The 115343-nt window shown below is 44.1% G+C and carries 84 protein-coding genes and 1 tRNA gene (2 of these 85 only partly in view); 48 read left to right on the forward strand and 37 right to left on the reverse strand.

The features are described 5' to 3' along the window. Both CLV42_RS18440 and CLV42_RS18445 read right to left on the reverse strand, forming a co-directional pair. On the reverse strand, positions 1–77 hold the 5' portion of the coding sequence (locus tag CLV42_RS18440; RefSeq protein WP_106603400.1) for a helix-turn-helix domain-containing protein. 1066 nt of this gene lie to the left of the window's left edge; the window shows 77 of its 1143 coding nt (coding positions 1–77); the start codon lies at positions 75–77; the stop codon falls past the left edge of the window. Between the two features lie 99 nt (positions 78–176). Beyond that, positions 177–1361 (reverse strand): FG-GAP repeat domain-containing protein, encoded by a 1185-nt coding sequence (locus CLV42_RS18445; protein WP_106603401.1) that lies wholly within the window; start codon positions 1359–1361, stop codon positions 177–179. A 164-nt stretch (positions 1362–1525) separates the two neighbouring features. Between CLV42_RS18445 and CLV42_RS18450 the strand changes: the two genes are divergently transcribed. Continuing rightward, positions 1526–2350: a helix-turn-helix domain-containing protein gene (locus tag CLV42_RS18450; RefSeq protein WP_106603402.1), complete on the forward strand. Its 825-nt coding sequence runs from the start codon at positions 1526–1528 to the stop codon at positions 2348–2350. Positions 2351–2409: 59 nt separating this feature from the next. Continuing rightward, positions 2410–3873: a nitrilase-related carbon-nitrogen hydrolase gene (locus CLV42_RS18455; RefSeq protein WP_106603403.1), complete on the forward strand. Its 1464-nt coding sequence runs from the start codon at positions 2410–2412 to the stop codon at positions 3871–3873. Positions 3874–4015: 142 nt separating this feature from the next. On the opposite strand, the gene CLV42_RS18460 is transcribed toward CLV42_RS18455, so the two are convergent. The 7 genes from CLV42_RS18460 to CLV42_RS18490 form a co-directional block, all read right to left on the reverse strand. Beyond that, entirely contained in the window at positions 4016–6463 is a 2448-nt protein-coding gene (locus CLV42_RS18460) for a YncE family protein (RefSeq protein ID WP_106603404.1), read from the reverse strand. 12 nt (positions 6464–6475) lie between these two features. Next, positions 6476–11518 (reverse strand): hypothetical protein, encoded by a 5043-nt coding sequence (locus CLV42_RS18465; RefSeq protein WP_106603405.1) that lies wholly within the window; start codon positions 11516–11518, stop codon positions 6476–6478. A 10-nt stretch (positions 11519–11528) separates the two neighbouring features. After that, positions 11529–12440 (reverse strand): hypothetical protein, encoded by a 912-nt coding sequence (locus CLV42_RS18470; protein WP_106603406.1) that lies wholly within the window; start codon positions 12438–12440, stop codon positions 11529–11531. Beyond that, positions 12437–14083: a hypothetical protein gene (locus CLV42_RS18475; RefSeq protein ID WP_106603407.1), complete on the reverse strand. Its 1647-nt coding sequence runs from the start codon at positions 14081–14083 to the stop codon at positions 12437–12439. The genes CLV42_RS18470 and CLV42_RS18475 overlap by 4 nt, the downstream gene beginning before the upstream one ends. A 10-nt stretch (positions 14084–14093) precedes the next feature. Further along, the gene (locus CLV42_RS18480; RefSeq protein WP_106603408.1) at positions 14094–18992 is read right to left on the reverse strand and encodes a DUF6603 domain-containing protein; all 4899 of its coding nucleotides are present in this window, start codon (positions 18990–18992) and stop codon (positions 14094–14096) included. Next, entirely contained in the window at positions 18989–20542 is a 1554-nt protein-coding gene (locus CLV42_RS18485; protein WP_106603409.1) for a ComEC/Rec2 family competence protein, read from the reverse strand. Before CLV42_RS18485 ends, CLV42_RS18480 begins: the two co-directional genes overlap by 4 nt. A 159-nt stretch (positions 20543–20701) precedes the next feature. Further along, positions 20702–20938, reverse strand: coding sequence for a VF530 family protein (locus tag CLV42_RS18490; protein ID WP_106603410.1), 237 nt, complete (start codon positions 20936–20938; stop codon positions 20702–20704). 159 nt (positions 20939–21097) lie between these two features. Between CLV42_RS18490 and CLV42_RS18495 the strand changes: the two genes are divergently transcribed. Then, positions 21098–21787, forward strand: a complete 690-nt coding sequence (locus tag CLV42_RS18495; RefSeq protein WP_106603411.1) for an SEC-C domain-containing protein — start codon at positions 21098–21100, stop codon at positions 21785–21787. 106 nt (positions 21788–21893) lie between these two features. On the opposite strand, the gene CLV42_RS18500 is transcribed toward CLV42_RS18495, so the two are convergent. Together CLV42_RS18500 and CLV42_RS18505 are read right to left on the reverse strand one after the other, a co-directional pair. After that, positions 21894–22346 carry a YfbK domain-containing protein gene (locus tag CLV42_RS18500; RefSeq protein ID WP_106603412.1) on the reverse strand — a complete coding sequence of 151 codons (453 nt, stop codon included), beginning with the start codon at positions 22344–22346 and terminating at the stop codon, positions 21894–21896. Then, on the reverse strand, positions 22325–22507 hold the full coding sequence (locus CLV42_RS18505) for a hypothetical protein (RefSeq protein ID WP_106603413.1): 183 nt from the start codon (positions 22505–22507) through the stop codon (positions 22325–22327). Before CLV42_RS18505 ends, CLV42_RS18500 begins: the two co-directional genes overlap by 22 nt. A 118-nt stretch (positions 22508–22625) precedes the next feature. Here CLV42_RS18505 and CLV42_RS18510 point away from each other — a divergent pair, with 118 nt between their 5' ends. From CLV42_RS18510 to CLV42_RS18520, 3 genes are all read left to right on the forward strand, one after another. Then, positions 22626–23006 carry a DoxX-like family protein gene (locus CLV42_RS18510; protein ID WP_106603414.1) on the forward strand — a complete coding sequence of 127 codons (381 nt, stop codon included), beginning with the start codon at positions 22626–22628 and terminating at the stop codon, positions 23004–23006. Between the two features lie 8 nt (positions 23007–23014). Continuing rightward, positions 23015–23752, forward strand: a complete 738-nt coding sequence (locus tag CLV42_RS18515) for a DUF2071 domain-containing protein (RefSeq protein WP_106603415.1) — start codon at positions 23015–23017, stop codon at positions 23750–23752. An 89-nt stretch (positions 23753–23841) separates the two neighbouring features. Next, positions 23842–24495: a class I SAM-dependent methyltransferase gene (locus CLV42_RS18520; RefSeq protein ID WP_245901685.1), complete on the forward strand. Its 654-nt coding sequence runs from the start codon at positions 23842–23844 to the stop codon at positions 24493–24495. A 417-nt stretch (positions 24496–24912) separates the two neighbouring features. Here the strand turns inward: CLV42_RS18520 and CLV42_RS18530 are convergent, their stop codons facing one another. Both CLV42_RS18530 and CLV42_RS18535 read right to left on the reverse strand, forming a co-directional pair. Then, positions 24913–25650 (reverse strand): SDR family oxidoreductase, encoded by a 738-nt coding sequence (locus tag CLV42_RS18530; RefSeq protein ID WP_106603418.1) that lies wholly within the window; start codon positions 25648–25650, stop codon positions 24913–24915. Between the two features lie 61 nt (positions 25651–25711). Next, positions 25712–26590, reverse strand: a complete 879-nt coding sequence (locus tag CLV42_RS18535) for a helix-turn-helix domain-containing protein (RefSeq protein ID WP_106603419.1) — start codon at positions 26588–26590, stop codon at positions 25712–25714. A 293-nt stretch (positions 26591–26883) separates the two neighbouring features. On the opposite strand from CLV42_RS18535, the gene CLV42_RS18540 reads away from it, so the two are divergent. From CLV42_RS18540 to CLV42_RS18555, 4 genes are all read left to right on the forward strand, one after another. Further along, on the forward strand, positions 26884–27780 hold the full coding sequence (locus CLV42_RS18540) for a sensor histidine kinase (RefSeq protein WP_211303482.1): 897 nt from the start codon (positions 26884–26886) through the stop codon (positions 27778–27780). Beyond that, positions 27777–28460 carry a LytR/AlgR family response regulator transcription factor gene (locus CLV42_RS18545; RefSeq protein WP_106603421.1) on the forward strand — a complete coding sequence of 228 codons (684 nt, stop codon included), beginning with the start codon at positions 27777–27779 and terminating at the stop codon, positions 28458–28460. The genes CLV42_RS18540 and CLV42_RS18545 overlap by 4 nt, the downstream gene beginning before the upstream one ends. A 12-nt stretch (positions 28461–28472) precedes the next feature. Further along, positions 28473–30161 carry a CocE/NonD family hydrolase gene (locus CLV42_RS18550; RefSeq protein ID WP_106603422.1) on the forward strand — a complete coding sequence of 563 codons (1689 nt, stop codon included), beginning with the start codon at positions 28473–28475 and terminating at the stop codon, positions 30159–30161. Positions 30162–30243: 82 nt separating this feature from the next. Further along, entirely contained in the window at positions 30244–31908 is a 1665-nt protein-coding gene (locus tag CLV42_RS18555) for an ArnT family glycosyltransferase (RefSeq protein ID WP_106603423.1), read from the forward strand. An 89-nt stretch (positions 31909–31997) separates the two neighbouring features. On the opposite strand, the gene CLV42_RS18560 is transcribed toward CLV42_RS18555, so the two are convergent. From CLV42_RS18560 to CLV42_RS18580, 5 genes are all read right to left on the reverse strand, one after another. Next, the gene (locus CLV42_RS18560; protein WP_245901686.1) at positions 31998–32858 is read right to left on the reverse strand and encodes a 2OG-Fe(II) oxygenase; all 861 of its coding nucleotides are present in this window, start codon (positions 32856–32858) and stop codon (positions 31998–32000) included. Positions 32859–33011: 153 nt separating this feature from the next. Beyond that, positions 33012–34634, reverse strand: a complete 1623-nt coding sequence (locus CLV42_RS18565; RefSeq protein WP_106603424.1) for a RagB/SusD family nutrient uptake outer membrane protein — start codon at positions 34632–34634, stop codon at positions 33012–33014. Positions 34635–34645: 11 nt separating this feature from the next. Further along, the gene (locus CLV42_RS18570; RefSeq protein ID WP_211303483.1) at positions 34646–37843 is read right to left on the reverse strand and encodes a SusC/RagA family TonB-linked outer membrane protein; all 3198 of its coding nucleotides are present in this window, start codon (positions 37841–37843) and stop codon (positions 34646–34648) included. Between the two features lie 179 nt (positions 37844–38022). Next, positions 38023–39177, reverse strand: coding sequence for a FecR family protein (locus CLV42_RS18575; RefSeq protein ID WP_146154420.1), 1155 nt, complete (start codon positions 39175–39177; stop codon positions 38023–38025). A gap of 70 nt (positions 39178–39247) precedes the next feature. Further along, positions 39248–39838 carry an RNA polymerase sigma factor gene (locus CLV42_RS18580; protein ID WP_106603427.1) on the reverse strand — a complete coding sequence of 197 codons (591 nt, stop codon included), beginning with the start codon at positions 39836–39838 and terminating at the stop codon, positions 39248–39250. Between the two features lie 376 nt (positions 39839–40214). On the opposite strand from CLV42_RS18580, the gene CLV42_RS18585 reads away from it, so the two are divergent. Then, positions 40215–41570, forward strand: coding sequence for a polysaccharide lyase 6 family protein (locus tag CLV42_RS18585; RefSeq protein ID WP_106603428.1), 1356 nt, complete (start codon positions 40215–40217; stop codon positions 41568–41570). Positions 41571–41650: 80 nt separating this feature from the next. On the opposite strand, the gene CLV42_RS18590 is transcribed toward CLV42_RS18585, so the two are convergent. The 3 genes from CLV42_RS18590 to CLV42_RS18600 form a co-directional block, all read right to left on the reverse strand. Next, positions 41651–42352 carry a hypothetical protein gene (locus CLV42_RS18590; protein ID WP_106603429.1) on the reverse strand — a complete coding sequence of 234 codons (702 nt, stop codon included), beginning with the start codon at positions 42350–42352 and terminating at the stop codon, positions 41651–41653. 240 nt (positions 42353–42592) lie between these two features. After that, a complete protein-coding gene (locus CLV42_RS18595) occupies positions 42593–43708 on the reverse strand; it encodes an FAD-dependent monooxygenase (protein ID WP_106603430.1) in 1116 nt (371 codons plus the stop codon). Positions 43709–43786: 78 nt separating this feature from the next. Beyond that, on the reverse strand, positions 43787–44686 hold the full coding sequence (locus tag CLV42_RS18600; protein ID WP_245901687.1) for a helix-turn-helix domain-containing protein: 900 nt from the start codon (positions 44684–44686) through the stop codon (positions 43787–43789). Between the two features lie 219 nt (positions 44687–44905). Between CLV42_RS18600 and CLV42_RS18605 the strand changes: the two genes are divergently transcribed. Continuing rightward, a complete protein-coding gene (locus tag CLV42_RS18605; RefSeq protein ID WP_106603432.1) occupies positions 44906–45265 on the forward strand; it encodes a hypothetical protein in 360 nt (119 codons plus the stop codon). A gap of 274 nt (positions 45266–45539) precedes the next feature. After that, positions 45540–45989: a YybH family protein gene (locus CLV42_RS18610; RefSeq protein WP_211303484.1), complete on the forward strand. Its 450-nt coding sequence runs from the start codon at positions 45540–45542 to the stop codon at positions 45987–45989. Between the two features lie 2 nt (positions 45990–45991). Here the strand turns inward: CLV42_RS18610 and CLV42_RS18615 are convergent, their stop codons facing one another. Continuing rightward, complete coding sequence (locus tag CLV42_RS18615; protein ID WP_106603433.1) at positions 45992–46867, reverse strand: helix-turn-helix domain-containing protein; 876 nt, start codon at positions 46865–46867, stop codon at positions 45992–45994. Positions 46868–46974: 107 nt separating this feature from the next. Between CLV42_RS18615 and CLV42_RS18620 the strand changes: the two genes are divergently transcribed. Continuing rightward, positions 46975–47403: a VOC family protein gene (locus CLV42_RS18620; protein WP_106603434.1), complete on the forward strand. Its 429-nt coding sequence runs from the start codon at positions 46975–46977 to the stop codon at positions 47401–47403. Positions 47404–47547: 144 nt separating this feature from the next. Here the strand turns inward: CLV42_RS18620 and CLV42_RS18625 are convergent, their stop codons facing one another. Continuing rightward, complete coding sequence (locus CLV42_RS18625) at positions 47548–49986, reverse strand: M4 family metallopeptidase (RefSeq protein ID WP_170117561.1); 2439 nt, start codon at positions 49984–49986, stop codon at positions 47548–47550. 413 nt (positions 49987–50399) lie between these two features. Further along, on the reverse strand, positions 50400–51257 hold the full coding sequence (locus CLV42_RS18630) for a winged helix-turn-helix domain-containing protein (RefSeq protein WP_170117562.1): 858 nt from the start codon (positions 51255–51257) through the stop codon (positions 50400–50402). 148 nt (positions 51258–51405) lie between these two features. Between CLV42_RS18630 and CLV42_RS18635 the strand changes: the two genes are divergently transcribed. Next, positions 51406–52440, forward strand: a complete 1035-nt coding sequence (locus CLV42_RS18635) for a sialidase family protein (RefSeq protein WP_106603437.1) — start codon at positions 51406–51408, stop codon at positions 52438–52440. A gap of 325 nt (positions 52441–52765) precedes the next feature. Here CLV42_RS18635 and eptA read toward each other — a convergent pair whose 3' ends face one another. Both eptA and CLV42_RS18645 read right to left on the reverse strand, forming a co-directional pair. Next, positions 52766–54295, reverse strand: coding sequence for a phosphoethanolamine--lipid A transferase EptA (eptA, locus tag CLV42_RS18640; RefSeq protein ID WP_106603438.1), 1530 nt, complete (start codon positions 54293–54295; stop codon positions 52766–52768). Between the two features lie 655 nt (positions 54296–54950). Beyond that, positions 54951–55034: transfer RNA gene (locus CLV42_RS18645), tRNA-Leu, on the reverse strand. 141 nt (positions 55035–55175) lie between these two features. Here CLV42_RS18645 and CLV42_RS18650 point away from each other — a divergent pair. After that, entirely contained in the window at positions 55176–55604 is a 429-nt protein-coding gene (locus tag CLV42_RS18650; protein ID WP_106603439.1) for a response regulator, read from the forward strand. 416 nt (positions 55605–56020) lie between these two features. Here CLV42_RS18650 and CLV42_RS18655 read toward each other — a convergent pair whose 3' ends face one another. Next, complete coding sequence (locus tag CLV42_RS18655) at positions 56021–56503, reverse strand: hypothetical protein (RefSeq protein ID WP_106603440.1); 483 nt, start codon at positions 56501–56503, stop codon at positions 56021–56023. A gap of 12 nt (positions 56504–56515) precedes the next feature. Further along, on the reverse strand, positions 56516–56986 hold the full coding sequence (locus tag CLV42_RS18660) for a hypothetical protein (RefSeq protein WP_106603441.1): 471 nt from the start codon (positions 56984–56986) through the stop codon (positions 56516–56518). Between the two features lie 96 nt (positions 56987–57082). On the opposite strand from CLV42_RS18660, the gene CLV42_RS18665 reads away from it, so the two are divergent. Next, positions 57083–57448: a winged helix-turn-helix transcriptional regulator gene (locus CLV42_RS18665; protein WP_106603442.1), complete on the forward strand. Its 366-nt coding sequence runs from the start codon at positions 57083–57085 to the stop codon at positions 57446–57448. 65 nt (positions 57449–57513) lie between these two features. Here CLV42_RS18665 and CLV42_RS18670 read toward each other — a convergent pair whose 3' ends face one another. Continuing rightward, a complete protein-coding gene (locus tag CLV42_RS18670; protein ID WP_170117563.1) occupies positions 57514–61182 on the reverse strand; it encodes a gliding motility-associated C-terminal domain-containing protein in 3669 nt (1222 codons plus the stop codon). Positions 61183–61579: 397 nt separating this feature from the next. Beyond that, positions 61580–62704 (reverse strand): ankyrin repeat domain-containing protein, encoded by a 1125-nt coding sequence (locus CLV42_RS18675; protein ID WP_106603444.1) that lies wholly within the window; start codon positions 62702–62704, stop codon positions 61580–61582. Positions 62705–62884: 180 nt separating this feature from the next. Between CLV42_RS18675 and CLV42_RS18680 the strand changes: the two genes are divergently transcribed. Next, the gene (locus tag CLV42_RS18680; protein WP_106603445.1) at positions 62885–63094 is read left to right on the forward strand and encodes a hypothetical protein; all 210 of its coding nucleotides are present in this window, start codon (positions 62885–62887) and stop codon (positions 63092–63094) included. A 175-nt stretch (positions 63095–63269) separates the two neighbouring features. Here the strand turns inward: CLV42_RS18680 and CLV42_RS18685 are convergent, their stop codons facing one another. After that, positions 63270–63911, reverse strand: coding sequence for an NAD(P)-dependent oxidoreductase (locus tag CLV42_RS18685; protein ID WP_106603446.1), 642 nt, complete (start codon positions 63909–63911; stop codon positions 63270–63272). 218 nt (positions 63912–64129) lie between these two features. On the opposite strand from CLV42_RS18685, the gene CLV42_RS33950 reads away from it, so the two are divergent. Genes CLV42_RS33950 through CLV42_RS18695 form a run of 3 tightly spaced genes read left to right on the forward strand, consistent with a single transcriptional unit; the run spans position 64130 to position 65696 of the window. Next, positions 64130–64294, forward strand: coding sequence for a hypothetical protein (locus tag CLV42_RS33950; protein ID WP_170117564.1), 165 nt, complete (start codon positions 64130–64132; stop codon positions 64292–64294). A 59-nt stretch (positions 64295–64353) separates the two neighbouring features. Beyond that, positions 64354–65292: a hypothetical protein gene (locus tag CLV42_RS18690; RefSeq protein WP_106603447.1), complete on the forward strand. Its 939-nt coding sequence runs from the start codon at positions 64354–64356 to the stop codon at positions 65290–65292. Beyond that, entirely contained in the window at positions 65289–65696 is a 408-nt protein-coding gene (locus CLV42_RS18695) for a MauE/DoxX family redox-associated membrane protein (RefSeq protein WP_106603448.1), read from the forward strand. Before CLV42_RS18690 ends, CLV42_RS18695 begins: the two co-directional genes overlap by 4 nt. Before the next feature lie 93 nt (positions 65697–65789). Here CLV42_RS18695 and CLV42_RS18700 read toward each other — a convergent pair whose 3' ends face one another. Both CLV42_RS18700 and CLV42_RS18705 read right to left on the reverse strand, forming a co-directional pair. Then, entirely contained in the window at positions 65790–67661 is a 1872-nt protein-coding gene (locus tag CLV42_RS18700; RefSeq protein ID WP_170117565.1) for an amidohydrolase, read from the reverse strand. 132 nt (positions 67662–67793) lie between these two features. Then, positions 67794–68309: a GNAT family N-acetyltransferase gene (locus tag CLV42_RS18705; RefSeq protein ID WP_106603450.1), complete on the reverse strand. Its 516-nt coding sequence runs from the start codon at positions 68307–68309 to the stop codon at positions 67794–67796. A 112-nt stretch (positions 68310–68421) separates the two neighbouring features. Here CLV42_RS18705 and CLV42_RS18710 point away from each other — a divergent pair, with 112 nt between their 5' ends. Then, positions 68422–69288: a LysR family transcriptional regulator gene (locus tag CLV42_RS18710; RefSeq protein WP_106603451.1), complete on the forward strand. Its 867-nt coding sequence runs from the start codon at positions 68422–68424 to the stop codon at positions 69286–69288. A gap of 42 nt (positions 69289–69330) precedes the next feature. Here the strand turns inward: CLV42_RS18710 and CLV42_RS18715 are convergent, their stop codons facing one another. Beyond that, positions 69331–70101: an alpha/beta hydrolase gene (locus CLV42_RS18715; RefSeq protein ID WP_106603452.1), complete on the reverse strand. Its 771-nt coding sequence runs from the start codon at positions 70099–70101 to the stop codon at positions 69331–69333. A 481-nt stretch (positions 70102–70582) separates the two neighbouring features. Between CLV42_RS18715 and CLV42_RS18720 the strand changes: the two genes are divergently transcribed. The 13 genes from CLV42_RS18720 to CLV42_RS18780 all read left to right on the forward strand — a co-directional run bounded on the left by CLV42_RS18720 (position 70583) and on the right by CLV42_RS18780 (position 94100). Further along, positions 70583–71770: a hypothetical protein gene (locus tag CLV42_RS18720; protein WP_106603453.1), complete on the forward strand. Its 1188-nt coding sequence runs from the start codon at positions 70583–70585 to the stop codon at positions 71768–71770. A 106-nt stretch (positions 71771–71876) separates the two neighbouring features. After that, on the forward strand, positions 71877–72248 hold the full coding sequence (locus CLV42_RS18725) for a VOC family protein (RefSeq protein ID WP_106603454.1): 372 nt from the start codon (positions 71877–71879) through the stop codon (positions 72246–72248). Between the two features lie 192 nt (positions 72249–72440). Then, positions 72441–72890, forward strand: coding sequence for a MarR family winged helix-turn-helix transcriptional regulator (locus CLV42_RS18730; protein WP_106603455.1), 450 nt, complete (start codon positions 72441–72443; stop codon positions 72888–72890). Between the two features lie 310 nt (positions 72891–73200). Next, positions 73201–77214, forward strand: coding sequence for a hybrid sensor histidine kinase/response regulator transcription factor (locus tag CLV42_RS18735; RefSeq protein ID WP_170117566.1), 4014 nt, complete (start codon positions 73201–73203; stop codon positions 77212–77214). A gap of 128 nt (positions 77215–77342) precedes the next feature. Further along, positions 77343–77528, forward strand: coding sequence for a hypothetical protein (locus tag CLV42_RS18740; RefSeq protein WP_106603457.1), 186 nt, complete (start codon positions 77343–77345; stop codon positions 77526–77528). A 349-nt stretch (positions 77529–77877) separates the two neighbouring features. Further along, positions 77878–81036: a SusC/RagA family TonB-linked outer membrane protein gene (locus tag CLV42_RS18745; RefSeq protein ID WP_211303485.1), complete on the forward strand. Its 3159-nt coding sequence runs from the start codon at positions 77878–77880 to the stop codon at positions 81034–81036. Positions 81037–81063: 27 nt separating this feature from the next. Beyond that, a complete protein-coding gene (locus CLV42_RS18750; protein ID WP_106603458.1) occupies positions 81064–82641 on the forward strand; it encodes a RagB/SusD family nutrient uptake outer membrane protein in 1578 nt (525 codons plus the stop codon). Between the two features lie 22 nt (positions 82642–82663). Then, positions 82664–83881, forward strand: coding sequence for a glycan-binding surface protein (locus CLV42_RS18755; protein WP_106603459.1), 1218 nt, complete (start codon positions 82664–82666; stop codon positions 83879–83881). Between the two features lie 78 nt (positions 83882–83959). Beyond that, the gene (locus tag CLV42_RS18760; RefSeq protein ID WP_106603460.1) at positions 83960–85363 is read left to right on the forward strand and encodes a cellulase family glycosylhydrolase; all 1404 of its coding nucleotides are present in this window, start codon (positions 83960–83962) and stop codon (positions 85361–85363) included. A gap of 21 nt (positions 85364–85384) precedes the next feature. Then, entirely contained in the window at positions 85385–87316 is a 1932-nt protein-coding gene (locus CLV42_RS18765) for a glycoside hydrolase family 97 protein (RefSeq protein WP_106603551.1), read from the forward strand. Between the two features lie 19 nt (positions 87317–87335). Then, positions 87336–89519 carry a glycoside hydrolase family 3 C-terminal domain-containing protein gene (locus CLV42_RS18770; protein WP_245901688.1) on the forward strand — a complete coding sequence of 728 codons (2184 nt, stop codon included), beginning with the start codon at positions 87336–87338 and terminating at the stop codon, positions 89517–89519. Positions 89520–89540: 21 nt separating this feature from the next. Continuing rightward, positions 89541–92486: a beta-galactosidase gene (locus CLV42_RS18775; protein ID WP_211303486.1), complete on the forward strand. Its 2946-nt coding sequence runs from the start codon at positions 89541–89543 to the stop codon at positions 92484–92486. 21 nt (positions 92487–92507) lie between these two features. After that, positions 92508–94100: a GH39 family glycosyl hydrolase gene (locus tag CLV42_RS18780; protein ID WP_106603461.1), complete on the forward strand. Its 1593-nt coding sequence runs from the start codon at positions 92508–92510 to the stop codon at positions 94098–94100. Positions 94101–94194: 94 nt separating this feature from the next. Here the strand turns inward: CLV42_RS18780 and CLV42_RS18785 are convergent, their stop codons facing one another. After that, positions 94195–95076 (reverse strand): helix-turn-helix domain-containing protein, encoded by an 882-nt coding sequence (locus CLV42_RS18785; RefSeq protein ID WP_106603462.1) that lies wholly within the window; start codon positions 95074–95076, stop codon positions 94195–94197. Positions 95077–95283: 207 nt separating this feature from the next. Between CLV42_RS18785 and CLV42_RS18790 the strand changes: the two genes are divergently transcribed. The 10 genes from CLV42_RS18790 (at position 95284) to CLV42_RS18835 (ending at position 109955) form a co-directional block, all read left to right on the forward strand. Further along, positions 95284–96933, forward strand: coding sequence for an alpha-L-fucosidase (locus CLV42_RS18790; protein ID WP_106603463.1), 1650 nt, complete (start codon positions 95284–95286; stop codon positions 96931–96933). A 22-nt stretch (positions 96934–96955) separates the two neighbouring features. Then, the gene (locus CLV42_RS18795) at positions 96956–97972 is read left to right on the forward strand and encodes an aldo/keto reductase (protein ID WP_106603464.1); all 1017 of its coding nucleotides are present in this window, start codon (positions 96956–96958) and stop codon (positions 97970–97972) included. 15 nt (positions 97973–97987) lie between these two features. Then, entirely contained in the window at positions 97988–98323 is a 336-nt protein-coding gene (locus CLV42_RS18800) for an L-rhamnose mutarotase (RefSeq protein WP_106603465.1), read from the forward strand. A 9-nt stretch (positions 98324–98332) separates the two neighbouring features. Next, entirely contained in the window at positions 98333–99349 is a 1017-nt protein-coding gene (locus tag CLV42_RS18805) for a zinc-binding alcohol dehydrogenase family protein (protein ID WP_106603466.1), read from the forward strand. Between the two features lie 209 nt (positions 99350–99558). After that, positions 99559–101478: an alpha/beta hydrolase-fold protein gene (locus CLV42_RS18810; protein WP_106603467.1), complete on the forward strand. Its 1920-nt coding sequence runs from the start codon at positions 99559–99561 to the stop codon at positions 101476–101478. A 20-nt stretch (positions 101479–101498) separates the two neighbouring features. Beyond that, the gene (locus CLV42_RS18815; protein WP_106603468.1) at positions 101499–102095 is read left to right on the forward strand and encodes a helix-turn-helix domain-containing protein; all 597 of its coding nucleotides are present in this window, start codon (positions 101499–101501) and stop codon (positions 102093–102095) included. 54 nt (positions 102096–102149) lie between these two features. Beyond that, positions 102150–102506 (forward strand): nuclear transport factor 2 family protein, encoded by a 357-nt coding sequence (locus CLV42_RS18820; RefSeq protein ID WP_106603469.1) that lies wholly within the window; start codon positions 102150–102152, stop codon positions 102504–102506. A 507-nt stretch (positions 102507–103013) separates the two neighbouring features. After that, complete coding sequence (locus tag CLV42_RS18825) at positions 103014–106295, forward strand: T9SS type A sorting domain-containing protein (protein WP_106603470.1); 3282 nt, start codon at positions 103014–103016, stop codon at positions 106293–106295. 192 nt (positions 106296–106487) lie between these two features. Next, a complete protein-coding gene (locus tag CLV42_RS18830) occupies positions 106488–108452 on the forward strand; it encodes a glycoside hydrolase family 97 protein (RefSeq protein ID WP_245901689.1) in 1965 nt (654 codons plus the stop codon). A 108-nt stretch (positions 108453–108560) separates the two neighbouring features. After that, positions 108561–109955 carry a sialate O-acetylesterase gene (locus CLV42_RS18835; protein WP_106603472.1) on the forward strand — a complete coding sequence of 465 codons (1395 nt, stop codon included), beginning with the start codon at positions 108561–108563 and terminating at the stop codon, positions 109953–109955. A gap of 87 nt (positions 109956–110042) precedes the next feature. Here the strand turns inward: CLV42_RS18835 and CLV42_RS18840 are convergent, their stop codons facing one another. Next, positions 110043–111353: an alpha-L-fucosidase gene (locus tag CLV42_RS18840; RefSeq protein ID WP_106603473.1), complete on the reverse strand. Its 1311-nt coding sequence runs from the start codon at positions 111351–111353 to the stop codon at positions 110043–110045. A 199-nt stretch (positions 111354–111552) separates the two neighbouring features. Between CLV42_RS18840 and CLV42_RS18845 the strand changes: the two genes are divergently transcribed. Further along, complete coding sequence (locus tag CLV42_RS18845) at positions 111553–112086, forward strand: MepB family protein (protein ID WP_106603474.1); 534 nt, start codon at positions 111553–111555, stop codon at positions 112084–112086. Between the two features lie 35 nt (positions 112087–112121). Here the strand turns inward: CLV42_RS18845 and CLV42_RS18850 are convergent, their stop codons facing one another. Continuing rightward, complete coding sequence (locus CLV42_RS18850) at positions 112122–113939, reverse strand: glycoside hydrolase family 2 protein (protein WP_106603475.1); 1818 nt, start codon at positions 113937–113939, stop codon at positions 112122–112124. A gap of 105 nt (positions 113940–114044) precedes the next feature. Between CLV42_RS18850 and CLV42_RS18855 the strand changes: the two genes are divergently transcribed. Beyond that, complete coding sequence (locus CLV42_RS18855) at positions 114045–114893, forward strand: helix-turn-helix domain-containing protein (protein WP_245901690.1); 849 nt, start codon at positions 114045–114047, stop codon at positions 114891–114893. Between the two features lie 79 nt (positions 114894–114972). Continuing rightward, positions 114973–115343, forward strand: partial view of a DoxX family protein gene (locus CLV42_RS18860; protein WP_106603477.1) — the 5' portion only. It continues 49 nt past the right edge of the window; 371 of the gene's 420 nt are visible here — the first part of the coding sequence; its start codon is at positions 114973–114975; the stop codon falls past the right edge of the window.

Below are 115343 nucleotides of genomic sequence, written 5' to 3' on the forward strand. Positions count from 1 at the left end.
AAAAGAAGTGTGCTCATAATAAGGCCCTGCAGAAAGCCTAAGAGGATGAGGATATGAAAAAATTCAGCAAAGGTCATAACGGCGGATTGCGTTTTAAAGATAGGGATTATTGCGGGGAGTAGCAATCGTTATGACCAGCGTTGAATGAACAGTATCATCCTGTTAAATTAGCCTGATTATTTTTTGTTCTTTGCTTTTGTATGACCAAAATATAAAACATTCTCTGCCTCTGAGCGTGCTACGGCAATGTCGGGTATTCCATCTTCATTGAAATCGCCAATTCCGAAACCATACACCGTGCCCTTTGCATCACCAAACGAGACCGCTTTGAAGTTCCGGCCAGTTCCATCGTTAAAAAATATTGTGGACGACGCCTTTATATGGCCTACGATGATGTCAGGTTTATGGTCGTTATTAAGATCCGCTATTGTCAGCGCATAGGGAACAACTTTTGCGTCGGCCAGAGAGATTCCGGCGGAAAAGCTTTGGTCTTTTTGCCCAAAATAGAGATGTACGCCTTTGTATTCGTCTACTGTTACAATGTCGGGTAAATTATCTCCATTGAAATCGGCTGCTGCTGCCACACGGATTGTCGCATCGGCAGGGCCGAATGGAATACGATAGTTGTCTGTATAAGCGTGATCCTGACTGCCGATGTAAATGTAGCTCTGGCCGCTATCACGGTGCGGTACAATGAGGTCAACAAAACCATCCTTGTTAAAATCAGCAGTAGCGATTGTGGTGGCAGGATAAGGTGCAAATGAGATGCAATCAGCACCAAACTGTCCTTTTCCGTTGTTTAAGCAGATATTATTGGCCGTTCTCCCTACATCACCTCTGTTTGCGAGGATGATATCCGGAAATCCATCACCGTTGATATCGGCGATTGACAGATTACGGGTTGACCATTCAGGCTGACCAAATTCGGACCCGATTGTAAAATTGCCTTTCCTGTCATTAAGATATATCAGTTTCTTATCAGGAGCATCATTGCTGACAGCAACATCCAGAAAACCATCTCCGTCGAAGTCAGCCAGGCCGCCAGCGTATGAACGGTCTGATATATTACTGAGGTTATACGCTTTCCTGATGCCGCCGGCTCCGTCGCCGAGCAATACCCTGTCAGCAATTGGCCAATGTCTTCCTTTGACTAACAGGATATCAAGATGGCCGTCGCCGTCAAGATCGCCTACACTTACATTGGCCGTTGTGTCTAATCTTGTTTCGAGGAGTAAAGCATGATTGAAGTCCGGGATGGTAGTCTTTTCCTGTTTGTGATTAGAAGTATTACTGTGGTGCTGGGCGAGCATGTCCTGGGCCATAGTGGTTACAAGACATATGATGAGGAAGCTGTGTTTCATGGTGGCTATTAAAACTATGGTTTATAATTTTAATTCAGGCTGGAAGTTAGCTAAAGTTAATGTATAGTGAGGAAAGGGATCAATAAATTAAGATGGGTAACGAGGTTTATATCACCTGAAAATGCTTATATTTAAGTAAGGCCAACACCCTTCGTCCGAAAATCATGTTTGAATATCAACAATACCAGCCGTCAGCGCAGTTAGCAGATTACATTGAATGCTACTGGATATTGCGTGCGGAGGCTTGTTTTCTTAATTCGCCAGATCCGCTTGTTCCTGGCGGCCGGATTGAAATGATCTTCAATTTTGCCAGTCCTGTAAATTGGTTGATTGCTAAAGATAATCCTGGAGGAATCAGTTTTCCCGGACCCATTTTCATGGGGCAACGTAACAAAGTGTTTTATGTTGCAGCGACGGGCAAAGTGGATATGTTGGGACTACGGTTTAAACCGGGAGGACTTGCGGCTTTTACCAATATGCCGGTGTCCGGGCTGTCAAATGCTATGGTTCCTGCAGCGTTTATCTTAGGCACACAGGTCAACGACTGGGAGGCACTTTTATATGAACAGCAGGATACTATGGCCATGCTGCGTATGCTGGATACCTTGATGATAAAGGCCCTGAAAGCTGTTCCCCGGGATAACCTGTTAATGAACATCGCGATAGCCGCGCTGCGCAGTGGTAATGAAGACACTTCTATTGCAACTGTCTGTCATCAGACCGGCTATAACTACAAGAAGCTGGAACGGGTTTTTATCAGGAATACCGGTTATACGCCCAAATACTATCATAAGATCTTACGCTTCAATAAGGCTATAAGACTCATGGATACAGCAGATGCGCTGACCAGCATTTGTTATGCCTGTAACTACTTTGACCAGGCTCATTTTATCAGGGATTTCCGGCAATTTACAGGTACCACCCCTGGTCAGTTTAAAAGAGGAGACAACAAAATCGCTGACATTCTGATAAAACATCAATCTGTCTAAAATATACAATTCCTGTCGGACCAGGCTTCATAACTTCATGTTTATTTAAACATTGCAACATGCCTGTATCACGGACAGCGTCTAACACTTTCATTGCTATCAGTGTTCTTTTTTCTGCCATTTGCTGGTATTTCGCCTTTAGTCTTTCGGGGGATTTCGGATATCTTTTATGGGTGGCACCTATCCCTGTGTTATATTGCTCGTTATTTTTAAAGCAGAGATGGGCTTTTCTTATTGCCTTTATCAGCTATCTGTTAGGACGTTTAAGCTGGCTACCTTACCTGCTAAGCGTATTGCCTGTGCCACTGGCTATCCTGTTTACCGTTTTATTGCCGCTGATATTTGCATTGATTGTGATAGCTGCCAGGAGTATTATCCTTCGCTTCTCACATTGGTCTGCTGTATTTGCTTTGCCCGTGTTATTCACCTCGTTTGAATATTTATCCTTCCTTTTTTCAAGAGATGGAACGGCAGGCAGCATCGCCTACACCCAGGTCAATTATCTGCCTGTCATACAAATTGCTTCAATAGCTGGTATAGAAGGGATTACCTTCCTGTTGACATTCATTCCTTCGGCCATCGTTTTGATCTACTTCAACTATAAGCGGCAGCATGCTGTAAAGCCGTTGTTATTTATCACTATTGGCATTGTAGGTATAACAATGATATTCGGTGCATGGAGACTCAGGGATCATGTAACCGGGAAGGAATCACCTGTACGTATAGGTATGGCAACTATTGATGAAAAAGCGCATCATAGTACTTACGCGACAAGTACCGAAAAACAGCTACACCTGGCAGATCTTTATCTGAATGAAGTATCTGTATTGGCAAGACAGGGTGCGCAGGTTATCTTAATGCCGGAGAAGATATTCAGATACAATGAAGCTGAGCAATCCGGTATCCTGCAAAGATTTAAAGATACCGCGCTGGCGTATCATTTATTTATTATCGTCTGTGTTGACCAAAAGAAAAACGATTATTATGAAAACCGGGCCTGGGTGATTTCGGATGAGGGACGGGTAATTGCTGACTATCAGAAAGTGCATCTGTTCGAAGGAGAGGTGCTTGATTCCGTCAGACCAGGTAAGCAAATAGGGTTGTTTAGCCGGGGAGGTGCTGAAGAGGGTGTTGCTATTTGTAAGGACCTGGATTTTCAGCAGTACATCCTGGGGTATGGAAAGGCAGAGAGGCGTATGTTATATGTACCTGCCTGGGATTTTGTCCGCGATGGATGGATGCACTCCCGTATGGCGATCATGCGGAGTGTGGAAGGCGGATATAGTATGGCCAGGAATGCCCGTCAGGGAAGACTGACGATCAATGATTACCGGGGGAAAGTGCTATTTGAGGCGCATAGTGATGAAGGAGCGCCTGTAAGGCTGGTAGCTACAGTTGTTCCGCAGTATTATAAAACGGTTTATAGTGTATTGGGCGATTGGTTTGGGATGTTGAATGTTGTAGCGGCTGTGGTTTTGATGATTGTGTTGATTCGGTCCCGCGGGGGGCGTTCCCGGGGTTAAAACCCCGCGCTACAAACAATGGGACTCCTGACGGAGTCCTATTATGGTTTGTTAATGACGTTTGCTGCACATGGTATACCGGGTTGTCACCCCGGGATACAAACAATAAGGCTAATGGAGCCTATCGCTGCGAATGATTGTGTTATTGAAAAACCGGATCAAATGCGTTTAAATAAATTGGTGGCTTGTTGCCTTGCATGAGGTTTAGCGAACCAGCTGCGATCATGCGGGAGCCATCAGGTAATAGTGTGACATTCGAAAATAGTATATTCCCTTTTGCCAATGGCGACCAGCTTCGTTCCTGTAGTGAATCTGTATGCAAAGCCGCGAATATACCGATAGTTGCCTCATTTGGATCTTTATTCTTCATCGCTTCTATTGTCATGCCACTTATGAAAAGGGTCGTGTTGTCGGGAGAGACATATAAAGACGCCAGGGGAAATCCGAGGAATGCTTCTGTTAACGGAAAGAATCCATAATCTATATTCAATTGGTTTACCAACTGCATTGTTTGCGTATCTATCTGTGATAATACAAAGTATGTCAGTTCAACATCGCTGATCGAAATTACATAGAGCATGGATTCGTCCGGAGAAAGTGCTAACATGCCGGGGTAACGAAGCGCAATGGGAGAGAAGGGCAGGCGCGCAAACGTTTCACCATCGAGTACTATCACTGATCCATTGCTGTTTTCGTCTGATAGCGCAACATATACATTGCCGGTATTGGGTCCGACGGCGACTTGCAGGGGCGTTTCAGGAAGCGTAATGGTCGGCATCACCGGACGAAGATTGTTTGTATCTACGATCACCAGCGTGTTAGCGCCCTCGTTCTTATTATTCACGCTCGCCAGCTGGGTACCCAGGATCAGTTTTTTATTGTCTTTGGAAAGCGCAATGATCGAAAAAGGGGCTACACTTCCGCCGGAAAAGTCGTATCCCGAACCAGGTGTTAGCTGCTGCGTTTGAATATTATAGCCATTCACTTTACCGTCCATCGTTGTGAAAAAGAAGGTTTTGCTATCAGGTGTTATGACCACATTTGCTGCCACGGAAGCAGGTGCTTCAAATGGTAAGGGCTGCAGGGTATTGGGATCAAAACATTTGATACCATTGGCATCCCCGTAAAACAGCTTTTTCCCGTCGGGGGTAATTTGAAACAGGCCGGCTGCGTCCAGTGCCGGCGATTGCAAAGCATTATTCAGCTGCCATTTTAATTTGACGGTGCGGGTGATGGTTGTAAGACCATCCGCCGCTACTGCTGTTAACGTATAAGATGAAAGCAGCGGTTGTGCTGCTGTGACAGCTCTTTTATACGGATGATTGAAATCACGGCTGGCCGGAAGATGGTTGTCATCGCCATTCACGAGACAATAGGCGGCATTGTTGGCTGTCCATGTCATCTGTAAGTATGTACCTGCCGCTGACCTTACTATCTCACAATTAAATTCCGGAATAACCAGTTTATCGCGTTTCTCAAGCGCAAATGCGGCTATGCCATCGTTAAAGCCGGGAAAATTCAGCCATTGGAAATATAGGACTGTCGCCGGGTTTGCAGGATCTATAGGCAAACAGGAAAATATGTGGCTGAAAAAGAGATCTAAAAAAGGTCCGGGTTGTCCGCTGGCACCCATTACAGCGGTAAACAGGTGTGTATTACCGGGCATGGGCTGTGCGGCCCACACCGGCTCAGGAGAAAGCGGATCCAGGCCAATTTGCCAGAAGTCGTTCTTCGTGATTTTAGCATTTTCAGCATCGAGTGCGCCAGCAATATTCCAGGCAGAAGTGATGACATTATAATGAGGATCTGCCGGTTGCAGTGCATCCGTCAGATCAAGCATGGCCGGCAGTTTTTCGTTGACTGAAAAATAGGGGAAGAAGACCCGGAAGGCGGGCGGGTTGTTCGCATCCCAGCCGTTAACGAGATAACCATTGTTGTCATCCAAGCGAAATGCCGGACGCATCGTTTCCTGAAACACCACGTTCAGGTGAAGACGGTTTTCCAGTTCATTTGCTGGTGTAACAGGACTGGAAGACACCATAATGGGTGCTTCACTATCGCTGTTATTGACATAATAGGAAAAACGCAATGGCGCATTATCTCCGAACAACTGCGCTAATTTAGGATTGATACCACCAATGACCGAAAGCGATGCCGAAAGGTGAAGGCTATCTCCCTGCGTATCGAACTGGTATTGTACTTGCAGCTGGGCAGTGCCTTTTGCATCGGGCTCCAGGGTATTCAGTTCAATTGTGATAGTTCCATTGTTGGGTAGCGGTACGCCACCGGCAGGAGGCGCGAGCTTAAACGTATAAGCCTCGCCGGACTTAGACGGAGGAATAAAAGAGGCGATAGACCAGGGAGCCTTTACATGCAGTGCTGCCGCTGCTTCTGCATTGAGTATATTATCGGAGATGAGGACGTCGAGAAATTTCCCGGTCGAACTGCCGCCTATCGTCATATCAAAACCGGAATTATTACCTATGATCAGGTTAAGCGCATTACCACCACTGAGGCCTGTATAAATTACATTCGTTACAGGACCAGTAGCAGCAGGATTTATTAGTTGGAGCGTGAAAGCTTTACTCATATCAGGTTGTTTTTATTTACTGTGTTTCAGGTTCATCCATCCATCAACAATAAATTGAGGAGAGGCAGGAAATACGGCATCCGTATTCAATTGTGCCGGTTGAAGTGGCTCATTGGTGGTACCCACCTGTTGCCAGCTCCAGCTATACCCTGTTTCAGCAGGTGCCGGTATACGGATCGGCGCAGCTGTACGCAATACGGGGCCTGTGAGGAAAGTAAGTCGCAATGATGATATCGCGCGGCTATACTGGTCATCCGGAACCTTGAGATCCTGTATGGGAAGGACGCCGGTGGTAGCATGTACAGCAGCACGCGGATCAATGATCATGGTGATCGTTACTGGTTTACCATCGGGTTGTAACACCGCAGGGGTGGCGCCAGGTAAGCTGGTGGAAGTAATCCTCATGGTGTTGTCGCTTAACTTCACAGGCGTATAAAATACGGAAAAGTCATTCCCCAGGAAGAATCCTACCAGTCCGTCGTCAAAATAAGGGGAAAGCTGTCCGTTCTTTTCATATTCCAGTACACCCAGTTTAAGTGGTATGGCCAGGTCATTCAATGCGGCGTTATTAAAATTGTTGAAGTTGTATGGAATGAACCCGTTCTGATCTAACTGAAACTGGGCACCTGGTGTATTCCAGGGTATATAACTTTTATCGTCGGCACTTGTATCTGCTAAGCCCATTGTTTCAAGCCGGATCACTGCCTGTACTAATGCCAGCGGCTGACCGGTTAATACAGCCAGTGCCCGATCCTGTTGCATGGAAGGTGTAATGATGAACTGCTGAGCGGCATCCAGCACCTGCAGGAAGCGGGTGAAGTCAGTTGCAGCAGGAGCAGTAACATCAGGGAATGCGAAGGTTTCCAGGAAAGATTGCAATAACGGATTAGCGCCTCTGTCCTGTAAATCGTTTATCATCAATTGCCTGTTGGGTATACCTGCGGGATAAGATTCTCCCGGTACGGTAAACCAATGCATTCCTGTATCTATACTACGTAAAGCGCCGAGTGGTGCACCATCACTGTTATACAATGCCAGGGATTGGTCCAGGTGATCGGGCAACATCCAGCCACAAACAGGAGAAGCGGCGGGATGAGGATTCCATTCTGTGAAATGCTGCATGGTATCTGGTGAGCCGGCAGCAATCCATTTGAACAGCAGCCTGGAGGGCTGCACTAAACGGGGCGGGAGGTAAATGGGATGATCAGGTAAAGGATTTTCTATCTGTACCTGGAGTGCTTCCGCGACGATGGGTTGCTGGCCAATATTATTACTGATGATATTGACAAAACGACCAAAAACATCCACCAGCGTTACTGTTCCGATATTTAACAAGCCTGCACGCAGGGGATTAAAATAAACAGCAGCGGCTCCCTGGCTAAAGGCATTGTTATTAATGGAATCGGCAGCCCATTGAAGTGGCCAGTCCTGCGATTGCGTAAACAACATTTGTGTAGGCCAGAAATCGGAGACCGGCATTTTATTGTTTGTGGTCCAGCTGGCAGGGATATTTAGCGGCAGTTGTAGTTCCTGTGCACGTTGAAACATAGCGGCATTAAAACCACTCAATCCCTGCGATAGCACATGCATGGTTTTATACTCGCTATATGCTTTATAAAAACGTTCTTCTTCCTGCCTGATAAAAGGATCATTGCTATCCGGAGCGCCCTTTGCAGGGTCGTAGTCTAAGTTTTGCACGCAATAATTTCTTATCTGCTCGCAGAGATTAGCCGTGGCAGCCCCGGAAAGGCTGATCACGCCGCTCATGCTGAAGAAGTTTGGTTTACTGGTGTTCTTTTTGAAGTTATCTGCAGCTGTTGCCTGCAGCTGGTTATCGGTCAGGTATTGATCCAGGGTGAATTCCGATTGGAGGTAATCTGGCGGTAATTGTGCTGTATCAAAGTTTAACTGCTGCGAGTATACGTATTCCGCTGACCAGAAAATATAGAGTGGCAGGAAAGGGTCCTTTCCGTCTGACCAGTTCCAGCCAATATAATAAGGCAGTTTGCCATTGAAGCCTGTTGGCGCAGGGTTCAGTGTAACCTGGTGTTGTTTGTTGTAATGGAGTGTTTCATTCTGCACGGCGGCGGTTGCCAATACATCTGCACCTACTACGGTTTCCAGTTCAGGACAAAGCAGTACTGCTTCTGCTGCCAGTTGCTGTAGCAGGCTGCTTAATCCGGTAATACCGGGATTGACAGTATTCGCCAGTTTGCTGATAGTGGCCGGATAAGTAGTGTTAGTGTTCACCAGTTCGTTTTCCAAACGGCAGGGCAGCAAGGACGATGGTCCGTTACGGTTAATAGACTTAATGACGTTGCCGGTGTTCCCATTTTCTGCCAACAATATGACAGGTTCGTGCGGATGCCAGAAATTACCGGCAGGTGTTGTGCCTAATACATAATGTGTATTGACCTGCTTATATAGATAGTTGCTCAGTATGTCTACCTGCTGCGCGTCAGGAAGGCGCGACAATAGTAATAGCCATGCCTGTTCTATACTGCTTACAAAATTGAGCCAGTCTGGTGTTTTACATGCCGCCTGCAGCCCATTTATATTCAACTGTTGCAAAAGCGCAATGGCACTGGTAATATCTGGTTCTTTTGCCTGCAGAAAATTCAGGAGCGTAGGGATGGTAGTATCCAGTATCGTTAAAATAGCCTGACCGACCTGCTGAACAGTCCCATTATTGACAGCAACCAAGGAAATAGCATTTTGCAGAGCCGTGCTGGCATTCTCTCCATTCTGGATGGCATCAGCGATTTCCTGCTGCGCCATTTGGATGTAATAGGCTGTTGTGTGGTTGGCAGTCTGACCCGATATGCGCCAGAAATAGGCGGTGGCAAGGTATACACCCGAAGCCTGTATGTCGCTGATATGATAGCTAGCGTCTTCCTGTCCTGAACAGGTGTCAATGAGCACTTTCATGCCGGGGAACTGATCCTGGGGTGTCCATGATCCGGCATTGGCATAGTCAGCCAGGGATGCCATTTCTCCTGTATACACCATACCCGCCGGCAAGGGAACTGGCTGGATAGCATTTGTGATCTTTATCTGTGAGAAGATGCCAGTATTAGGATCGATGAGATCATTCAGGGATTTGAGATCATTGCTGATAGCATTCTGCAGCGGTGGCATATTGGCTGTTTTAGCAAATTCGCCATGTAACAGTTGTGCAGTGCTTAACGCACTTTGCAGGGCGCTGATAGCCTGCGCCAGGTAAGAGCCTGCGTCAGATCCACCTGGTTGCGCCGCGTTAAGTGATAGCAGCGTGGTTTCAAGCGACTGCTGCAATGCCCTGATATGATCAGGTATTAACCCTTCGAGGCTGTAAGAAAGATCGAGGAGTTGTTTGATGGTAGTTGCTGCCACCAGGTTAGCCCCTTCATTAAAGACATAATCCTGTAAATGTGGGTCTATATCTTCCGGCGCCTGTATGGTAAACGCGGCAGGTTTATAGTTATAGGGAGAAGATGCATGAGGACCGGCAATTTCGGATGCTGCCCCGGCTTGTAACATGACCGGGAAAAGATGCATCAGTCCCTCGATGAGGAAAGCGCCGCTCAAATCATCATTGATATTTCCACTTGCATTGATGACGTTGTTTTCAATCGCATTGATATGGTAACACCAGTCAAGGAACAATTTTTTCCGGCGTCCACTGATCTCATCAAGGCGGTTGTCGTAGGTATATTGACTGCTGTTAAGTTGACTGAGCATCTTTGCCAGCGGCAAGAGCAGCGTCACTTCCACATCCTGTCGGGGAGCGGCCTTGCTGGTCATGATATTACGTACGGTCCAGATAAAACCTCCGGGATGAGAGCCAAAAGTTTTTGCATGCAGGTATTCGTCCAGTTGTCCTACCCCAAGCTCTCCTCTGCCTATATTGGGCAACTGACCAAACTGAAGGGCATTGAGTAGCCACTCCGTATTGGTGGTTACATCGTCCGGGTCATTAGTTGCTTTGTTTTGGCTAAGTGCATTCAGATAGGCAGACAAGGCTTCTACGTTATTGTTGCCAATAGCAGTCCGCACGTTACTGGTATCCGGTAGTACATCCGGATAGGAAGGTGCGCCCGGCTGCGTGATATTCCAGTTAATGTTTGCAGCAATACCGCTTAGAATACCTTGTGTCTGCGACGTATTATCTGCTGTGAAGGTGGTGTAGTCGCTGAGGTTCCATTTTAACTGTTGCTCAAATATCTGTTGTATATAGTCGGTAAAAACGGGCTGTTTATCAACAGGCATCTGATGATATGCAGTAAGGGCATTATCCAGTATTTTACTACAGGTATCATTTTCAAGGGGCGATACCCAACCCATGACTGCATAGGAAACAGAAAAATTGCTATTCATTTCCAGGCATGCGGGCGACTGGAACAGATCGGATAAATCGTCATAAATACCGAAGATATTGCCACAATTCTGGTAATAGGCGGTAAACGTTTCGCCATAGGCCATAGGAGCTTGCAATAGATCTCCCAGAAATGCTATGCCAGGCCCGTTATTACCGGATGGTTCTGTCCAGCCGTTCCCCAGGGTTATTTTTCTCCCGGTCTTCCGATAAGAGACCGCTGACAGGTTTTGGGTATCATTCATCCAGGGGATATCTGTACCATTGTCAAAGCCGGTTGTGCCGGGTGCTGCGTGGGCATCACTTTCCAGTATCCAGATCTGTAGTGAAGGACTAAAATTCGCCGGATCTTTTATACAATCTGTGTTTTCCTGTCCGTTCCTGTTTTTGAAGAAACGGATGACCAGCCACCTGTTGGGCAGCGCCGGAAACCGCAAGGCGCCACTTGCATTGTCCTGCACGCCGTGTGTATATGCGGCAGGAAGCGACCAATGTACATGCAGGCCCGGTTTATTATTGATCAGTTCTTCCGCATGTTCAAAATTATTCGCTGCTATCAGGCTGCCGGTACCTGCAAGCGCATGTGCGCCCGCTTGTGAAAAATCGTACAGGGCCGATTTCACGCTCTGTGGTGTTGCACTGGCGGCGGGAGAAGGCGAAACACGCAGTACCTCAACATTTATCGGAACTATGATATTCATAATGATCGTTTTATATTGATTCTCCGGCAACATCATTGATAAAGCTTACCAGGCCTACGCCTTGTACCATCTGCAATCCAAAATCGGAGGATAGCATTGCTTGTTGTTGAGGAAAATAACCGGGCGCTATGCCCATTTTATGAAAGGTTTGCCCCATTAGCTGAGACATTTTCTGTAGGTCCAGCACGCGGTGGGTGGCATCTGTAAATGCGTCAAAGGATACATTTTTATCCTCCTTGTATGATATGGCGTCATCCCAGCCGGGGGCTGGTACCCGCAATGATTTACTTACCGAATTGTTTACCGGGTCGATGGCTGTAAAGCCGAAATGTATTGCTTCGGGAGGCTGATGTAATACCAATTCGTATAGCGGTCCGTTGAACAGACCTATCAGTACGGTGGACGATAGGTTTTCCAGGCGCAATATATCAAGTGCCTGGATCTGATCTGGTGTGATAATACCCTTTTCATTGTCATAGGGAGACGCATTTTTAGCATATCCCGCTACTTCCATACCCGGCCAGCTGCTTACTGCAACGGAGCGCAGTAAAAAGCCAGTGATGACTGTTGCCGCAGAAACATCCGCAGGTACTGCGCCTTTGAATTGCAAACGCCTGATATTGGCTTGGGTAGTATTCACTAATTTATCCATGCTGATGCGATGCGCCTGCTCTGCCATCAGGTCCGGTGAGGGTTGTGTGGCTGTTGTATACTGTCTGCCAATACTCATTGCACCATCCACCAATGCATCTGACCAGGTAGCATCTACCTGGAAAAACCGGATAGTTTCCGGAGGCAGCAAACGCTCGTCCGTCACCAGATAATTAAAAGGAACACCCTGCAGGTTTTTAAACTGCGCCAGCCAGGCTACCAGATCGGGTGGAATAGCAGATTGAGAGAGTGCAGATAAGGGATTTATCATAGAGCCGATGCTATTTTTTGGAGATGAGATAAAGCCATTTTCTGCAACACAAGAGGATCGGATTGTATGCTTGTATCCTCATTGTATACTTGCAGGAGGTCTGCAAACATATTATCCAGCACATCAGCATCTAACAGCATACGGTATTGCTGTGCTACTTTCTTTTTCCATTGGAATAATGCCACAGAGAAATCTTTGTTTTGCAGTGCCAGCAGGCGACCCAGTTCCCAGGCCAGCGCATAGGCAACATCATACATGCCTACCTCCGGATCAAAACGTAGCAGTTGATCTGCAGCATAGATAGCAGGAACATTATCATCCGCAAGAAATGCAATAGCAGGCGTATATGCGCCGTCAGGTACTAATGGGCCTCTGTACCAGGAAAGCGTTTGGATCGGCTTGCCTTCCGCATCCGGAATGCGCGCCAGGTGGTTCATGGGATAGTAACCGGATGCCAGCATCTTTTGCACCACCGTCTGTTCCTGAGTAGGCTGGTTATACACGGGAGGATCTGGTACCCTTAGCTGTGGGTTGGGTACAGTCACGGTATTGTTAGCGTCCGCCTTACGTCCGTTCAGGCTTTTCAGCATCGTTTCAAAAGCAAAACCTGTGTTTTGCAAGGAGGTAAAAGACCATTGGTGGAGTACAGGCAAACGTACAAAGCCATCTGGCTGATTCGCAATATTGGTGTCATAGAACGTAGTGCCACTGTGGTTACGCAGGGCCAACTCCATAGACTCCAGTGATATCAGCAGGGCCAGATTGCTACCCAATGGTGGCACGGCTGTAGGCGCACCGGGTACCACTGTCGGCTGCGATTCGGGTAAGCGGTTGCCGATGACAAGACTATATTGTTCCACAGGGTTTACCGTTTGCCCGTGTGCGATAGGTTTGTTAGCCATTTCTACTGCCCGTACGTGCGCCATCATACTGAGGTCCGCCATACTGGGAGCAATAGCGTTAAAAAGCGTGAAGGGCACATCTATATATTTGACGACTGTGGCAGGTGTAAAACCCGCTCCCGGATCTACTGGTGCGGTATTGTTGTCATCCAGGAGATAGGAGAAAATGCTGTAACCATTGGCGGGCATTGTTCCTGCCAGCAAAGCACTATTCCCATTCTTTATCTGCATAGTAGCCGGTACCAGGTTCTGTACCGTACCTTGTTTTACTACATTCAGCAGGTTGGCGCCATCAAGATCTGATGGGCTCAGCAACATCACCGACAACCAGGAGGGTATGTCCTGATCATAATCGACGGTAACAGATTTTCCATTGATCGTAGTTTCATATGTCAATACCTTCGGTTCAGGCCTGTTCTTTGGTATATAGGGAGAGCGCAGCCAGGGCAGCTTTTCAGCATTCAGTACCACATGTGCCAAACTATTGGAAAATTCGCCTACGGCTCCGGCAGGAGGGAACACCGAGTGTATGGCGTTCCGGTCTAAAGTATAGCGGGCACCTGCTACGCTGAATTTACGTGTGAGAGAAGGCAGTCCTTCACCAGTAATATCTGTTCCATCACTGTGTTTCAATATCTGCTGTACTTCTACCTGATAGGTGCCGGCTTCGAGACCAGGAAGACTGTGTTGTATAAATGAGGCTTGCTTTTTTAGTAGCTGTTGGTCGCTATTATTAGCCATAATCAATGTTTTAAGAGAAATGCGCGAGTATTGGTTCAGCGGTATATTGATCTGTATTCAGCAGACCATCGTTCTTAAGATCCAGATAGCCGAAACCTTGCTGTTGCAACAGGTCCAGTACACTGGCCCGCTGTGTGACGGTGTTACTGAATGCATTGCCATTATCCATGCTGGTATATACAGCATCAGGATTATTGACAGGCGAAGTATTAAATGTTGGCAGTATATCCTGTTCAAGGAAGAGATTGTTCGTATCAAATACAAGGTAGTAGTAGGCAATAAAAGCCGTTCTGGCAGGGAACCAGCGCATTGGCATCATTGTAAACCCGTTCAGCGCACCTTTGATCACTGCATCGCTTCCTTTTAAGCTGATCGTTTTGGCGCCTGCATTTCCCCAAAGTGCTGTTTGAACGCTGTTGGTCTGTAGTACCAACACCAATTCAGTGACATACCTGCCAGGTTGGCCATTATCATCCAGTGCTTGTATGGTAACGTTGTGTATAGCCTGTATATTGGTTAATGCCATAGGAGGAATGCCAAAAGACAGGGTATTCCATGCAGGGTTATCCTGTTCCGGCTTATAGGCGAAGAACGGAGCGTCCTGATGATTGTTGATCGCATTTTTGATACTGGCGTCAAGGTTAGCCGGATCAACATATGCTGTATATGATTTCAGCGAAGCGCCATTGTTAAAGATGGCATCTGTAGTAGCGGCAATTGTCTGGCTATGTATCTCAAAATTGTTGGCATCTATCAGCCAGTCCAATCCATCCGGATCTTCACTTGGTGAATAGGTCTTCATCAAACCTTTGGTGACTGTCAGGTTTACCAGCGGAGGATTACCAGCTGCCGCTTCCTTAGGCAGCGTTGCTTTGTTATTGATGTTGGGCAGAAATTCCCGGAACTGTGTCCAGTCGACCGCTGGTGGCAATTGCTCCTCAGCACCAAAATGGATGGTAAAGGAAATGATATGCAATTCCACCCTTGCTTTACCGCCAAAGGATGGTCCCCAGATATCCAGCATTACCGCTGCGGATATATTGATGCGGGTATGTACAAATAAGACATTTATTACGAGGGATATGTCTATCCCTATATAGGCATCGGCCTCATAGTGGTAAGGTTTCCAGCCAATGAGGAAATCCATGCCTACATCAAACCAGGCGTTCAGTGGCCCCCTCGTCCATGTAGCATGAAAGGCAATGCCCGCCATGATAGCGTTGCCCGTGAGCGCAAAGTAAGACAGGCCTGCTATATTGAGGCTATCCATAGCAAAACCCATCCGGAGACGCGGTACATCAGGGTAATAGGCGGGGCGCTGGTAATGAGGGTTATAACCACCGATGGTTACTACAAAGTCGCCTTTATGCGTACCGCTGAACCAGGTATAAAATGCAAAGCCTCCGGAGAGATGTACAAAACCTGCATATAGATAAGAAGCCGGCGTGATGGTACCTAAGCTGGCCAACAGACCATCTGAAGGGGAGAAGTTGACCTCAAAATCGATCTGGATATAAGCGATTGGTTCCGGTTCTTTTACCGGTATGGTCATGGCAGCACTGCCAACAAGGCCTACCTGGAATTTTACACCAAAGGCAACAGACAGCACGGCTGATATTTCAATCATCTCAAAGGAGCTGGCATCCAGCCCCAGGGCGAACCAGTATTCGCCTTCCTGTACAGGCAGATACCTGGCCAGATTGGTGAGCGCCATGGACATTGTATCCAGCTTTGTTGCCGCATCCGTGCCTAAGTTGGCAGCTGTTGGAATAGTGTTGCTCGCAGGCAGAAAGGGATAGTTGGCGAGTTGATTGAAGGTCGGCAATACAAAAGCACGGTTCACGCCAAACCCACCTGCAAGACCGTTGATAAAAAAGAAAGGAGGTCCGCCGATAGGCACATTCAGGTGCAGGAAAACAAAAAGGGAAGGATGCCCCATGTCATTAGAAAATCCTCCATATGCCTGTAATCCGAACGGGCCTGCCTGTACGATGAATTCTCCGATGAAGTTTACGCCTTTGTCGTCGGGCAGGCTTACAAACCCACCTGCTATCTGCATATCGGGCGCCTGGTAATTGACAAAAAGGCCACCTAAGCGAAATGCAATGTCGTGTATAGGATTAAAGGAGGCGCCCTTCTTACCGGGTTTGGGTATATTGAAACTAAGACCAAGCCTGTCGAGCGCCATTTCTAAACCACCGATCTTAAAGCCACCATCTACATAGAAAGCGATCGTACCCAGCTGTATATCCGGTTTGGACGCTTTGGTATACGCCATCCCTATTTTCTGCAGACTGACAGGTCCCAATGTTTTGTTCAGCTCCAGCCAGCTCACGGGATCTTTAGGGGCCGCCATATTGGGAGCAAAAGCCGTGTGTCCGGGGACAGACATACCTGTATCGATAGGCAGGGGCATTGTACCGGTGTTGTTTACCGCCCCATCCTGCTCATTACCAAAAACGGCTATCACAGAAAAACCACTATGCGTCAGGAAAGCGGAGGTAGGGTCTGGCGCCAGTCGCCCGGGATCTCCTATTGCAGGAATATTAAAAAAGAGCTTTTGATCTTGCTGAGAGAATGTCGCGTTGGTATAGAAGAAACCCAGCTTATCGAGTCTCAGCTTATCTACTCCCGGTGCTTTTCCTACCAGCGGCAGGTGTGAAAGATCGATGAGTCCATCAATCGCCACGCCAAATACATAAGGTGTAGCAGCAGGATCGGCGGTAGATGTGGGCTGTCCTGTATCGAACCTGACATCATTTGTATAGGCCAAATACAGGTCCCAGGTGGTGTTTGCTATTTCAAAACTGAAGGTACCGGCCAATTGCAGCTTCGTTTGCGCTTCTCCGGATTTTTGCACTTCAATGGATAATCCTTCAATAGCAGCGTCAAAATTGAGTTCTGCAGGCAGCTTACTATCGATGGGATTATTTTTTGCCAGGTAGAGCAACAGGTCTGACAGGGAAGGCGCTGTTTGCGGAGCGGTAACATAGTTACCGCGCATAGTATAGGTTTTTACAGGCGGTTGCGTGGTGGTGGCGGATTCTTCGAAAACCAGGTCAAACTCCGCCTGTATGTTTTTAGATTTGATGGTTGTATCAATCTTTATGGCACCATCCAGCACTTTATCAAAGGCAGCATCACTATGTATAAGATGAATACCAAAGTCCATTTCCAGCCAGGCATAAGCGCCGTTTTTGATGGACATGGTAAGATCGAGATTTTTCTTTAGGGTGGCATATTGCACATACAAACTTTGTACATACCAACTGCGTAAGAAAGGCGGGATACCCACAGGTTTTGAAGGCTTGTTTGGGTATGCCGTGTCTACCCTTGTATTCATATCGCCTATACCTGGTTTTTCATCTGACAAGTCCAGCTCACCGGTGAACACCCATTTCTGATCGGTACTGTAGGCTGCTTCCAGTGACAGGCTATAGTCTGCAATGTCGAGTATACCGCCTGCTTTAAAATTTATGCTGGCATCTTCTTGTCTGTCGAGGTAGAAATTCAGTCCGTTGAGGCTGATCTTCGTGGGGGTATTGAGCAGGTCCCAATCCCCTTCAAGCACGATATTGCCCTGAAAGCTGTAGTTGCTGCCACCTTTACCATCGGGTGTGCGGTTGAGTTCAAAATAGAAGGCATCAATTTCAATGTCCGGAAAATCCTGCGCTTGTGTATCGCCAGTAAAAAAGGTGTATAACTCCTGCATGGTGAGCGGCTTATCAGGATTTGCAAGCCTGCCGTAAAAGCTGTAGTTCCCATTCGTGCTAAAACCAGCACTCAGGCTAAGCCAGCCGCTTATAACACCAGAGATCATACCGCCTATATCATAACCGTTTCCAGTGCTTTTGGGCGTGAGGAGGAATTTGACATCGATCTGCTCCAGGTATACCTGGTCCCATAGTTGCCACTTTTCACCATCAGACATCCCTACCTCAACTGAGAGGAGATTGATTTTTTTACCTATTGTATCATAGTTGATTAATATATCTTTTAGCAGCAGGTCATTTGGTTTGGAGATGGTAAACCCGGGAATGTGTAGTGGTGTACCACCTGTTAACTGAACAATATCTGCTAATGCACCTCCCAGTGGTGTATCGAGTCTGGCGTTGAAAATGATATTACCACTGGCATCGTTGAGACTCAGGACGAGTTCAAACCAGGTGTCTTTGAAGGCGACAAGCATACTTACATGAATCTTACTGTCTGTTTGCCAGCGGAGATCTGAAGTATTGAAATAAGGATTTGAATTGATCTGCAGCCTGGGACCTTCCAGTGTGAAGGGACCGAGTGTGGCTTGGTCGGCGGTACTGTCCATGATCAACATCATATCCGGCACATATTGCGTTGCCTTTGCTGAGGAGGTTCCCCGCATTTTTATTTGTCCCCAGAGCGTCGAAGGAGGATCTGTAGCGGGAAATATAAAGGATAGTACATTGAGGGGCGCTATACTAAAATCCAGGTTACCCTCGAAGTAAAATCCCTGTAAGGTGTTATCAGTTTCGCTATCATAGCTATCCCAGTAAAAGGAAATCTCTTTGCAGGGCAATTCCTGTAATACCGGGGCATTAAGGCTGGGAAAGAGGGCTGTGATAGTACTATCATCCGGCGGTGTAGATCTGATGGCCAGCTGCGGAGCACCATCTACCATTTTGATCAGTACTTTTGGCATTGTGAGGCCTCGGAAAGGGCCGCTCTGGCCAATACCACTGAATCGGATAGTGCCATTCGTCTGATCAAAGTTATAGCTTCCTGCATCTGCTTTTATATGGATAGCGCCATTGTCTTCAAAGAAATACATCTGAAGCAATGGCGTTAATGCTGCATCATTTTCGAACAGGGCCGGGGAGAGTGTTATATTGGGCAGTTGCGCCTGTAGTGATGCGTTAATGTCGGCAATGGTCATAGTTCAGATTGTTGAAGACGTGCTGGATTGATGGCAGGAGATGTCTCGTCAATTGTACTTGCCGGAGGCTTCAGCGCAAGCTGGTACGAGTCATTTGATCCGGTAGCCCAGATGTTATCGGTAATATTTGATATATTCTCACGGACAAGATCTTCCCAGGCGTAGATCGTATGCGTGTTCGGAATGGGCTTTTTTATGACGGGGAAAGGAAAAAAGTTCTCTAAAATAGTTTTTTGCGGCAGATGGTGCTTCTCCAGGCTTTGCCCTCCTACACTGGCAATGGCCATTTTTCTTCTTTTAAGCGAATTAGCAAAGGCCCTGGAAGAAGAGGTCGGACTACCATGGTGCCCTATACGCAGATAATTTACTTTTGACAGAAGCGACTTTCTGTAGTGATTCATGGCTACATATTCAGCAACGACTGTGGCATCTCCACATACCAATACTTTCCTGTTAAAGCATTCTATTAGTATTATTAAACTTCGTTTGTTCTGTATAGTACCATTTCCTTTTTTTTCTCCGGCCGTCTTTAATTTGGCATCGTTTTTATAAAAAGTATTTTTTTTCCAGGCTCCGGTTACATTTGCGGCGAGTAATGATATTTTGAAATCTGAATTTTTCTGCCCTATTGTATTTTCTTCATAGTATAAAACCATGGCATTATTACTGTCAATAAATTCTTTTCCCAGTGCCTTTGATTGTCCGGAGGTGGCGGTTACGGGTACATCGTTAATAGATTGGGTGAATGTATTGGCGTTGGCTTTTTCTTCCCGTATGATAGCTTTTTTTATATAAGCGGGCGTGTCTCCGCTGATTGTTTTTACATATGTTCCCGATGTGAAATATTGGTTAAAGTCTTCAGTGCCGCCATAATAGGTTATGTCTACGCTGATGCCACTCAATGGTTGTAGAATATCTTCTATTTTATTGTGGTGATCCCTATCGATATGCGTCAGCAATAGCATGTCTATTTTATTGCGGCCGTTCAGAAACATTTTATTCTTTACCTGGTTGCGTACATGATCAAATGGGGCAGTACCCTGAAGGGATGGGTCTAAAACGATATCATCTGTGCCTCCGTCACTACCACAGTCTATCATAATTCTGGTACCCTGAGGGCTGGTGACGAGGGTACAGTCGCCCAACCCTATATTGACAAACTGGACGTACAGATTACCATCACCGGCCTGTTTGCCCCGGCCCAGAGGAACAATATTGGCAGCTGCCCTGTTTTCTTCACGTTTAAGTTCATCGTCGAACAGTTTAAGTTGCATTCCTAACTGCGTTTGGACGGCTGTTATTGCGGTAGTAGCAGTTCTTATCACATACTCGGGCGAAAAAGGATTGTCTCCTCTTGCAAGGGTACCAATAAACAAAAGTTCGGCCTTCCACTGAGCCAGATAACTCTTCAAAGTTGTAATACGTTCACTTAATGGAAGTGGAGATGTTGCTGGTAGAGGGCCTTTGGTAGTCAGATCGGCTTTCAGTCTTTTTCCGCTTCTTGCAGGGGGATCCTGTTCTGATGTTGTTCTTTTTCTTTTCCTGCACATATAAACGTGTTTATCAGAGGGTTATAGGGACCATATTCTTAGTTGTGTAAAATCACAAGAATAATAGTGTTTCGATTCTAAAGTAGAAATATTTTATGAGATTATTTCGGGTATTATCGCATCAGCGGGATTTTATAGGTGCAGACTGCGGCTCAATAGCTATTTAAACTTTCCCTCCCGTAAAGCGGCTTTATAGAAATCTTCTACTTTGGTCCTTGCCCAGGGTGTTTTACGAAGGAATTTTAAACTGGATTGTATGGAAGGGTTGCTGATAAAACAATTGATCCGGATCTGGTATCCCAGTTCATCCCATCCGTAGCTATCTACAAGTTGTATAAGGATCTTTTCCAGTGTTATTCCATGTAATGGATCTTTTGATGTATTCCCTGCTTCCATATGATGCCGTTTGCATGGCAAAGATACAGTTTATACAGCTGTTTTTTTGTTTGCCCAATATTCCCCCGACTTCACTAATTTTGCCCTCTATTACAGCGCCGAAGAGGCCAGTCAGGCTTATGCGGCACTTTTATATCACTTTAAGGTTGTTGAACGAGTATGATAAGTCCAATTGAGATTACCGGTCCGGTCCAGCGACTGATCGACAAAATCGGGTCAGAATATGAACATGAAATTGTCCCCATTAAGCCAGATCCTGCGGCTACTCCAGGGAACTGTTATTTTAATGTACAGGATAAAGTGGCTAAAGACGGTGGAAACCTCGTCTATGGATGGGCTGTCTGGTTAAGCGATTTCATATGTGAAGGCGAACACCATGCGGTATGGGAAGACGAGGACGGGAACCTGGTTGATGTTACACCGCCGCGTGTACCGATCGACAAGCTATTGTTTATTCCTGATGACAGATTTGCATACGAGGGAAAGCATATCGGGAGTATCAGGAGCAGTATTGTAGATAATCCGTTGGTAGACCATATTATTCTATTGGCTGAAATGAAGGATTACCTGCTGCGGTTTGCGACTCGTGTGGGCAACGAACAGCATCATTTCAATACATTTAACGGGAATATCTACACGCATTATGATACTTTGTTCAATAATGCAGTGCTCTTTTTCAGAGAAGGAGGGAAGCTGGGAAGTCCCTGTTATTGCGGAAGTCTGAAACCATATAGCCAGTGCCATGGTAAAAATCTGCCGGCTTCTATTGAAAAGGTGAAGGATACTGTCGTGAAGATGGATGATCTTGCAAAGGAGGGAAAAGAGGGTGAGCAGTCGCAAGAGGGATAAGATTTTATGCTGGCATTGGAATAGCCGGGAATAGAGGAAGCCGTCTCCATAGCGTGGAGACGGCTTCCTGTTTTATCACTCAGTAGATAAGTATCAGTTTTCCTATTTACTCACTTTTATGATCAGATGTTGAAGTGTTGTCGATACTAAGCAGCATCGCTTTTTTAATCATCTGTATAAACTCTGCTCTATATCCTTCAGTATCATCGCCTTTTGCTTCCTGTGCCAGTAATAGCGCACTCCCATAGGTCGCCTGGCCTTTATGTGCGGAATTTCTAAGCAACAATCCAAATGTCGCTACAGCTGCTGCCATCCTGAAGTCTTCAGTCGCCTGCCGGATGTCTTTTATTTCCCATGGCATCACGTTAGTCAGCAGTTTACTACTACCAGCCTTAGGCTGTTTATAACGCAATTTCACTGTAAGCGCTTCGCCATCGTAGCCGGCAGAGAGAGTTTTCTGCTGATACTTCAGCGCATCAACGGCAGGTTTGCTTTCACCGGGTTTACTGCCAGTGGGGATGATTTCATATAATGCTGTTATGGTATGGCCAACGCCCATATCACCGGCGTCTTTTTTATCGTGCCCTTGATCTTCACAGGGCCTCCTACAATAGGATCCCGGGAGCTATCCATCACAATTCCCTGAATAGTGTGTTGGGCATGTAGGTGCAGGCTTATTAGTCCCGCTAGTAGCAGGAGACAGTATTTTACTTTACTCATTCAAAATCGTTTACGAGATGATATAGGGATGCTGATTTTTGCATAAACATATAAAATAATATGTTTTGTGCAAAGTCTTATTATGTATCTTCATGGCCTATGAAATCCCACTGTCAACATGCGGAGCATTTACACTCATAAGATACTGACTTACTTTATTGGACTAATCTGGCTGGTAAACGGCCTGGTATGTAAAGTCCTTAACCTGGTTCCCCGGCACGAACAGATTGTAGCCCGGATATTGGGTGGCAGGTATTCAAGGACATTGACAGTAGCGATTGGATTGTCGGAGATCGGAATGGCCGTTTGGGCACTGAGCGGGATAAAATCAAGGTATAATGCAATACTGCAGATGACCGTTGTGGGGACAATGAATATCCTTGAGTTTTTTCTTGTCCCGGATTTGCTGCTTTGGGGCAGATTAAATGCCCTTTTCGCATGCTTGTTTGTCCTGACTATCTATTATACCGAATTTAAGCTAAATCCACATCAGACATAAATAGCTATATGTTCTCTGGTCTTAAAAATCATCCCTTTGCTGTTGAGGCATTTTTCGAGCATTCAATAGTATTGACTTTTGCTGTGGCAAAAGAACAATTAAAACCGCTGATTCCTGCTTGCCTGGAGCTTGATACATTTGATGATAAATATGGATTTATCGCAGTGGCTATGGTGCAGACAAAGCAACTTCGCCCGAAGGGTTTCCCCGGATTTATGGGCAATAGCTTCTTTTTAATCGGATACAGGGTATTTGTCAGGTATACTAATAAAGCAGGTAAGCATCTGCGTGGCTTGTACATCCTCAAGTCCGAAACGAATAAAAGAAAGATGGAAATCCTTGGAAATATCTTTACTCACTATAACTATACAACCACTGATATTAAGCAGGTAGAGTCAGGGGATATAAGATTATTTGAGTCTGTTAAGTCGAATTTCAAAGTATCCCTGGATATTGCTGAAGGAGAGGTACCATTGCCGGCAGCATCACCATTTGCTGATTGGAAAGAGGCACGGCGATTTGCAGGCCCGCTTCCGTTTACGTTCAGATTTGATGCAGAACGGAAAGATGTCCTGATCATTGAAGGCGTGAGACAAAACTGGACACCCAGACCGATAAAGGTGCTGGACTATCGTTTTTCATTTTTTGAGTCTCTCCGGATTGAAGGTGCTGTACTTGCCAATGCTTTCATTATCAGTAACGTTCCTTACTATTGGAAAAAAGGTAAACTGGAAACATGGCAATAAGAAGAACTCCGTGTCAGGGTGTGCTCAACATTATCAGGTTCAACTGGCATTTCTATGTAATATCCTTAATTGCAGTCATACTTACCACTATGGCAGCTGCTTATTTTAAGGGGTTTCCTGTACTTTATTTAATACCTGGTTTGCTACTGGCGCCTATTATCACTTCTTTGTTGATATCATTCTATATCTATGATCTTTCTGGTCTGTATCATTTAAATTGGATAAATAATACAACAGCAGAACGCCTGATTGTAAATATCCATGCAGGTTTTGATGAAACAAGTCTCTTACTTGGAAACAAGTATAAACATGCGGAACTGCGGATAATTGATTTCTATGATCCACAGAAACATACAGAAGTTTCAATCAAACGGGCGAGAAAAGCTTATCCGCTTCTTCCGCAGACGATACCCGCTGACGCAGATAAACTGCCAATTGAGGATGCCTCAGCAGACAAGATATTCGTTATTTTTTCTGCACATGAAATACGAGACGAGGTAGAAAGAGCAGATTTTATTAAAGAACTTGCCAGGAGCATAAAGCCCGGAGGAGAAATATATCTGACAGAGCATCTGAGAGATACAGCGAATTTCATCGCTTATAATATTGGCTTTTTACATTTCTACACAAAGAAATCATGGTTGGAACTTTTCAGTAAAGCTGACCTGCGGCTTAAGCAGGAGATGAAGCTTACCCCTTTTATTTCGACTTTTATATTTTCAAAGGATGATAATTCATTTTAGAATAATAGGATCCCTTTTGATCGTATTGGCATTTAGTCATGTGGTATTCCCTGGATATTTCAACTGGCGTGAAGAACTCAAGCCACTGAGTTTGATCAATCGACAGATAATGACTATCCATACATTCTTTATTGCACTTGCTGTCTTTCTTTTGGGCTTGTTGTGCCTGACTTCCGGCAATGAGCTTATTAATACTCGCTTTGGAAGGAGGATATCCCTGGGTATGGGAGTATTCTGGATAATCAGGCTTTTTATTCAGTTCTTTGGATATTCATCGGCTCTCTGGAAAGGGGAAAGATTTGAAACTATTGTACATATTGTGTTTTCGCTGTTATTTGGATATATGAGTATCGTATTTTTTATGACATATGTTTTATAAAACACTGCCGGAGATGATGTTTCCGGCAGCGTTGATTTTTACCAGGGACATTGCTGAGGTGCAGGAAAATATTCCTCACTAAAAAATCCTCCTGTTGGCCCATCATTCCCTATCATTGCATATTTAGCAATTCTTTCTCCTGCTTCTGCTGCGGTACTTGTGCCCTGGTGGTTGGTAAAGTCGGTTTGCGTCCATCCCGGACAGACTGCATTCACCTTAAACGAGGTATCCCTGAGTTCGTAAGCAAGGTGAATAGTGTACATATTCAAGGCAGACTTGGACGACTGGTACATAGCATATCTCGTTGGATAGTTGCTATTGGTCAGGTCTGCCGCCAATGTGAGTGATGCCATACTGGTGCTTACATTCACAATGCGGGGTGCTGTTGCGTTTTTCAGTAAACCAATAAATGCCTGTGTAACGCGGATGACCCCGAACAGGTTGGTTTCATATACTTCCTGAAATTGACCGACAGTGGACTCGATGGCAGATTGCTGAAATGCGCCTGAAATGCCTGCATTGTTCACCAGTACATCCAGTACAGCTGTTTTTTCACTTATTACCTTATGGGCTGCAGCAACCGATTCCGGATTAGTGACATCCAGCTGTATGGCTGTGATGTTATTGATTCCCTGCGATTGGAGATGCTGGGCTGCAGATAAACCTTTTTCCAGGTTACGGCTACCCATATAAACAAAATAGCCGTTTTGTGCAAGTTGTTTCGCTACTTCTAAGCCAATGCCTTTATTGGCGCCCGTTACTAATGCTGACTTCATTGTTGTTATTATTTGAAGCAAAACTAGCAGTCAGAAAAACGGCGGGCAGGGACAAATCATTTTATTTATGGGACAAATCGCGTAGATCTGTCAGATATGTGCTGACACTCTTGCCAGTACTTTTTTTGAAAAGCCTGGAGAAATAGCCCGGATCATTAAAGCCCAGGTCATAGGCCAGCTCTTTTACCGAAACATCGGAGTATTGCAGCTTCCGTTGCGCTTCCTGTATTAGCCGGTTAATGATCCATTCTTTGGGAGAAAGACCTGAGAACTCTTTTACAATATTATAAAGGCTGCTTGTAGTCATCGACAACTTTGCAGCGATGGTATGTACATCGTGTTGCTCTGTCAGATGCGTTTCCACGGCGAGTTTAAATTCTATATATTTTGAAAGCCTTGAGCCGGAGATAATTTCGTGGTCTGTATGTTGGAAGTAGGCCTTATTAAATTCGAATAACAGGATATTTAAATAGGTTAGAATGACTTCTACATTTTTTTGCTTTTCAGGAGAATGAACCAGTTGAAATAGAATATTAAAGATGGCTTTTACTCTTTGTTTGGAAGCCGGATCGAAAGCGATGAGGCTTGAATTCAATGGATTGTGCAGGAAAGGGTAGGATTGCGGCAGGAGTGCCAATAGGCTTTCATCAAATCCGAAGTTATTATACCGGTTGTTCTTGTTTTTCGGTGAATTGTCGAAAATCTGATTAGGAAAGCCGCAGACCATCTGACTATCGGACAGCGTGATATCCTGTGAATCCGCATGATAGGTGGCTGTCCCCTGATCCATAAAAACAAAGTAATAGAATGCCAGCTTATGTGGTTGAAGTAAGATCTGCAAAACGTCTTCAGGGATGGCAATTTTACAGTTTTCGTTCAATGTAAGCGGTAATTTATTGTGATGCTTAAACTTACTCAGTAGTCCTTTGGTTTCTTGCATTGGTCATCAATTGTCAGTGTTCCTGGCAAAGATATGTCATACCGCATGCAGTTGGTGAATTTTATCTGGCGCGGCTACCTCGTTCATCACCCGGTTTGCTTCGCTTATGTACTTTGCCGGCTGACATATGCCAGAAATGTATTTCCTTTGAATACAGCATGAAACGACTCTCATTATATTGGAAATGTCAACTGGCTGGATGGTCAGCAGCTTCGTTATACTGGGCGTACACCGGATGGCGGGGACAAGGGTTTCTGTGGTCGCTGGGGATATTATACTTTATATCGGATGTCGTGTTGTATATTTTACTGACGCATACTTACCGTAATATGGTGCTACGGCAGGGATGGCACCGTTTGTCATTGCGACAATTGTTGCCAAGGATTATTCCCGCGGATCTGCTGTTGGGAGTTCTTTTTATGATCACCACTATCGGTAAGATCTATCTGTTACGGGAGTGGGTGACGGGATTTGTACCCCCTTTCCCGGTATTCTTTGAAGAGAACTGGCTGGCTGTTTTAATGGCAGGGTTGCGGTTGATGACGATCTGGGTATTGGCATATCATTTATATCATTACGCACAGCGGGAGATCACCATTGCAAAGGAGAACGCGCGTTTGGAAGTGATCTCTAAAGAAGCGCAGCTTAACAGTTTATCTGCGCAGTTAAATCCGCATTTCTTTTTTAATTCCCTTAATAATATCAAGTCATTGATCATTGAAAACCCCATGGCTGCAAGGCGTGCCGTGGATTTGCTGGCAGATTTGTTGCGGTCATCACTCTATGGCAGGGATAAGATGCTGGTGACATTAGGGGAAGAAATGGACCTGGTGAAAGACTACCTGGAGTTGGAGAAACTGAGACTGGAAGAACGTTTGGAGGCACAGTTGTCTATAGATGAAACTTTGTTGGATCAACAGGTGCCAAGGTTATGTATTCAGACATTGGTAGAGAACGCGATCAAACATGGGGGAGGAACGATTGTGATAGAAATAAGCAGAAAGGGAGAGTGTATTGCTGTCCGGGTGCAGAATCCCGGAAAGTTGGATACAGGAAAGTCTTCAACAGGACTGGGCTTGAAGAACCTACGGGAAAGGATGCAGTTACAGTATCCGGGGCAGGGTGTTTTTGCTATCAATGAGCATAGCAATGGAATCATTTTAGCCACCCTTTTAATTCCTTGTGTATGAATAGGATCCGTGTGATCATTATCGATGATGAGCGTGCAGCGCGCAATGAAATGAAAAGGTTGCTGGCGCCTTATACGGAGCTGGAGGTGGTGGGAGAGGCAAAGGATGCGGCAGCAGCCAAAGTACAAATAGAACTGCATCGGCCGGATCTGATCTTTTTAGATATCCGTATGCCGGGTGCATCAGGCTTTGATCTGCTGGAATCATTGAGCGAGGTGCCGGAGGTTATTTTTATGACGGCCTACGATACCTATGCCGTGCAGGCTTTTGACCTCAACGCATTGGATTACCTGATGAAGCCTGTTCGTGAAGAGCGTTTTACCAGAGCGATTGAGAAGGCGTTGAATAAGATAAAGGTGGCAGACCGGCGTGTCTTTATCAGAGATGGGAATAAATGCTATTTCATTGAGGTTGGGAAATTGCGTTTGATTGAGTCTGCGGGCAATTACGTCTGCCTGTATTTTGAAGATAAGAAAGTATTGATGAAACATTCCCTCAGCCAACTGGAAGAAAAGTTTGGGCTCTTCCGGATCAACCGTACACAACTGGTCAACACCGATTATATACAACACGTTTATCCGCCGGTGAATGGCAGGATAAAGATCACACTTCACACCGGCGAGCAGCTGGAGCTGTCTGACAGGCAATCTGTCAAATTCAGGAACAGCGGCCGCTTCTAATCAACAACAAATATGAAAAGAATTTTTCGGCTGGTACTGCCATGGCTGTTGCTCAGTCATGCGGCATGGGCACAGTATTTAATTCAGGATAGCATCCTGCTTAGAACACCAGATGGTGCAACATTATCGGTGATGGTGGTCAGAAAGAAAGATGTGAAGGAGCCACTACCTGCCGTGTTATATTTTACTATTTATAGTAACCCTGCGCGATACCTGAAAGAGGCAAAGCTGGTTGCAGAGCGAGGTTATGTCAGCGTAACGGCAGAGGCAAGGGGCAAACGTCTGAGTCCGGATGCCGTTGCTCCTTATGAACATGAGGCCAGGGATGTAAACGTGGTGATAGACTGGATCAGTAAACAGCGATGGTGCAATGGGAGCGTAGGGATGTATGGCGGTAGTTATACCGGTTTTGCACAATGGGCAGCTACGAAGCATTTACATCCTGCATTGAAGACGATCGTGCCTTATGTGGCAGCAATACCAGGACAGGGTTTGCCGATGGAGAATAATGTTTTCCTGAATGCTAATTATCAGTGGGCGTTCTATGTGACCCATAATAAGTATCTGGATACGGCGGTTAATAATGATTGGCAGCGGTGGCAAAGAATGCGCAATACCTGGTTCGCGACAGGTGCAGCTTATCGTAGTATCGATAGCATTGACGGTGAGCCTAATCCATTGCTGCAACGTTGGCTGCAACATCCTGCTTATGATGCATACTGGCAGGCAATGGTGCCTTATAAAGAAGACTTTGCCCGGATCAATATTCCTGTGCTGACGATAGAGGGCTATTATGATGATGGACAAATATCGGGTCTGCGGTATATGCGCGAGCATCTTAAATACAATAAGCATGCAGTGCATTACCTGATCATCGGGCCATATGATCATTTTAGCACACAGACGGGCGGGAAGGCCGTGCTGCGCGATTATACAGTAGATACTGTTGCGCTGATAGATACGCGGGAAATCACGTTCCAATGGCTCGATTATATATTGCGGGGAGGTCTTAAACCTGCTATACTGAAAGACAAAGTCAACTATGAAGTGATGGGTGCCAATAAATGGAGACATGCACCCTCGCTGGAGGAAATGAGTGATACGACATTGACATTTTATTTATCTGACAATCATCAGCTGGTGAATAAGAAGCCCGTGCGCCGGGAATCTTTGTTACAGACCGTAGATCTGGCGGACAGAGGAAGTTTTAATAATGACTACTATCCTGACCCGATCATCCGCAAGCAGCTTCGGCGACAGACTGGCTTGTATTATATCAGCGAGCCGTTTGATGCGCCTGTAACCGTGAATGGTGCTTTTTATGGGAAGCTCAGGTCGGTGATCAATAAAAAGGACATGCATATAGGCGTTACTTTGTATGAGGTGACACCTGATGGGCAGTATTTTGAGTTGTCCTATTTCTTAGGATGTGCGAGCTATGCAAAAGACCCTACACACCGGCAGTTGTTGCAGCCGGGTAGGGTAGAAGATATTCCTTTTACAGAAACCAGACTGGTGAGCCGCCAGCTTAGTAAGGGCAGCCGTTTACTGGTGATGCTGGATGTTGATAAGAATCCATTTGCTGAGATCAATTACGGTACAGGAAAGGATGTTAGCCGGGAGACAATAGCAGACGCTGGCGCTCCTTTGCAGATACACTGGCAGAATGATAGTTATATCTGCGTACCCATTGCACGGTAGGGATGTAACAGATTTAATGATTTGCTAATTTGTAAATGCTGGCATTGGAACATATATTTGTTCGATACAATCATTTACGTACATGCGCACACCCAAGCTATCTACTATTCTATTATTAGCAGCGTTTGCTGCGCTCTTTTTCATTCCTTTCCTGGGGTGGGTTCATTTGTTTGATTGGGATGAGATAAACTTTGCCGAGTGTTCCAGGGAGATGTTGAAGTTGGACGATTATAGCAGGATCTATGTCAACTTTAAGCCATTCTGGGAGAAACCGCCGATGTTCTTCTGGATGCAAAGTATCGCCATGAAGATATTTGGGATCAATGAATTTGCAGCACGTTTTCCTAATGCCATCTGCGGGATCGTTACCCTTGTTGTGCTGTACCTTTGTGGTACGAGATTGTACGATAGAAAGTTTGGCCTCCTCTGGGCACTTGCATTTGGGGGCTCGCTTTTTCCTAATATGTATTTCAAATCCGGTATTATTGATCCGTGGTTTAATCTGTTTACCTTTCTGTCGCTGTACTACTTTGTTTTGTATAACTGGAAGAAGAATGGATTTGATAAAGAAGGGCTGAATAAAAAGCCGATGTATTATGCTGTCTGGTCGGGTATCTTTATGGGATTAGCCATTCTCACAAAGGGACAGGTAGCTTTGATGGTTTTCCTGTTGGTGCTGGGCGTCTATCTTATTTATAATAAGTTCAGGTTCTTTTTTAACGGGTGGCATGCGCTTCTATTTCTGATAGTCGCATTTCTGGTTACCTCGTCGTGGTATGGATATGAAACAGCCAAGAACGGGCCCTGGTTTATTACAGAGTTTTTAAAGTACCAATACCGCCTCTTTTCCACTCACGATGCGGGGCAGGCAGGTTTCTTCGGATATCATTATGTGGTGCTGCTTATCGGATGTTTTCCGGCTTCTCTTTTTGCTATTCCTGCTTTCTTTAAAGCACGCTACAACAGCAGGTATGAAAGGGATTTTAAGATCTGGATGTTACTGCTGTTCTGGGTAGTGACGATTTTATTTACGATCGTACAATCGCGCATTATTCATTATTCCTCTTTAGCCTGGTTCCCGGTTACTTTCCTGGCAGCCTATTCATTTTATAAATGGGACAGAAAGGAGATGAACTACAAGAGATATGTAGGCGTATTGACAACGATAATGGGTAGCATCATTGCATTGGTATTGCTGGCTGTTACGGTGATCGCATTAAATATCAAACAACTGATCCCCTATGTGCACGATACATTTGCGCAGGCAAATATGGCCGCTGATGTACACTGGAGTGGTTGGGAAGGTATTGTGGGCATCTTAATGGTGGTAATTGTTATAGTAGGAGTAAGGCAGTTGCGCAGGCATGCATTCATGAAGGCTGCGACCACTTATTTTGTGGGAACAGGCCTTGTTATTTTTCTGGCGGCGGCGATCATCGTTCCTAAAGTGGAACAATATTCACAGGCTGCGGCTATTGAATTTTTTGAGCAAAGACAAGGGGAGGATTGTTATGTAGCCGCATTAGGTTATTGGAGCTATGCACCTTTCTTTTATACGCATAAAGAAAAACCAACGAATCCGAATTCTTATAGAGAAGCATGGTTGCTGACAGGAGATATTGATAAACCCGTTTATTTTGTAACAAAAGTAGACAGGGTAGATAGCTATAAACAGTATAGCTCGTTGAAAGAGCTGTATCGCAAGAATGGATTTGTGTTTTTGAAGAGAGAAGTAGGGGCTAAATAATCGCGGAGTCCGGTTTAAAATAATAATGAAAAAGGCGTTGAAGTAAATCTCAACGCCTTTTTCATTATTATTTTAAACCGGTATTCTTTTTACTTTTTACGGGAAAAGAACCGCAGCACTTTACTCACAATTTTATCGTTTGCGCCAAGCATGCCTTTGATATCTGTATAAGTGGCCACCATGAAATTATCCAGCTTCACCCTGAATTTCTTCTTTTCTTCTCCGGGGCGTACCATATAGTGGGTAGCTCTGCGGAAAGGCTGGGCTTCTTCGGTATAATAATACAAAGCGATGGATCTTCTGTAGCGATCTTCAGGGCAGGTAGTCGGCACCGGATGGCCATGGTAAGAGTCAGCATCTGTATTGAAGATAACACAGCGATTAAACACAGGTAATACTTTCCTCTCGCAAGCCTGCATTTTCGTGTCCCACAGTTCCAGGTTACCACCATATTCTTCCGGCCAGTCTTTGTTGAGGTACACGAGTACATTTACGCGCCGTTGCCAGTGACGATGGTGCGGATGTACCGTGAAATCGGCATGGATATTAAGATAGCCATCTTTTTTGGATTGGTGTATACCGCCTCCTTCAAGAAGATCATCTTTAATAAGACCTTTTATGCCGGTCAGCGTGCTGAGGAACTTAAGAAATTCCGGAGAGTTTAATTCATTAATGGTCCGCTTGATGGACGCCGGTAACAGATCGAGCTTATTCAGCCCAGCCTTGTTTTCGTTATAATGAACATAATTGATCCATCCATCATCCTCATTCAATTTATCAAACTCCTGACCGCATGCTTCCAATACGTCCGGGTTCAGGAAATTCTCTAATACAATATGCGGATAAGGACTGGCACCCTGGTATTCGTCGCTCAATGATGGAAGCTGGTTATTCCAGTAGGCATAATCAAATAGTTGCGTGTTTTCCCTTATTTCTGTGATGGCTTGCACTTTTGAATTTTTTAGACAAGACTTAATGGACACATAAATGTAACGGAAAATGTTATTTGTACAAGGCCAGCAATCAGTCTTAACAAAATGGTAGCATACAGAACAATATGGTCAGAATAATGGCATCCATATCATATGTTCAGTACGGTATTATTACCATTTCGGATTCTGCTTCATTGCCGGATTACCATTGATTTCTACTAAAGGAATAGGCCAGAGGTAGTCGCGTTCCGGATCGAATATTCTGTTCTCCACGATAACCGGCTGGTTGGTGTTGGGATTGATAGCACCCATTGCCGGTCCTTTCAACACTTCTTCACCTATTTTCCAACGGCGTATATCAAAGAGGCGGGTGCCTTCAAATGCCAGCTCTACTTTTCTTTCCCGGCGGTATAATTCGCGCATTTTTGCCTGTGTATTATACACAGCAGTATTTACCTCAGGCATGCCTGCCCTGTTGCGGATCTTGTTGAGATACAGCAGCACATCCGGATTTTGCCAATCGTCTGATTCCACCAGTGCTTCTACATAACTGAGCAATATTTCAGCATAGCGGGTGATCACAAAGTTTAGTGTACCGGCATTATTGCGGGACACGTCTTTGGCGTCGAGGTATTTCTTTACCCAGAAACCAGTTTGTGTAGATTGTGTTGCTCCGAGCTGGTCTACTGATCCTGCAGTGAAAGGGTCCAGCAGACGGTTGACAAATGTTTGTCCGGGGAAAAGCACACTAGCCGCCAGCCTCGGATCCCGGTTGTTTTTGTACAGGGGATTTTTCCAGTACCAGGTCAGACTGTCGGCTCCCAGCTCCTGCAGTGTCTTGCCTTGCAGTGTTTCATAAGTATTTACCATAGCGGCGGTAGGACCGTTACAGGCTTGCCCGGACAGACTTTTAGGCGCCAGTCTGAAAAAGGCACCGGAGTTACCGGTACGGCGGAAGAGAATACGTTCCTTATTTTCCAATGCATCATAGGTGAATAGTTGCGCATAACTGTTTACGCCAGGCGTGGTACTGTAGTGCAGGTCATATACACCCAGGCTAATCAGCTTCCTGGCGTATTCGATCACCTTCGGATAATTTTTTATGCTGAGGAATAATTGCACCTGCATGGCATAACAGGCGCCTTTTGAAATGCGGTAAGCATCACTGCTGGGATAGGAGGCAGGTAGTATTTCCGCGGCAGAATCTAATTCGGCAGCAATGAAATTTACGACTTCTTCCTGTGTATTACGTGGTACCGCCGTGCCTTCCTGGGGATCCAGGCTTTTACGCACAATAGGTATGGGACCAAAGAAAAGAAACAGGTTCAGGTGTGCCCTTGCCCGCAATGCCCTTGCCTCTGCAGCACGTTGTTCTTTGACCACTGCATTTTCCATGTAGACGCGTGAGTAGTTTTCCAGGATACGGGAAGCATTACGTATGTCTTTATAATTCTGACGATAAGTATCAGAAAGATAACCATCCGTCGCTGTAACTGCTCCCAGCGGATAACTGTTCCAGCTACCGAAATTGGCCCGGAATACTGATTCGTCTGTTATACCGCTCATATGTATGCGGCAGTTTGCCTGGTAAGAAGAAGAAGTGAGCAAAGCACCGGGCGACATCTGATTATTGTAGATCACTTCCAGGTAATTGAAAAGGTCGGACTCCAGCCTCCACCATTTTTCATCGGTGGTAGCTGTGGGATTGTCCCTGTTGAGGTAATCTTTGGAACAGCCCCAAAGCAGGACCAGCACCAGCAGATAGGGGAATATTTTTTTATGAGTATGTTTCATAAGTCTGTTTTTTAGAATTTAAGGTTGAGACCGAACGTGTATGTCTTCAGTAATGGCACTGTATTCTGATCGCCGCCACTTTCGGGGTCAAACATTTTTACTTTCGAGAAGGTGAATGCATTTTGTGCATTGAAATACACGCGCAGCATTTTAGCCCTTATTTTTCTGGATAAAGGTACAGGCAGTGTATAACCCAGTTGTATATAGCGAACGCGTACGTATTTGCCGCTTACGCGCCAGAAATCGGAGAAGTTGGCGTTGGTACCTGGTGTGGGTGTCAGCCGCGGACGTGAGGCGCCTGTGTGCTGTGGCGTCCAGTAATCCAACTGTGACTTTTGTGGCGTGCCGCTTTCTCCGCCGATATTCAATGGTATGGCAAAGTTGCCACTGTAAAACAGGGGAGCGCCGGATTCGCCCGATAATGAAGTCTGGAAGTCTATATTTTTAAAATTTAGACCGAGGTTGAAGAAGAAGATATCCGTAGGTTCTGTATTACCCAGTGGTACCCGGTCGAGATTGTTGATGAGGGTATCTCCATTGGTATTGATAAAGTGGACATCCCCCGCAGCCTGGCCATTCATTTTAAGGATCTTTGTATTGTCGATATCAGCTTGCTGCAGTAGTCCCTGTGTAGCATAACCATAATACTCTTTTAAGGCGCCCCCCTCATACATGATGGTATTGCCGCTGACGATTGGCTGACCATTGCTGTTAAGACGTACGATCCGGCTTTTGTTCCTGCTGTAACCTACGCCTGCATCAAAGATGAGGTCATTGCCAAATGATTTGTGATAGGAGAGCTTGATCTCCTGTCCGCGGTTTCTCACGCTACCTATATTAACCGGCGCTCCGTTGTTGCCGGAGCCGATACCGGTACCACCTGTATAGTTAGGCTGTGGTGTGATGATCATATCGGTAGTCAGTTTGTCGTACCATTCAGCTGTGATACTGATCCCTGTTTTGAAATGTATGTCTGTTCCGATATTCAGTTCTTTCACTTTTTCCCAGCTCAGGTTAGGGTTGCCGATGGCGGTTTCTGTACCATTATTCGGGTCGATCGTTGACTGATAGAGATATGGATCTACGTTGTTATTACCCAGCACTCCCCAGGAGCCTCTGAGTTTCCAGGCGTCAATGAATTTTGCATTGAAAAAGCTTTCCTTGTCAATGTTCCAGCCGGCAGCAACAGAAGGGAATATGCCCCATTTTTTACCATCACCAAAGAGGGAGGAACCATCGCGGCGCAAGCCGGCTTCAAGCAGATAACGACCATCGTAGGTGTAAAATGCTTTTGCAAATATGGAGCGCAGCGCCACATCTTTCCATGAATCATAAGTACGTAGTTCCTGTGTATAACCAGCGATCGCGTTTACATTGTGTTTGCCAAAATCGTGGTTATAGTCCAGGTTGCCCCCAAAATACAGGTAGCTTTCCCGGGCTGTAAGCGTAGCCGTTTTAACCGTCGGATAGTTGACACCGGCAGTGCGATTGGTATAGTAGTCAAAGAAGATATAAGATTCCTGATCTGCCTTGTCAAGACCAGAGGCGACGCGGTAGCTGGCCTGTCCTTTCAGGCTCAATCCCGGCAGTATATTCCATTGCGGGCGTATGTTGAGTAAAGCTTCATCGCGTGTTTTGCTCAGGGTACCACCTTTCTCCAGCATGGCTACCGGATTCCAGCTTTCGCCGTAAATGCCATAGTATGTGTATCCAGGATTTTCCCCCCTAGCAGGATATTTAGAAATGATATTTGGTGGTACGGTGTAGATGCGCCTGTAGATATCAGTAGTATATCTGTTAGTCGCATACGGCTGATTTTGTACGTTACGTGAAGCAAAAAGGTCCATATAAATGAAGAAGTTCTTCATCAGGTCTACGGTTGTATTGGCACGTACCGTAGTACGGCTGTAATCGGAGTTTTTCACATGTCCCTGCTGCCATGTCTGGTTGATGGAAAGGGAGAACCGGGCTGCCGTATTACCACCGGACACCAGGATGGAATGTTGCTGTATGGGGATGGCCTTGCGTAATACCAGATCAGGCCAGTTGGTATTAGGGTATTTAACGGGATCGCTGCCGTTGCGCGTCATGAGTATGGTCGAATCGCTGTAGATTGGATTTCCGCCTGAATTTTTCATCGCTTCATTGTTCATTTCCATCCAGGTGGCAGCGTCTACGAAGTCGGGCATGTACTGGGGCCGTTGGATACCGTAATATCCGTTGTATTCAATATTGGGAACCCCGGCAACGCCACGTTTGGTGGTGATGATAATAACGCCATTGGCGGCCCTGGCACCATACATAGAAGCGGAAGCGGCATCTTTCAATACGGTGATACTTTCAACAGTATTAGGGTCCAGGTTATTCATATCAAAAGGTACACCGTCCACGAGCACGAGTGGCGCCGCATTCAGGAGTGTGCCTACACCACGTATCCGGATGTCTGCCTGGTCGCCACCTACAAGTCCGGTTGTTTGGGACACCATAATACCGGTAGCGCTACCCTGCAATGCCTGGGAGAGTTGCACAACAGGTTTGTTCTTCACATTTTCCATATTGACGATACTAACAGAGCTGGCTATATTTTTTACTTTCTGTGTGCCGAAGCCAGTTACTACCACCTGTTCCAGGGTTTTAAGATCTTCTCTCAGGGAGATGATCAGGTTGGCCTGTTCGTCGTTCACAATGTATTCCTGCGGCTTATAGCCAATCATGGAGATCACGAGGGTACTGCCTTTGGGTACATGTAGTTCAAAGACACCATCCGCATCTGCGGTGACGCCTTTGGCAGCGTCTTTCACTTTAATGGTAGCACCTACCAGGGGCCCCGGAGGATCTTTGGCTTCCAGAACACGTCCCAGCACCCTGAGCAGCTTTTTCTGTTGGAGCGTTGCGGCGGAAAGGTTGTCTTTGATAAGTTCTTTCTTCTTTACCACCACGGTTTTATCGACGATACTATAGCTCAGTGGCAGATCTTTAAGGCATAGGTCCAGCACCTGTTTTAATGAGGCCTCTTTTATATGTAACGATACAGGTGCAATGTTAACCAGCTCGTTTTCTTCATACACAACGTATACGTTAGCCTGTTGGGCAATTTTTTTCAGTACTGTTTTTAATGGCTGATTGTTCGCTTTAATACTGATGTTCTGGGCAATGCTGCTTGCATAGACATTCATCATTGCCAACAGCAAGAGAATAGTGCGCATCATCCTGGATAACTTTGTACGTGTTGTGTGGCCATGTCCATCAGCAGTCGATCGCCGACTATGGCATGGCAATGTCTTGAGTGCCGCTGTACGCGGTACTCTGGTGTAGTAATGCATAGATTAGTGGAATTTAGTAACGGGTTATAGTTGATTTTACATCGGCTGTTAATAATTTTGGTTGATTAAGCATGAACGGATATCACCCTCAATTTTCTATTTTCAAGTTTGCACTCAATGCCGTACAGTTCCAATATTTTCAGTACATCCTGCAGATTCATATCTCTGCCTATCTGGCCCCCAAACTTCTTAACGGCTACTTCCTTTGCCGGCGCCTCAATGGCGATCTCTATGTCATACCATCGGGCCAGTTGCCGCAGGAAGGCGGGCAAGCCGGTATTTTCCAGTTCAAATTTTCCATTACGCCAGGCCAATACATTTTCCAGGTCGGCAGCTTGTACTTCCATTTTTCCGGTGGCGGGATCCAGTGTTGATTGTTGTCCCGGGTGTAGTAAGGCGGAAGTACTTCCCTGTGATACTTTTACCCCTCCTTCTACCAGCGTGGTGTTTACTATCTCTTCGTCTTTGTAGGCCATGATGTCAAAGCTGGTGCCTAATACCTGTACTTCCATTTCACCTACTTTTACGATGAACGGTTGTTTAGCGTTGGGTGCAATTTCAAAGTATGCCTGTCCGTTCAGTATTACTGTCCGGTTGTCCTTAAACTTTAACGGGTATTTAAGAGAGGAGGCTGCGTTGAGCCATGCATGACTGCCATCAGGAAAGCTTACCTGGAACACGGCGCCGGGGGGCGTCGTCAGCTCATTAAAAGCGTTGGCCTCATTGCCCTGGTTTTCATATTGCAACTCTCCCTGCTTTTGCTGAATAGCCATGCTACCGGTCTTAATCACCTGGTTACCAGTGTCGGTTAATGTCACTTTGGATCCGTCAGCCAGTGTCAGCACTGCTTTGTTGCCACCAGGCTTTATGATAGGTGTGACCACCGCCAGGGGTTTGGGCGACTGTTTCCGAAACAGTGGATAAGCTATCGCTGCCAGGACAAGCACTGCTGCCGCGAGCCACTGGTATTTACGGTAAGGGCGTAATATGGGTGTTTCTATCGCGTCAACCCGCTGTTGGATCTTATCCCACATACGCATGGACGTATCCTGTGGTAAACGGGTACCCTGTTGCAGGTTTTCCCTGAAAATGTCTGCTGCCTGTCCCCGGAGTTCCGCAGCATCTGTAGATTCCAGGTATGATTGCAGCCATTGTTCATCTTCCGCACTGCGGTGAGAAGACGACAGGATCTCTTTTAATTTTTCTTGATCGCTTTTCAATGCCAGGGTATCTTTATTTATATTATATACAACCGGTAATAACAAATGGGGGGGAGAAGAGGCGTTTTTTTTAAAGAATATGCATCAGCAGGAAAAGAATTAGTGCGGTATCACGACTCACATGCTTACGTATATACTCCCTTAGGGTATACATGGCTTCTCCCAGGTATTCCTTTACGGTATACCTGGAAATACCCATCAGCTGTGAGGTTTCTTCATATGTACGGCCTTCCATCTTACAGAGCTGAAATACGCGTCGCTTTTGCGGGGATAACTGGCTGATAGCGGTTTCCAATAGCTTCCACTGTTTTTCGACAGCCAGGAAATCGTTATCGACGACAGGTTGCAGGGTGGCTGCTGCCGCTTTGCTTTTTTCACGCAACTCCTTTTTGAGATGATTAATAGCACGGTTAAATGTAATGGTAAAAAGCCAGGGGCCTAGTGGTCTTGCTGTATCAATCTCTATACGTTTTTCCCAGAGCGTGATAAATGCCTCCTGGATAATATCTTCTGTTTCTGAAGCGGATTGCAATAGTTGGAAAGTCTTACGGTACAGCGCATGATGGTATTTATCATACAGCGCTTTAAAGGCTGCCTGATCGCCGGCGGACAATCCTTTCAGGAGTCCTTTTTCATCGTGGAAGTCTGTTGCGTTAATCAATAACTGGAATTCAGGGTAATGATTACCAAAGTATCGAAAAGATTGGAATTAATCTGATAGTGAATTGATAAAAACTGATGGTAGATTATACAAAAAGGGTAGGTGTTCGGTAGGATACCATTATCTGAAAATGACAAACATTGGCCCAAATGATATGCATAAATGATAAAATAGTATGTATGAAATTTCAAACGTTTGCATAATTTCAATAAACAGGCCTGTAACCACGTTGACTGGAACTAATTCTGCAGCATCCTTTCGTATAAAGGAGGGTGTCATTCTATTAAGCTGATAATTATATCATCTATGTAATCCCTCCTAACTCCGGAAGTGTGACATCATAAAGATCATTGTTAAAACCTTAAAATGAATTATTATGATAACCCTTCAGCCCCATAGTTACGTTAGAAAAATCCCGCTGTTACTTTTTTCATTACTGGCTGTTATTATCACCGCCTGCCAGAAAACAGATACAGGCATTGCCGGACCAGCACTCAGGGAACAAAAAACTAGCCTGGTCACCAGTATCATCAATGTATCAACTTCCGCAGCACTGAACACGGCGTTGTCCAATGCGACCGACGGTGATATTATTGTGCTTGCCGATGGCTCTTACAGTGGCTTTACTGTTACAAAAAACAACATTACAATACAGGCCGCTAATAAAGGTAAAGCGATCATTACATCAGGTATTATCAGGTATCAGCAGATATCCGGTGTTACCATTCAAGGGCTTAAAATCACGACCAGTGGCGCCAGTAAAACAGTTGACGGTGAATCCTTCAAGCTGGCTGTCTGGTTTGAAGCATCTGATGATTGCCGGCTCGCCGGATGTACAATTGTATTAAGTGGTCATTCGAAGACGACCGACTGGATTATGTTAAGTGGTAACAGCAACAATAACCGCATTGATCATAATGAATTTGGCGCTAACAATATAGAAGGTCATTATATTTTTGTAAGGGGTAACCGTACAGGTATATCAGTTCCTTCAGACCGTACTGACTGGGCCAATGGCAATGGTCCGAATAATCCCAATGTCGCCAGAAATACTACAATTGATTACAATTATTTTCATGATCAGACCACCGCTGCGAGTGCGGCTATTACAATGGGCGGAATCGGCCTGGCCGGTGATTATCAGCAGACCAACACTATTTTTGAGAAAAATCTGTTGGTGAACTGCGATGGTGATGCCGAAATCATTGAGAATAAATCATCCAACAATATTATCCGGAATAATACCATCCGCACATCCATCGGTATGATCTCTCTTAGATCTGGTAATAACTGTACCGTTAGTGGCAACCTGATGCTACAGGAAGGAAAAACCGGTACTGGCGGAATTAAAATTTATGAGAAGAACCACACTGTAACGGGTAATTATATCGACAATCCACAAGATTACGGATTTGTGCTGGGTGCCGGCGATAGTTATACAAATCCCAGTTTTGGTCATGCCCAGGTGTTTAACGCCAATGTTTCCAACAATATCTGGATCAATCTGAATACGAGAGGTGTTATCATAGGTCATGGTGGTGACGGCACTGTTTCTCCGGAAGGCTGCACATTTGGTAATAATGCGCTCAGAGGGAGTGTTTCTCCACTGATTAATTTATCACATCCTGGTAATACTGTATTCACTAACAATACAACCAGTGGCTCAAATCCGGGTATGCCCGGTACGCCGTTAACCACGGCAAATACTGGTCCGGCCAGTTATAGTTATTAGGTCTTTTTTTATCTTCATACTATGAAAATGGCTAAAGCATTCCCGTAGCTTTAGCCATTTTATGTTGCTATGTGGAATGATCAACAGATCATTAATAATCTATGTTGTCCAGGTTTTTCGGCTGGTGCACGGTGCAGACAGGGAGGGACCTGGCTTTCAGGATGATCAACTGCCAGTCGCCATAAATTACCAAGGCCTAAGCTTATTGGATGGGCGTTGGGTTTAGCCTGGTAGTGCAGATCAAAGAAATTTTCACTTAGAAATGATTCAAAATCTTCATCATCAGCTCCATGATATAGCTTTTTAAGTGCATCACGTATTTCTGGAATAAGTACTTTCTTTTCACCTTGTGAATTTGGCAATATTTCACTTGACTCACCATAGTAAGTGCATAAAAAGGTATCGGTAGGTATAGGAGAGCGATCTACATGAAAAGAGTACACATCGGTGGGAAAAAAAGGGTAGGTGTCGTCCCGGTCATAGTATTTGATCACATTAAGGTTTGGCGATGCGCCATGAGCTTTCAATAGCTTAAAGTCATTTAAAAGGATTTCACGGGCAAGCTGCCCTTGTTCACTCAGCTGAAGTTTAAGCAGTTCCTCCTCTTCAATGACCGTTATATTGCCGCTTAGCCTTACCTTTTTAACGATCTCAGAAAAATCGCCTGTTAGTTCGCGCGTCCAGCAGATCGCATTCATTTTTCCTTTGAATGGCGTAGCAACTAGGTCCTGAAAATTAGTGACACAGTGAATTTGATTCTCAGCGTGAGATAAATCTATCATGATAAATCATTTGACAACGTAGTAGCCGAACAGCAGCCGGTCAGGCCGGTACAAATACTGATTGAAAACTTTTCATGAAGATAACGACAAAAAGCATTTCGGTAAGCGGTAGGCAAAAAACCAGTTATCGAACCAATTTGGGTTTGGATATGAAGCGCTTACCAAATTGAGTAAAATGGCAAAAAAGGCAAGACCCGATGTATGAAAAGCGGGTCTTGCCTTTTTAATACAGTACCAATGCTAGGAGCCAAATCCGTCCCTGTTTCTTTTGATAATAGCTTCTTCAGTTCTTGGAATTAGCATTTCAACGCCAAAGTTGACCACCTCTGCCTGTATCTCTTCAATGAAGGGACGGAAGGTCTTGTTATACTCTTTGAAGGCTAACTCATAATTGCCGTTGCAAGCCTGGAATGCATCAGCTAAAGCAGCTGCGCCATCTATAGCCAGTGATCCACCTCTGCCGGCAGCAGGCGAGGCGCAATAGCCTGCATCTCCTACCAGCGCTACTCTACCTTTGGTCCATGACGGCATTTTTACCTGACAGAGTTTATCAAAGTAAAAATTTCCGAACTGCTGCACTTCTGCCAACAATTCAGCAGTTCTCCAGCCGGTCCCTTTGAACCGTTCGATAATGATATTTCGTTGTTGTTGTTCATTCCTATAGTCATAAGGAATTTCCTGTTCCGCGAAAAAAGCCAGGCATATATCGGTTTTCCCGTTGTAAGCATTGAGCATGACCGTCTTACCAGGTTCACTGTACATTTGCATCGTATACTCCGGGACAAGTAATTTATTTACAATTGTAATGGAGAAATATGTTTGCAGAAAGTGAGAAAAGGTGGCTTCTGGACCAAACCAATATCTCCGAACAGCCGAATGGATGCCATCACAGCCAAATACAAGATCATAGGTCTGCGGTGATCCCTTTTTAAAGGTAACATACATACGGTTATCTATTTCCTGCAGGCCAGTGATACTTTCATCATAAATGAACTCCACGTCAGCTTTGACCGCTTCATACAGCATATTCAGCAATACATCCCGTTCTATCTCGTATTCTGGAGCCTTCTGGTTTTGTTGGATAAAATCGATCCTTTCTGTAACGTCATCCGTATTCCTGAATTCCATAGATTTCATTAGAAGTCTGTTCGATAGGATCTCTTCGTATAGTCCCATCCGCTTTACAATATCAATGGTATTGCCGAGAATATTTACCGGTGTGCCTCCTTTTTTAAGGCCAGGGGCAATTTCAACAATACTTACTTTGTAACCAAACCTGTTCATCCAGTATGCAGTGGAGAGCCCGGCGAAACTTGCACCGGAAATGAGTACTTTCTTTTGAGCTGATGTTTTCATTTTAACGCTATTCCTTTTTTATGCAAAGGAACAGCATGCCTGTCAGGCCTTATAGACCTAAAGGGAGTAAGCCTTGGACTAATCGAAGTTTTTGTTGCGAAAGGCGATAGGGGCCATACCTGAAACTTTAGTAAACAGCCTGGAAAAATAAGGGTAATCGTCATATCCCAATGTAGCGGCAACTTCTTTAAGCGACTGTCCGGAATGATAAAGTAAACGTTTAGCCTCCAATACAACACGCTGTTGAATATGATAAGAGACAGAATAACCGGTGATGTTTTTAACGCATTGGTTCAGATAAGGGGTGGATAAATTAAGCTGTTGCGCATATTCGGCTGGCCGCTTAAATGAAGTAAAATGAAGGTCCAGGGCTTCCCTAAAAGCTTTGGTGACAAGCTCTGCTCTGGATAATTTGTCGATCGGTGTCCGTTGCTCTAAGTAAGACGAGATGACTAATCCGCCAAGTGCATTGATGTGGTCATTTAACAAGGAATGATAAAGCTGGTCCTTTTTCCGTTCTGTAAATCTGATACAAAGTGATACAGCTTCTATAAAGAGCACAAACGTTTCATGTTTTAGAGGCATTGGGGCTGCCGGTGTAATATCTTCCAGCAGATTCAGGTATTTCGGATTCAGATTTTCATTGTTGACGGCCCAGGCATTGACAATAACGTTCTCGAATGCAATAATACGGTGTACCTGATTGGGATGCATATATATGACGGATGGAGCATTTATCTCATACTGTCTAAAATCAATTTCCATGGTCACGCTCCCTCTTTCAAGCAGAAAGAAGGAATGACTATCATGGCGCTCAGGTTGTTGCCATTCGCCAAGATCAGGTAAATTCTCAAAGGCGATCCGCTCAATGGTAACACCTTCGCCAGACTCGCCACTGAATTTATTTACAGGAATTGTCCCGGATTTGTGCCGCATTACAATACGTTTTCCAGTCAAAGATAAGGGTTCAGCCCTCATATAGATTAGACCTAACTTGAAGCATGCATGAAAATACACCGCTAACCAAATCCTAAAATTTGGACCCGATCAGGCAGGGGAGTTTGTAAAACTACCAAGTAGTTGGTATTTTTACAACTTTAGGGATTAAATGCCTGGCAAAAGTAAAACACCAGACGCTACTATTTAGTCTGTTTGCACAGTACTCATTTAATTCCTTTTTAACTAAATCTTATGAAGATGTACAAACTATTATGTGGATTCCTGCTGCTTTTCTGCTTGCAAACCAAAGCACAATCCAAAGACTCATTGAATGTAAAGCTGGCAGAAGCCAAACGTGAGGTATTGGCGAACGTCGTTATTAACGACAACGCGAATAAGGCGTTTGATGTCTTAACGCAGAAAGCAACAGAGGCGTACCAGCAGGATGGATCAAATAAAAATCTGGCGAAGATCCTTGAACGCTACCGGACATTGTTAACAGAAATCAAAGGTGCACAGACGCCTAAAACCAACAATACCGAAGAGTATGAAGTTAGCATTGAATCTATCAAAAAAGCTAAGTTGAAACTCTGCCCTCTTTATCCTTTTTGCAATTAAGTGTTCAAATCAAATTGTTTACGGACCAATCCCTTGGCCCTACAAAGTAAATATTGTAAAACAGAAAATCCGTTCTCACAGAGCGGATTTTCTGTTTTTAGTATTCAGTGTTGGAACAATTTCGAACCAAGTGGGTTTGATTTCTAAAAAATTATCCTCTTTAAAAAGTGATTTTAAATGAGCTTGGATCAAAATCGATTAGAGATGGCCTTGGGCGCTTTTTTACAATTTTAACTTTCGCGAACGCCCTTCCTTTGTTATAAATAATAAATTTATGAAGAAAATCCTCACCCTGGCGATGCTGATGGTACTATCCCTAATTTCTAAAGCCCAAACGAACAGCGATCTTTTGCAGCAAGCCCGTAAGACGATCGAAGCCAGCAACGCCATCTATGCCGACCTGGCAAATAAAAATGATGGTTCTATCCTGACCAGATATACGGAAGATGCCTGTCTGTTACCACCCAATTCCGGCCCTATCTGTGGGAAAGAAAATATCGCAAAGTTCTTTAAAGACGGTCCTAAAGTACATGTTAAATTTACTATACAACATTTGTATGGTGATGCCAGAACATTCATTACTGAAGAAAGCTTTTATGAAATGACTGATCTTGACGGAAATAAATTGGATGAAGGTAAAGTGATTGTGATTTGGAAAAACACGGCAGTTGGCTTGAAAATGCATAGAGATATGTTTAGCAGTAATAAGCCAGTAGCAAAATAGATTTACAATCCAATATTTACTGCTTTTTGAAAGCCATCTCCATTTTTAATAAGTGTACTCCTGACTTGAAACGGCGTTGTGCCTGTGAACTTTCTAAATTCTTTAATAAAATGGGCCTGATCATAGTAACCGCATTCATAAGCAATCGAGGTAAGTGATACGTCTGTATTAAGTATTTGCCGTAAACTTCTGTTAAAACGGTAAGATGCATACAGTGTACCTGGCGTCAGGCCCACCATTTCAAAAAATTGTTTCTGAATATATCTTTTGGAAAGCCCAAGTGTAGATGACAACTGATTAAGGTCAAAGCCTTCACCAGTGGTTAGTATATGCCGACAAATCGAAGATAGCTGTTGAATCTTTTGCCGTTTTTTCTCATGCTTTTTTAATTTCTCAATAAAAAAAGATTCGATCAGATCTATTTGCTGAATAATTGAGATTTTACTCATTATTACTTCATAGAGATCCTGCAACTCTTTTGTATACACATCTAAAAGATTGGTAGCTGAATTAGTGAAATCTGTGATCGGATTCGGGAAAAATATAGAGCAAGCATAGGGGTACATCCTGGCTATCAGTATCGTAGTACCCTTCGTCGCATTCAGTCTGGTAGGAACTGTCAGATGTCCCAATAATTCAAATGCAGGCGTGTCCCGGTACAGCCCGTGGATAATGGTGGCAGCGTTACCATCTGATATTTTGACAATAAAATCTACGTATCCACTTGGATAAAAAATTTCATTTTTTATGTCCTTGTCGATAGTAATCACGGAATAATTCCTTATAAACGGTTTTAATATGTCGCAGGGAGTATATTGCAACGTAGTTATTTTTTTGGTTTGAATACAGTAGTAAATTACAGAATTAATTGATTCCATAATGGAGGCATAAGGATAGTTCGTAACTTAAGGGACTCTGCTATGATTTAATGATCGTTTCCTGAGTTAAATTCATTGTAGGTATAAACAAACCAAAAATAAAAACTATGAGAGCAATTAATCCCTGGATCAACTTCAATGGCAATGCCGAAGAAGCGTTCACTTTCTACAAATCAGTTTTTGGCGGCGAGTTTACAAAAGTCACCCGTTTTAAAGATTTATCAGGCCCCGAGTTTCAGGTAGCCGAAGATGAGGCAGATAAGATAATGTACATCGGCTTGCCGCTTGGCAAGAACAATGTGTTAATAGCCAACGATGTTCCTGGGTTTTTGGGCCGGGTAAGCGAAAATGAAAACCGCTCTAAAATATACGTGAATGCGGAAAGCCGTGAAGAAGCAGATAAAATATTTAACGGATTATCAGCAGGCGGAGAAGTGGAAGGGCCCATTGGAGACAGTCCATGGGGTACCTATGCTGGAATGTTCAGGGATAAATATGGTATTGAATGGATTGTAGAGTTTGACCCCGGGTTTTAATTAAACTCGAAAAGCAAAGAGGAACTTCCAGGTTAAAATTGGAAGTCCCTCTTTGGCTAGTAATAGAATGTTTTCGAATCATTTCTATGTTAAGGGTGTATCCAGGAAGATATTCCTGAAGCTCTTCAATCAATAGCTCAGACACTATTGCTGACCAATAATTAGCTGCTGTCTTTCTTTAGTTTTATCGTAATCTATTTCTAAAAAATAAACGCCTATTCTGAGTCCATCTACCTTAAGCTGAGCATTACTTACATTAGCGTATTTCTGTTTCCTTAACAAATTCCCCATTTGATCGTAAATACTGATGTTAGTGATGTGCGGAGCCACTGTTGTTTTTTGAGCCATTGGGTCTGTATTCGATTTCGGCTGTATATTCACGGTACTGACAGCAGGGTTAGGTGATACTGTAAAAACCAAGGTACGCGGACAAGAACTGTAAACTGTTACACCATCATGCACTACCTCACCACAGGCATTCGTAGCTGTAATATTGACACCACCGCCACCATATACACTCACATAGGAGGATGAAGAGCTGCTACTATATATATTAATTGAGCTGCCGGATGTAGGTGTGGAAGTCCAGGCATAATTACTAAGGGGCATATTGGGGGCGCTGTTGACCATCCAGCCCTGCCATGCACCATTACATGGTCCGCTCTGGCTAGAGGTAAGATTCATCTTTGATACTGTACTTACAGCTTTTGTAGCAAAAATACAGTTCGGCAAACTGGCGGTAAGTGTAAAATTGCCTGCGGAAGCCTTCGTTAAGGTTACGGAATTACCTGAAGCATTGAGGGTAACGTACCCGGCAGGTGTGGCAGTCCATGTAACTGTTTGTCCGGCTGGTACACCGCTTACTGTATAGGTGGAAGATGAACAGAAGGCTGCCACACCGGAAATTACCAGATTCGCATTAGGTGGTGCGGCACCTATACCAACAGCATACCAGGCATCGGTCACTGCTTTGACCTGACAACTACCGGCGCCATATAGCTCGGTAGCGGCATTGATGGTAGCTGTTCGTGCGTCAGCATACTGGCTTTGCGACTGGAGTTTACCAGTAGATTCTGCATTCCATATAATATCGGCAGCAATTGAGATTCCCTGACCTGTTACGGAATAACTATTCCCAAGGTCATTGGTGCCACTGCCGCCCTGACTTAAAAGATAAAACCAGTGACTGAGTACGGTACTGTTTTTATGTGGTTCATTATTATAGTCCCAGTAGGTGCCATGGTAGGTATCGGGATAAGATAATGAATTGGGATCAATCATGGAGCGAAGGCAGGGTTGTCCGTTTTTCATGATTTCATCTCCTATCAGCCAGGTTTGTTTATAAGGTGTTGCGTAGTATTCTATTACCGCACCCCATATGTCGCTGAGGCCTTCATTCATTGCTCCCTGTTCGCTGTAACCACCTGGAAGAGCGGCGGTATACTGACAGATACCATGTCCTATTTCATGGGCGATTACATCGAGGGAGGTGAGTGCTTTAAACTGAGTAGTTCCATCCCCGTAAGTCATACTATGCATGGTAGGGTCCCAGAATGCATTATCATTATCGGGATACTGGGAGTTTATTCCGTGCAGATTTGCATGTACATAACCAAATAATGTAGCGCCCAGATTATCATAACTATTCCGGCCTCTCACAGAGGCCCAGTAGTCAAACACTTTCTCCGTACCCCAGTGGACATCATGACCGGCATTGGCGGTGGTCCAGCCGGTACCTGCATTACTAAAGTCTACCGCTGCCGAATAGTTGCTTCCGTTTTGCATGTCCAGTGTCTGTATCTGTGCACTGAGTGAACCAACAGACCTGGTTTCTCTAAGACGGTAACCTCCGGTGTAGGAGTCGAGGGTAACGCTTTGCCAACCATTGTACAACGTTGTGACAAATCCGGGGGTATTCGCGTCCATGATTAGTTGCTCCTTTCCAATCACATTTCCGGTGATAGCATCTACATATACGTTGTTATCACTCAATGGCATTACCGCATAGATGTGAAATTTGTAAGCCAGCCGGAAAGAGTGAGTGATGCTGTCATCTCTGCTGATTACCAGTTCTCCTTTAGGGTAAAGGGTCGCTTTGGGATCTTTAGCGACTTCCTGATACCTTTTTTGAGTGAATTCATCTTCCCATCCGTAAGTCCTGGCATGAATAAAACCAAGTGCTTTTTTCAGGGCAGTTTTTTCATCCACTTTCACCTGCACTGACGGTTTGCCAATGTCCTGAAAGAAGCCATTAGCAGATTCAATGATACCATTCTGTGAATGTACAGCATAGGTACCGGCGGGTACCTTGTACCCCTTATAATACTGCTGATAGAGGCGATGATCACGGTCTTTATCTGTAATCACCTTATCCAGTCGCAGACTGTCGTCTAATGACATCTTCAGGGTTTGTTTCATAAAACCCTGTGCATTGGCAACTGGTTGAGGGCGTTGTTTTGTGTCCAGGCGCATAAATTTCACCTTACCGTTACCGGCGGTATCCGTTTGCAGGATCACCTGTTGCGCCCATAAACTTGTCTGTAATAGCATGAGGCATGCGAGGAGTATAAATTTGCTCTTCATAAGTGGAATATTCATTGAGGGTTAAAAAATATGCAGAATAAAAAGTATGTTGAATATCAGCTACAGCAATAAGGGCCTAAAGGATTCGTAATAGGTATAACAACAATCGCTAACGTGGCATAACTTAACTAATATAACCGAATAAATCGGAATTACAATTTATTTCAATAGCTGGCCTGGTGAGTAATAGAGTAATAAGGATATCAATATATAGATTTTTTTATATGCCATTATCATAGTGATTTCAAGAACCAGGCTGCATTATCAATACTGATTCTTTTAGGGGAGGCCGGTTAACAGCATATATTTAAGTGCTATGCACAGATTATCAACCTCTTTCGTCTTGCAATTGGCTGACACGAAATCGCGTAATTTAAGTCAGGCAACTCAAAAAAAATGGACAACGTTGGCCCCTATTCAATAATAAATTTGTAACCCCTGCCTGGTACGTTGATAAATTTAATGGCATTATCGTCGGTTAATCTCTTGCGTAATTTAGACACCAGTACATCCACATTTCTGCTGATGACCACGATGCCTTTATCTTCCCAAATCTCTTTCATCAGCGTTTCCCTTTCTACGATTTGGTTTATATTTTCTGCAAATATTTTCAGTGCTTTTGTTTCTTTTTCCGATAGCAAAATACTTTTATCACCCGTTTTCAGCACATTATTATCTGCGTAGAATTGGAAGCTTCCTAATTGTATGTAATCATTATTATTGACGATTGATTCTTTCTCTTCTTTTTTCCGGAACTTATTTTTTACGTAAAAACCAATAAAACCCAAAGGAATAAGCACCAGCAACAACCAAATGGAATTAAAGTTATTAGCCTTCAACAGTTCAATCTCAATAATATAACAACTAACCGCCAGCCTGCGACCCCGGCAAGGTGTTAAATTGCCTGCCTTGCCATTTATTTCAAATGCAAGGACGGTTTCCTTTTTTTGACAATTCTTCAGGTTCACTATATAATTGGTGGCCAGGGCGGTTTTTTGAAATTCACGCTGCACCAGGTTGATGAGAGAATCTGAAACAAATCTAAACTCATTCTGAAAGGAAAGCTGGTAGGTGTTCTCGTTTACTTTCTTAACCGGCAGCACCCGGGACGAAGAATCGTTAGCTGAGAGCAGAAGCTGATGTCCTATATTACGTAACACAACTTCTAAATGCTTCTCAGAAATTTCATCCTTTTTATTGATAGAAGCAACAGCAGAAATTAAAATGAAAATTATTATGGTGGAAGATCCTAATAGAATAAATGGCTTCATGCGTGCAAAATACACCATTAACCCCCGGTTTTAGTTGGTTTTACAAACGTTTTACGTGTCTTTTACAACTTTTTACTGCTAAAAAGCTTTGGTCTAGTTAAGACCTGATAGCTTTGGTTTATTGTTTCACAAAAAAAAAATCAGAGCCATGAATTTTTATATCCTTGCTTTTTTGCTCCTTTTCACGGTTTTCTCATCTTCTCTTGTCCCGGATAACCATTCAGACCCAAAAACAGAGAAGGCTGGAACTGCAAAGATCGTTTTTAAATCTACAGATGGCGGACAAACCTGGCAGGACATCAGCAAAGGGCTGCCCGAAAATTTGAGGGAAGGTGATATCAAGGGAAATAGCTTTTTTGCAAATGAGAAAGGGTTGTTTTTGAGGGTTGGAAGCGGGCTCTATCGCAGTGCACCAAACGCCACAGCTCCTTTTTGGACCAAAGGGAACTTCCCTGACGAACATAGCAGCATTGTCCGCGGTAATTCCTGGATATTTCCCTACAGTTACTGGGGTATAAATTTGAAAAAAACAAACGGAACGAGTATATGGTCGCCGATGTTCGAAAAATTTCAGGAGCCACGAATACGCAGCGTTTTTGAGACCGCCGGAGGTACAATTTTCGTCGGCATCGACCGAGGCTTTTTTAAAACTAATGACAATGGAAAAACCTGGAAGCATGTCCATAATGGAAGCTTGGTAGGGCATTTGGCAGAGTCGAATGGTGTACTGGTGGCGATCAGTACGGGCGGGATAATTAGATCGACCGATAATGGCGAAAACTGGTCGGCGGTGAGCAGTGAGGACGGTGTGGCTTTCGATGTAAAACGGATCAAAGGTGGATTCGCTGCTATCACTTCTAGTTCAGCGTCGAATCCCAGGAGGCTAAGTACATCCTACGACGGCGGTAAAACCTGGCAGTCCATTCATTCCGGCCTTCAGGACAAAGTTGTTATTGATTCAATATGGCGGACCTGGAATGATCGCCCTCATGTGCAAGCTTTCACGACTTCAATTATCCAGGTTGGTGAAGACTTCTTTTGTACTCACCCTGACGGCATTTTCAAATCATCAGACAAAGGAAAAACATGGAAATTATTACTTCCTTCTGTAGAACATAAGGGCTTTAATTTATTTGTTTCAGGCAACGTGATCTATGCCATACCCAGTAGGGGAGGATGTTGAAAAATTCAGGTTAACATTTATGGATTTCATGTCCAGAGCGGGCCGGCCCGACGAAAAAATGCCCCCTCAGATCGTTGGATTTGAGGGGGCATTTTTTCAATAGGTTAAAGGAGGTTCGAATTCAACTGAGAACACTTGTTTGGCTATCATGTGAAAGTTCGTAAATAATGGAAACGGTCAAATCCGATATTATATGGACAGAGCATCGTCCTCACTCATTCGCTCCGTGCCAAAGCTTTCCCATACTTTGGAATGTCTAGCACAGTATTTGGGAGAAGCGGACAGGTTATCTTCCACGTCAACCGGAATTCATCATAGTCGTCCGCTATTTAAAAATGTTCAATTCTTCATTATAAACAGGACTTTGTATGCCCAAAAAATTTAAAACACTGTGAAATACATAGTCTTGTGACAATGAATTTTCTGTTTTCAGTTGTTTTAAACTGTTATCAGATGTCCAAACTATAAAAGGAATGTCATATTGTTGTTTCGGCGCCAGGCTTAAAGGCATACCATGCATGTATAGATTTTTTTCTCCTAAAGATTCTCCATGGTCGGAAACAAAAATCATTGCACTTTTATATTCCTTTAATTGTTTTAAATCTTCAATTACATTGTATAAAATATAATCGGTATAACCAATCGTATTGTCATAAGCATTGACCAGTTCTGTACTAGAACATTTTGCTAATTCAACGCTATTACACACTGGCTTAAAAGTCTCGAACCGGGGCGGATATTTTTTGCTATACTCAGGTCCATGACTTGTACTTGTGTGCAATATTATCAATACCTTATTTTTTGTACTTGCCGCTATTTGCTCTTTCAGGTTACTCAAAAGAACTTCATCGTAATTGCATCCGTCGCCTTTACAATCTTTCATCAGCGCTTCTCTGCCCTGGTAGTTTTTTATATGAACGGGTGGTTCTCCCCAGTTTGTGGTTCTCCAGACAACCTCTACGCCATTTCTATATAAATAATTGGGCAAAATCTCATACAAATCGCCGGTATTTTTGTGTTCTAAAATACACTTTACACCTGCAGTAGTGTAGGTGGCGCAAGAGGTAGCATTAAAATGAAATACACCAGGGGTTTTTGAAAGAAACGGATTCGTATTTTTACTGTACCCGTATAAAGAAAAATTTTCACTTCTGGCGGATTCTCCTATCACTAAGACTACAACCGATTTCCGGTTATCTTTTATGGTAGCATCTGGCAATAATATTTCTTTTTCATTTTCCTGGTGTTTATGTATAAAATGCAGAGAAAGATTTACTGTGTAACTCCACGGCATTGCAAGCCCACCTAATACTGGCGAATTTTTATCAACCCACAACCAATTTTTGGCATTGGCAAATACTACAATTAACATAAATAATAAAGTAGCTGAAGCGATGACTAAAAATCGCTTGAATGTTACATATGCTATTTTGGCCTTAATGATAATAATGGCAGGAATAACACCAAGCAGAATTACATAGAGTAGTAATTTTATGGAAAAAAAACCAGCCGCCTCAGCATAATTGGTATTTAGCACATTGCCGACCATGCCACCATCTATTATAACACTGTAAGTATTAATAAAGTAAACTGCAATTGCGTTGACAATAAAGCATAATGCCAGGATAATTTTTCCTACAAAGCGTAATAGAAAGAACATCAAAAAAAAGGCAAAAGCATTTGCGACCAGCATTAGAATAATAAAACAAATAATAATGGTAATGCCGTTAAAACTTTTATAATCAATATTATTAAAAATAAATTTGAAAAAGGGAAAATGAAAGAATAAGAAGTTAAGACAACTTAGTAATAAAGAAAAGTGAACGATTTTTATATTATCTTTTAATAAACGCATAAGCCATTTTGTAAAAAAAAATTATGCAAATTAATACAAAATATAATATTGTCAAATTTTTGTCGATTATCTGGCTGATTGATAAAACAAAACAAGCCAGTATTAATAAAATGAAAATCGGATAGAATTTTTTATTGTTAACCCAGGTCCGGCTTACGACCATAGTCATAGAAGAAGTTTTTTTGTCACCTTTTCTGTTTAAGCATTCATCTACTCATATCGTTATAGCTTTGGGCGTATAGATGGTAGACATCAATGTATGTGCCGTGCCAGAAGGATGTTGCAGAATAGTAAGTGGTTTGGAAGGGACGCCAATGGATAAGTGAATTAAGGGGAACTAGAGGTAGAAAGAAACTGTTAGTTTTTCTATCGGAATTCCTGCCAGCACCTGACAGATTAGCAAGTTTTAGTCTGCCAATTGAACATTTTAAACGGCAGTTGGGCCGCAAAGCGGTTGAGGATGTTTGTACGTCGATTTGAAATGTTCTTGAGATTCTTTTCAAGAGTTTTGGGACGGGTTGCCAGGTAGAGTGCAGCCACAAATTCGGTGTGTCAATTATGTGTCAATAGTGGTAGAATGCGTTAAAATCAGTGAATTATTGACATTGAAGCTATAAAAAAGCTCTGTAAATCAAATACTTACAGAGCTTTTACGTGCCCGGAACTGGATTCGAACCAGCACACCCTTGCGAGCGCTGAGACCTAAACACAGTGCGTCTACCAATTTCGCCACCTGGGCAATTGATTTCTAATGCTTTAAGCTAGCATTTTTTTTCATAATGACAAAAAATATAATCCTAAATTTCCCATTTTAGTTGCCGGCTTCTGATAATACAAAGGGTAGTAACTTGCGTTAATATTCATTACAATTTTTTAGCCAATGTCAGACATCTTTCTACCTGTGATTTTGATGCTGGAGCACGATCCGGACGATCGGTTTCTAACCAGTACTGTATTTGAAGAACAGCAATATCAAGTGCATCTCGAATTCTTAAATAATAGCAAGGGTTTATTTAGTTACCTGGATGAGTGCCGGCGTTCAAATCTGCCGTACCCTGCCGTGATACTTATCAACCTTAACATCACTCCTCTGGATGGACGGGAAGTATTAAAACAATTGAAAGCGAATGCGGATTACCGGCATTTGCCTGTGGTTATATTGTCGGAGTCAAAAGATCAGAAACTCGCCAGGGAATGTTATGCACTGGGCGCCAGTTCATTTATACAGAAACCTGATGCACTTAGTGGCACTAGTGAAAAGATCCACAACTTTTTCAAATATTGGTTTGAGACGGTGGTGTTGGCATAAGATCATGGATTTAGCTCACCAGACCCACTGTAAAAAACAGCGCGGCTGGCTTTACGGTCAGCCGCACTGCAATGAGGGAGTGTTCTTAAGGGACAAGGTCAGCATGTAAACTCAAAAGATGCACAAGTCCTGACGGTAAGAGCACAAGTCCAGTCACCTATTGTGGGCGCTTTTTTCTCTGTTTGTACATTTCCACTCAGTTTCCCAATAATTATTTTATTCAGCTTTAATTTCTTAGTTTCTTTTTTCATAATCGTTTTGTTTTGATGAGGCATATGCTGTCCTTACTAATATAACTTATATCAGTACAAAGAACAATCCCCGGAAAAGGGGAAATACAGTGTACAAGAAGTCATTATAAATGGACAGCCATTGATCCTTCTTATCTTGTATAAGATTATTTCCCGCTTCTACATTCAGTTCCTGTCGAATTTAATAGCGCTCAATAAAATGATCAGGGAAAGAATCACCAGCTGGGTAATATAGAACCTGTTTAAATTATCTCTTACATCCGCTGTTCGTCGAACAAGGTCCGGCAGGCCTTCATATGCCATACTTCGTAGCTTGATACCGTTTTTATTACCCACAAGCATTCCATTCAATATAAGCAAAACAACCAGCCCCATTTTTATCTTAAACCATAACTGTTGCCACCAGATGCCATTTAATAGTATAAACATACTGGCTCCCGTAAGCATCAGTATCACGGCCCCGACTCTGAGGAGGCTACCATAAACGGACATTAATGGCAGAAGGCCGGATGCTTTGTTAGTATCCTCAGCCGTTAAGCGGCAGAACGTCTTAAATGTGACAAAGTCAATAATAGTTGTACCTGCCATAATTGTAAGGCCAGCTAAATGAAAGGCTAATAATATCCGGAGAATAAGGTATTCCTTCATAGGTTTTATATTTTAGTGTTGATAATGCGTGTTTCGGATTAACCTGATAAAGTAAATAATCAGCACAATTGCAATCCCCCCCTGCAAAACTCCCGTTATCTCGAAAAACAGGTTGTCTGGCATTTCATAGATCCCAGGTGGGTATAGCTTTCCCATTGCATTTTCGGGAAGCCCCGCGGCAAAAAGAATATTCTTCAGAACATGATTGTATAGTCCTTCAAATACCCCGATCAGGATGATGGAAGCAAGTAAGGTAAGTACCAAATATGACCTGAATATCCATGGCCTATTATGAGTAGGGGTAAGCAATCTGTCTAAGACCAGTGTAAGAGCAATCACAGGAATACTGAGAAACAGTAAATGCAGGCGCCAGGGAGTATGATAAACAATTGCTCCATAAACGTGATGAATAGAAGTCAGCATCATTAACAGAATACTGAAAAGCGTTACTTTTTGCTGTTGGCTATTTGATGTATCCGGCATAATAAATTTATCTTTATAAAGCGAAATTAAAATGCTGGAACAAGACGATCAATAAGTTACCAGATGGTAACTATCAAATTATAATTCTTCATTGACATGATGGATACAATCGGATACGATACATATTCCTGCCCTGTCGGAAAGACAGTTGAATTGATTAGCGGCAGATGGAAACCTATTATCCTTTATTTGATTCAACACGGGGTAAACCGGTTTGGATTGTTGCAGAAGAAAATGCCGAAGATCAGTAAGAAAGTGTTGACAGAACAGCTGCGGGACTTAGAAAAACACGGACTTATCAGCCGCGATATAAGGAAGAGTAAACACCCTCAGGAAGTCGTTTATGATCTGACCGCCTCTGGCATTTCCCTGAGGGAACTTATTGATAAAATATTTGATTGGGGAGCGACCAATCTGCTGGATGAAGCGGCGCAAAAGATGGTAAAGACGATGGTAATCTAAAGTGCTATTGAACATAAAAAGAAGAGGTTGTCTTATATTCCTTCATTAAGACAACCTCTTCTTTTTTATCTTATCAATGTAACAGATCCTGTTTTATTCGTGACCGATCCATCACTTGTTTTAATCGTGATGAAATATGCATAAGTACCGACTGGGACCTGCAGTCCTTTTTGCGTACCATCCCATCCTATAGTGATATCACTTGTCTCAAAAACCTTTCCTCCATAACGATTATAGACCTCCATGTGGAATGCCTGAGGATTGTTTTCAGTCGCTACACGGAAGAGGTCATTTTGTCCGTCTCCGTTCGGTGAGAATGCTGTAGGCATTGTATACGCACCACAATTATCGCTGATGTTTAATGCTACCTGTGCGGTACCGGTGCAACCGTTGTCGTCCGTACCAGTTACAGTGTAGTTGATGGATTGCGTAAGCGTAGCAGTTGGATTGCTGATCGCAGGATCTGAAAGATACAATGTGGGCGTCCATGAATAACTGCTGGCACCTGATGCAGTTAATGGCACAGCGGTATTCTTACAATAGCTCCTGTTTACAGCTGCGATAGTTACAGATGGAGATGGATTTACTGTGACGGTCAACGGGCTGCGTACACTTTCACAGGAAGCAGCGCCTGACTCACTTACGTAATAAGTAGTGATTCCGCTTTCTGTTGTAGATGGTGTAGGTGCATTAAGATAACCTGTGCCACCAGTCGCATTATAGTACCAGCGTAAGCTACTTCCTGTTGCTGTCAAGGCGGTTGCAGGAGCATTCTGACAATAAGTGATGTCTGAAGTTGCTGGTCCGGCCGGCTGACTTTGAACAGTTACGGCAAGGGGAGCGCGTGGACTTTCACAACCGTTTACCGTCTGACTTACATAAAAGCTTTGAGCACCAATAGTGGCGGTAGATGGTTGTGGCGCACTAGCATAGGCAGTACCGCCTGTTTGCGCATCATACCATGTCAGAGAAGTTCCTAGAGCGGTTAGCGCAGCTGCATTTGTATTCTGACAATAGGTTAAAGCACTGGTTACAGGTGCTGATGGTATTGCATTTACATTAATGACAATAGTGGCGCGTGGACTCTCACAACCTGCAACCGTCTGGCTCACATAATAATCTGTGGTGCCAGTGCTGGAAGTAGATGGTGTTGGAACAGAAGGGTATACAGTGCCCCCCGCATCATACCATAAAAGATTGCTACCTGTAGCAGTCAGGGGAGTCGCTGTCATATTCTGACAATAAGTAGCATCTGTTGTAACGGGGGCAGTTGGCGCATCAGTCACAGTAACACTGATATTCAGCCGTGGACTTTCACAACCGCCGACCGTCTGACTGACATAATAATCCGTGATACCGCTGCTCGAAGTAGATGGCGTTGGTGCAACAGGATAAACATTACCATTTGTAGCAGCATCATACCATATGAGAGAAGTTCCTGTAGCCTGCAACGCCGCAGGCGTGGCATTCAGACAATAGCCTGGCGTAGCATTAGTGCTGGTGGGAGCCGCAGGAGCCGCATTCACGGTAACACTGATATCCAGACGAGGGCTTTCGCAACCATTAACTGTCTGGCTCACATAATAATCCGTAGTGCCTGTGCCGGTAGTAAGTACCACCGGTGTTGAAGAAGACGGCGTTCCTCCCGCTGCGAGATTATACCATTGAAGACCTGTACCGGTAGCATTCAGTGCCTGAGCATTTTGAAACTGGCAATATGTATAGGAGGTGTTTGTACTGGTTGGTGCGGCAGGGGCTGCATTGACGGTGACTGCCAGGGGCACACGCGGACTCTCACATCCGGAGGATGTCTGGCTTACGTAATAGGCAGTCGTTGCTGCCACGTTGGTAACAGGAACAGGTGCAGCTGATAGGGCAGGTGTGCTGGTCGCTGTTGAATACCAGTTGAGTGTAGCTCCTGCATCGCCGGTGGCATCCAGAGCAACAGCAGTGGCATTCTGACAATAGGAGATGGGGGCTGTTACAGGTGCCAGCGGCGCACTACCTGTGCTCACTGTAATAACTGCACGGGGACTTTCACAACCATTCGTACCTATCTGGCTTACGTACCATGTCTGATTGCCTGTAGTGGCTGTAGATGGACTAGGGGCTCCGGGCAGCCAGGTAGGAGTGGTATTATCTACATACCATCTCAGGTAGGTGCCGGTAGTCATTGTTGCTGTTAGCGGTACAGATGCAGCATTCTGGCAATAACCAACTGGAGAGGTGGCCGGTGCACCGGGTGATGGATTTACGGTGACTGTAAGTTTGGCGGCCTTACTTTCACAGGTTCCCGCAACTGTTTGCGTGACATAGTAATAAGTCACTCCCGTGGCAGCTGTTGAAGCTGTTGGCGCGCCCGGCAGTAAACTTGAAGCTGAAAGGTTACTGTTACTATACCAGTTCAATGTACCGGTTGCTAATGCTATTTTATTTGATAGATCGGCTGTCACAACCTGTCCCTGGCAATAAGTAGCCGGTGCTGCAAATGGCGTAGAGGAAACAGTTTTACTTGTTTCATAAATACCCAGGTCTACACTGCTGTTCTGTACACGTGCGTTGCCATCGTAGTCTACATTCCATGGCGTAAAAAATGCAAACCCACCATAGTCTATTACAGGAGAACATGGTGCGACGTGATAATTGCCATTTGCTGCATCCACGAACTGAGGATCAAGATTGGTGTTCCCCGCAGGTGGTGTATTGATGTTAAAGTCGCAGGTACCGTAAGTGAGATGTCCGACGCTGTTAAAGGTATTATCCGGATATGGTGTAGTTCCCCATAATATGTCATAATAAAAACGGGTATAACCCACTCCTCCGTTCCTTTCTTCATTTGTCGCAACAGGAGCGGCTTCATTGTAGAATACGCTGTTGTAAACGAAGCTGCTTATAGCGCCGGCAGAAGAGTTATTATCCTCTATCGCTGCAATACAGGACGCTGTACCTGGTCCGCTGTTATTATTTACAAATACGCAGTTCAGCATGTAATTATATACAACTTCTGCATTTATGGAGACAAGCGCCATGGCGCCACCGCCCATTACAGCGGTGTTGTTATCGAACACACAGTTCAACATAGATGTTTGAGCCATAGCACTGGTGCCATAAGTGAAGTTACAAACAGCTCCACCATATACTGCAAAGTTGTTGGTAAAATGGCAGTTTTGAATGATTATTACTGCGTCAATAGCGGTCCAGTTTGGGTTGTATGATATACACGTAACACCTCCACCCTGATTATAAGGTTGAATGGCAGTACTGCCCGGATATCCCTGGTTAGCATTGCCATCTCTGATAGTAAAACCATCGACAATTGTACCGTTTACAGCAGAAGGGGTTGCACGTACAACGTTATAAGAGTTGTCGCTTAAATCGCCGGGAACGCCAATATCACCGCTTAAGATAGTAGGATATGCAACAGGATTACGATCGGTACGATTCACTTCTGTACCGTTAAAACCTCCGTATACAGTCATGTATATCGGTAAAGTAAAGGCTATCGTTCTGTCTGTACCCGTTGTTGGTTTATATGTTCCCTGGGCCACCCATATTTCACTATAAGCTGGGGCGGCTGCAATTGCCGCATTCAGATCATTATATGCCGTTGCCCAGGAGGTACCTGTGCCGGGTGTCGGATTATTGATATTCACATAAATAACGGCTGAAAAACTGTAATGAATCGACAGCATAGATACTATTGTCAGTAGTATCCTTTTGAAGTTTTTGGGCATAGTTTTAAATCTCATTTGCATTGGGCAATAACATAGGTGCTCTACCTAATATGTTGTGTGTGTGCTTGTTGTCCCTTATTTTCTGGAAACAAATAGGCTAAATAATACTAAAAGGTAAATATATTGCAATAAAAGTAATATATGAGTATTGATATACATCCGGCTTGCTGAGAAATTAAGCAAATTTTAATATGGGGCTGGCTGATATGTGGTTCTCGTAAATAAGTAATGATGCAGAGCGGTTTTAATTTTCGGGGTTGTTTTTGAGTAGAGGTTACAATAAAAACGCCAGAGATATTAGCTCCGGCATTTACCGTGGTAGTAATTTTTCGAGCCAATTGGTGTTGATTAGGGAAATCGTTTAGCCGCCTCCGACGTTGAAGAACATCGGAGGAATTTATTGCAGTAACTGTATCATTGCAGCCTCCTGACGGGCTTCTGCCAGTGAAACAGGTGTATGCCCCTGTGCGACAACATGCTTATCAGCACCTGCTGCCAGCAACACTTTAGCTAATTCCAGATGTCCCATTTCAGCTGCACGGTGTAAAGCGGTGAATCCACGGTCATCCTTTGCATTCACATCTGCACCCGCTTTTATCAATAGTTGTAACGCATCAGATCTGTTGGATTGCACGGCATTCATCAATGCCGTAGCGCCTTCTGTGGAACGCGCATCAGGATGGGCGCCTAATGCCAGTAAATGTTCCAGGACAGCCGTACCCTCCACACTTATACTCCATTGCAGCACGGTCAAACCATCACCGGCACGTGCATCCAGATTGTAACCTTTCTGATGCAGACTTGTAATAGCTGCCAGATCTCCCTTTGCAGCGGCGATATGTAGCAGTGTGTGTGAACGTACAGGTATATCCGATTGTGCCTTGAATTGCTCATCAAATACACCCACTTTCGCCAGCTTGCCAAACATAGAGAAGCTCCACATGGCTGCTGTCCGCGTATCATTTTTAATTTCCTCCGGCAAAGGAACGGGTACTATCTGATTTCGCACATAGCCCGTCATCAGGAATTGCAGGATCGACAGGGTATGTGCAGGATTTTCTTCGCCAAAGCTGCCCTGGACGCTTTCCACAATGAGCATACCGTTTTCCTGTCTGGTTTGGGCCACTACGTATACCTGCCGCATCCAGCTTCTCACAAATATCAGCTTGTCGTCATGGAAGTATATCGCCCATTTGTGTTCCATGGCCTCCGGAGTAAATAATACGCCCGGATATAATTGTCCGTCTACCGGGAATGTAAGATTTGCTGTCATTTCCACTGGTATTACCGGTGCCTGCCCGAGAAATACAAGTCCATCTTCTGAGCCATAAGAAACCGCATTTTGCGCCATCCGTTCATCTTTCGACGTGGAGAGCATTCTGTCGGCAACAGGTCGCAGATCCAGTAAATGCAGACGCCAGGGATTGTTTTCGGGTGCGATCCAGGGTAATGGATTTTCTTCCTGAGGAGGGGGAGCGGGTTTATCTTCTTTCTTTTTGAAGAATTTGCTAAATAGGGACATTGGGTCAGATTATACTACAAGATAGAGAATATCTTTTAACTACAAAGTCGCCCGACCATAGGTAGCTATGAATCAGATATCTCAGGTCAAAAAACAGATGGCGCATACGAAAGAGTGTTTAGTTTTAAATAAAACGTTGTAAATCAAGCGGCATGTCAGATTTTATGTTATATTCACATTATGTCAAAATCCAAAGATGTTATTGTAACGCTCTCAAAAAAGCACCCCCAAACCGGCGAACCCGCACAAGCCGGACATTCCTTCGTTATTGGAACCTTAGGTACGAAGAAAGGTTGGTATGAGATTGAAACAGAGAAATTGAATAGATTCAAAAACGAAGATCTTCAACAGGAGCTTTTTAAGCTGTTGCATCCGCAAACTCATCATTAATTGATGAAAATAGCTTTTCAAAGATTGACGCCACGGTAATGTCATTGTGGGGGAGGGGAACATTTGTTTGGTATTACCGGCCATTCAATGAAGAAATAGTGCATAGAAACACTTGAAAGTATAAAAACAAGGAGGTGTATCAATTACCGCTGATACACCTCCTTTTGTTTTTATGTTACGCTACACTCGCGATGAATGGTGCGGCCCTACTGAATGTATTGTCACTCAGTTGCCCAATCAGAAACGTGGCCAGGCTGGCTGCACTGATCTTATTAGACGGGCAGTCAATCAGGCTGGCGGTCACGTTGGGGGCATCATTTGTCAATTCAATCAGGGGTAGGCGAATGAGTGTCCAGTCCAACCCCGTGTTTTGCAATAATTCATATTCTGCTTGTTTATCGTTGGTGGTTTGGGGGTAATGAGCGTACATCCAATCCGTTGCCTGCATCACCCAGGGACTCTTTTGATCCATCAATGTATTCACGCTCAGCCCTGTAGTAACAAGATAGCGTTGAATATGTTGCTCCTGCATCGCCCGGATAATATTTGCTGTGGCTGCGCTGAATATAGGCAGATCATTGCCCCGTTGTCCGATGGTACTGATAACAGCATCTGCGCCGGCTACAAGCGCTTTGACTGCAGTTATGTCTCTTGCATCTCCCCGTATAACCGTGATTTTAGGATCATTCAGATAAATAGGGGCGTGGTCGCGGACGAGCAGGCGAAGGGCAAAGTTTTGTTGGAGTAATTGTTTGACGAGGTATTGGCCGGATTTACCTGTGCCGCCTACAACGGCGATAGTAGTATGTGTTTTCATGAAACTTGTTGATAATTGGATAAAATAATCATAGGCCTACTGGAACAGTAAGCAAAAGTGGCCGGAGTGGCCGAAATGGCATATGATCAACAAGTGCGTTTAATGCATTAAAGATAGAAAAAATTTTGACCTATTGTAAAATCAAAAAGTATTTCTTAGCTTCACTTAGTAACCCTGTAGTATTCACTGTTACAATTTTTTAACCCAAAATGAAAGCCATGAAAAAGTTAGCTTTTCTGCTGCTGGTGCTCGCTGTTGGCACTACTGTAGCCGTTGCCGTTAAGGCAAGTCAATCCAAAGCAATTGCATACTGCCATTGCGAGCCAGACATAAAATGTAATTCTACCGGCGCATGGGGCATCAAAACACAGATCTGCCCCTGAGTAAATTACTATTCCGCTAAATTTAAAAGGTTTAAGGCTGCCCTTGCAGCCTTATCTTTATGAAAAGAGATCTACTGATACTATCAGCGCTGCTGTCCTGCGCCATCATCACCACATATATCCTTGCCAAAGAAGCTGAACCCGATAGAATATTTACAAACTACAAAAGGAATTATGATAGCTTAACGTTACAACCCATAGATACGGTACTGTTTCCCGGAAGAGTAAGTATCATGAAAGCTGCTCTGGGTAATATCTATGGATATGTATATAGCAAAAAAACAATCTTCAGATATAATACTGATTCGCATCATATAGACTCATTCTATAGTAACAATGGAATAGTCACACGACTGGAAATTGATGCGAATACCTTCTATATCTTTGATGATAGGGAAGACAGCCTTACTACCTATGGGCCGGGAAAAAACACAAGCTATTATCTGAAAACAAGGTTCGATACCAGTAAAAAGATCACACAGCTAAAGCTAAGGGAGTTTAGCACCACACTGGATAGTACGATATATGAATTCCCCCGTTTTGAAGATGGCGGACTCTCTGCGGATGGCTTTTATATCAGCCATCATCAACAGCAATATTATATCTCCTTTTATAACTCGACGATTATACAATATGATGAGACACATAAGAGTACGCAGCTGATATATACCATTGATCATACGCCTCCTTCTAATATCGCGGTACCAACAGGTAATATATACACGCGGTCCAGTAAATCTGTGATTGTCAATTCCACTGCTGCAGCCGATGACGACCATTTGTATGTCCTTTCCTATGTCATATCTCAGGATGCTGTGAAGAGCAACTACAAAGGGCCGGTAGTAGATGTATATAGTATTCAGAGCGGGCAGTATGAACGTAGTTTCAGGTTCCCTGCTTATCAGGGAAAACCCATACTGCAATTAGCTAAATCTGCAGATACACTGATCGCTGCTTACGAAAATAACATTCTTCTTTTTAAGCTCACAAACAAATGAAAAAGCATATCATTACTGTCATTGTGATCCTCATCTCAATGTTGTTTACCTATGCAGCTATTTTCAAAGGCATGGATTACTCCCTCTTCCTGGCAGATATGAGTAAATCCCCGCTGCTGGTTAAATATGATAAGAATCTGCTGGCGCCAGGAGTAATAGGTACGGAGCTGCTGATCGTTATATTACTGAACTTTTCAGCCACAAGAAAATTAGGTTTCTTTTTATCCTTTTTTGTGATGGCGATCTTCAGTCTTTATCTGTCCACCCTTTATTTCTTTTTTACCAATATCCCTTGCTCCTGCGGCGGTATCCTTGGGAAAATGCCCTATCCTGTACACATTGTTTTTAACATCTGCTTTACGGTATTGTCCGGAACAGGTGTATTACTCAGCAATAAGTCATAAGAGTCTGCTTAACACGTATAAGGCAGATCTGGAATCAAAAAAAGGCCCTGCAAATTTGATTTGCAGAGCCTTTGTACTCAGTGGCGGTAGTTTTTACACGATACTGACTTCCTCACTTACCGTACTGCCATATACCAGCGAACCGGCAACCCAGGTTTCCAGCACCCCGATATTCCGCATATTCATGTATGGTCTTTTCATTGTGAGAGGGTCTTGCTCCAGCACAACAAAATCTGCAAAGTTGCCTACTTTCAGGGAGCCCGTCCACTGTTCTGCATAGCACTGCCATGCAGCATCATAGGTGATTGCAGTCAAGCCCTGTTCAGCAGTGATACATTCTGCCACATTCAGGATACCGCGTTCAGGATCCGCCTCCATTCTGCGGGTAATAGATTGCTCCATCATTCTCAAAGGTCCCAGCGGACTTACCTGATTATCACTATGCAGTGTTATCCGCATACCTTTTTGCAGCGCACTATTACATAGATCAAGCATACTTGATTTTTCCCCGAAGATCGCTTCCTGGAAAGCATATCCCCAATAACCCACGTGACCAATCAGGAAACTTGGAGATACCTCCAGTTGTTTCATCGTGTTTAAATCATCCTGGGTTGTTAAAGAACAATGCTCAATTCTGTGCCGTATTCCCTCTGCAGGTGCAGGAATAGAGTCCTTAAGTGCCTGAATGGCAAATTGGACAGCAAGGTTGCCATTGGCATGGATCATTACAGGCCAGCCTTTCTCTCTGATGATAATCTCCATCAGCGCTTTGAAATCCAGTGGCGGATGCTGCGGCATTTGATCATACTTTCCCCCATAATTGTATATACCGTAGTTGTTGTCTGGCTTACATAAATAAGGTTCTGACTGATAAGCTGTCAATCCCTGATTAGAGCCATCGGTAATTACTTTTACGTGGCTCAGATATATGTCTTCATAGCCAGGCTTAATTTGAAACTTTGGTAATTTCTTTGCATCATCTATCGTATCACATACCTGGGCCGCTCCGATGCGTACAGTACCCGTATTTACCGCTAAATATGCCTCCAGCATGGCTTTTAGTGTGTTATTCATACCGGCATCGTACATAAAGGTGACTCCTCTGGCATTTGCGGTATCAAAGATGGTTTTCAGATTGACAAATGCTTCCAGGAACATGGCGGCTTTCTGTGGTGGCGGAATTGTCTTAAGCGCTGGATTCATCTCCGCAGCCTGTTGCAATTGTCCTTTTGTCTTGCTTCTGTAATCGTTGAAGGAGGAATAAGTGTTTAACAATTCGAGGTTTCCCGGAAAGTTCCATACTAACTGCAGCGCAGGTGTGTTCAGGTAAAGTGTATGCATGGATGCGCTGATGATCAATACAGGCGCAGCTACGGTAATACTGTCTAAAAGGTCTATGTCGATAGTGATTAACTCCGTATTATCTTTCTGCAATGGCATTAACGCAGGATCAAGACCTGCTCCCAGGAACCATTGGTCCGGTTTTAAATTAGCAACTGCTTTTTTGATGATACTGCTCACCGAGGCGATGTCATAGTCCTGGCGCAAATCCTGGTTATCAAATCCGCCCAGATCAGTCCAGCCCATTAACATCGCTGTAGGTACAAGATGGACGTGTGGTTCTATCAGCCCTGGCAATAATGTGTTTCCTTCCTGCAGTTCTCTGGAAAGAAACCCCGGATGATTTTCCTGCATGAATGCGTATACCTGCTCTTCGGTACCGGTAGCTACGACATAACCATCTGCAAAGCCGATGGCGGGTACTGTTTCCACTGATCCGTTGATCATTGGCCGTATGGTTCCACCAGTGACCATAAACGCCTGTGCTTGTTCCTTTTTCGCAGCAATCTTTGTGGTTGGGAGGGCAGCAAAGTTCTCAGGGCTGAATAGCTCATCTTTAAGGAGTGTAAGAATGGGATTGTTACAGGCACAATGTGTGCAGGAATGGTGGTGTCGGTGTTCCATCTGATATGTTGTTTTGGTTATTTTTTGGGCAAAAGCACATGACATATAACACCGGAACTTTATTATTGTTTTTGAAAGATGATTGAAAATGTATTGTGGGTAGAATGATGACAGTTTCTATTTTCTCCAAGGTTACCTTGTTTTCGATAGCACTTTTTCATATGCCCTCCTTGGAGAACCTCTGAAATAAACTTCTCCGCAATAGACATACCCCAGTTTTTCGAAGATCGTCATCATCGCGATATTATCAAAATTGGTATCCACTTTAACGCTATATACATTATTATTAATGGCGTAGTCCTCGATAAACCCGAGCATCTTACCAGATAGACCTTTCCCCAGATAGTTTTGTGCAACAGCCACTCTGTGAACGACCACAAAATCATCATTTGTCAACCATTTCCCTTCAATGTCAGCATATGTGGGTTCATCGTTAATCAGGACGGCAGCATATCCGACAATTGTATCGCCTTCTGTCAATACAAAACCTATCCCAGCCTCAAGGTCTTTCCGTACGACATCTGGATTAGGGTATCCGTCCTGCCATTGTTTACTGCCATCTTCTTTTCTGCGGATAATAGCCTGTTCCAGGATTTCCCATATCCTGGATTGTTCTGTTACAAGAGCTTTCCTGAATTCGTATGCCATTTTTAGTCTGTTTAGTTATGATTTTCACATTTTAAGATGCAAAGTTTAAAGAAATGTCTACATTGTCAAAACATTATTTTTCGATGCAACCCATCGATAAAATCGATTCTCCATGGAGTTGAGACAACTGAAATATTTCCTGAAGGCAAAGGAGCTGCTGAACTTTACGGAAGCTGCTCAGAGCTTGCATATCAGTCAGAGTACACTTTCACAACAAATAAAGCAGCTGGAGATCGAATTAGGAACACCTTTATTTAACCGGGTCGGTAACAGGATTGTACTTACCGAGGCTGGTGAATTATTTGCTGATTATGCATCCCAAAGTATAAAACAGGCAAACGACGGTCTGCAGCTGATAGCCGATTTAAATGCCCTTAGTACAGGCACTATGTTCATTGGCGTCAGCTATGGCCTCCGGAATATTTTTACGCAGGCATTGATACGGTTTACCAATAAGTTCCCGGCAATTAAGGTGAGGATTATCTACGGAGTATCGGACGGATTACTGGAAATGCTGGGTCGGTTTGAGCTTGACATGGTATTAATATTCAAGGATTTTACCCTTTCACAGCAGTTTAAATCGGAAGAATTATTTAGTTCTCCAATGCGACTGATCACGTCAGCGAAATCCGGAATAGCCCGTAAAACTTCGGTTACGTTGAAGGAGATTATCCGGCTACCCCTGGTGCTGGCCACACAAGGCTATAACACTAAACATTTTATTCGTAAAATGTTTAAAGGTCAGGAACCCGAATTTGCTATTGAAGTAAATGATATTCCTACTATGCTGGATCTGGTGAGAACAGGAAACTGGCATACGATCCATATTGAAACCGTTGTGCCAGAGAAAGAGTTTGTGGCGATACCCATTAAAGATAAAAATGTGATAAGAGCTACTACCATTGTTTCGTTAAAAGATGCCTATGAAAAAAGTGCAGTAAAACAACTTCGGATGATGTTGAAGGAAGTGGATGTTTAATAGTCTTCTTGTTCTCGGCTTGCATTGAGGATGAAGCATATATTATTCACGGAAGTAACGTCTAATAATTTTACTAATAGTATCTGCTTTGTTAAAAACCATGAGATGTCCTCCACCCTTAATGCGATAATCGGGATGCACATGCCTGTCGGTTATTACTCTATCAGCTGTGCCATGTATTTGAATGGTTCTCTCCGGTGGAACTTTATTATCCCAATAGGCAATACTTTTCAGTGCCCAACGAAAAAAAGAAACATCTGTATGCTCCAATAATGTCGTCAATGTCTTTTTATCTTTTTCTGAATGGGCGCCAAAATACCGATAGGTGAGAAAGTTAGCACGTCGTATTAACGGACCAGGAATGATTCTATATAAACCCAGTTTCATAAAGAAGAATTGTACCTTGTTCAGTTCATTCTTTGTTTTGACTGAAGAGATCAACACCATTTTATCTACCTTTACCTGCTTGGATACTTCCACGGCGACTATCCCTCCGAAAGAAAGACCGATGATGTCTGGATTTTCAACAGTGATCTGGCTCTTTATCCTACCTGCATACTGGCTTAATGATTCATTTGGCAACGCGGGGATCCAGGTGATGTAAACTTTGTGATACCCCGGAAGTTTAAGGTTCTTAAATATACTAGAGTCTGCCCCAAGGCCACTAAAAAGATAAACAGTTTTCTGTTCGCTTTTAGCTGTATCCGGTGGTGTTCGAGCGCCCACTACAAGGCTACTGAACATAAATAATCCCCAAAAAATCATTTTCACACTTGGCGTCATAGATTTCTTCACTTCTTGTCTGACAAGCATTTTTGATAGTTGCTTACTAACATTGCCTTGGTTCAGAACATTGTATTTGCAATACTATTACCTATGGCAAGTATGATACCATTCTCAAATGGGATCCATGCTAAGCTACTTTGAGGCATTTTTAGATAACCCGCAGCCCAAAGTACGGGGCAGCTAGCAGATAATTTATAAGCTAAGGAATAGTAAGTGTAATGTAAGGTTACTTCGACCCCAAAGAATCTTCAGATCATCGAACTCTTTCAGATTAAGTTGGGCGATAGGGAATTTGTGCCACAGCTTATGGCACAATTCTCTTTATCATGTTCAAAGCGTGTTGGTTTACAAGGGGAAAGACATAGAGATTACCATTATCTATGCAGCGAAAGCCGATTTATATTGAATGTTTGGCAAAAAGATAAAAAAACTGTTGATTTGCTAGTCATTACAGCCACCCATAGACTGTATCCAAATACGTTATACCTATTACTGTAAATTATCCCTGATGAAAAATATTAGCTGGCTATTTGTATCCATGTTCACGCTCTCTGCAACTATTGCAAATGCACAATATACTGATGATAACGTGACTACATCCGATCATCGTAAAGCCAAAGACCCATTTAAGACAGATAGCAAATCCATAGATATTGACAGTAGCAAACTCACTAAAATTTACCTGCCAGACTTCAATACTGAAACATCCAATAATGTAGCTGCAAGCGGGATAGATATATCACGCATAGAAATAATGAATGCAGTAAGCGACTCCTCCATATTAGGTTACATACAAACAGGCATGTTCAATAAATGGAAGCCAGCAGCTGCAGACAAGCCCCTTACTGAATATCTGCAATCTTTTGTAGACAAACGGTATACTCCCATATATAAAGTGGGTGCAACAAAACTCCTCTGGGTTATACAAGAGGTACGTATAGGTGAGCGAACATTTAGTATGAGTGAGCGCGGCTTCCTGCATTTCAAAGCAATCTCCTATATCGGCGATAGTAATGGCAAATTCAGACAGGTTGCAGTACTGGATACCATACTTATAAGAGGCGGCATGGACGTCACGCACAAACATGGCGATAACATAGCAGATGCATTACAGCTATTATTCGCCAGATCTTCTTCAGCATCACAAGCTAACGACACTGGATATACAATATCCGAAATAAGGGAAAAAGCATTAGCACGCTACAATGTACCTGCTTTGCAGGCAAAAGAGCATACAGATGGCATTTATTTGACTTTCCAGGAGTTTATTAACGACAAACCGTCCATTACTAATATCGCATATGATCTTGATAAAAAAGTAGTACGCTTCTTTTATACAGATAGCACAGGAAACAAAACCTATATTGATAAATTCTGGGGAGTGCGGAAAGACGGTATGTTGCTTAAACAGTATTATAATCTGTTCATTCCTATAGATCAAAATCAGACTAGTATCTATCTGGTAAATTATCTTGCTATCTCACGCCGTAATAATACTGCAATTGCCTGGAGAGCCGTAGGCGCAGGATTTGCAGGAGGGCTTGCAGGAGGACTTGTTGGAGGGGCTATTTTAGGCGCTTCCGGAGCTGCCTCAACGACAGGAGGTATTCCTTTGGTAGAGAATGTTCCATATATCCGGAAGAAAGCACCTTTCGCTACCCGCGTAGATATTGAAACAGGCGAATTCTCATTGTAATTTTCTATTACCGCTAACGTTCGGGCAAATCCATCCAGGCCTAAAAAAGATTTTTTATTGTAAAAATAGTCTTTAATTTAGTAGTCGCGACAACTAAATAAGAACTATGTCAAATCCAACACAACTTAGCTTTGTTTCACTCCAAGTGACTGATCTTGAAGCATCCGGAAAATTTTATACCGAAATTCTGGATTTTAAACCGGTTTTAAAATCGCCACCCGATGCTATCGTCTTTGAGCAAAAAAATGGGGCGGCTTTCGCTATCAGAAAGCCAATGATTGAACTTTCCAAAGCAAATTTGCTAGGTTGGGGAGTAGCCGTTTGGTTTGGAATAGGCGACCTGGATGCATTTCTGGAGAAAAATAGAGAAAAAATTTCTATTGTCAAGGATATCCATCCAACGCCGTTTGGAAGAATCCTGGTGATATCCGATCCTGACGGTTACGCAATTACTTTACAGGAAACCAAGGCAGATTGATAGCAACAAAATTTTGGGTAGTGGTCACATCGCGTGACCACACCCTTCATAGTGCAGGCTGAAATCAGACCATTAATTGACAATCTTGAATTTATTAAAGGCAAGAAAAGTGGGGTTATATCTCTAGAACTGGTTATTTTGAGATCAATAAACATGATTTCGATTTGATTGAATCGTATATGCGCAAATGAGATGGATACACAAGATCAGATATTCTCCTATATAGAACCAGAGGAAAACAGCGGGTACTTGCTTTGGCAAGTGACAATGCAATGGCAGTTAAGCATGAATAGAGCACTCGGAAAAATGGGGCTCACGCTAACTCAATTCTCTTTAATGGCAGGCCTATATTGGTTGAATAAAAAGAAAGGAGCAGTTACCCAGCAGCAATTGGCGGATTACGCTAATACCGATAAAATGATGACTTCTAAAGTGTTGGCAGTTTTAGAAGAAAAACAGATCATAGAAAGAATAAAAGATCCAGAAGATAGTCGTGCGAAGCAATTAAAAATTACCGATAACGGTGAACAGGCACTAAGAGCGGCGTATCGTATTGTTAAAGAAGTGGATGATGTGTTTTTTAAAGATGTAGTGAAGGATAAGGTAGTATTCGATGGTTTACTTATGAGATTAATAAAGTAAATCCGATAAATAATGTAACTTTTTGTTAATGTGCCCCAAATATTGACTTTCGGTGTCGTCTGGCTCCTTTGAGAACTGCGGATTTATATTTTCCCGGTTATCAGTTATATTTGGAACCAGGCTGAAATTACCAGCTATAAACGGACTGACATCAGTCCTTTCCCTATCATGGGAGTTTTTGAACAATGAACGTAAAATGGCACAGTCTGCTCCACATTATGTTAGATTAGTCTTTGTCGCAGTTGTTTTTTTGCTGCTGCCGGTTTGGGTTTTCGCTCAGAGGGACCGCTATAATTTCTCCAGACTTGATATGCACAACGGCCTTTCACAGAACCGTGTGAATGCCGTGTTGAAGGATCCTGATGGGTTTTTATGGTTTGGCACCGTGGCAGGGCTGAATCGCTATGATAGATATACCTGTAAGATATTCCGAAGGGATCTCAAAGATACCTCATCGCTGAAGGATAACAATGTGCTGGCCCTTTATGAGCTTCCTGATAGAAAGATGTGGGTATCAACAATGGGAGGTTCATGCATTTATAATCCGGATATAGAAGGATTTGACCCGGATTATTTTAAATATTTGCAGCTCCTGGGTTTACCTCCTGGTACGATTGCAGGTATCGTAAAAGGGAACAATGGCAGATACTGGTTTCTTTACAACGATAGAGGTTTATATCTATATTCGGCTACTGATAGAAGGGCAAGGCCAATCTTTCGGCAGGACACGCTACATCCTCCTGAAAAGATCACTTCCGTTAAAGAAACAAATGACGGAAAGTTGTGGATTGTATACCAAAATGGTTTTTTGCAGAAATATGACATCGCATCAGACAAAGTTATATTTTCCAGCACTGCTTTACAGGACCTGCATAAAGGAAATAATTTCAATAGCCTTTTTATAGATAGTGATGGAGATGTTTGGATCTGGTGTTACACGTATGGCGTTTTTCTTTTTCATCCACAGAACAATACGATTAAACCATTTAATAAAAATTCCTCACCAGCCAGGCTGAGTTCAGAACTGGTAAGCCAGATCGTTCAGGATAATAATGGGATTATCTGGGTAGGAACGGACCATGGCGGAGTAACCCTGATCGATAAAAAAAACAACTTTCAAACCAAATACCTGCTGAATGATGCAGAAGATCCCAAAAGCCTGAGCCAGAACAGCATCAACACCATTTATAAAGATGATAATGGCATTATCTGGCTGGGAACATACAAGCAGGGGGTAAATTATTTGAACAGCAGCATCGTACAATTTCCACATTATCATCGCCAGGAAATGAATGCAAAGAGCCTGCAATACGATGATGTAAATCGTTTTGTTGAAGATAAGGCTGGTAATATCTGGATCGGGACGAATGGCGGAGGGCTCATTTATTTTGATAGAAAGAACAACACTTTCAGGCAGTATCTGCACGATCCAAATAATCAAAACAGCCTGAGCGCTAATGTAGTTGTAAGCTTGTGGATCGATCATACGGGTGTACTCTGGATTGGAACTTACCTGGGTGGTCTTGACAGTTTCGACGGAAAGAAGTTTACGCACTACCGGCATGACGACCGTGATTCTTCCAGCCTGGGGGATGACAAGGTATGGGAGATATATGAGGACCGGGACCTGAATTTATGGATAGGTACATTGGGCGGCGGCCTGAATCGTTTTAACAGGAGTACAAACAAGTTTGACCATTACAAAAGCAGGGCAGGAGTAGCACTTCCCGATTACATTTTCAACGTCCTGGAGGATGAAAAGGGTAATTTATGGATCGGTACAAACGCCGGGGTGGTCGTTTTTGAAAAAAATAGAAGCATGCCGGTCTTTTATCAGCATGCAAATAACAAAAACAGGTTAAGCAGTGATATCGTTTCCTGTCTGCTGGAAGACAGCAAGGGACGTATCTGGGTGGGGACGTCAGAAGGTTTGAATTTGTTTAATGAGCAGACAAAAGAATTTCAAGTATTCACTACCTCAGATGGCTTACCGGATAATATGATCCTGGATATTCTTGAAGATGATCATCAGACATTCTGGCTTTCTACCCCCAGTGGGTTATGTAATGCCATTCCAAAACAAAATAATAGCGGAATTACTTTCTCTATTATCAGCTATGATGAAACGAATAATCTGCAAAACCGTGAATTTAATGACAATGCAGCACTCAAAACACGGGCAGGTGAATTGATCTTCGGAGGTCCTTTTGGTTTTAATATTATTGATCCGGCTAGTATAAAAAAGCCGGCCTACCATCCTAAAATTGTGTTTACGGGCCTGCAGATCTTAAATAAATACGTAGCACCCGGTGATCGGATCAATAACAGGATCCTGTTGCCACAATCTTTGTCGAAGCTGCAACATGTTGACCTGAAACATAAGGAGAACGTATTCTCTATTGAATTTGCTTCACTTGATTTTGGTGGTAATACTTATGATAAGTATGCATACATGCTGGAAGGGTTTAATACCGATTGGTTTTATACCGATGGCAGTGAAAGAAGGGTTACTTATACCAATCTTAATCCTGGTCATTATATTTTTAAAGTAAAAGTCTTAGACCGGGATGGTTCCTGGAGCGGTGTTAAGACTTTGCAGATCAATATTGAGCCGCCATTTTGGCGAACGCCTGTTGCCTATATTATTTATATGTTGATTGCTGCGGGATTATTTTTGCTGGCCCGGCGTATTACTTTAGACCGGATACGCATGCGCTTTGAGGTACAGCAACAACGGAGGGAAGCGGAAAGGGCACATGCGCTGGAACAGTTAAAGACAAAATTCTTTACCAATGTAAGCCATGAATTCCGTACGCCGTTAAGTCTTATCATTGCTCCATTGGACAAGATCATAAAGCATACCAGGGACGAGGAACAGATAAAGCAATTAAACCTGGTACAGCGTAATGCAAAACGCTTATTGAACCTGGTAAACCAGCTGCTGGATTTCAGAAAGATGGAAGTACAGGAAGTAAGATTACATCCTTCCATAGGCGATATTGTGAGGTTTTGCAAGGATACCAGTTACTCTTTTACTGATATCGCAGAAAAGAAAAAGATTCAATTTTCATTCTCTGCTAACATTGAAAGTCTGGAAATTTATTTTGACAAGGATAAAATCGAAAAGATCCTATTCAACCTGCTTTCGAATGCGTTTAAATATACACATGATAATGGCGCTGTGAGCATTAACCTCGTTTATCAGTCGCCGGTGAATAATGAAGGGGATGGAACACTGGCCATTGAAGTGAAAGATACCGGTATCGGAATCCCGGTTGGCCAGCATGAAAAGATCTTCGAACGGTTCTTTCAAACGGAGGTCCCGGAAAGCATGGTAAACCAGGGAACCGGGATCGGGCTGGCTATTACAAAAGAGTTTGTAAAACTCCATAATGGGGTCATTACCGTAAAAAGTGAGCCCAATCACGGTACCTGCTTTACCGTGCTGCTTCCTGCAAAGAAAATATATGAATCTTCGGTCCGGGCTGTAACGACCCCTTTAACAGCAGAAAATGAGGAACCAATCGTATTAGAAGAAGGTAAAAAGGGTGATAAGAAGAAAACTATACTCATAGTGGAAGACAATGAGGACCTGCGCTTTTATTTAAAGGACAACCTGAAAGGGCAATATCATATAGAAGAAGCTACCAACGGAAAAGAAGGCTGGGAAAAAATAAAGCTGCTAAACCCTGATCTGGTAGTGAGCGACATTATGATGCCTTTAATGGACGGGGTTGAGCTGGCTAAGAAAATCAAGGCGGAAACGCTCACCGCTCATATTCCCGTTGTTTTACTTACCGCCATGGGCAGTGAAGAGAAACAGCTGGAGGGGTTGAAAGCCGGTGTGAACGACTACATTACAAAACCGTTCACTTTTGAGATCCTGGCTTCCCGCATCAACAACCTGCTGGTACAGCAAAAATTATTGCGAAAAAGATTCCAGAAGCAGATTGAGGTCAACCCCGGGGAGGTTACTATCACCCCTGTCGATGAAAAATTCCTGAAACAGGCTTTGGACACTGTTGAAAAGCAAATAGATAACCCGGATTTTTCGGTGGAAGATCTCAGCCGGGAAATGTGCATGAGCCGTGTGACCTTTTATAGAAAGATAGTGTCACTTACCGGGAGGTCGCCATTAGAATTTATCCGTTCCATCCGTTTGAAAAGAGCAGCTCAATTATTAGATAAAAGCGGAAGGTCAATTGCCGAAATTGCATACGAGGTAGGATTCAATGATCCCAAGACCTTTTCCAAATTTTTCAAGGAAGAGTTTAATATGCTACCCTCACAATATATAACAAACATTAAGAATAAAAGTAATTAATTCCTTTTTTTTCCAAGGGATGGCGATGAAAACCAGCCATTTGTAACATTTAGCCCCCCCATTTGAAACATTCGACCGCCTGCTTCCAGATAGTCTCGTCATAGCTTTACAGCATTTAATCCACGTGTATGAAATGGAGATTGCTGCTGTTTAGCCTGTTGGCTTCTACGTTTTCAGATGACTTATTGGCAGTGCCACCTGCCTATACAAAACTTCCTGATGGCGTAATACTTTATACAGCCCCTCTGCTTAAGGGCTCACCTCATGTCGTTAAACAGGAAGTGATGGCCGGTAATATTTACAAGACTATGTGAACTTATTGGGATCGTTTGCGCGGAGCCATTTGTATCATTCTGCCCCCCTGATTGAATCATTCGACGCCCCGATTCCAAAGAGCACATGAATATCTTTATAACAATTAATCCACGCATATGAAATTACAACTGCTACAGCTTTGTCTGTCTGCCTACGCCTTATTCAAGGCTTTATCGACAGGTTTTCCTGTTCATACAGAAGATCCCGACCGTCAGCCTACAACTCCGGTACCTATACCAGCCGGCTCGTTTCAAACAGTAGACCTAGTGCCGCGCCAAATAAAGCGCCATCCCCGCTAAGAATTCCTTGCCGGGGGACAATAATCCAGTCAAGTTAAAATTATTAAGTATGAATTCAACCAAAATGATTCGCTCGCGAATACTGCCACTATTGGGTATTCTTTTGGGATCCCTGTTCAGCATAAACCTCTCTGCACAGACAATAAAGATCAGTGGTAACATCATTAATCAGGGGAACTCAACGCCGGTTCCGGGAGCAACAGTTAGTGTAAAGAGTACCCACCGCTTCGCGATCACCGATGAAGCGGGAAAGTTTACGATCGACGCGTCAACCGGAGACGTATTAGTGATTACAATGATAGGTTACCAGAAAAAAGAAGTGGTTGTTGCTAAAAGCACTTCCATTCAGGTGAAACTGGCTGAAAATGTTTCACAGCTGGAGGACGTGGTGGTAATCGGGTATGGTAAAATAAAACGGCCGGACGTTACTGGTGCGATATCTTCTGTTTCCGGTGATGAGATCCGTAAAACACAACCTGTAACCTTTGATCAGGCCTTGCAAGGAAAGGTTCCGGGGCTGGTAGCTCAACAAATATCAGGTCAGCCGGGTGGAGCAGTGTCCGTTCAGATCCGGGGCTTGTCTTCTTTCAGCGGAGGCTCGCCTATGTATGTAATAGATGGGGTTATTATCGGCGGCACGGCCACATTGGGCTCAGGTGTCAATCCATTAGCCGGTATCAATCCTTCTGAAATTGAATCCATTGATGTTTTGAAAGACGCATCTGCAACGGCCATCTATGGATCTCAGGCAACAAATGGTGTAATAGTAATAACAACCAGGAGGGGAAAGGTGGCTCCGCCAAGCATTTCTTATGATATGTATACAGGCTATCAGCAAATAGCAAAAAAGCTACCTGTAATGAATTTAAGAGAGTATGCGGCCTTTATAAACGAAAGAAATACAGGTTTAGGCTGGGGATTTGATACCCGGCCGGAGTTTGTAAATCCTAAGTATCTGGGTGAAGGTACTGATTGGCAAAAAGAGCTCTTTAGAAATGCGCCAATGTCCAATCATACGCTGACCATCAGTGGGGGAGATGTAAGAACACAGTACCTATTGTCCAGTTCTTATTTTAAACAGGAAGGGATTGCTCTGGGGTCCGACTTCCGCAGGATCTCACTAAGGCTGAACCTTGACAATAAAACGACCGATTGGCTAAAGGTCGGCACCAGCCTGCAACTTGTTAGTATCAAAGAAAATGTGAATTCAACCAGTTCAAACGTAATCAGCACCGCATTAAGTCAGACGCCGGATATAGCTGTAAAAAATGAGGATGGTAGTTGGGGAGGTGCCTATAATCCGAATGGATGGGTCAATAGTACGGTGAACCCGTATGCGATAGCCCTCATTAATAAAGACCAGGCAAACAGGAAACAGCTGTTTGGTAATTTATATGCAGAAATTGCCTTTACCAAAGATCTGGCGCTCCGAAATGAGGCAACGGCCAGCTTTTCAATGGCAACGGAAGACCGGTTTAACCCTTCCTATACCTTCGGCCTGGTAAAAAATAATACGAACAGTGCCTCTTATAATTTTTCGCAGAGCCTGTTTACAACTATAAGAAACTATTTTACCTATTCACACCTGTTCAAGGATAAATACAATGTAAACGTATTGCTGGGGCATGAAGCGCAGCTAAGCACCAGTGAAAATAGTTCTGCGGGAAGATCGAACTTTCCGTCCAACAATGTGCAGGTGATCAGTAGCGGAGATCCAACTACCGCTACTAACTCAGGCAGCAAGGCACAAAGCGCCCAGGAATCATACTTTGGCCGTATCAATCTGGGGATCAATGACAAATACCTGTTTACCGCCAATCTCCGGGCGGACGGATCTTCAAAGTTCGCTCCCGAAAACCGTTGGGTGAATACCTACTCCGGAGCATTTGCGTGGAAGATCAATAAAGAAGGATTTCTGCAGTCTGCAAAAAATATTAACGAATTAAAGCTGCGCCTGGGCTATGGTTTAACGAACAATCAAAATATCCGGGATTATGCCTATACCTCTACATTGGCTACTGTAGCCACCGGGCTCACGGGCATTGCGCAGCTTACACAGAATGTAGGAAATCCATATGTACAATGGGAAAAAACAAAATATGCAAACATAGGGCTGGATGGTACACTTTTAAACTGGAGATTAAACTTCTCTGTTGACTTTTACAATCGCAGAACCGATGGTCTTGTATTACAGATCCCATTACCATTGTATTCGGGTACGGCCATTGGCTATTCACCCGGCTCGCTGGATGCCCCCTATGTTAATGTAGGTACAGTGAATAACAAGGGTTTTGACTTCCGGATCAGTTCAACCAATGTTAAAAGCAAAAGCTTCACCTGGAAAACGGATGTAACCGTTTCGCGCAATATTAATGAGGTGCTGAAGCTCAATACGGATGGCGCTTCACTGGACCGGCCGCGCAGCAAAACTATTGTGGGCAGGTCTATTGGTGAGTTCTATGGATATGTCATTGACGGAGGTGTATTTGCAACGAAAAAAGATTTGGAAACGCACGCATTACCCACTAAAAATGGTGTGGCCTTGCCGGTAGGCGCCGCCGGTGGTAGCATCTGGTATGGTGATCTGAAGTTCAAAGACTTTAATGGTGATGGCATTATTGATGAACATGATCAAACCTTCCTCGGCTCTCCCATACCTAAGTACCAGCTGGGTCTAAATAATACCTTCTCTTATAGGAATTTTGATCTGAATATATTCTTTACTGCAAACGTCGGCAATAAAGTATATAATCAGTTGCGCGTGAATGGAGAATACCCGGGGACAAGTTTTGGCTATCTCAGAGCACTGATGAACTACGCAAAACTGACTTTGATTGACCCGAACAAATCTGCTACCGATATTAATAATATACAGGTGACAAACCCCGGTACCATGATCCCCGGAATCAGAAATGACAATACCAATGATAACAACAGGAACTCTGACAAGTTTGTAGAAAACGGCACATTCGTACGATGCAAGAATATTTCACTAGGATATACGCTCCCTGAAAGGCTTATTGAGAAAGCCAGTATTAAGTATGTGAGAGTTTATTTCAATGTTTCAAATGCTTTCATTATTACAAAGTACAAGGGTATGGATCCGGAGATCGGATCGTGGGATCCACTAAGCGCAGGTGTTGATGGCGGTTATTATCCGCAGCCCCGGGTGTATACCATTGGTGCCAACATCAAATTGACTAAGTAAATATTCATCTGTTTAATATAAATAGTTATGAAAACGATATTTAAGAAAATAATTGCTTTCCTGTTAACTGCAATGGTTATGACAGGATGCTCCAAAGGCTTTTTAGATCGTCCACCCATGTCGCAGATAAGTGCCGATAACTTTTATCAGACTTCCAATGATCTTAGATTGGCAACCGCCGCACTATATGCCGGTTCACAATGGGCAGACTGGAATTACACCTGTTATTTACCTGTTGGGGATGTGCTGAGTGGCAACATGGCGGTTGGTTACTGGGGAGATGCCGTGCAGCTTAACACTTTTACGGTTACCGGCTTGAATGGTATCATGATCTCCAACTGGAAAGGAATGTATAGTGTCATTGCACACTGTAATGTTACTATCAATGCCATCGCACAAAAGGCGCCCGCTTCCATTCCCGACAAAGACAAGAACGCTGCTATTGCTGAAGCCCGTTTTATACGTGGCTTTGCCTATTATAACCTGGCCGTGTTATGGGGCGCTGTACCTGTTATTGAAGACAACAGTAAGCTGATTATATCTCCACTCATCAACCGTGTAAAAACGGAGGACGTATATAAATTCGCCATTAAAGACCTGACTTTTGCAGCAGAAAATCTTCCGACTGCAGACGCAGCAGGAAGAGTCACTACCTGGTCGGCACAAGGCATGTTAAGTAAGGTTTATTTAACAGCAGCAGGATTAAACCAGGCGGGCGGTACCAGGGATCAGGCGTACCTGGATAGTGCAAGGAAATATGCAGGGAATGTGTGTAAGAACAGTGGCTTGGCGCTGGTAGCTAACTATGCCGACCTTTTTAAGACGCAGTTTAACGATAACCCCGAGTCATTGTTCGCATTGCAGTGGGCCCCTGGTGGAGGATGGCTGGAAGGGAATATGCTGCAGATCTATTCTCCCGGAGGAACAGAAATATCAGCCAACGGATCCGCAGGCTGGTTTGCCATCAGTCCAACTGTAGATATGTACCAGCTTTACACCACAAGTGATTCTGTAAGGCGTAAGGCTACGTTTATGATCAATGGTGATTATTACTCCGAGCTGAACGCAGCGGGTGGCGGATATAAATATACAGGCAACTGTGGATTGAAGAAGCATATTATAGGCACAAACAAGGATAATAATGCCCCCACCATGAACCTGACCTCCTCTGCAGAACATAATGCATTATTAAGATTGGCAGATGTCTACCTCATTTATGCGGAAGCTATACTTGGTAACAACGGCTCCACCGCAGACGGTGATGCGCTTCTTTACTTTAACAAAGTTCGCTCAAGGGCCGGCATTGACCCAACTACTAAAATAGATATTGATACCCTGATTAATGAAAGACGCATTGAACTGGCAGGAGAGGGACAATATTGGATAGACCTGGTCAGGTTGTCTTATTACAATCCGGCAAAGGCCATCAGTAAATTAAACGGGGAAAAGCGCGTAACATTCACATTGTCAAATGGTGTTTTAACACCTGCAGCGCCATATGGTGTTATTACACCGGCCAGCATTCAAAGCTTCACTTTCCCGCTACCTTCTTCTGAGGTTACTGCCAATCCGAAATTGTCGGAACCTCCGGTATCATATTATTAAGCCATACTAAAAACATTATACCGTGAATAAAGTAATATTCAACCAGCATTATAGCAGACTACTGTTCCTGGCACTTGCTACGGCTTTTGTGTGGATGCAATCCGCCTGTAAGAAAGAGGTGACGGAAGGCGCTCCTGTTATAACCAGCGTCAGGAATTATGCAGCATCACCTGCAGATACGCTTGTGAATGACATTACCACCGGTCAATGGGTGGTACTGATCGGACATAACCTGAAAAATGCTGTACAGATCTCCTTCAATGGCATACCTGCCACCATCAACAGTACCATGTTCTCTGATACCAGCGCTACCGTGCTGGTCCCTGCGGTGATACCGTTTCCCTCGGTGTCGCCAGCAGATCTGAACACGATCCGTTACGTTACCCGACAGGGGGCTACTACCTTTACATTTGATATTGTGGCCCCGCCACCCACCATCACAAGCATTTCCAACGAAAATGCCAATGAGGGAGATTCCGTTTATATCTACGGGTTGAACTTGTTTTTTATAAGCGAGCTCACTTTTGCCGGTACGTCGATTACCGATTATACTACAGCCGGTGATGGTACTGCCATCGGGTTTGTGTTGCCGGCGCTCACACAGGGCGGCCCGGTGGCGGTGAGTACAAAATCCGGTAGGGCCACCACTCCCTTCAATGTAAACGATGCTACAACAGGTGTTCTCTGCGATTTCGATAAGATAAATACTTTCAGCTGGGGCACCGGCATTGATAACAGCAGCGCCACCTTTCCCGGCAACAGAGGTAATTACGCGGTGCTGAGCAATGATGTTCTACCTGCCGGCGATGGTACCTGGTGGGGCTGGCAACGCAGCATAAATACCAACGATGTACAGTGGATCCCTGCAGACAGTTTAAGTCTTCCCCTTGATGATTACGCCATTAAGTTTGAGATCAACGTACCCAGCACATGGACTGGCACTTCCATTTATATCATAAAAGGTTATTCATTTGACTATATGGCCCGCTATGAGCCGTGGCAAGGTGCCAATGGCACTGTCTCTCCCTTTGTCACAAAGGGCTGGCGTACGGTAACCATTCCATTGTCGATGTTCAGGAGCAATGACGGTAAAGGTTCAGCACCAGCAAACCTGACCGGTTTGCTGGGCGCTACTGCCACCGGAGCGGTAAATATCCAGACCAAAAACTTTTCCGCTTTACCATCTGCTTCCGGCCTGCAGGCAGCTATTGATAATATCAGGGTGGTGAAGATTAAATGATGCCAATTTTTAAACTAAATACACAATATGAAAACCAGGAGTTGGTGCGTGTTTACAGGCCTTATAATTTTGGCTGTAATGTCTGCATACTGCAGTAAAAAGAGTGTTATTACACCTGAATTGTCGGTTTCTTTATCTGAAATTACTTTTCAGGCGAACGGGGGCACATCGGATGTTACGATCACCAGTAACGTGCAATGGAATATCAGTAATCCGGCTTCTTCCTGGTTGCAATTAAGCCAGACAAGCGGTAATGGTAGCAAAGTCCCCATCCGGCTGACCGCAACGGCTAATACCACCGGCGCTACCCGTTCGGCAGTACTGGAGGTTAACGCGGGCAACAGCCAGGTGCGCAGGATTAACATATCACAGGCCAGCAGTTTATATCCGGGCTATAACGTATCGCCCGCACCAGCTGATGCAACAGGCATGGGAAGTACGGCCGTGCAGTTGGCTGCCAAATTTAAGCTGGGCTGGAACATAGGAAACACGCTGGACGCAATTGGTGGAGAAACAGCCTGGGGTAATCCTTTAATTACCGAGAGTTACATCCAATCTGTAAAGCAGCAGGGATTTAATGCCATCCGCCTGCCCTGTTCATGGGACAAGCATTCCGACAAAGCTACCGCTAAGATCCAGGATGCCTGGCTAAGCCGGGTAAAACAGGTGGTTCAATATTGCGTCAACAACGATATGTATGTTTTGCTTAATATCCACTGGGATGGTGGTTGGCTGGAAAACAATATTAACAGCCAGAAGAAGGATTCTGTCAATGCCAAACAACAGGCTTTCTGGGAACAGATTGCTACCACCATGCGCGATTTTGATGAGCACCTGATTTTTGGAAGCGCCAATGAACCCGCTGCCGACAATGCCGATCAAATGGCAGTGCTCAGCAGCTATCATCAAACCTTCGTTAATGCAGTGCGGTCCACCGGTGGGCGTAACAGCTACCGGGTGCTGGTGGTGCAGGGACCATCAACGAATATTGAAAAAACTAATGACCTGATGAATGTCCTCCCCACAGATCCCGTGAAAGACCGGATGATGGTGGAGGTGCATTACTATTCCCCCTCCCAGTTCTGCTTGCTGATGGATGGCGACGCTTCCTGGGGTAAAATGTTTTATTACTGGGGCGCAGGGCATCATTCTACCATTGAGCCTGACCGGAATGCCACCTGGGGAGAGGAGAGTGATGTAAACAGCTCTATGGCCAGAATGAAAACGAAATTCATCGATAAACAGATCCCTGTTATAATGGGCGAATATGGCGCTTACAGGCGTGACAACAGTAAGTATGTTCCTAAAGACCTGGCCACCCACAACGATGCGGTGGATTATTGGTTGACCTATGTAACTAAACAGGCCATTGCTAATGGTCTGAAACCCTTTTACTGGGATACGGGCGGTGCTTTGGACAGGCGGAATAATACCGTGCTTGATAAACGCACTATTGACGCCATTGTTGCGGGCGGTAAATAGTTAAACATGAATATGGTAAATATGAAGACTGCATTTGTTGCGGTTGTTTTTTGGGCACTTGGCTCCTCATTATCCTTTGCGCAGAAAGTAACAGTACAATCACCAGATAAGAAGATCAGTATTGCGCTATTCTCAGACAACAATAACGATGTTGGAGAGTGGTATATCAAAGCAGCTTATAATAACAATGGAAAAATTTCTGAAGTTACTCCGCGTATTGATTTAGGGCTGTTACGTAGCGATCAGGACTTTTCAAAGGAACTGAAATTCCTCAAAGCCGGTAAACCCATTTTAATCAATGAGCAATACACTGCATTGCATGGTAAGAGAGCTGTTTGCACCAATTCAGCGAATGAAGTGATCCTCTCTTTTGAGAATCCTTCCAAAGCTAAGCTGGACATTATTATCAGGGCATACAATGATGGCATTGCTTTCCGCTACGGTTTTCCGGAGAAGCAGGGGACGTTTACTATAAAAGATGAGCTGACTGCGTACGCCATTCCCAAAGAAACAGTGCGCTGGATGGAAAAATGGAATACAGCCAATGAAGGATTGTATGTTTCAATGAGCGATAGTAGCATTCAAAGAGAGCAATGGTGCTACCCGGCGCTTTTTAGATTAAAAGATAGTTCCTGTTGGTTCCTGCTGCATGAAGCCGATGTGAACAGGACTTATTGCGGTACTAAGCTCAGTAATACAAATGATGGATCGAGCTACAAGCTTACGTTTCCTGATCCCGGAGATGGAAGAGGACTGGGTGCATCACAACCTACGGTAACACTTCCCTGGCAGTCGCCCTGGCGTGTGATGATCATAGGTACGCTCGCAGATATTGTAGCATCTACATTAGTGGACGATGTATCTGCCTCGTCTGTTGTAAAGAACACTGGCTGGATTAAACCGGGGATCGCCTCCTGGAATTACTGGTCCAGCAATCACGGCACAAAGGATTATAAGATTGTTTGTGAGTTTGCCGACCTGGCGGCGGAAATGAACTGGCCTTATACCCTGCTGGACTGGGAATGGGATGAAATGAGCAATGGTGGTAATCTGGAAGATGCGCTCCAATACATTCATTCAAAAGGCGTGCAGCCATTGATGTGGTATAACTCCGGAGGTCCTCATACATATGTTAATTCCACTCCCCGCGATAGGATGCTGACGCATGAAAAAAGGGTTGAGGAATTTATGAAACTAAAAAAGCTGGGTGTTGCCGGCGTGAAAGTTGACTTCTTTGAAAGTGAGAAGCAGGATATGATCAAATACTACCTGGATATTCTTATGGATGCAGCTCAATTTGAAATGATGGTTTATTTCCACGGTTGTCTTGTGCCACGCGGCTGGACAAGAACGTATCCAAACCTGATGACACATGAAGCAGTACGTGGAGCTGAGTGGTATAATAATGGTCCCGATTTCACAATGGCAGCGCCAGCGCATAATGCCATTCTTCCTTTCACCCGTAATGTGGTGGGCCCTATGGATTATACACCGGTTACGTTTACCAATTCTCAATATCCGCATATTACATCTTATGGACATGAACTGGCACTGAGCATTGTATTTGAATCCGGTATTCAGCATTTGGCTGACCGTCCGGAAGGTTATCGTCTATTGCCTGATGCAGCCAAAACATTTCTGAAAGAAGTGCCGGCTGCATGGGATGATACCAGGTTGCTGGGTGGATATCCAGGTAAAGATGTTATGATTGCCCGTCGTAAAAATAGCGCATGGTTTATCGGTGGAATTAATGCCGAAATACTGGAAAAGAAAAAGACTATCACCTTCAGTTTTCTGCCGGAAGGCGTTAAATATAAACTGACGCTGATCTCCGATGGACGGCATGACAAAGATCTTGCCGTTCAATATTTAACAGTGGATAGCTCCAGCTCAGTTGAAATTAACATGCTTCGCCGTGGTGGCGTTGTGGCGGTGTTGAAACCCATGTATTGAAATATAAAAGTTGACGTAAGTGAAAAAAATAGTAAGGCAATTTGTATTCAGTTTTGCAGGAATAATAATGGCAGGTATAGCCAATGCACAGCATGTGGCAAACGACAACAGGCAGGAGGAAATGATCCGCTCATTAGTCAGCCAAATGACGCTGGAGGAAAAAGTGAGCCTCCTGCATGCAAACTCAAAGTTTTATGTGCCGGGAATAAAAAGACTGGGAATCCCTGAATGGGCTTTAAGCGATGGACCTCATGGCGTACGTGCAGAGATAAACCGGCACGACTGGGGGTATGCCGGATGGACGAATGACTCCGCAACCTGCTTCCCTCCCGGTACAGCGCTTGCTGCTACCTGGAATCCCAGGCTGGCTTACGAGCGGGGAGTTGTATTGGGGGAAGAAGCCCGCTTTCGGAAGAAGGATATTTTACTTGGACCCGGTATCAATATTATCCGTTCGCCGCTTTGTGGAAGAAATTTCGAGTACATGAGCGAAGATCCACTCCTTATTTCCAAAATGTCAGTTGCTTATATCAAAGCTTTACAGTCCAAAGATGTGGCTGTAAGTGTAAAACACTGGCTGGCTAATAACCAGGAGGAACACAGAGATTCTATTGATGTGTATATGAGCGAAAGGGCACTGCGTGAAATCTATTTGCCGGGATTTAAGGCTTCCATAACAGAAGGTGGTGCATACACTGTAATGGCGGCCTACAATAAATTCAGAGGAGACTGGTGTTCTGAGAATGAATACCTGGACAGGAACATTCTTCGTAAAGAGCTTGGTTTTAATGGCGTGTTAATGACCGATTGGGCTGCTGCACATTCAACAGTAAAAGCTGCCTTAACCGGACTTGACCTGGAAATGGGGACGGATAAACAAGATTACAACGAATGGTATTTCGCCAATCCATTGATCAAAGCAGTGGAAGAAGGAAAGGTGCCTGTTACCATTGTCGATGAAAAAGTAAAGAATGTGCTGCGGGTGATGGTAAAGACAAAAATGTTTGAGGAAGAAAACCGGGAAAAAGGAAAGATGAACACACCGCAGCATCAGCAGGCCGCATATAACGATGCAGCCGAGGCGGCAGTGCTATTGCGGAACAACGGGAACATACTTCCGCTGAATTTCAATAAGATCAGATCCATTGCGGTTATTGGGGATAATGCGACACGTAAGCATTGTGGCGGCGGCCTTAGCTCCGAAATAAAGACCCTGTATGAAATTACACCGCTTGACGCTATCCGGAAAAAGTTTGGATCTGCTGTTAAAATAAATTTTGCACAGGGTTATGAAAAGCAATCCACTTTTAAAGAAGGCAGCAACATCGGGCAAACCAGCACAGATAAGGTGAATTGGAAATTGATTGATGATGCTGTTGAAGTGGCAAAGGAATCGGAAGTAGTGCTCATTTTCGGGGGATTGAACCATGATTTCGATACTGAATCTTCCGACAAGCAGAATATGGATCTGCCTTATGGACAAGATGTTTTGATCCGTGAAGTGGCAAAAGCAAATCCTAATACCGTGGTTGTTATCATTGCCGGTTCGCCGGTAAAATTAGCAGGGATTGTTCAACGTGTACCTGCTATACTATGGTCCTGGTTCGGTGGAATGGAAGCAGGAAATGCCGTTGCTGATCTGCTGAGTGGTAAAATAAATCCCTCTGGTAAGCTCCCCTTTACATTGCCAGTATCGCTGGATCAATCACCCGCCCATGCATTAGGTAATTTCCCCGGGAGAAACCTTCGTGTAAATTATGAAGAAGATATTTTAGTAGGGTATCGTTGGTTTGATACAAAGAAAATCGTTCCGCAATACCCATTTGGTTATGGTCTTTCTTATACCGCTTTTTCGATAAGCCATTTTTCTACAAACAAAACCAGCTATGGGAAAGGAGACACCATCCATGCAAAATGTATCATAAAGAATACAGGGGCACGGTATGGGGCGGAAGTCGCGCAATTGTATGTCAGCGACCCGGTTTGTTCCGTTCTGCGCCCTGAAAAAGAGCTCAGGGCTTTTGAAAAGGTTTTTCTACGTCCAGGCGAAACAAAAACAGTTGAGCTGAATGTGAAAGTTGCGGATCTGGCATTCTATGATGAAACAAAAAAAGCCTGGAATGTAGAAACAGGCGAATTTGTCTTACACATCGGCAATTCATCACGCAATATTTCAGGAGCGGTGAAAATTTCGGTTAAGTAGCATTCACAAGGATTGTAACACATGAAAAAGTATACAGGAGTAGTAGCTGCATTGATTAATATGAATAAATACCCGATACTCTTTATTATAACTGTTTTGATCTCAGGATTAAACGCAACTGCGCAGGTGGGCAGCCGCTTTTTCCCTGAGAAAGATCTCATTACAACCGGCATCTATTATTATCCCGAGCATTGGAACGAAAATCAATGGGAACGGGATATTAAAAAGATTTCGGGTATGGGCTATGAGTTTGTGCACCTGGCGGAATTTGCCTGGTTCAAAATGGAACCACAAGAGGGTAAATTTGAATTTGACTGGCTGGATAAGGTGATAGATCTCTGCGCCAAATATAATGTGAAAGTGCTGATGTGTACTCCTTCTGCGGCGACGCCGGCGTGGATGAGGACTCGTTATCCCGAAACTTTTGTCATGGATGGTCATTACATTCGGGCTGAGCATGGCACACGTGGCTTAGGGTCAATCGTTAACCCTGCCTATCGCAAATTTGTAGCAACCATTGTAACAGCGATGGCCAGGCATTATGGTCAGAATAAAAATGTGATTGGCTGGCAACTCGATAATGAGCCTGATGCTAAGCCTGATTATAGCCCTTCTTCACAGGAAGCCTTCAGGCAGTGGTTAAAGAACAAATACAAAACTATTGAGGCATTGAATGCCGCCTGGGGCACTGCTTTTTGGAGTCAGTGGTACGATGATTTCGATCAGATCATTATTCCTAATACCACCCTGGTAGGCTGGTGGGGCAATAACCCCCATGCCTTGCTTGACTTTAAAAGGTATGCTGCAGATGCCCAGGCCGAATTCCTGGATTTTCAGGCAGCGACATTACGGAGCCACATTTCAAAGGACCAGTTTGTGACCACTAATTATACAGCGGTTTCTACAGGTGCTGATCCGCGGCGCACCAATAAGCTTGATTTTGCTACTTATACCGCGTACCCGAATGGTGGTACCAACAATATCGGGGAGCTGGGTTTTCGTTTGGGAAATAGTAAGGTGATCCTCTTTGCCGCTGAATATTATAAAACAGTAGGTGGTGTCTCCGGCGTAATGGAAATTCAGCCCGGCCCGGTGAACTGGGGCAGCTATAACCCGCTTCTTTTGCCCGGTACCGTACGTATGTGGCTGTATCACACTTTTGCTGCAGGCGGAAAGGTAGCCTGTTCCTACCGGTTCCGGCAGATCAACTATTCTGCAGAGCAATATCACGCCGGTGTAATACAGCCGGACGGTATAACACCTTCGCGGGGCGGCGAAGAGTATATGCAATTCATGGAAGAAATGAAAACGCTGCGGAAACAATACCAGCCAGGTGTTACCATGCCGGCAGCACTGGCCGCAAGGTCAACGGCCATCCTCTGGAACGTGGAAAATTACTGGACTATCGACCGGCAAAAACAGACCTGGCAGTGGGATGCCTGGAATTACCCGATTAAATTCCTGGAAATAGCAAAATCATTCGGTGCACCGGTAGATGTGATCCAGGAAACGGCTGATCTGTCAAAATACAGATTTGTGATTGTCCCCGCATACGAAATGGCCGATAGTGCTTTGGTAAAGAAATGGAGCGAATATGCCGCTAACGGAGGACATTTGATCATTACCTGCCGGACGGCAACCAAAGATCGTATGGGACACTTCTGGGAGGCAGAATGGGCTGCTCCCATATCCGCGCTTATAGGGGCACAGGTGAAAGCAACTGATATGCTTTCAAATAACGGCAATGGAGAGATCCTTATGAGATCGGAGCATTACAGCTGGAACAACTGGGCAGATCTGCTGGAGCCTGATAAAAACACAGAAACACTTGCCGCATTTAACAACCAGTTTTATAAAGGAAAAGCAGCGGTAGTAAAACATAAGGTTGGTAAAGGCACAGTAACCTATATCGGCGTGGATACAGATGATTCAAAACTGGAACAGGACGTGCTGCGTGGCATTTATACCGGTGCAGGAGCTACCACCGAGAATTATCCGCCTGGCGTATATGTTTACTGGCGGGATGGCTTTTATGTAGCGGTAAATTATTCCTCAGATAATTATGAAATGAAAATGCCTGCATCAGCCAGCATATTGATCGGAGGAAAGGTATTGGAACCAGGAGGGGTGTTGGTTTGGAGTGATAAAGGGGACACTGTACCCACTTTTCCTGATCCGCCTGCCGGGTTTAATGTGCAGCGTAATAATATGCCTCATGGGAAATTAGCAGTGGTTCAGTACCACTCAAAAACACTCGGAAAACTACGGGAAATGAGTGTGTATACGCCTCCGGGATATGCCGCTGATAAGAAATATCCCGTGTTATATCTGTTACATGGATTGGGACAAGACTATCGTCAATGGACTGAATGGTGCCAGGCAGATAACATTATAGATAACCTGATTGCCGATGGTAAAATTCGGCCTGTGGTGATGGTTTTTCCTAATTGTGATACCAGGTTGACCGTAACAGATACATCGTCAGCCAGCCGTTCCGGAAGAGCAGATAATTTTGAAGGTTATGGAAAATCATTTGAAGAGGATTTATTGAAAGATATAATTCCTTACATCGATTCGCATTATTCCACTATCAGTGACTGTGAACATCGCGCATTGGCGGGTTTGTCAATGGGTGGCGGACAGTCGTTAAATATAGGTTTGCATCATCTGGCAACGTTTGCCTATATAGGTGGCTTTTCTTCGGCACCTAATACGAATAAGTTTGGTAATATGTATACAGATGTTCAATTGGTTCCGGATATTAAGGGCGCCCGGGAAAAGTTGAAACTGCTATGGTTGGGATGTGGTAATAAAGATGGTCTTTTCGGAATCAGTGAAAGGGTCCATCAGTACCTTACAGAAATTGGTGTTCCCCACGTTTGGAATGTAGACACTAACGGGCATGACAATATTGAGTGGGATCACAACCTCTATCAATTTTCCCAATATCTTTTTAAACGGTTATAAGAAAGGTAAATATAATTAGAGATGAAAAAAGTAGTCATTTTTTTGCTAATCCTGCTTTCTGCCATTGCAGAGACATTGGTCGCACAAGGGATAAAAGAGAAGAAACCAGCTGCTCCTGAACGGATCATCAATATGGACTTCAATAAAACAGCCGGCAAATTGAATACCATGTTCAATGAGTGTGTTGGTGCAGGCCGCGCCAATGAGGGGCTCCGGGCCGACTGGCAACAGCAGCTTGCATATGTAAGAAAAGAATGTGGTTTCAGATATATCCGCATGCATGGTCTTTTAACAGATGACATGGCTGTATATACAGAGGATAGTAAAGGTAACCCGGTTTACAATTATATGTACATTGACGCTTTAGTTGATTTTTTACAAAGCATTGGCATGAAACCCTTTGTTGAGCTGGGCTTTATGCCTTCAGCACTGGCAAGTGGTTCTAAAACGATCTTTTGGTGGCGGGGTAACGTAACTCCTCCGAAGGATTACGAAAAATGGGGCGCATTGGTGAAAGATCTTACCCGGCATTTTACAGAACGTTACGGAGCAAGCGAGGTAAAGACCTGGTATTTTGAAGTTTGGAATGAGCCTAACCTGGATGGTTTCTGGGCGGGGACACAGGAAGACTACTTCAAATTATACACCTATAGTGTTAAAGCTATTAAAAGTGTCAACTCATCATATCGCGTTGGAGGACCGGGCACTGCCGGCGCGGCCTGGGAACCGGAAATGATTGCATACTGCCAGAAGAATAATGTACCCATAGATTTTATAAGCACTCATGCCTATGGGGTCAAGCAGGGATATCTCGATGAATTTGGCAATTCAGGTACCGTGCTCGATAAAAAACCCATGAGTGTGAGCGGTGATGTGCTTCAATCCAGAAAGGAGATTGCCGGTTCGTCAATGCCTGATCTGGAGCTCCATTACACCGAATGGAGTGCATCCTATACTCCGGCTGATCCTATTCATGACAGCTATCACGAAGCCGCATACGTGCTGCAAAAACTGAAGCAGGTTGGTAAGGCTGCCAACTCAATGTCGTACTGGGTCTTTACCGATATTTTCGAAGAACCCGGCCCCCGCTTTACGCCTTTTCACGGCGGCTTCGGCATGCTGAACATCCAGGGCATCAATAAGCCGGTATTCTACGCATACCAGTTTATGAACAGGCTGGGAGATATTGAATTGGCAAATGCAGATTCCACATCATGGGTTTGCAGGGATTCATCCGGAAATATACAGGTATTAGCCTGGGATTTTACCAATACACATCCGGGAGATTCCGTACACAATCAACAATATTATATCCGTGATCTTCCTTCAAAACCGAAGGGAAAATTGAAGGTCAATATTGCAAACGTACCTGCCGGAACCTACGCACTTGAAGTATATAAAGTAGGATATCGCTGCAACGATGCTTATTCCACTTATCTCTCCATGGGAAAACCGGCACAGCTTACAAGACAGCAGGTAGCGCAAATTAAATCGAAAAATGACGGTATGCCGGTTTCAAAAGATATCATAAAAGTGAAAGAAGGGCTTTCTTTTTCAACGGAGCTGGAGATCCGGGAGAATGATGTTTATTTTCTGAATATAATAAAACTTTAATCACCCCGAAAATCGCTGATGTTATGAAAAACCAGCTTCCCTGAAACCTGGTACCTATTTAGTCCGGGTAGAAGAGGGGAGCTGGTTATAGCATCTAAAAGTTGACAAGGTCCATTTGTTTTTTATAATTCCCCGGAGACAGGCCAGTGATTTTTTTAAATATTTTAGAGAAGTAAAATACATTTTCAAAACCGGTCTGTGTAGCAATTTCAGCATAGGTCATCTGGGTTGTGACCATCAGGTATTGAGCCCGCTCGATCCTTTTTTCATGTATATATCTTACAGGCCTTTCCCCGGTGTGTTGTTGAAAAAGGCGTGAAAAATAATCTGTATGCAGGTTCGCCCTTTTTGCCAGGTAGGTTACCGAAAGATCGCGGTGCAGGTTTAACTGAATATAGCTGATAGCGCTCAGGATCTTTACCGGCACAGGGCCAGCATCCTTATTCTCAAATATATCCGGTGCCAGAAATCGTGAGACCAATTGTAAAAGTATGCCATGTGTTTCTGTGAACGTTGCCATGCTTTGCCGGTTATTAAGCTCCTGGTACTCCTTATAAAAAATGTTCTTTTCGTAGATTCTTGGATTATCTGAGCGATTGATGCCCCTGCCTGGGTTTATTTCCAGCAAACGGGCGAAGTTCATGATATCAATTTCTGTTGCTTTCACCTTAAGGATAGACCTGTTATTGGCAAATAAGGAAATACCATCCGACGACTCCTCAAAAAACTGGACAAAATACTGACTGAGATAGCTCTTACAGAAAAGATTACATAAGGTGAAGCTGGGGATGATATATAGGAACCCCGGCTCAAGTTTGATCTTCGTCGACACATCCCATATTTCGCCCGCCCCGGCATCAATATAGTATAGTCTGAAATATGGGCTGATAACGTTTTTATAATTCCACTTTGAATCAAGATCTACATGATCGACGTTTAATAACGTGAAAGTATGTTTTAGCGCCCTTTTTATCATACGGTGTAATAAATGAATGAGATTAGCTGAAATGCCTTTTTCTACCACAGCAAAATAAACAAATAGTCGGTTTTGTATAAAAAAAAGTCCTGTTAAGCTAAATGTTGAGTGGGCATTTAACAGTAAGTTTGATTTATTGCTTATCAGTCGCAATTTAAGCTGGAGAATATCTGCCGGCTTATATTGAAACTAATAAAACTAAATTCCATGAAAAGAAGAACATTGATAAAAGGCTTAGCCACGGGTCTGTCATCCTTATATCTTTCTAATCTTTATGCACGCAACCTGTTTGCTTCCCAGGCAGATCATCTTATGGCTGCAGGCCCGTTTCAGCCCACCTGGGAATCGCTGGGGCAGTACCAGGTACCTGACTGGTTCCGTGATGCGAAATTTGGCATCTGGGCGCATTGGGGCCCGCAATGTCAGCCCGAACGTGGTGACTGGTATGGCCGCGGTATGTACCAGGAAGGTGGCGATCAATATAAATATCATTTGGAAAAATATGGTCACCCTTCAAAATTTGGTTTTAAAGATGTGATCAACGAATGGAAGGCGGAGAACTGGGATCCGCAGGAATTAGTTGCTTTATACAAAAAAGCCGGCGCCAGGTATTTTATGGCCATGGCCAACCACCACGATAATTTTGATCTGTACGATAGCAAATACCACCGCTGGAATGCTACTAAGCTGGGACCTAAAAAAGATCTCATTGGCGGCTGGGCAAAAGCAGCTAAAGAACAGGGGCTGCCCTTTGGTGTAACGGTACACGCCTCACATGCCTGGACCTGGTATGAGACGGCCCAGCGCTCTGACAAAAATGGACCTTATGCGGGTGTCCCTTATGATGGAAAGCTGACTAAAGCTGACGGGCACAACAAATGGTGGAATGGTTATGATCCACAGGAATTGTATGCACAAAACCATACTTTGAGTAAGGACAGTCTTGATGACAATAGCATGGGAGAACATTGGTACTGGGGGAACGGCGCAAGCGTGCCAGACAAAGCTTATTGCGATAAATTTTTAAACCGTACGCTTGAGCTCATAGATAAATATAGCCCTGAGCTTGTTTATTTTGATGACAATGCATTGCCGCTTTGGCCGGTAAGCGACGTCGGGTTAAAAATAGCAGCGCATTTCTACAATACCAGTATTAAAAAACACGGAAAACTGCAGGCTGCTTTGTTTGGTAAGATGTTGGACGAGCAGCAACGCAAGTGTATGATATGGGATATCGAGCGTGGACAAAGTAACCAGATAGAACCCCTGCCTTGGCAAACCGATACCTGTATTGGTAACTGGCATTACGACCGTCGCGTGTTTGATAACAAAAGTTATAAAAGTGCTAAAACAGTAATACATACATTGGCCGATGTGGTGAGTAAGAACGGTAATCTTCTACTGAACGTGCCGGTACGTGGCGATGGTAGCATTGATAGTGAAGAACGCGCAGTAGTGGAGGAAGTGGCAGCATGGATGCAGGTCAACGGTGAAGCTATTTACGGCACGCGCCCCTGGAAAACATTTGGTGAAGGGCCGGCCATGGAATCAGTTGTAGCTTTGAGCGCACAGGGTTTTAACGAAGGGAAAGGCAAACCATTTGGAGCAGAAGATATTCGTTTTACTACGAAGGGGAAAACACTTTACGCAATTATGTTAGGCTGTCCACCGGATAAAACGGCATTGGTTAAAACACTGACTGCAAATGATCGGACAGGAAAAGTTGCCCGGGTTAGCCTGCTGGGAAATGACAGCCTGACCTTTGAGCAAACATCTGAAGGACTAAAGGTGCAGCTGCCGGAACGGCCGGTGTGCAAAAATGCACTTGTACTGAAAATTGAAGGCGCGATCGTATAAGTATTTATTAGTGCTCTATAATATGCAGGAAATCACATTGCCGAAAGTAATTTTTGGCACCAGCGGATTAGGAAATTTATATGTAGCGCTCCCGGATGAGGTGAAGCTATCTATTGTGAATGAAAGCATAAAATGCTCCGCCAAACCTGTTGTATTTGATTCAGCAGGTAAATATGGCGCCGGGCTGGCATTGGAAGTGCTGGGCAGGTCCTTAAAACAACTAAATGTCAGCCCTTCGGATGTGCTGATCAGTAATAAACTGGGTTGGTTACGTACGGAGTTAAAAACGGCCGAACCCACTTTCGAACCCGGAATATGGCGGGACCTGAAGTACGATGCAGTTCAAAAAATAAGTTATGAAGGCATCCTGGAATGTTATGAACAGGGAAATGAGCTGCTTGGCAGTTATCATGCGGAGTTGGTGTCTGTGCATGATCCCGACGAATATCTTGCAGCATCAAAGAGCGAACGGGAACAAACACAGCGCTACCAGGATATCCTGGATGCTTACCAGGCTTTAAATGAATTAAAGAAGGCAGGCAAGGTCAAAGCGATTGGAGTGGGCGCAAAAAATTGGCGGATCATAAAAAAAATAGCGGATGATGTAATGCTGGATTGGGTAATGATTGCTAATAGTATGACTGTTCATAGTCATCCCGCGGAGTTGGCGGAATTTATGCTAAAGCTTCAGCAGCAGGGGACCGCAGTTATAAATTCTTCTGTTTTTAATGGTGGATTTTTAACGGGATCAGCTTATTATAATTACCAGTTGACAGATCCGGCAAAAGACAAAAATTTATATCAGTGGCGGCAGCAGTTTTATCAGTTGTGCCTCAATCATAAGATAGAACCGGTACAGGCATGTGTAATTTTTGGCCTGAATGCACCGGGGGTTACGAGCATCGCACTGAATACTACCCAGGCAGAAAGGGTAGCACAGAATGTTGCATTGCCCCAGTCAATAATCCCGGAAGGATTTTGGAAGGAAATGGTAGGGCAAGGATTGATTGACAGGGTTTATGCTGCCAGCTACTTATAAACACTAAAAAAGAATATGAAAAGATACTGTTTAGCCCTTGATCTGAAGGATGATCCTCAGTTGATAGCGGAATATGAATATTGGCACCAGGCAGAAAATGGCTGGCCCGAAGTTAAGAGGAGCATACTTGATGCGGGGATTACGGAAATGCAGATCTACAGAACGGGTAATCGTTTAATGATGATTATGGAAACCAATGACCAGTTTAACGCAACCGCAAAAGCGGCTGCTGATGCCGGCAATCCTAAAGTGCAGGAATGGGAACAGTTAATGTGGAAGTTCCAGCAGCCTTTACCCTGGGCAAAAGAAGGAGAGAAGTGGGTAATGATGGAACAGATCTTTCAGCTTTAATAAAATGACATGCGAACAATAATTTGTGAAGAGCCAGGAAAATTAGTGCTTAAACAGAAAGAAAGACTGGCGCCTGGAGAAGGTTACGCCCAGATCAGGATCAGGAGAATAGGCGTTTGTGGTACCGATCTGCATGCGTTTGAAGGCACACAACCCTATTTTAGCTACCCACGTATTTTAGGACATGAGCTTTCAGGAGAGTTGGTTGAATGTAATGGCGCACCAGGCTTTAAAAACGGTGACATTGTAACATTTATCCCATATTTTAACTGCGGTGCCTGTATTGCCTGCAAATCAGGAAAGCCTAATTGCTGTGTTAAGATCAATGTCTGTGGTGTGCACGTTGATGGAGGAATGACCGAATACCTGAATGTGCCGATCAGTGCATTGGTACATGGGGATGGCCTGAGCTATGATGACCTGGCGCTGGTGGAACCCCTGGCTATCGGCGCACACAGTATCAGGCGGGCAGCTGTAAAACCGGGTGAATTTGTATTGGTCATTGGCGCGGGCCCCATAGGATTAGGGGTAATGGAATTTGCCCGTATTGCAGGTGGCAACGTAATTGCCCTGGATGTTAATGCAAAAAGACTAGCATTTAGCAGGGATAACTTGAAAGTAGCGCATGTTATCAATGCGTCAACCGACAATGTGCTGGATCAGCTTTCTGCTATAACAAAAGGGGAGATGCCTACAGTAGTAATAGATGCCACGGGCAATTTAAAGGCAATAAATAACGGCTTTCAATACATGGCACATGGCGGCAGATATGTACTGGTTGGTTTGCAAAAAGGGGATATTTGTATGAGCCATCCGGAGTTTCACAAACGTGAAGCTACGTTAATGAGTAGCCGTAATGCAACCCGGGAAGATTTTTATCACGTCATTGGATCCATAAAAAGTGGGTTGGTACAACCTGGTGCTTACATTACTCACCGTATTGCGTTTGAGAACGTTACAAGTGAGTTTGAAAGTTTGCCGGATCCATCCAATGGGGTAATTAAAGCTGTTATAGAACTGGAATGATTGACATATTGAGGAAGCTTATACTTTAATTACATCTAAAAAAAGGCGGTTATTTTTAAACTTTTTGAACCGCTAAATTCCTTTTCTTTGCAATACTTCAGACTGCCGGTAGCAGCACCTATGGCAATACCACGTTTAATGAAACCCGAAGCTCAGTAACCCACGTATGCCACTGCAAGACGGTATTTATAATAGAAAAATCATCCAGCATGAAAAAGTTAGTTTTTAATCTACCCATTCTTCTGTTGTTTACCATGCCCGCTTTTGCACAAGGCGTCATTGAACACGCGCCTTCCGGTTTTGATTCCCTACGTGCTGGTATACCACATGGACGGATTGATACCATTAGCTATAACTCGGTAACGGTAGGTAATCCCCGTAAAGCGCTGGTATATACGCCGCCGGGATTTTCCAAAAAGAGTAAATACCCGGTGTTATACTTGTTACATGGCATAGGCGGCGATGAAAAGGAATGGCTGAATGGCGGTACCCCTCAGGTAGTGCTGGACAACCTGTATGCCGAAGGAAAAATTGAGCCGATGATTGTTGTTATGCCTAACGGCAGGGCCATGAAAGATGACCGGGCCATTGGCAATATTATGGCTCCTGATAAGGTACAGGCGTTTGCTACTTTTGAAAAAGATCTGTTGAACGATCTCATTCCCCATATACAAAAGAAGTATCCTGTTTACACGGACCGGGATCACCGGGCCATTGCCGGCCTGTCGATGGGAGGTGGGCAGTCACTGAATTTTGGCCTGGGTAACCTGGACAAGTTTGCATGGATCGGCGGTTTTTCATCTGCGCCAAATACTAAAATACCGGAACAGCTGGTACCGGATCCCGCGGAAGCAAGGCAGAAAATAAAATTACTCTGGATCTCCTGCGGCGCCAGCGACGGATTGATTACATTCAGTAAACGCACGCATGATTACCTGCAGAAGAATAATGTGCCGCATATCTATTACATTGAGCCGGGCGTGCACGATTTCAAAGTATGGAAGAACGGGTTGTATATGTTCTCCCAGCTGATCTTTAAACCGGTGGATACTACCACGTTCTCCAAATATCCTGTAGTGGGCGCGCCTGCTGCAACCAATACGCGCAATGCAAAGTATCCGCAGATATTGGCTGACCACCGTGTTGTTTTTCGTGTGAAGGCGCCGGAAGCGCAGAAGGTACAGGTTGATCTGGGCCGCAAGTATGATATGGTGAAAGACACAGGTGGTTTATGGACGGCAACAACAGATTCTATTGGTGAAGGATTTCATTATTATTCCCTGCTTATAGATGGCGTGGCCGTTGCCGACCCTGCCAGTGAAACTTTTTATGGTATGGGAAGAATGGCCAGTGGTATTGAAATACCCTTTACGGGTGGCGGCTATTATGCATTAAAAGATGTACCGCATGGAGATATCCGGGTCAGGAAATATTATTCAAAGGTTACCGGTTCATGGCGCCAGTTGTATATCTACACCCCGCCTGGTTATGATGCAAATATAAACGAAAGATATCCTGTACTCTACATTTTACACGGTGGCGGTGAAGACGAAACCGGCTGGGCCAGGCAAGGTAAAACGGATCTGATCATGGATAATCTGATCGCCTCAAAAAAAGCGGTGCCCATGCTGATCGTTATGCCCGATGCAAATGTAGGTGGTGTTGCCTTTGATGAATCTGCACTGAAGACATTTGAATCAGAACTAAAGGATGTTATTATACCCCTGGTAGAAAAAAACTATCGTGCGGAAACAGATCCCAAAAAACGGGCATTAGCCGGTTTATCCATGGGCGGCATTCACACGCTTTATACCGGTATTAAAAACACCGATCTGTTTTCTTACCTCGGCGTATTCAGTTCGGGCTGGATACAATCCAGGCAGAGTAGTATTGCGGAGGCTCAGTACAATTTTATGAAAACCAATGCGGCCACTATCAACAACCACCTGAAATCACTATGGATTGCTATGGGAGGAAAGGAGGATATTGCCTACGGGAACTGCCAGCTGATGCTGGCAAAATTGGATGAATTGAATATCAAACACACTTATAGCGAATATCCGGGTGGCCATACCTGGCCGGTATGGCGGAATAACCTGTTTAATTTTGCGCAGCTGCTTTTTCAATAAGACTTTGTAATTTCGGGTCTATGATCCGGCTGTATGAAAACTTTAACCAATGCAAGGCAAAGGTGGAACTGCTGTATGCGGATGATGTCATGAATATGGCCTTCTGCGAGTACCGCCGCTCTTCAGAAGATGCCTTCTTTATGCCTTACACTACACTTACCTATGTACGCGAAGGCAGGAAGGTGGTTTTCCTGAACGGTGAATGTTATGATATGAAAGGCGGTGATGCGCTCCTTATTCCAAAGAATTCTATTTTATATTCTGATATCATCGTAAAGCGGGAACCCTTCGTAAGCCTGAACCTACTGCTTGGGGAGGAGGATACGTTGCTCAGTCCTATGGCCTGCCACATTACAGACCGTATGCAGCTCCAGTATTATGCCAGCATGCACAACATGAGCCTGAGCACTTTTAAACGATGGTTCAAAAAAGAAGTGGGCAGTAGCCCCGGCCAATGGATGATCGGGAAACGTTTACAACACGCAAAATACCTTCTGCAACACAAGCAGCAATCGGTGAAGGAAGCCTGTTATGCAAGCGGATTTGAAGATATATCCTATTTTATCCGCAGGTACAAACAGGCATTCGGCCATACACCAGGTCAGACAGCAATTTGACCTTTTTGTCCTATTTCCTCATATTCCTGCGCCGTACTTTTATTAAAAAAAAATATGATCTCACGCGAACAGGCCCTGCAATTTGCAGACGAATGGGTAGCCGCATGGAACGCGCACGACCTTGATGCGGTACTCGCACACTATACGGAAGATTTTGAAATGAGCAGTCCCTTTATACTGCAGATGGGCATCAACCCGGATGGCTGTCTCAAAGGAAAGGAAAACGTACGGAATTATTGGGAAAAGGCGCTGGTGAAATATCCTGATCTTCATTTCGATCTGCACGAAGTTTTATCGTGCATGAATACTGTGATCATCTATTATACGAGTGTTAAGGGAAAGAAAGCGGCGGAATTTTTCGTATTCGATCAGGATGGGAAGGTGTTCCAGGCGATGGGACATTACAATTAGCCCACGCTAAGCCTTATCCATTGTATTCGGTACAGATGTATTTTTTGCGCTGGCAGGCGAAAGCCGCTGCTAAAAGTAAAGAATCATCTGTACCGATATGATGGGCCACTTCCTGGAAGTGGTTAATACAACGGGATGGATGCCGGACTTGTAAACACTATATTCGATAATCGAATATGACAGAATAGCAGTCATCTTCTGTCCCGGAGCAAAGTGGAATTTCGCGGTAGTCACAGTATGTCGATACTAAAAGAAAGGGCCCCTAAAGAAGTTAAACCTGCAGAATTCCTATGAAAAATCAGCATTTGAAACATTTCCTACCATAGTCTGCAACTTTTGAGAACCCCGCCTCAAAGAACATCTCCGTAGTTTTACAACATTCAGTTAAGAGAATAATTGCCGTTATGAAAATGCGTCTGCTGCTGCTAAGCTTCCCGGGAGCATCCCGTTGTGATGCCAAGTTGTCGGAACTTTCGTTAGAAAACCAAACAAACGACCATAAACTCTATGAAAACCAAATTACTGACACCATTTAAACAAAAGGGCATGCTACTTTTCGTCTTCGGACCTTTTACATTCCCTCAATGCAGGCAAAAAAAACTTGCCATTCTCTGTTTACTCCTCCTAAGCCTTGTGTTTCCGGGCTATAAAGTGATGGCACAGACCACCGCCGGCTATGTCTGGAAGAACGCACCAATTGGTGGTGGCGGATTTGTGACAGGGATCATTACCCATAAGACATCCGGCGATAGGTATTGTCGCACAGACGTAGGCGGGGCTTACCGTTGGGATGCTGCGAACAATAAATGGGTTCAACTACTCGACTGGCTTGACGAGTCAGAAAATGGATTTATTGGAGTGGAAGCCCTCGCGCTGGATCCGCAGAATCCCAATAATGTTTATATGCTCTGTGGAACCTCCTATATCAACAATGGAAGAACGGCTATATTAAAATCTACAGACAAAGGAAATACTTTTACTTATACAGATGTTACCGCTAAATTTAAAGCGCATGGAAATGGGAGCGGACGCGGTAACGGAGAACGTCTTGCAGTAGATCCCAAAAACAGTAACATATTATTCTGCGGAACCAGGGCTAACGGATTGTGGAAGAGTACGGATGGTGGCACTACCTGGAACCTTGCCTGGAACGGTGTAACTACCACCTCCAACGAGAACGGAATATGTTTTGTAGTGTATGATCCGTCAAGCGCCGTAGTGGGTGGGGCTACTCAAACCATGTACATAGGCGTTTCCCGCACCGGAAGCGCGAATATTTATAAGAGCACAGACGGAGGCGCCAGCTTTACCGACATTTCCGCCACTACCGGTTTTATGCCGCATCGCGCGGCACTGCAGGGAACTACCATGTATGTTACCTATTCAGATGATGCAGGTCCGCAATCAGGTGGAGGAGATGGGAAGTTATATAAGCTCAACACGGCTACCGGTGTGTGGACAAACGTTACCCCCGTTTCTTCAAAGGATTATCCATACGGAGGCGTGAGTATAGACCCGACTAATGTTAATCGGGTAATAGTATCTACCTGTGGCATGTATTGGAACAACCAGTTTGGTACCGGCTGGGGAGACTTTATTTTCCTCACTACCGATGGCGGATCGACGTGGACACTTAAAAACGGGAAGAATGCTACATATGATAGTAATGGCATGGGATGGTCTGACGGAGGCGCCGTTAACTGGATGGACTGTATCGAGTTTGATCAATCCAATCTTTCAAAAGTGAGGGTAATCGGCGGAGGCGGCATATATACCTGTTCCGATATCACAGCCACGAACCCTTCCTGGAAATATGATGTGATAGGAATTGAAGAAACAGCATTGCTCGACGTGACAAGCATTCCCGGAGGGCCGGTTATCTCTTCTTTCGGCGACGTAACAGGCTTTGTGCACCAGCCGTTGACTTCTTATCCAACAAAAAAACTTTCCCCTACAGATGGGAATAACCAGAGCATTGCTTATGCTGGTGCCAACACAAGCAGAGTAGTAAGGGCTTCCAACGGAGGAAACGTTGTTTACTATTCCAACGATATGGGTGCCACATGGACGGGAGCCACCACCAACATGGGGACAGACGGAAAGGTTGCCATCAGTGCAGATGGAGGCACTATATTACATTGCCCCGGAGGTTCCACAACGACCTACTATACTACGAACAACGGAGCTGGTTGGTCGGCCTGTTCGGGTGTATCACTCGGAAGCGCTGCTCCGGTGGCTGATCAGGTAAATCCGAATTATTTTTATATATACATTCCTGGCAACGGACAAATGCTCCGGAGCTCCAATAAAGGCGTCAGCTTTTCAGTAGCAGGTACGCCGGGCGCGTCAACCGCAAATTATCCGTGGGAAGCCGCCCAAATCCGGACAGTGCCGGGTCTTGAAGGGCATATTTGGGTACCTCTTGGCCGCAACGGATTGAAATATTCAACCGATGCCGGAGCGACTTATACAGCCGTTTCAAATGTAACTTATTGCAAAACGGTGGGAATAGGAAAGACGATGCCCGGATCCAGCTATCCTACTATTTTCATCTGGGGAACAGTGTCAGGCATTACGGGTCTGTTCAGATCAACAGACCAGGGTGCTACCTGGGCCAGATTGAATGACGACGACCATGAGTTTGCGGGCGCGCCATTGCTCGTGGGAGACATGAATGTTGCCGGAAGAGTATATATGAGTTCCGGCGGCGGAAGAGGCTTAATTTACTGGGACCCTGCCGCTTGTACACCTACTGCCATCACTCCGTACGTGCAGCTTAATGGTGGGACCTGGCAGCAGATGGCCAATGCTGCTGTAACTGCAGGTGGTAGCGTAAAGTTTGGCCCTCAGCCTATTCAAGGAGGATCGTGGAGTTGGAGCGGGCCGAATAACTTTAGTGCTGCTACGCGCGAAGTAACCATTTCAAATATCCAGGCCAACCAGGCAGGGAACTATGTGGCCACCTACACTAATAGCGGAGGATGCCAAAGTACGCAAACCTTTAACGTCACCATGACGGGCTCCATACTGAGAGAATCCTGGACGGGGATTAGCGGAGCTACTATTAGTAGCCTGACCTCCAATGCCAATTATCCAGACAATCCTACAGGCAGGGATCAGCTCACCAGCCTGGAAGGCCCGACAAACTGGGCGGATAACTATGGAACCAGGATCCGTGGATATATCTATCCTCCTGCAAGCGGAAGCTACACTTTCTGGGTAGCTGGAGATGATAATACGGATTTATACCTGAGCACCAGCGACAAGCCCGCCAATAGCTCAAGGATAGCTTATGTGAATGGCTGGACGAATTCGAGAGAATGGAATAAATACAGCACACAGCAGTCCACTACCATTAACCTGGCTGCCGGACAAAAATACTACATTGAAATACTTCATAAAGAAGCCAGTGGTGGTGATAATCTAGCGGTAGCCTGGCAGGGGCCCGGTATTTCACAACAGGTGATTGCTGGAAATTATCTATCCCCGTTCGTTCAGGGAACAGGCGGTACTTCTGCTGCCAGAGTAGCATCGAAGGTCAACATTAATGAAGATGCAGTTAGCATATATCCGAATCCCGCCAGTGCCGGAAGGTTTACGATCCTTCTTCAGGAAGTTTCAGAAAATGCGGTCATAAGAATTTATGATAACCAGGGCAGAAAGCTTTACGAAAAGAAAACTCAAGGCAACAACAAGATAGAGATCGATTCGAGGCTTAATGCAGGGTTGTACATCGTGACGATAGATTCGAAGGTGGGAAGTTTCACTAAGAAGATCATCGTTCCCTGATAATCTTTCACCAGTTATTGGGAATGCTTCGCAGGAAGCATTCCCAATATTTTCTGTAATCATGCCCGTTTGCACCTGAAGGATGCCTTTAACTTCACCTGGTAGTAGTCAGAATAGTCTATTTGAACCGTTTTGGAGATCGATATTTTCTTTTTGGATTTGATAAAATTGTAAGTCGTTATCGTTATGAAAATGAGTATTAAAAACACAATTCTTTTAGTTTGGCTCCTTATTGGGATGAATGCCTGGGGGGACGGAACCATGAATCAGGCACAGGCACAGCAGGTTGCTCAGTTACAAAGCCCCGACAAGTCCATTGTACTACATGTATCCTTGTCAGCTTCAGGTGAAGTTCAATACAGTATACAAAGATCCGGTGTTAACATCATCCACCCTTCAGCTTTAGGTGTGACGATGAAGGGGCATGATTTTACACGAGGGATGAAACTGGTCACGACATCAAAGCCGGAACGTATAACAGAGGGCTATCAAACGAAGAATGCAAAAAAAAGCAGCATTCTTTACCAGGCGAATCAATTGGTGATGTCTTTTGCTAATGAAGAAAAGCAAGAAATGGATATCATTTTCCGGTTATCCAATGACGGGGTTGCTTTCCGGTACCGGTTTCCCTGGATAAAAAATAATGAAACAATAGTTAAAGAGCAGTCCTCATTTGCATTTGACAAAGAAACAAGGGCCTGGCTGCAACCCATGAGTGAAGCAAAGACAGGTTTCGAGCACTGTCATCCATCTTATGAAGAACATTATTTGCAGGACATTGCTGTTGGCACGGTATCGCCGTTAAAGTCCGGGTGGGTATACCCCGCTTTGTTTAAAACAAATGAAACATGGGTATTAATCACTGAAGCGGCACTTGACGGTACTTATTGTGGCACAAGATTGATCAATGATTCTGCCTCGTCTGTCTATTCAATCGGTTTTGCCGATCCAAGAGAGGTATTTACAGGTGGGGGCTATTTGCCGGAGAATAATAAGCCGTGGCTTACACCCTGGCGTATTATTGCAATTGGAAGTCTGAAAACAATTGCTGAATCAACATTGGGCACCGATTTGGCGCCGGCAGCAGTATTACAGGATACATCTTTTACGAAACCCGGAAAGGCTAGTTGGAGTTGGATCAATAGCAAAGACGATAACATCACTTTCAATGAACAGAAAAAATATATTGACTATGCTTGTGATATGCACTGGCAATATTGCCTGATAGATGCAGACTGGGATACTAAGATCGGATATGATAAGGTAGCTGAACTCTCAGCGTATGCAAAACAAAAAAATGTTGGATTGTTATTATGGTACAATTCTGCAGGAGACTGGAACACGATCAAATATCATCCTAAAGATAAACTGCTGACGAAGGAAGGACGGGAAAAAGAATTTAGTCGTTTGCAGGCAATGGGCATTAAAGGCGTAAAGATTGATTTCTTCGGAGGAGATGGACAGAGCATGATTCAGTACTACATTGACATTTTGAATGACGCTGCAAAATATAAGCTGCTCGTTAACTTTCACGGCGCTACATTGCCAAGAGGCTGGCAAAAAACCTATCCTCATCTTATGACAGCCGAAGCAATTTATGGAATGGAGATGGTAACATTTGATCAGCATGCAGCCGATAAGCAAGCCAACCATTGCGCTATGCTGCCGTTCACCAGAAACGCATTCGACCCGATGGATTTTACACCCATGAATCTCACCGGGCTTACGTCATCTAATTGTATCAGAAGAACTACTCCCGCATTCGAACTGGCTCTTTCGGTTTTATTCTTATCGGGCATACAGCATTATGCACAATCGCCGGAAGGAATGGAGCAGGTACCCGTTGACGTGAAAGCGTTTTTAAGTAAGCTTCCTGACAACTGGGATGATGTGAAATTTTTGGAAGGATACCCCGGGAAATATGCTGTCATAGCCAGGCGAAGTGGCAAACGCTGGTATCTTACCGGTATTAATGGAGATAAAAGTGAAAAGAAAGTGAATCTTGACCTTACCTCATTTAAGAAAAGCAAGGCAACCCTGTTTACTGATGGTACAAAAGGTGAACTGTTTTCAAAAGCAGTCCTGAACGCAACAGTACAAAAGAAATTCGATCTTACCTTGAATGCAAATAGCGGATTTGTAATGGTGCTTGAGTAATTTTAACGGGTTAACTCCGGAAGTGAATATTTCGCAGACGGCAGTCACCGTACTTTCATTTGTTGGGTATGGATGTTATATTTAATTACTAAAGTATTAAGCACGATTATGAAAAAACTATTCCTTTATGGCATTACACTGCTATTGCCCACGGTACTTCATGCAGCCATCAGGTTGCCGGCACTGGTAGGAAACAACATGGTGTTACAGCAAAACGACAGTGTAAGTATCTGGGGATGGGCAAATCCTTCGGAGAAAGTCACGGTATTTACGGGCTGGGATAACAAAACAATGACGGTCACCACCAGCGGCGATGCAAAGTGGACTTTGAAAGTACATACACCAGCAGCAGGAGGACCTTATGAAATAAGACTGAAAGGATCCAATGAGATTGTACTGAAAAACATCCTGATCGGCGAGGTATGGCTGTGTTCGGGGCAATCTAACATGGAATACTGCTACTACAACGGCATCCGGCAGATAGCAGCCGAGCTGCCTGTTTGTAGTAACAATAACATCCGGTTCTTTAACATACCCAAAACTACGGCAGGATATCCCCAGGACAACTGTCTGGGAAGCTGGGAAGTATGCGACAGTAACAGCCTGAAGCCTTTCAGTGCGGTGGGATATTTTTTCGGAGCGAAACTGCAGCAATCGTTGGGAGTACCGGTTGGACTGATCAATGCCAGCTGGGGAGGAACACCGGCAGAAGTATGGGCGCCGGAACGGCTTGTGGCTGGCGAACCCCGGCTTAGTGCAGCTGCCGCTAAGTTAGCACCGTCTGCCTGGTGGCCGTATAAACCAGGTTATGCTTATAACGCTATGATAGCTCCTCTTATCAATTTCAACATAAAAGGGGTTATCTGGTACCAGGGAGAAGCCAACGTGAACACTGCGGATACCTATACACCATTGTTCACCGGCATGATACAGGCATGGCGTGATGCATGGCATAAACCGCTGCCTTTTTACTATGTCCAGATAGCACCGTTCTCCTACGAAAAGGAATATCAGGCTGCATTGCTTCGCGAGGCACAGGCACGCAGCAGTGCCCTTGCGGGAACTGGTATGGTGGTAATAGCCGATGTTACAGAAAATGTGAAAGATATTCATCCCCAGGATAAGAGAACAGTGGGCAACAGGCTTGCTAGTTGGGCACTTGGAGAGAATTATGGTAAAACCGGATTTGCCTGGAAAAGTCCGGTATTCAAAGAAATGAGCATCAGCAAAAACAAAGCAGTGCTCCGTTTTTCCAACGTCCCCACTTCTCTCAGGATCAATGGTAAAGCGCCTGCCGCCTTGTATATAGCGGGAGCAGACAATGTTTTCTATGAAGCATCTGCGAAGGTGGAAAAAGATGCACTGATCGTTTGGAGTAAAAAAGTAGAGAAGCCTGAATCGGTGAGATACGGCTTCTCCAATACTGCTATCGGTAATATTTTTTCTTCGGAAGGATTACCTGTTGTCCCTTTCCGTACTGATAACTTGCTGATCACACCTTAGATGAAAATTTAGTGTTTAAAGGGTTAAACTATGAAGCCTCTTCAGGACGGGCCGGTGACAACTGTCGCCGGCCCCAATGGAGCCAGGCTATTTCAAATTTAGCTTCACAATCATATCTGTTTTGTGTTCTTTATTAGTAATCCCATTTAATACAATTGCACCCTCACTTTGTGTGAAGCTAACCTTTACATTTGTTCCCAGATATTTTGCAGCAGTAATTTTTTTTGAAACAGATGGCAGCATGATTTTTCCTTCTGGAGGAACGTTCAAGATATGAACGTAAACCGCTTTTTCTGTGAAAGTTGTTCCACCCCATTTTTCATCCCAGACTCCTCCCTTTGTGCTGTAAATACTTTCTCCATATATTGAAAGGAAATTACCAATCTCTTTCAATCGTTGCACCTGTGCAGGCTCAATTTCTCCATCTGCTTTTGGCCCGACGTTCAATAATAAATTCCCACCCTGGCATACAACAGACACTAATAAACGGATGCAACTATCAAGGGACATCATACGATCTGCTGCATGAGGCGTCCACCCCCACGCCGTTTGACTGAGGTTGGTACACAATTCCCAGGGCCTGCTTTCTCTTCCTCTCAATGTTACTTCCTGTGTATTAAAGTCGCCCATCCATCCGCTGCGGGGATTGATCACAATCTTTGGTTGCAGTGCTCTTACCATTGAATTGAGCTTAATAGGCTGCCAGCTGAATTTTCCGGTATAAGGTTTTTCAAAACCACGTGTGTACCAACCTTTGCCTCCATCCCACATCAGACCTGCAAAACCAAGCCAGTTATCTTCTCCTCCGTCATACCATAAAATATCAATCTTGCCGTAATTGCTTAACAGCTCATGCACCTGTGTGTAGGTTTGCTTTTTCATTTCAAGGGCATTGGAATAGTATAAGTCAGGAAAAAAGAAACCCGGATACCGCCAGTCCAGTGGAGAATAGTAAATGCCGGCTTTCATTCCGGCATCATGAGCTGCATCAATATATTCTTTGATCAGATCCTTTTTTGCAGGACTGTTCATTGAATTGTAATCGCCAACACTGGTATTAAACAAACTAAAGCCATCATGATGTCTTGAAGTTACCACCATGTACTTACATCCAGCCTGCTTTGCAACATCTACCCAATTTTTCCCGGAGAATTTTGCAACAGCGAATGAGTCTTTTAGTTTTCCGTATTCAGATGTGTCCATCCGTTTATTGAACATCGCCCATTCGCCCTCGCCTAAAACAGCATACAATCCAAAATGAATGAACAATCCAAACTTGGAATCTTCCCACCATTGCATGTCTTTTTGCGAAAGCAATAGAGAAGAATCAACAACTACCTGCCCAAAGGAATTGAGTGTGATGATAAATAGCGACAGCATTAAAAGAGATCTTTTCATGGAATTTATTTTTGCATACAAATTTCGTATGTTGTAAAACTATCTATATTTCTTTTGAACGAGCCTCTTGAATGTTACAATTAACGTTGTAGAATGTTGCATATAAGTTTTTTTTTCATCAGCTTTGGGGAAACGGCATATATTTAGGTGTTGACGTCACCCTGGCGCGAAACTCAACAAAAAAGAAGAGACATAGACTATGACAAATGAAAACGTACTTTATTCCGACCTGAAAGTTGTGAAAGAACTGCTTTATGACAAATGCGGCTTCAGGCTGACAGACCTAAATCTGAATGCTGAAAGTGTAGAATATAGTGCTTGTTCATTTTATCTTGACCGAAAGAAAATTGAGTATCGGGCGTCTAAAATTACACCGACAAAAACAGGACAGTTTGTAACTATCTGGAAGCGAAATAAAAATGGCGTAACTGAACCGTTTGACACTTTGGACGACATTGATTTTATCGCAATAACAGCAATAAGAGGCGACAGCGTCGGACAGTTTATTTTTCCGAAATCTGTTTTGGCAGACAAAGGAATTATTACACAAAATGGGAAGGACGGAAAACGTGGTATCAGAGTGTATCCAACCTGGGACACTGTGACGAACAAACAAGCAGAGAAAACTCAAAGCTGGCAAAGAAAATACTTTGTAGAAATTAAAGCCGACAACACAACGGACATTAATTTGACCAAAGAATTATTTCTGCATCAACCATCATCAGTCGGATAGCGGCCAATGTTATAATAATGAAAATCATTTGTCAATCATTTCCGATTTAACTCATTCCCTGCATTTATCACTGCCTCATTCACTGCTTTCACCCTTTTTATATCCATTTTCTCTACTGCCCTGTCATAGGTCAGTATACCATTCACTTCATGCTCTACATCAGTCGTCTGCGTGTATACTGCAATACTTAAGCCCTGATATCGCATCAACTGTTCAACCTGATCCAGGAGAAGTATATACCTGTCGGTTAGTCTGTCTCTGGTAGCCTCATACGCATAGGCGTTATTCTCTACAGGCCACATATGTCCCCGTACAAACAAGCCGACGCCGCCGAACTCGCCAAGTGATGCAGCGCGTTTTCCGTCGGGTTTTGATGCATCATTCGGTCCGATATAGATGTGCGTATCTACAAAATCCCCATTCCCGGGATCTCCCGCTGCCTTTTGATAACCAGGATTATTATTAAATCCTGAATTACCGTTTACCAGCCTTGACGGATCGAGCTGTTTCACCCAGTCAGTGATCTCTTTTACATCAAAAGCGCCCCAGTTCTCATTGAAGGGCACCCAGGTAATGATAGAAGGGGAATTATAAAGATCATCTATCAGGGCATGTAATTCGGTCCGGAAAGCGCTTCTTACCTTTGCAGTGTCTTCATGCTGATACCAGATAGCCGGCATATCCTGCCATACCAGCAGACCAAGTTTATCCGCCCAATAATAAAAGCGTTTGGGCTCAGTCTTCATGTGTTTTCTGATTAAATTGAACCCCGCTTTTTTCGTAAATGCTATGTCGTATTTTAAGGCTTCCTCCGTAGGTGCCGTGAGAATGCCGTCAGGCCAATATCCCTGATCGAGTAATCCCACCTGCATCACAAACTTATTATTTAACAGCGGTCTTATCACCCCATTCACATTACCAAGTTTAATATCACGCATACCAAAATAGCTCTTGATCTCATCAGTGACATTGCCCTTGTTATCCATCAGGGTGATGTTGAGATCATACAGGAATGGATTATCTGGCGACCATAACCTGGGGTCTTTTATTGGAATGTATAATTTGGTTCCTGACCGCCCTGAGACCTCAGACACCTTTTCTTTCTCATCAAATGCAGCAGCCCGCACCTGCGCCGCATCAGCATCTACAAATACTTCAAGTCTGTCGTTTGCCAGATCAGGCAATAGCCGGATGTTCTTAATATAATGTTCATTTACCGGCTCCAGCCATACACTTTGCCAGATACCTGAAGTAAAAGTATAGTCTCCCCGTGGACCATTCTTACCGGAGGGGGGCCTGCCATCATTGGCATCATGTGCCGCAACGACGATTGTATTGGTGCCTGCTTTTAAAAATTTTGTGATATTTATGTGAAAGGAACTATAGCCACCGGAATGTGATCCGGCTTTTTCGCCATTGACGAATAAGGTTGCATCATGATCAACTGCGTCGAAATTTATAATGATCTGTTTGCCATTCCATGCAGTAGGAATGTCAAATGTCCGGCGGTACCACATATTTATCTCCTGGTTACGCTCGATGCCTGAAAGGACTGACTCCGGACAATAAGGAACCAGTATCTTTTCAGTTTTATCAGTAAAACTCACCGGCTTGAGGGGAGCTAAAGCACTGGCAACATGTTTACCGCCGATATAATCCCATTTTCCATTTAGATTCATCCATTCCTTGCGTTCCAACTGTGGACGGGGATATTCCGGAAAAGGAGCTGCAGATGCCATTGCATCCTTAGTCCATTGGGTAGGTAGTTTGGGTTGCTGCGCTAAGGACGTTTTAGCAATGATACAGTGGAACAGTATGAGTCCCCCGAAAAGCAGGCAGTTTTTTACCGTCATTATAGAATATATTAGGTCAATGTTACACCTGAAACAAAATACATTTTTTTCTTCAATATCAAGAAACTTCTACTGGCATTCCAAACCGATAATATTATATTATATTTGAGCGAAGCTGGTCGTGCCCCTGTGACAGGCCACTATCGGCACGCTAACGCTAACTATAAACAATTCCTGATGGTTGATATAAAGGATTTCGACAGTATTCCCGATCTGCAAAATCCAAGACGCGTCATGAAGTATTTGCTCGTGTATTGTAAGACTGGGAGCGTAAGCATGACAGTTGATGAAAAGGATTTTTCATTACATAGCGGTCAGATTATTACGGTAACCTCCGGACAGATTCACAGGTTTAAAGAGGCCTCGTCAGCAGAAGGCTTCATACTTGAGTTTACGTTAGATTATTTTGGGAAAGACGATAATGACATTGAACTCATTTTCCATAATGGACTATTCTGTCATTTCGCTATGAATGAGGTCATTACGGTCGACAGTAATGTTGTCGGGCAAGAACTCCGTCTTATACAAGCGGAGTTAAGTGAACAACCCTATCAATATCTTATTTCAGTTCATGCGCGTATTAAATTAATACTGGTATCTATCAACAGGGCGAAGGTTGACCGGGGTGACGAAATCTGGAAACCTAATGCCTTGTTCCTGAAATTCCTGGAAGCCGTAAGAGATAATTTCGAACATAATTACCCTGTTTCGAAATTTGCGCAAATGCTCGGCACTACTGAAATGAAACTGAATGAGCTTTCAAAAATCCATGCCGGTAAGACGGCCCAGAATGTTATTTATGGCCTGATCACTTCTGAAGCCAAAAGACTCCTGATATATGAAGACCTGTCAGTAAAGGAGGTCGCCTATAAACTTGGCTTCAATGACCCGTTTTATTTCTCGAACTTTTTTAAAAAACAGACGGGTACATCTCCCAGCCAGTACCCTATATAAATATTACATGCTTTTCTCAGGATTCTCTATTCTTTAGTCCTCCTCCGGGTGCCATCTTTGTAGTGTTAAATTATTCATCATGAACAAACTACAAGACATTGCATCCTTATTGTTACGATGTGCATTATCGGTTGGCTTTTTGTCGGCGGTTACAAGCAGGCTCGGTTTGTGGGGCAGGTATTCCTCTGGCTGGAATAAGTTTTTAGAATATACAGCACAGGTGAACGCTTTTGTACCTCACAGCCTGATACCACTACTTGCAATTACAAGTACCATTTTGGAACTCACGTTGGGTATCATGCTGCTCATTGGCTTTAAAACAAATTATGCCGCATTGGGCGCCGCTGTATTAACGCTCTTATTTGCAGTTGCTATGACCTTGTCATATGGTATAAAAGAACCGCTGGATTATTCCGTATTTGTATGTAGCGCAAGTGCATTTCTGCTGGC

Source organism: Chitinophaga ginsengisoli (assembly GCF_003014595.1).
In the GTDB taxonomy this organism is placed as follows: domain Bacteria; phylum Bacteroidota; class Bacteroidia; order Chitinophagales; family Chitinophagaceae; genus Chitinophaga; species Chitinophaga ginsengisoli.

What these genes read in the sequence shown, in the direction of transcription:
- CLV42_RS18445 (WP_106603401.1), bottom strand. Translation starts at nt 1,361, where the DNA reads ATGAAACACAGCTTCCTCATCATATGTCTTGTAACCACTATGGCCCAG.
- CLV42_RS18450 (WP_106603402.1), top strand. Translation starts at nt 1,526, where the DNA reads ATGTTTGAATATCAACAATACCAGCCGTCAGCGCAGTTAGCAGATTAC.
- CLV42_RS18455 (WP_106603403.1), top strand. Translation starts at nt 2,410, where the DNA reads ATGCCTGTATCACGGACAGCGTCTAACACTTTCATTGCTATCAGTGTT.
- CLV42_RS18460 (WP_106603404.1), bottom strand. Translation starts at nt 6,463, where the DNA reads ATGAGTAAAGCTTTCACGCTCCAACTAATAAATCCTGCTGCTACTGGT.
- CLV42_RS18465 (WP_106603405.1), bottom strand. Translation starts at nt 11,518, where the DNA reads ATGAATATCATAGTTCCGATAAATGTTGAGGTACTGCGTGTTTCGCCT.
- CLV42_RS18470 (WP_106603406.1), bottom strand. Translation starts at nt 12,440, where the DNA reads ATGATAAATCCCTTATCTGCACTCTCTCAATCTGCTATTCCACCCGAT.
- CLV42_RS18475 (WP_106603407.1), bottom strand. Translation starts at nt 14,083, where the DNA reads ATGGCTAATAATAGCGACCAACAGCTACTAAAAAAGCAAGCCTCATTT.
- CLV42_RS18480 (WP_106603408.1), bottom strand. Translation starts at nt 18,992, where the DNA reads ATGACCATTGCCGACATTAACGCATCACTACAGGCGCAACTGCCCAAT.
- CLV42_RS18485 (WP_106603409.1), bottom strand. Translation starts at nt 20,542, where the DNA reads ATGTGCAGGAAAAGAAAAAGAACAACATCAGAACAGGATCCCCCTGCA.
- CLV42_RS18490 (WP_106603410.1), bottom strand. Translation starts at nt 20,938, where the DNA reads ATGGAAGCAGGGAATACATCAAAAGATCCATTACATGGAATAACACTG.
- CLV42_RS18495 (WP_106603411.1), top strand. Translation starts at nt 21,098, where the DNA reads ATGATAAGTCCAATTGAGATTACCGGTCCGGTCCAGCGACTGATCGAC.
- CLV42_RS18500 (WP_106603412.1), bottom strand. Translation starts at nt 22,346, where the DNA reads ATGGGCGTTGGCCATACCATAACAGCATTATATGAAATCATCCCCACT.
- CLV42_RS18505 (WP_106603413.1), bottom strand. Translation starts at nt 22,507, where the DNA reads ATGAGTAAAGTAAAATACTGTCTCCTGCTACTAGCGGGACTAATAAGC.
- CLV42_RS18510 (WP_106603414.1), top strand. Translation starts at nt 22,626, where the DNA reads ATGCGGAGCATTTACACTCATAAGATACTGACTTACTTTATTGGACTA.
- CLV42_RS18515 (WP_106603415.1), top strand. Translation starts at nt 23,015, where the DNA reads ATGTTCTCTGGTCTTAAAAATCATCCCTTTGCTGTTGAGGCATTTTTC.
- CLV42_RS18520 (WP_245901685.1), top strand. Translation starts at nt 23,842, where the DNA reads ATGGCAGCTGCTTATTTTAAGGGGTTTCCTGTACTTTATTTAATACCT.
- CLV42_RS18530 (WP_106603418.1), bottom strand. Translation starts at nt 25,650, where the DNA reads ATGAAGTCAGCATTAGTAACGGGCGCCAATAAAGGCATTGGCTTAGAA.
- CLV42_RS18535 (WP_106603419.1), bottom strand. Translation starts at nt 26,590, where the DNA reads ATGCAAGAAACCAAAGGACTACTGAGTAAGTTTAAGCATCACAATAAA.
- CLV42_RS18545 (WP_106603421.1), top strand. Translation starts at nt 27,777, where the DNA reads ATGAATAGGATCCGTGTGATCATTATCGATGATGAGCGTGCAGCGCGC.
- CLV42_RS18550 (WP_106603422.1), top strand. Translation starts at nt 28,473, where the DNA reads ATGAAAAGAATTTTTCGGCTGGTACTGCCATGGCTGTTGCTCAGTCAT.
- CLV42_RS18555 (WP_106603423.1), top strand. Translation starts at nt 30,244, where the DNA reads ATGCGCACACCCAAGCTATCTACTATTCTATTATTAGCAGCGTTTGCT.
- CLV42_RS18565 (WP_106603424.1), bottom strand. Translation starts at nt 34,634, where the DNA reads ATGAAACATACTCATAAAAAAATATTCCCCTATCTGCTGGTGCTGGTC.
- CLV42_RS18570 (WP_211303483.1), bottom strand. Translation starts at nt 37,843, where the DNA reads ATGATGCGCACTATTCTCTTGCTGTTGGCAATGATGAATGTCTATGCA.
- CLV42_RS18585 (WP_106603428.1), top strand. Translation starts at nt 40,215, where the DNA reads ATGATAACCCTTCAGCCCCATAGTTACGTTAGAAAAATCCCGCTGTTA.
- CLV42_RS18590 (WP_106603429.1), bottom strand. Translation starts at nt 42,352, where the DNA reads ATGATAGATTTATCTCACGCTGAGAATCAAATTCACTGTGTCACTAAT.
- CLV42_RS18595 (WP_106603430.1), bottom strand. Translation starts at nt 43,708, where the DNA reads ATGAAAACATCAGCTCAAAAGAAAGTACTCATTTCCGGTGCAAGTTTC.
- CLV42_RS18600 (WP_245901687.1), bottom strand. Translation starts at nt 44,686, where the DNA reads ATGAGGGCTGAACCCTTATCTTTGACTGGAAAACGTATTGTAATGCGG.
- CLV42_RS18605 (WP_106603432.1), top strand. Translation starts at nt 44,906, where the DNA reads ATGTACAAACTATTATGTGGATTCCTGCTGCTTTTCTGCTTGCAAACC.
- CLV42_RS18610 (WP_211303484.1), top strand. Translation starts at nt 45,540, where the DNA reads ATGAAGAAAATCCTCACCCTGGCGATGCTGATGGTACTATCCCTAATT.
- CLV42_RS18615 (WP_106603433.1), bottom strand. Translation starts at nt 46,867, where the DNA reads ATGGAATCAATTAATTCTGTAATTTACTACTGTATTCAAACCAAAAAA.
- CLV42_RS18620 (WP_106603434.1), top strand. Translation starts at nt 46,975, where the DNA reads ATGAGAGCAATTAATCCCTGGATCAACTTCAATGGCAATGCCGAAGAA.
- CLV42_RS18625 (WP_170117561.1), bottom strand. Translation starts at nt 49,986, where the DNA reads ATGAAGAGCAAATTTATACTCCTCGCATGCCTCATGCTATTACAGACA.
- CLV42_RS18630 (WP_170117562.1), bottom strand. Translation starts at nt 51,257, where the DNA reads ATGAAGCCATTTATTCTATTAGGATCTTCCACCATAATAATTTTCATT.
- CLV42_RS18635 (WP_106603437.1), top strand. Translation starts at nt 51,406, where the DNA reads ATGAATTTTTATATCCTTGCTTTTTTGCTCCTTTTCACGGTTTTCTCA.
- eptA (WP_106603438.1), bottom strand. Translation starts at nt 54,295, where the DNA reads ATGCGTTTATTAAAAGATAATATAAAAATCGTTCACTTTTCTTTATTA.
- CLV42_RS18650 (WP_106603439.1), top strand. Translation starts at nt 55,176, where the DNA reads ATGTCAGACATCTTTCTACCTGTGATTTTGATGCTGGAGCACGATCCG.
- CLV42_RS18655 (WP_106603440.1), bottom strand. Translation starts at nt 56,503, where the DNA reads ATGAAGGAATACCTTATTCTCCGGATATTATTAGCCTTTCATTTAGCT.
- CLV42_RS18660 (WP_106603441.1), bottom strand. Translation starts at nt 56,986, where the DNA reads ATGCCGGATACATCAAATAGCCAACAGCAAAAAGTAACGCTTTTCAGT.
- CLV42_RS18665 (WP_106603442.1), top strand. Translation starts at nt 57,083, where the DNA reads ATGATGGATACAATCGGATACGATACATATTCCTGCCCTGTCGGAAAG.
- CLV42_RS18670 (WP_170117563.1), bottom strand. Translation starts at nt 61,182, where the DNA reads ATGCCCAAAAACTTCAAAAGGATACTACTGACAATAGTATCTATGCTG.
- CLV42_RS18675 (WP_106603444.1), bottom strand. Translation starts at nt 62,704, where the DNA reads ATGTCCCTATTTAGCAAATTCTTCAAAAAGAAAGAAGATAAACCCGCT.
- CLV42_RS18680 (WP_106603445.1), top strand. Translation starts at nt 62,885, where the DNA reads ATGTCAAAATCCAAAGATGTTATTGTAACGCTCTCAAAAAAGCACCCC.
- CLV42_RS18685 (WP_106603446.1), bottom strand. Translation starts at nt 63,911, where the DNA reads ATGAAAACACATACTACTATCGCCGTTGTAGGCGGCACAGGTAAATCC.
- CLV42_RS33950 (WP_170117564.1), top strand. Translation starts at nt 64,130, where the DNA reads ATGAAAAAGTTAGCTTTTCTGCTGCTGGTGCTCGCTGTTGGCACTACT.
- CLV42_RS18690 (WP_106603447.1), top strand. Translation starts at nt 64,354, where the DNA reads ATGAAAAGAGATCTACTGATACTATCAGCGCTGCTGTCCTGCGCCATC.
- CLV42_RS18695 (WP_106603448.1), top strand. Translation starts at nt 65,289, where the DNA reads ATGAAAAAGCATATCATTACTGTCATTGTGATCCTCATCTCAATGTTG.
- CLV42_RS18700 (WP_170117565.1), bottom strand. Translation starts at nt 67,661, where the DNA reads ATGGAACACCGACACCACCATTCCTGCACACATTGTGCCTGTAACAAT.
- CLV42_RS18705 (WP_106603450.1), bottom strand. Translation starts at nt 68,309, where the DNA reads ATGGCATACGAATTCAGGAAAGCTCTTGTAACAGAACAATCCAGGATA.
- CLV42_RS18710 (WP_106603451.1), top strand. Translation starts at nt 68,422, where the DNA reads ATGGAGTTGAGACAACTGAAATATTTCCTGAAGGCAAAGGAGCTGCTG.
- CLV42_RS18715 (WP_106603452.1), bottom strand. Translation starts at nt 70,101, where the DNA reads ATGCTTGTCAGACAAGAAGTGAAGAAATCTATGACGCCAAGTGTGAAA.
- CLV42_RS18720 (WP_106603453.1), top strand. Translation starts at nt 70,583, where the DNA reads ATGAAAAATATTAGCTGGCTATTTGTATCCATGTTCACGCTCTCTGCA.
- CLV42_RS18725 (WP_106603454.1), top strand. Translation starts at nt 71,877, where the DNA reads ATGTCAAATCCAACACAACTTAGCTTTGTTTCACTCCAAGTGACTGAT.
- CLV42_RS18730 (WP_106603455.1), top strand. Translation starts at nt 72,441, where the DNA reads ATGGATACACAAGATCAGATATTCTCCTATATAGAACCAGAGGAAAAC.
- CLV42_RS18735 (WP_170117566.1), top strand. Translation starts at nt 73,201, where the DNA reads ATGCACAACGGCCTTTCACAGAACCGTGTGAATGCCGTGTTGAAGGAT.
- CLV42_RS18740 (WP_106603457.1), top strand. Translation starts at nt 77,343, where the DNA reads ATGAAATGGAGATTGCTGCTGTTTAGCCTGTTGGCTTCTACGTTTTCA.
- CLV42_RS18745 (WP_211303485.1), top strand. Translation starts at nt 77,878, where the DNA reads ATGAATTCAACCAAAATGATTCGCTCGCGAATACTGCCACTATTGGGT.
- CLV42_RS18750 (WP_106603458.1), top strand. Translation starts at nt 81,064, where the DNA reads ATGAAAACGATATTTAAGAAAATAATTGCTTTCCTGTTAACTGCAATG.
- CLV42_RS18760 (WP_106603460.1), top strand. Translation starts at nt 83,960, where the DNA reads ATGTCTGCATACTGCAGTAAAAAGAGTGTTATTACACCTGAATTGTCG.
- CLV42_RS18765 (WP_106603551.1), top strand. Translation starts at nt 85,385, where the DNA reads ATGAAGACTGCATTTGTTGCGGTTGTTTTTTGGGCACTTGGCTCCTCA.
- CLV42_RS18775 (WP_211303486.1), top strand. Translation starts at nt 89,541, where the DNA reads ATGAAAAAGTATACAGGAGTAGTAGCTGCATTGATTAATATGAATAAA.
- CLV42_RS18780 (WP_106603461.1), top strand. Translation starts at nt 92,508, where the DNA reads ATGAAAAAAGTAGTCATTTTTTTGCTAATCCTGCTTTCTGCCATTGCA.
- CLV42_RS18785 (WP_106603462.1), bottom strand. Translation starts at nt 95,076, where the DNA reads ATGATAAAAAGGGCGCTAAAACATACTTTCACGTTATTAAACGTCGAT.
- CLV42_RS18790 (WP_106603463.1), top strand. Translation starts at nt 95,284, where the DNA reads ATGAAAAGAAGAACATTGATAAAAGGCTTAGCCACGGGTCTGTCATCC.
- CLV42_RS18795 (WP_106603464.1), top strand. Translation starts at nt 96,956, where the DNA reads ATGCAGGAAATCACATTGCCGAAAGTAATTTTTGGCACCAGCGGATTA.
- CLV42_RS18800 (WP_106603465.1), top strand. Translation starts at nt 97,988, where the DNA reads ATGAAAAGATACTGTTTAGCCCTTGATCTGAAGGATGATCCTCAGTTG.
- CLV42_RS18805 (WP_106603466.1), top strand. Translation starts at nt 98,333, where the DNA reads ATGCGAACAATAATTTGTGAAGAGCCAGGAAAATTAGTGCTTAAACAG.
- CLV42_RS18810 (WP_106603467.1), top strand. Translation starts at nt 99,559, where the DNA reads ATGAAAAAGTTAGTTTTTAATCTACCCATTCTTCTGTTGTTTACCATG.
- CLV42_RS18815 (WP_106603468.1), top strand. Translation starts at nt 101,499, where the DNA reads ATGATCCGGCTGTATGAAAACTTTAACCAATGCAAGGCAAAGGTGGAA.
- CLV42_RS18820 (WP_106603469.1), top strand. Translation starts at nt 102,150, where the DNA reads ATGATCTCACGCGAACAGGCCCTGCAATTTGCAGACGAATGGGTAGCC.
- CLV42_RS18825 (WP_106603470.1), top strand. Translation starts at nt 103,014, where the DNA reads ATGAAAACCAAATTACTGACACCATTTAAACAAAAGGGCATGCTACTT.
- CLV42_RS18830 (WP_245901689.1), top strand. Translation starts at nt 106,488, where the DNA reads ATGAGTATTAAAAACACAATTCTTTTAGTTTGGCTCCTTATTGGGATG.
- CLV42_RS18835 (WP_106603472.1), top strand. Translation starts at nt 108,561, where the DNA reads ATGAAAAAACTATTCCTTTATGGCATTACACTGCTATTGCCCACGGTA.
- CLV42_RS18840 (WP_106603473.1), bottom strand. Translation starts at nt 111,353, where the DNA reads ATGAAAAGATCTCTTTTAATGCTGTCGCTATTTATCATCACACTCAAT.
- CLV42_RS18845 (WP_106603474.1), top strand. Translation starts at nt 111,553, where the DNA reads ATGACAAATGAAAACGTACTTTATTCCGACCTGAAAGTTGTGAAAGAA.
- CLV42_RS18850 (WP_106603475.1), bottom strand. Translation starts at nt 113,939, where the DNA reads ATGACGGTAAAAAACTGCCTGCTTTTCGGGGGACTCATACTGTTCCAC.